This window comes from Humibacillus xanthopallidus, assembly GCF_006717145.1.
Lineage (GTDB): Bacteria > Actinomycetota > Actinomycetes > Actinomycetales > Dermatophilaceae > Humibacillus > Humibacillus xanthopallidus.
Genome location: NZ_VFQF01000001.1, coordinates 2,241,024 through 2,356,366 on the forward strand (window position 1 = coordinate 2,241,024; position 115,343 = coordinate 2,356,366).

A 115,343-nucleotide genomic window follows, 5' to 3' on the forward strand; every position below is an offset into this window, starting at 1 on the left:
AAACGAGCTGGGCCCGCAGGTCGGCCTCCTCGGCCTGCGCCTTGAGCAGGTCGGAGCGGAGCGACTCGTAGGTCTCGGCCGAGAGGGCGAGCTTGCCGTCGGACGCCGAGATGCCGTTCTCGGTCTGGTAGGTCGCGAGAGCCGTCGACGCGGCGCTGACGTCCTTGCCGGCGGCGGCGAGCTGGGCCTGGAGGGCCTTGAGCGAGCGCTGGGCGTCCTCGCTGTAGCGCGCCTGGCTCGTCGCGACGAGCTCGGCCGCCACGGCGTCGGTGACCTCCTTGGCCTCCTGCGGCGAGTGCCCGCTCGAGGTGATCTCGAGGACGTAGGAGCTGCCCTGCCCGGCCGTGGCCCCGGCATTGGTGGCGAGCGGCTGGACCGCCGTGCCCTCCTGCACCTCGGTGACGGCCTTCTCGTAGGGGTCGACGTCGGCGCAGTAGCCGGAGGTGACGAAGGCCCGGCCGCAGCGGTAGGCCCAGGCGAAGCCCTTGGCGAGCGTCGAGACGAGCCCGTCGGAGCGCGAGGGCGCGTCGAGGTGGAGCTCGTCGACGACGGCGGTGGCGACGCTGCGGCTCGTGGCGATGCCGGCATACGTGCCTGCGAGCGACTGCGAGAGCTGCGAGTCGACGACGCCGGGCTGGGTGGTGAGGTCCTGGCCGGTGCTCGACAGGAACGTCGCGTCACGCCCGTGGATGAGCAGGCGGGTCGAGGCCTCGAAGGTCGGCTCGACGAGGAAGGAGCCGACGAAGGCGAGCACAGCACCGAGGGCGGCAACCGTGACGATGCGCCAGTTGCGCTGCCACATCTGGGAGTTGCGGAGCATTGTCAACGACCTGTTCTCTCGAGCTGGCTGTGGAGGCTGGTGGAGACGGTGAGGGCTGCGGCCCGGGCCCCGAGGAGACCGGCCGCCCCGACGCGGAGGGGGTTCCACGGCTGGGGGGCGTGGTGCTTCGTCCAGTAGCGGTAGGCGCCCGTGTGGAAGTGGCGGATCGTGCGCGGCGTCCACCCGTGGTCGCGCGTGCCGCCTTCGTCGTGCACGACCACGGCGGTCGGCACGCACCACACCTCGTGGCCGGCGTCGGAGATGCGACGGCACCAGTCGGCGTCCTCCCAGAAGAGGAAGAAGCCCTCGTCGAAGGCGCCGACGCTCTCGACGACGGCGCGCGGCACGAGCATCGCCGCGCCCGAGACCCAGTCGACGGTGAAGGGCTCGGTGCCCGTGTGGTCGCGCTCGACGAGGAAGCGGCTCGACCACCGGTTGTGCGGGAACCACCGCGTCACCGGCGAGCGCCGGCCGAAGACGGCGGCGGCCGGTGTCGGGAAGGCTCGCGCGGTCAGCTGGGGCGAGCCGTCGGCGTTGAGCAGACGCGGTGCGACGACCCCGGCACCGGGGTGCGCGTCGGCGAAGGAGACGAGCGTCTCGAGCGCGCCGGCGGTGACGACGGTGTCGGGGTTGAGCACGAGGACGTGGCGGGCCTCGCCACCCGCGATGGCGCGGTTGTTGGCCGTGGAGAAGCCGGCGTTGCGTCCCATCTCGACGAGGTGCGTGCCGTCGCCGCGGGCGAGGACGAGCGCCGCGGTGCCGTCGGTGCTCGCGTTGTCGGCCACGGTCACCGTGAGGTCGAGGTCGCCCCGTGCCTGCTCGATGCTGTCGAGGCAGGCTCCGATGAGGTGGCTGCTCTCGTAGGTGACGATGACGATGTCGAGGTCGGCTGCCTTGCCGGGCGGCATCAGAAGGCTCCCTTGGAGCGGAGCACGGTGCCGACGGTCCGGCCGATGATGCGCAGGTCGAGGAGCAGGGTCTGCTGGGCGACGTAGCGCAGATCGAGGGTGATCCGCTCCTTGACCGTGAGCAGGCTGCGACCGGACACCTGGGCGAGCCCCGTGAGCCCGGCCTTGGTGAAGAAGAGCGCGAGGTCCTCGGCGCGGTACTGCGAGAGCAGCTCGGGCAGCTCGGGTCGCGGGCCGACGAGGCTCATCTCGCCCCGGACGACGTTGAAGAGGTTGGGCAGCTCGTCGAGGGTCGTGCGTCGCAACCAGCGGCCCACCCCCGTGTTGCGGGGGTCGTCCTCGAGCTTGTAGAACACGTCGCTGAACGGGCCGCTGCGCTGGTAGTCGTAGAGCTCGGGATAGCGCTCGCGGGCGTCGACCCACATCGTGCGGAACTTGTAGAACGTGAAGACGCGCCCGCCGCGGGTCACCCGCTGTTGGCGGAAGACCGCTGGGCCCGGCGAGTCGCGCCGGATGAGCAGCGCGATGGCGAGCATGACCGGCGCGGCGAGCAGGAGCAGCACGGTGGCGCCGACGAGGTCGAGCGAGCGTTTCGCGATGCGGTAGGCCCTCGACCGGTTGGGCAGGTAGAGGAAGCGAGCCGTCCCGAGGCGTCGCTCGAGGTAGTCGGGCAGCGGCTCCGCCGGGTCCCACGGTGCGGGGCGCGGCGGTAGGGCTGTCGGTCGGCGGGCGAGGTGCGGCTCGGCGGGCTGGAGGCCGGTGATGCGCTCGACCGCTTCTGCGGCATCGGCGATCTCCGCGTCGGTGAGCCCGGCGTCAGTGAGCGCGCGGTCGGTGAGCGCGGCGTCGGTGGGGCCTGTGGCCGGGACGGCGCCGAGGTGGCGCTGGCCGTTGGTCGAGCGTGGGTTGGCGCGCTCGGGCGTCGCACCCGGCAGGAAGGTCAGCTCGCGCATCCGCTGGATGCCGAGCGACCGGTTGCCGAGCGCCAGGTCGCACAGTGACGGCCGACCGTCAGCCTCGAGATCGTCGCCGTGCAGGATGCCGTGGAAGCCCACGACCCAGCTGCGCACAGCCATCGTCGGAGGGGGTGTCACCGCCCCCTGGTCGAAATCGAACGCACTTTCAGACATGCAAGTGTCCCCCCGCGAAGACCCCACATTTGCACTACCCCGAGACAGCACATGGCCGGACTGCCTGAATACAAACCTGATCATTGTCCCCACGGGTCCAGCCCGTGAGTGGAATGCAGAAACTTACGATTCCTTTACCTGCCAAGGGTGCGCAGGGCAGCATGAGATACATGGAGCTCATCGTCATTTCCGTGCTCGTGATCGCCGGCGTGACGTTCGCGCTGGTCAGGCGTCGATGAGCCCCAGCTCGCCGTCCACCATGTGGACCACGAGCTCCTCGAACGAGGTGGTGGCCCGCCAGCCGAGGTGATCCTCGGCGAAGGACGGGTCGCCGACGACGGCCGCTGCATCCGTGACCCGGACGAGCGCGTCGTCCACCCGCACGTGCGCCTGCCAGTCGTCGACCCCGACGTGGGCGAAGGCCGCCACGACGAGGTCACGCACCGAGTGGGCCACGCCCGTTGCCACGACGACGTCGGCCGCCGTGGGGGCCGAGGCCATGAGACGCAGGGCGCGCACGTGGTCGGGTGCCCAGCCCCAGTCGCGGCGGGCGTCGAGGTTGCCCAGCTCGAGGATCTCGGACGACCCGCGGGCGATGCGGGCCACCGCAGCGCAGATCTTGCGGCTGACGAAAGTCGTTGGCCGCCTTGGTGATTCGTGGTTGAAGAGGATGGCGCTCGAGCAGTGCAGCCCCTGGCTCCGCACCACCGCGGCAGACAGGTGGGCGAAGGCCTTCGCCGCGCCGTAGGGGTTCGTGGGCCGCACCGGGGTCCGCTCCGTCTGCGGGCTCTCCGCCGGCTCACCGAAGATCTCGGAGCTCGAGGCCTGGACGAACCGCACGTCGAGGCCACTGCTGTCGCGGAGGTCGCGGGCGGCATACATGAGCTCGACGGCGGCGACGCCGCTCGCCCGAGCGGTCTCGACCGGCTGCTCCCAGGATCGCGCGACGGAGCTGACCCCGGCGAGGTTGTAGATGTGCTCGGGGGCGAGCTCCATCACCAGCGCGCGGGTGGCCGCCCCGTCGGTGAGGTCGCCGGTGTGGACGACGACCTGGGGCGACACGTGGCTGAGGTCGTCCCCGGCGCGCACGAGGCCGTGCACCTCCCACCCGGAGGCGACGAGGTCGTCGGCGAGGTAGCTGCCGTCCTGACCCGCGACTCCGGTGATGAACGCTCGTGGCATGGGCTCAGTATGGCGAATCGGCCTTCTCCGCAACGAGATCCGCCTCGACCATCATGGCGACGAGCTCTCCGAAGGCGACCTTGGGCTTCCAGTCGAGCACGGCCCGGGCCTTCGAGGCATCGCCGGTGAGCACGTCGACCTCGGCGGGTCGCAAGAAGGCGGGGTCGAGCACGACGTGCGGCTGCCAGTCGGTGATGCCGACGTGGCCGAAGGCGGCGTCGAGCAGCTCACGCACCGAGTGCGTCTCGCCGGTCGCGACGACGTAGTCGTCCGGCTCGGGCTGCTGGAGCATGAGCCACATCGCCTCGACGTAGTCGCCGGCGAAGCCCCAGTCGCGCTGGGCGTCGAGGTTGCCCATGGCGATCGTCTGCTGCCGCCCCATGGAGATCCGCGCCACGGCACGCGACACCTTGCGCGTCACGAACTCGATTCCGCGACGGGGAGATTCGTGGTTGAAGAGCACGCCGGACGACGCGTGCATGCCGTAGGACTCGCGGTAGTTGATCGTCATGTGGTGCCCGTAGGCCTTGCTCACGGCGTACGGCGAGCGGGGTCGCAGGAGCGTCGTCTCGCGCTGCGGCACCTCGTAGACGTTGCCGAACATCTCCGAGCTCGACGCCTGGTAGAAGCGCACGCGCCGCGGGTCGTCGCCGCAGTGCAGCCGCACCGCCTCGAGCATGTTGAGCACGCCGAGCCCGGTGACGTCGCTCGTGACCCGCGCGTTCTCCCACGAAAACGCGACGAAGGAGACCGCGCCGAGGTTGTAGACCTCGTGCGGGTCGACGGCCGCCATGACGCGCATGAGGCTCGACTGGTCGGTGAGGTCGCCGGCGTGGAGGTGGACCTCCGGCACGAGCCGCTCGACGAGCGGGCGTTTCGGGTTGCTCTGGCCACGGATGAGACCGTGCACCTCGTAGCCCTTGGCGAGCAGGCTCTCTGCCAGGTAGAGACCGTCCTGGCCGGTGATGCCGGTGATGAGCGCGCGCTGCATGAAGGACCCCGTTCCCTCGAGAGAGTTCGAGTGTGGACGACGAGGACGGGTCGCCGTGGAGAATCGGCAGAAATCGGCCGCATCGGCACGGGTCCGCGTCGCCGATCGGCGCCCGGAGGTCCATTACGCTGCGAGCACCGGAGTGCCCGCGGTCCGACGCCGTCCGCGCACACCAGCCCGTCACCGTCTTGCTGGAGGACCCCCCGATGTACACCCCCAAGCTGCGCTCGCGCCTCGCCGTCGAGGCGCTCGGCACCTTCTGGCTCGTCTTCATCGGCTGCGGATCGGCCATCTTCAACGGCAAGTTCCTCGTCGCTGCCCTTTCGGACAGCAGCCCCGTCAACTACGGCATCGGCCACCTCGGGGTCGCCATCGCCTTCGGTCTCTCCGTGACGACGATGGCCTACGCGGTCGGCCACGTCTCCGGGGCGCACTTCAACCCCGCCGTGACGATCGGCATCGCCGTCGCGCGCCGCTTCGACTGGAAGGACGTGCCCGGCTACGTCGGTGCCCAGGTCGTCGGCGGCCTGCTCGCCGGTGGCGCCCTCGCCGGGCTCGTCAAGAGCCGTGGCCTGCCGGTCACCGGCAACCTCGCGGCCAACGGCTACGGCGAGCACTCCCCCGGCGGCTTCGGGCTCGGCGCCGTCCTCGTCGTCGAGGCCCTCGTGACAGCCTTCTTCGTCTACATCATCCTCGGCTCGACCAAGGACGACGCCCCCAAGGGCTTCGCCCCGCTCGCGATCGGCTTCGGCCTCATGCTCGCCCACCTCGTCGCCATCCCGGTGAGCAACGCGTCGATCAACCCGGCGCGCTCGACGGCCGTCGCCTTCTTCAACGGCAACGACGCCGGCCTGCAGCTGTGGGCCTTCTGGGTCGCGCCGATCGTCGGCGGACTCATCGCCGGCGTGACGTTCGCGTGGATCACGGGAGAGGACCGCAGCGACATGGACATCGAAGGCTCCACCGACGACGTCGACAACGCGGCTCGCGACGCCGCCGGCAACCCGGTGCTCGACAGCTGAGCCGTGCCTGACTCCGTCACGGGCCGCTGTGCCTGACTCCCCTTCGGCGCGCCCGCCCGCACCAGTGACACGGCGGGAGGGGTTCGGGTCGCTGGCCGTCTGCGCCGGTTGGGCGGCCGCTGTCGTCGCACTGGCCGCAGCGGCGGGTGCCCTCGGCATCTCCCGCAACGACGACTGGGTCTACTACCGTGTCGCCTTCGCGACCTGGCAGGACGGCGGCTTCGCGCCCGACCCGTACACGCGCGCCATGCTCGTCGGCCACATCGCGCTCGCGCGTCCCCTCATGGCGCTCTTCGGCCCGTCGATGCTCGCGCTCCAGCTGCTCGTCACCGTCCTCAGCGTCCTCGCGCTCTGGTGGACCTACCTGCTCGTCCGCGGCTTCCTGCGGCCGGGGCTCGCCCTGCTCGCCGTGGCCACCCTCGCGCTCGGACCGATCTATGCCGGGATCACCCCGACCTTCATGACCGACGTGCCGACCTTCGCCTTCCAGTCGCTCGCCCTGCTGCTCGCGGCGCGCGCGCTGCGTGAGCGACGGGTGAGCCGGCCGTGGCTGGCCACGGCCCTGGTCGCCGCCTTCGCAGGCTTCACCGTGCGCGAGTATGCCGCCGCTGCCGCAGCCGCCATCGTCGCCGCGGCGTGGTGGCGGGTCAGGCCGGGCACCTCCTCGCCCGCCGACCCCGAGACGGATGCCGTCACATCACGGTCGGACCGCTGGTTCGTCGTGGCGCTCGGCATCGGGTGGCTCGCCGTCGCGGCTGCGCTCTACCTCTGGCGAACGAGCTCCTTCCCGGGCCCGAACGTCGGGCTCCGCCTCCTGCCTGACCTCGCGGACGTGCACCTGGCCGGCCGGGCGGCATACACCCTCGCACTGCTCGTCTCGCCTGCGACGATCTACGTCCTCTTCCGCGGCCGGGGCCGCCTGCTCGCGCGGCACCGGCGGGTGACGGTCGTGAGCGCCGTCGTGTTCTTCGGTGGCACGCAGGTGATGAACGGTGTCTTCCTCGGCAACTACGTCGGGATGCGCGGGTCCTACACCGGCACCGTCGCGGGAGTGCGTCCCGTCGTCGTCACGCCGTGGGTCTGGTCGCTCGTCGTGGCGGTCGCCGTGCTCAGCGCCGTGATGGCGGTGGTGCTCGCCGCCAGCGCGATCGGCCGCGTGCGTGCGCGACACCGTGCCGGCGAGCGCGCGCCGCGGCACCCGGCTGCCGTCACCCTCACGCTGACGTATGCCGCCGCCTACGTCGCGCTCACCGTGACCCTCGCGATCTTCACCACGAGCCCGTTCTTCGACCGCTACTTCGTGCCGGTCGTCCCCGCGGTGGCGTCGGCCGTGCTCTGGGCCTGGCAGCGCGAGCCGAGCCTCGACGGGGAGCGCCGGCCGAGCCGTGCCGCCGCCTGGGCATCGGGTGTCGTGACGGGCTTCATCGCGCTGGTCGCCCTCTCGCTCGTCGTGACCTCGGTGCAGTTCGACGCAGCGAAGTGGCGGCTCGGCACGCAGTTGGAGGCCCGCGGGTGGAGCGCAGCGACGATCGACGCGGGCTTCGAGTGGTTCGGCTTCCACCAGGAGCAGCCGATCGACCCCCACCCGCGCGTACTGCCCGGGCACCCCTTCTGGGTGAGCCGGGTCTTCGCGCACCCCCGCGTCTGCGTCATGGTGTCGCACACCCGGGGCGTCCTGCCGATGAGCGTCGGCGACGTCGTCGCGCGAACCTCCGTGTGGGCGCCGCTCGGAGGCACCTTCGACCTCGTCGCCCGACCCGTCGACCTCGACTGCCCCACGTGAAGGTCACATATGCATCCTGACCAAATGAAGCTATGATCTGTAGATGGCCAAATTGAAGCACAATGCTTCACCTGTGGCGCTCATCGGAGACGTCGTGCGGTCGCGCACGCGAGCCGATCGTCAGGCCCTTCACGACGAGCTGTCCGATGCGCTCGCCGAGGCCAACAGAACGGTCGAGAGCGAAGACTCCCTCGTCATCACGGTAGGAGACGAGTTCCAGGGTGTCTATGCCACGCTCGGGCAGGCGCTGCACGCCAGCTTCGTCGTCCGGGCGGCGCTGCACCCCCGGACCGACGTCCGCTTCGGGCTCGGCCGCGGCGCGGTGACGACGCTCGACCCGGAGCGGGGCATCCACGACGGCCCCGCCTACTGGGCGGCCCGAGACGCGATCACGACGGCGGAGGAGCGCGCCCGCAAGGCGCAGACGCGCACGTCGCGGACGGCATACGTCGGGCTGGAGGACGAGCCCGCGACCGTAGCGGCGGTGCAGTCGGCCCTCGACTGTCTGGACTTCATGGTTGGGTCGATGTCGAGCACCTCACGCGAGATCTTCGGAGGACTGATGAGCGGGCACACCCAGCACGAGCTGGCCCAGCGGCTCGGCCTCAGCGCGTCCGCGGTATCGCAACGGGTGCGCCGCGACGGCATCGGGGTGGCGCTCGAGGCGACGCAGCGGCTGTGGGGGCTGCCGTGACCTGGCTGTCGATCGTGCTCATCGGTCTCGGGGTCGGCGACCTCGTGCGCTCCTCGTCGTGGTCGCGCGCGCGTCTCGTCGCACACATCACGACGCCCGTCGTCGTCGCCGTCGTGGCGGTGCTCGCCGACGTCGACGCGTGGGCCGACGTCGTCGCCCTCGTGCTGGCGCTCGGGGTCGCCGCCGCGTGGATGGAGCTCTCGAGGCGCACCCAGCGCACCGGCCACGGGGCGCTCGCGGCCCTCGGCACGTTCGCCGTGCTCGTCGCGGGGCTCATCGGCTTCTCGGGGGCGGCGAGCACGCCCGGCGGGCCGCTCGCCAGCTGGCTCGCGTGGGCCGACCTGCCCGGTCTCGCGACGCCCAGCGCTGCTCGGCTGCTCGTGCTCACTGGTCTCGTCGCCTTCAACATCGCCACGGCCAACGTCATCGTGCGCCTCGTCCTGCTCGCCATCGGTGCGCTGCGCCCCGACATGGTCGCTGCCGCGGCGCCGACCGTCCCGGCTGTCCCGCCCGGTCAGTCCAGTCAGCCCGGTCAGCCGGCGGACCGGCTCAAGGGGGGCCGGCTGCTCGGGCCCATGGAGCGACTGGTCATCCTCGGTCTCGGCCTCGTCGGCGAGTTCGGCGCGGCCGGCATCGTCATCGCCGCGAAGGGGCTGCTCCGCTTCCCCGAGATCCAAGCCGCCGCCCGCAACAACGCGGCGGGCGGCTACACCGGCGGAACGGCCGGCATCGACGACGTCACCGAGTACTTCCTCGTCGGCAGCTTCGTCAGCTGGCTCATCGCCCTGGCCTCCCTCGCCCTCGCCGCCTGACAATCGAAAGAGCACTTCGTCGGCCCCAATCGAAAGAGCACTCCGTCGGTCTCGACGCCGGACCGCCCCCAGTCGACGACGCACGGCCCAATCGAGAGAGCACTCCGTCGGCCCCAATCGAGAGAGCACTTCGTAGCCCTCGACGCCCGACCGCCCCCCAGTCGACGAGGCACGGCGGGCCCAATCGAAAGAGCACTCCGTCGGTCTCGACGCCGGACCGCCCCCAGTCGACGACGCACGGCCCAATCGAGAGAGCACTCCGTCGGCCCCAATCGAGAGAGCACTTCGTAGCCCTCGACGCCCGACCGCCCCCCAGTCGACGAGGCACGGCGGGCCCAATCGAAAGAGCACTTCGTCGGCCTCGGCGCCGGGCGGGGGCGTGACCAAAGCCGCACCCGCGTCCGCGCTCCCCCGGACGGTGTGCCCCGCACGCACTGGTAGCGTCGGAGCGTCCAGCGACACACCGACGTGAAGGGTCTTTCCCGTGAGCACAACCCCCGTCAAGGTCGCCGTCACCGGCGCCGCCGGCCAGATCGGCTACAGCCTCCTCTTCCGCATCGCGAGCGGTGCCCTGCTCGGGCCCGACACCCCGGTCGAGCTGCGGCTGCTCGAGATCACGCCCGCGCTCAAGGCCCTCGAGGGCGTCGTCATGGAGCTGGACGACTGCGCGTTCCCGACCCTCGCGAAGGTCGAGATCGGCGACGACGCGTCCACGGTCTTCGACGGCGTCAACCTCGCCCTGCTCGTCGGCGCGCGCCCGCGCGGTCCCGGCATGGAGCGCGGCGACCTGCTCGAGGCCAACGGCGGCATCTTCGCGCCGCAGGGCAAGGCCCTCAACGAGGTCGCGGCCGACGACATCCGCGTCACGGTGACCGGCAACCCGGCCAACACCAACGCCCTCATCGCGATGAGCAACGCCCCCGACATCCCGACCGAGCGCTTCTCTGCCCTGACCCGGCTCGACCACAACCGCGCGATCAGCCAGCTCGCGGCCAAGCTCGGAGTCCCGGTCAGCGAGATCAAGAAGATGACCATCTGGGGCAACCACTCGGCCACGCAGTACCCCGACCTCTTCCACGCCGAGGTCTCCGGCAAGAATGCCGCCGAGGCCGTGGGCGACCAGGACTGGCTGGCCGGCACCTTCATCCCGACCGTCGCCAAGCGTGGCGCAGCCATCATCGAGGCCCGCGGCGCGAGCTCGGCTGCCTCCGCGGCGTCGGCGACCATCGACCACGTGCGCACCTGGGTCCAGGGCACGCCCGACAACGACTGGGTGTCGATGGCGGTCCGCTCCGACGGTTCGTACGGCGTGCAGGAGGGCATCATCTCCTCCTTCCCCGTCACCGTGAGCAACGGCCAGTGGGACATCGTCCAGGGCCTCGAGATCGACGACTTCTCGCGCGGCAAGATCGACGCCTCGGTTGCCGAGCTCGTCGAGGAGCGCGACGCCGTCAAGGGGCTCGGCCTCATCTGAGCCTGACGCGACAGACCGAGAAGGGCGCCGACCACCAGGTCGGCGCCCTTCCCCTTCCCCACCGCCCAGGTATGCCGTCCGCCTCCTCCCGCCCCCACCCCCGGTTCGAGGTGATCCGGGACCCCACGTGGGTGCCGGCATCACCTCGAATCGGGGGTGCGTGACTGCCGGTTCGAGGTGATCTCGGACCCCACGTCGGTGGCGCCATCACCTCGAATCCAGGGTTGTGTGACTGCTGGTTCGAGGTGATCCTGGACCCCACATCGGTGCCGGCATCACCTCGAATCGGGGGTGTGCGACTGCTGGTTCGAGGTGATCCTGGACCCCGCATCGGTGCCGGCATCACCTCGAATCCCGGGTGAGGCGGGCCCTGTGACTGTTGGTTCGAGGTGATCCTGGACCCCACGTGGGTGCCGGTATCACCTCGAATCGGGGGTGTGTGACTGCTGGTGACTGCGGGGTGTCAGCGGGGGCGCCAGCCGCGGCGGGCCAGCTTCGCCTTGAGGGACTCGGTGAGGTTGAGTCCACTGCCCCGCGGGCGCACGTGCGTGCCGCGCAGGCGCCAGAACTTCGCCTCCGCCCACTTCGTCGCCTCGCCCGGGTGCCGCCACCACACGCCCATCAACCTCAGGCGATGAACCGCCTTCTGGCGCAACAGACTCGGCAGTGGCACGTCCCGGTCATAGACCAGAGCGAGCTCGAACCGTTCGTTGACGACTCGCGGCGAGACACGCGCCCCGACCGTCATGTTGAGCAGGTTGCTGCCGTGGATGACCTGGACCCACATCGGTGGCGCGCTGACCTCGCGCACCGGACCCCACGCGCTGGCGCGGGCGTGCCGGGCGGCATACACCGTCTGCGGCTGACGCCCCTCGTGACGTTGCTCGACGAGCGTGAGGAACGGGCTCGACAACTGGTCGTAGAGGTAGGTGTTGCCGCTGCGGTCGATCTGGATGCCGCGGGGGAAGTCGACGAACAGGCCGTCGGTCGGGGTGAACTCGCGCTGCACCGCGGCCATGAAGTCGCGGGCGATGCCGTCGTCGCTGTCGAGGCGGGTGGTCAGGAGCCACGGGGCAACGGCACCTCCGGTGCCCCCGGCACCCTCCGAGCCCTCCGCACCCACGCGCCGTGACTCGATCGCTCGAGCGAAGATCGACGGAGACCACGGCTCGTGGGACCAGATGGGCGTGAAGGCTCCAGCCGCGAGCGACTCGACGTCGGCTCGGAAGTCGTCGGGACACCGGTCGTCGAAGAGCACGAGCCAGGTGAAGTCCGAGGCGCCCTGCTGGCCGAGCACCGACGACCAGCAGGCGTCGACGAAGAAGCCCAGCCGGTAGCGCAGCCACTCCGCCTGCGCCGGCTCGCCGGGCGTGAAGGCGGCGCTGAAGCGCGTCAGCAGATAGTGGTCGAAGGGCGCGGAGCCCGATCGTGCCGGGTCTGCAGGGCTCGCCACGGTGTGCCGTCGCGCCGTCAGCGGGTGACCGTCGCCGACGACCGCGAGACCGGGTCGTTGAGGTTGACGGTCGCCGACGCGATGAGCAGACCGACACCGAAAGCCACGAGGATGATGACGTCGAGGGTGCGCGAGCGCACGTTGAGGCCACCCGCCTTGCGAGCGGGTCGGGCCACGAGACGAATGAGGGCGCCGAGCAGGAAGCCCGCGGCCATGATGCGGCCGCCCCAGCGCAGGTCGGCGAAGGCGATGACGAGGACGCCGGTCCCGACGATGGCGGCGATGAGCCACCACCACGAGAGGACGACGAAGCCGCTGCCGCGCCACTGCATCGGCGGCGCTCAGCCCTGCCCGGCGGGGTCGGCGTCGACGTGTGCCTCGGCGGCCTCGACGATGTTCGTCAGCAGCAGCGCCCGCGTCATCGGGCCGACGCCGCCGGGGTTGGGGCTGACCCATCCGGCGACCTCGGCGACATCCGGAGCGACGTCGCCGGCGATCTTGCCGTCGACCCGGCTCACCCCGACATCGAGCACGGCAGCACCGGGCTTGACCATCTCGCGAGTGACGATGCCCGGCACGCCGGCGGCTGCGATGACGATGTCGGCCTGGATCACCTCCGCCGCGAGGTCACGGGTGCCGGTGTGGCAGAGAGTGACCGTGGCGTTCTCGCTCTTGCGCGTGAGGATGAGGCCGAGGGGGCGACCGACGGTGAGGCCGCGGCCGATGACGACCACCTTGGCCCCCGCGATCGGCACGTCGAAGCGGCGCAGCAGCTCGACACAGCCCATCGGGGTGCAGGGCAGCGGCGCGTGCTTGCCGAGCGCCAGCCACCCGAGGTTCATCGGGTGGAGCCCGTCGACGTCCTTCTCGGGGTCGACCCGCGAGAGCAGCGCCATCTCGTCGAGGCCGGTGGGCTGCTGCACGAGGAAGCCCGTGCAGGCCGGGTCGGCGTTGAGCTCGTCGATGACGGCCTCCACCTCGGCCTGGGTGGCCGTCGCCGGCAGGTCACGGCGGATGCTCGTGATGCCGATCTCGGCGCAGTCCTTGTGCTTGGCGTTGACGTACCAGTGGCTGCCCGGGTCGTCGCCGACCAGGACGGTGCCGAGCCCCGGCACGACGCCGCGCTCGGCGAGGCGGGCGACCCGCTCGGCGAGCTCGTGCTTGATCGACTTGAGGGTGGCCGAGCCGTCGAGGATGCGTGCCGTCACGGGTGACATCCTGCCATCCCCTCCTCTTTGCTCGACGCCGACACCGCCCCGTGGCCTGCGGACGCTCAGCCGGCGACGAGACGCATCAGCTGCTGGACGTTGCGCTCCCACGTGAACGACTCGGCGCGGGCGCGCAGGACCTGTCCGCGACGCCGCCGTTCCGCGGGGTCCACCACGAGCGAGTGGAGCGCGTCAGCGAGCGCCGCGGTGTCGTGCGGGTCCACATAGACGCCCTCGGGGCCGAGGTACTCCGGTATGCCGCCGCTCCGGGCCGCGACCACGGGCAGTCCCGAGGCCATCGCCTCCGTGACGACCTGACCGGCCGGTTCCTGCCACTCGACCGGCATGCAGAAGAGGTCGGCTCCGGCATAGACAGCCGGAAGGGAGCGCCGCTCGACGAAGGGCGTGAAGCGCACGAGGTCTCCGAGCGGCGCCGCCGCCCTCCTCAGCTCGACCTCGTAGGCCGAGAGCCCGCACGAGGGTCTGAGCCCGGCCGATCCGACGATGTGCACGCGGAAGTCCTTGGTGCGCTTGGCGATCTCGTGAGCAGCCGCAACGAGGTGGTGAGCACCCTTGTGCGGCATGACATTGCCGACGAAGAGAATCGTGCAGGGCTCTCCCGCAGACCTGCTGGCGGGCCGGAAGCGCTCGGAGTCGACCCCGTTGCGGAGCACGTGCAGGTTGTCGGGGCGCGATCCGAGACGCTGCGCGACCGAGTCGGCGAGGTAGTCACTCACCGCGACCGTGACATGGGTGCGCTCGATGACCTGCCGGATCTCTCGCGGCCGCCAGGTGCGGAAGACCTCGTTGCCGAGGTGGAGCACGATCTTGCCGTCGAAGCTCCGGGTCAACCGTCGGGTGATGGCGCCGGCGTAGTTGTAGAGGACGAGCGCCTCTGTGTCGGGGGGGACGGCGGCCAGCGCCTCGCGGTGGAATCGCGCAATGCATGGCCGTCGCCCGACGGTTCTGCCGAGCACGACGTCCACAGCGCGCTCGGTATCGGTGAACCATTCCTTCTTCGTCGAGCGGGTCGAGCCGTAGGGGACGAGTGTTCCTTCCGGGTAGTCATGGGTGCGCCGATCGCTCACCACGACATAGGTGCGCCCGCCCATCGCCTCGTGCGCGCGCGCTTGCGCATTGATCTTGGTGGACATCGCATTACCGGTCTGGTGCGAGTACTCCGAGAAGACGTAGGCGATCTGCGCGATCGGACTCACCATGGGCACAACGGTGCTCGCAATTTCGGACACGTGCTCAGCAGCCTCCATGATCCTCTTTCAGACGACCTGGACCCGAGACTCCGCAGCCTTGTGGGCCACGTTGTCGAGACTAGGAGAAAGTGGCGATGCTGTCTCGTCGACGGCCCAGATTCCGGAAATGACGACGTGAGCGCCAACACAGGATCACGCGCGTCGACATGCAACTCGTGACGCGCCCGACGTATTTGTCGAGGGGCTGGCGCCTCATGCACCGTGTTCAATCCCGGCGCAATCCCTGCGTTCGGCTCGGGGTGCACCTTCGCACAGGAAGACGTGAGCATGGGAGCACTTCACACGATCCTTCGCCGCACCGGAACCGTGACCGCGGCGGCAGCAGCCATCACCCCTCGTCGGCTCGACGATGGCGTCGGCACACCACTGCTACCGGGACTACTGGCAGCCCGCCGCCTACGCGCAGCACGTCAAGGGCCACACGCCCTGGGTGCCGCTCAGCGACCTCGGCACGATGTACCTCATCGGGCCGGAGTACGCCGAGCAGTGCGGCTACGTCGCCGACGACGCCGTCACCGCCTTCATGGCCGAGCGGGGCCTCACGCAGGAGCCGCTCATCCAGAGCCGGGCAACCGTCGGCAGCGGCGCCGCCTACCAAGGCAAGGCACCGAAGCCGTTCAGCTACCTGTCCGACGGGGACTTCGCGATGCTGACGATGGCAGTCATCGACGGCATGGCGACGTGCGCGCCGGACTGGCAGCCGCCGGCGGAGGGCTGAGCAGTCCGGCCCGTCAGCGCGGCTCAGCAGTGCTGCCGAGCGCGATCACAGGGCAACACGACAGAGGGCGGGCGCGCGGCGGGGAGGCCGGGCGCCCGCACTCTCGGTGACGTCGTCGGCCGTCCCCTAGCCGGCGGACGACCCGGTCAGCTCGTCGAGCGGGACGCTGGCGTCCGCGAGTCGGTCGCGGTCGACGACCGTCGCGTCGCGCACGAGCTGCTGCACCGCGTCGATGGTGTCCCACACGTTGACGTGCATACCGGCCAGGACCCGCACGCCGTCGCCCTCGGGCACGACCCAGAAGGCCATGAACTCGTTGGCCGACGGCTCGCCGCGCAGCACGACCTCCGCGCCCGACCCGCGCGGGACGTGGCCGGCATACTCCAGCCCCACGTCGTACTGGTCGGAGAAGAAGAACGGGATGGGGTCGTAGGTCACGTCCGCCCCGGCCATCGAGCGGCCGGCGGCCAGCCCGCCGTCGTTCGCGTTGGCCCAGTGCTCGACGCGCACGTGGGTGCCGAGGGTCGTGCTCTCCCAGTTCGCCACGTCGCCGGCGGCCCAGACGCCGTCGGCCGAGGTGCGCAGTCGGGTGTCGGTCACGATGCCGTTGTCGACGTCGAGCCCCGCGCCCTCGGCGAGCCCGGTGTTGGGCGTGATGCCGACGCCCACGACGACCACGGCAGCGGGGAGCCGCTCGCCCGTCGTCGTCACGACGGCTTCGGCGCGCCCGGAGCCCTCGATGCGCGACACGCCCTCGCCGAAGCGGAACGTCACGCCGTGCGAGCGGTGGAGGTCGGCGAACCAGCCGCCCACCTGCTCCCCCATCACTCCGAGCAACGGCGCGGCCTGCGGCTCGACGACTGTGACGCTGCACCCTGCGTCGGCGGCGGCCGCGGCCACCTCGAGCCCGATCCAGCCGGCCCCGACGATCACCACCCGGGCGCCGTCGGCGAACGCCTCCTTGAGCGCCGTCGACTCCTGCAGCTCGCGGAGGTAGAGCACGCCGTCGAGGTCGGCGCCGGGGGCGTCGAGCGCCCGCGCCGACGAGCCGGTCGCGATGAGCAGCTTGTCGTACGAGAGGGATTCGCCGCTGCGCAGCGTGACGACGTGCTCGTGGGCGTCCAGCGAGGTCGCGGGGTCACCGAGCCGCAGCTCGACGTCGTGGTCGGCATACCACCCCTCGGGGTGGGTGAAGACACTGTCGATCGCGTCGTCGCCCTTGAGCACCCCCTTGGACAGCGGCGGCCGCTCGTAAGGAAGCCGCTCCTCCTCGGTGACGACGACGACCCTGCCCTTCTCGTCCTCCTCGCGGATGCCCTCGACCGCCCGCGCTGCCGCAAGGCCCCCGCCGATGATCACGTATGCCGTCCGGCCCGTTCCGCTGTTCGCCGCGCTGCTCATGGCCTCCACCTTCACACGCCCAGCGCGGTCCGTCGAGGCCCGGGGGTAGGTGGCCCGGGCAGGTGAGGAGGTGGGCGGGGGTAGATGGCGAGCTGGGACGGCGGGCTGCACGGTCCGCCCACCGCGCGTCACCAGGTGACGTCGCGGCCGAGCTCACGCATCGTGTCGACCATGACGTCGTACCGACGCGCCCCCACCTGCTGCCTCAGGCGTTGCTGAGCCGCGTCGATGAGGGCGAGGGTCTCCTCGACCACCCGGTCGCCCGCCTGGGTCCGGCGCACCCACCGCACCCGCCGGTCAGCCTGCGATGGTCCGCTCTCGACGAGGCTGAGCGCTTCGAGCGTGTCGACGAGCTGGCCGACGGCCTGCTTCGTCACTCCAGAGCGGTGCGCGAGGTCGGTGACGCGCATGCCGCCTGGCGGGATCATCTGCAGCAGCCTCGACCGCCGCCCTCCGATCGCGGCGAGGTGCGCCGGGGCGAGCTCGCGCATCTCGCGGTTGAGCCGACGGCCCACCGCGTCGGCCCACCGGAAGAGATGATCCGGGAGTTCGTCCGGGAGGTCGTCGGAGCGGTGCCCTTGGACCTCGTCCGGCGACGGCTGCACGTCCATCCCGTCACTCTTGCGCACCGCCATGCCCTCACCCTATCCTCGATTTGGTAAAGAGGCTTTACTACTTGAGGGGCGGGGACATGGCGGTCGACGAGGACGGCATCGCCGCTGTCACGGCGCGGCTGGCGGGTGCCACGGTGGAGGATGTGGCACTCGCCCACGTCGACTACGACTGGGGCTCCCCCGCGACGGCGGGCCTGTGGAGGGTCGAGGTCACGACCTCAGGCGGCCGGTCACGCTCCTTCGTCAAGCTGCTGCGCCACCCGCGCCTGTGGCCCCGGCTCGAGGTCGTGCCCGAGGGCCCCGCCCGCGACTTCTTCCTCACTGCCTTCCCGTGGCGCTTCGAGCTCGACATGGCGCTCTCGGGCATCGCCGACGTCCTGCCGACCGGCATGCGCGTTCCCGAGCTGCTGCACCACGAGCACTTCGACGACGACCACATCGGCGTCTGGTCCGAGCTCGTCGAGGAGCGCAGCGGACCGTGGTCGACCGACGAGCTCGCCCGTGCGGCATACCTGCTCGGGCGTCTGGCCGCGCGGCGACGCGAGGGCGCGGAGGTCAACGAACGCCTGCCCGAGATCTGTCGGCAGCTCCCGCGGGGTGCGGCACTGCGTTACCTCGTCGAGGGCCGGGTCCTCGTCGGGACGAGGGCCGAGCTGGCCGACGACTCGCTCTGGGCGCACCCCGCCATGATGGAGGCCGTCGCCACCACGGGCGACGTCGACCTGCGCGGCGACCTCGGTCGGCACCTCGACCTCGCCCTGCCGGTCCTCGCCGAGCTCGACGCCCTGCCCCAGACCTTCGCGCACGGCGACGCGAGCGTCCAGAACATCCTCGTCTGCCACGGCGAGGACGACCTCGTCGTCATCGACTGGGGCTTCGGCTCGCTGCTCGCCGTAGGCTTCGACCTCGGGCAGCTGCTCGTGGGGCCGATGCACGCGAGCCTCGCACCGGCGACCGAGATCGCGGCTATCGATTCGGCGATCTTCCCTGCCTACCTCGCGGGCCTGGCCGACGAGGGGTTCGCCGTGGATGCCGACGACGTGCGCTTCGGCTACCTCGGCTCGCTCTTCGCCCGGTCCGTCTTCAGCGCACTGCCCTCCGACGAGCTGCGCACCGCGCCGCCCGACGACCCGATGGTCGCCGCGCTGGCGCTCGAGCGCGTGACGCTGACCCGCGCCATGCTCGACCTCACCGCGCCCGTCGTCGCCGCGCGCCTGGGAGACGGCACCCCCTGCGGGCTGAGCCCCGCACGCTGAGGCCCTCGCCCTGGGACCCGCGCGTCAGGAGGTCCAGGCGCGCCAGAGCGCGGCGTACTCCCCGTCTCGGGCGACGAGCTCGTCGTGGCTGCCCAGCTCGGCGACACGCCCGTCGATGACGACGGCGATGCGGTCGGCGTCGTGCGCCGTGTGCAGGCGGTGGGCGATGGCCACGACGGTGCGACCGGTGAGCAGCGCGTTCATCGAGCCCTCGAGGTGCCGGGCGGTGCGCGGGTCGATGAGCGAGGTCGCCTCGTCGAGGACGATCGTGTGCGGGTCGGCGAGGATGAGCCGGGCGAGGGCGATCTGCTGAGCCCGACCGGGCGTCAGCACCTGCTGCCCCGAGCCGATGCGCGTGTCGATGCCCTCGGGCAGCCGGTCGACCCACTCGAGCGCGTCGACGGCGCCGAGGGCCGCGCGCACCTGCTCGTCGCTCGACCCCTCACGGGCGAGCACGACGTTGTCGCGCACCGACCCGATGAAGACGTGGTGCTCCTGCGTGACGAGCGCGACCTCGGTGCGCAGCACGTCGAGCGGCAGTGCGGTCAGCTCGACACCGCCGACGGCGACGGAACCCGTGCGCGGGCCGTGGATGCCCGAGAGCAGCCGGCCGAGGGTCGACTTGCCCGAGCCGCTCGGCCCGACGATGGCGAGCCGCTCTCCGGTGCGCAGGTCGAGGTCGATGCCGTGGAGCACGTCGTGCCCGGGCCGGTAGGCGTAACGAAGGTCGTGCCCGACGAGGTCACGGCCGAGCGGCCGATCCGAACCGGCCTCGCGGTCGGGCGGCACCGTCGCGATGCCGAGCAGTCGGGTCGTCGAGGCGATGCCGACCTGCACCCGGTCAACGGTGTGCACGAGCATGTCGAACGGCCCCCACAGCGCCTCGGCATAGAGGATCGCCGTCGTCAGCTGCCCGAGCGTCGCCCACCCCTGGGCGTAGCCGATCGCGCCGAAGAGGAGCACGAGCACGCGAGGCATGCTGAACGCGATGTCCATGACGACGAAGAGCAGGTTGCGCAGCGTCATCGTGTAGCGCTCGGCCTGACCGGACACCTCGATGTCGTCGTCACCGCGACGGAGCCGCTGCTCGCCGAGCCCGAGCGCCTCGACGGTGCGGGCCCCCTCAACGGTCTCGGTGAGCGTCGTGTTGATGCGCGAGTAGGTGCCGCCCTCGGTGAGGTAGCCCTTCGGTGCCCGCTTGAGGTAGCGCCTCACCTGGAAGAGCGCGAGCGTCATGAGCACGATCGACGGCAGCGACAGGACGAGCGAGTTGCTCACCATCGCGACGAGCGTGAGCACGACGGTGATGCTCGCGATGATCGACTCGGGCAGCGCCCACCGCACGCTCTCGCTCATCGTGCCGACGTCGCGGGTCACGCGGGTCACGAGGTCGCCCGAGCTCGCGCTCTCGACCCGTGACAGCGGCAGGCGCAGGATCGCCCGCACGATGAACTCGCGGGCGGCGGCGAGGACGTTCTGGCCGAGCACCGTCGAGCTGATCTTGGCGGCGAAGGTGAAGAGGCTCTGCACGACGACGAGACCGGCGACGACGAGCGCTGCCGTGTTGGCGCCCGCGAGCGCCGCGTCGACGCGCCCCGCCTCGACGTCGGCGACTGTCGAGTCGACGAGGTTGCCGAGCAGGCGCGGCACGAGGAGCCCGGCGGTTGCCGCGAGCGCGTTCGCGACCACGACCACGACGACGAGCAGGCGGTGGTCGCCGAGCAGCCGACCGATGAAGCGGACCACCTGGTGGTTGTCGGCGATGGGCAGCCCCTTCCGGGCGTTCATCGTGTCGGCGACGAACTCCTGGGCCCGTCGCTCACGCAGCAGGTGTCTCCGGTGCAGCGCTGCCACCCGCTCGCGCACGGGCGCGGCGGCGGGCGGGCGCAGCTCGTCGGGGACCGCGGGCACCTCCGGACCGGCGTCCCACGTCGCGGCGGACTCAGCCGCGACGACAGGCGAGAGGAGCGGGCTGAGGTCGCTCGCGGCATACCGCGACGGGTCGGCGGCGCTCTGGAGCGTGCTGTCGGGGCGGCTCATCGCGACCCCTCCCTGACCGGCTCGGCTGGCTCGACGGGCTCAACACGCTCGGCGAGCGTGGGCGTGCCCTCGGTGCCGCGCACGACGACCGAGCGGTATGCCGCCGAGCCCGCGAGCAGGTCGGCGTGCCGACCGCGCGTCGTGGCCACGCCGTCCTCGAGGAGGATGACCTCGTCGGCGTGGTGCAGGAGCAGGGGTGAGGCGGTCATGACGACGGTCGTGCGACCGCCGCGGTGGGCGCCGAGGCGCTCGGCGATGCGCGCCTCGGTGTGGGCGTCGACGGCCGACGTGGGCTCGACGAGCACGAGCACCTCGGGGTCGGCGGCGAGCGCGCGCATGAGGACGAGCCGCTGTCGCTGGCCACCGGAGAGGCCGCGCCCCCGCTCCTCGAGCTCGCCCTGCCAGCCTCCGGGGAGGGCGTCGAAGACGTCTTCGGCTGCGGCGGTGTGCAGGGCCTGCTCCGCCTGCTCGCGGCTCAGCCGGTGGAGCGGGTCGACGGCATCGCGCAGCGTGCCGGCGAAGATCTGGGGCGCGGTGTCGCTGACGAGGATGCCGGCGCGCACCTCGTCGAGCTCGACGCTCGCGAGGTCGACCCCGCCCACGGTGACGCCCCACGGCTGGCGCGCCCGCTCGTCGTCACGGCGGGCCTGCTCCTCGCGCGCACGGGCGCGGGCCGAGCGCTCGCGGAGGGCGGCCCGGCCCTTGAGCTCCTCGGGGATCTCGTCGCTGACGAGCGCGCCCTCCTCGCTGTGGAGGTAGCGGCCGAGGCGGTCGGCGAGCGCGGCGCAGTCGTCGGGCACGGCCGAGACGACCATCGTGAGCCGACCCGGCTCGATCGTCGCGCCCGAGGCGCCGTCGACGATCGGCGCGTGCGACGGCAGGCTCGCCGGCTCGGCCGGGTGGACCCACGGCGGACGCTGCGAGAGGACGGCCACGGCCTTGCGCGCCGAGACGACCGACCGGGTCCACTTCTGCGCGAACTCGACGAAGGTGCGCATCGGCTGGATGAGGAAGAGGCCGTAGCCGAGGAAGCTGACGAGCTCGCCGACGGTCAGCTCGCCCTGCGCCACCTCGCGGGTGCCGAGCCACATGAGCGCGACGACGAAGCTGCCCGAGAGGAGCACCCCCACGGACTCGACCGCGGCGAGCCAGCGCCCTGCGGCCACGCCGGACTCGCGCACGCGCTGTGACTGGGTGTCGTAGTTGCCGCCGAAGGTCTGCTCACCGCCGATGCCGCGCAGGATGCGCAGGCCGCCGACGATGTCGGTCGCCATCGAGGTCAGCTCGGAGTTGCGGGCGCGCTCGACGCCCTGCCAGCGCTGCATGGGTCGCAGCAGGGGCGCACCGAGCAGGACGAGCAGGGGCGCCGAGACGAGGACGAGCAGGCCCATCCGCACCGACGTCGTGAGCACGATGCCGGCGACGACGAGGTAGGCGGCGAGCTGCGAGAGCGCCCGCGTCGTCACCTCCATGAGGGCGCCGAACTGGTCGCCGTCGCTGCCCGACACGGAGAGCACCTCGCCCGTCGGGGTGCGGCGGGTGAGCACGTGGCCGAGCTGGAGGGCCTTGCGCGTGACGAGCTTCGTCGTGCCGTAGAGCGCGATGAGCCACTCGCGCACGATGACGGTGTGGAAGGCGATGCCGCTCGCCGCACCGAAGACGGTGACGACGGCGAGGAGCAGGATCCACTGCATCGTCTTCGCCGAGTCGCCGGCGACGATGCCGGTGTCGATCGCGCGACCGACGATCCACGGGCCGAGGGTCTGCGGCACCATCCAGATGAGCGCGACGAGCAGGCCGACCCAGAAGAGCACGCCGTTGGCCCGCACCATCCACCAGAGGAACCTCAGGGGGCTGCGGGTGTCGGGCTCGTCGGCGCCGCGTTCGGTGTAGGCCCGGGTGACGGGCGGGAAGTCTCGCATGGCCCGACCACCCTAGGCCGGGCCGCCGACAGCGCCCCAATCCTTTTTGCCCCGGGCAGATCGGACAGGCCGCCAGCCCGTATGCCGGGTGCCGGGGTCTGCGTGAAGGGTGTCGGCCGGTGGGGCTGGGGTGACGCCCGGCGACCCCCGGTGGGCGCTCGCGAGGGGCTCGGGGTGCCGCTCGTCAGGCTCGGGTCAGGGGCGGGTCAGGTGTGGGCCACGGGGCCGCCCGTGCCGGTGCTCGTGTGGGGCGAGGCGCCGAGCGCCGCGAGGTTGCCCTGCGCGGGATGCTGACGACCCATCGGGCCCTGGGCCATCGCCGTGAGGAGGTTGGTCGTCACGGTGCGGGCGAAATCGGCCGCGTGCGCGTCGATGCGCGGTCGGGTGCGCGCGCCGCGCAGAGCAGCCGCCCAGGCCATCGTGCCCACGGCGAAGACCCCGGCGCCGCTGGGCGCTGAGTAGTAGGTCATGTCGGAGTGGGTGGCGGGCCGCTGCTGGAGCGCGACCGGCGAGTGCGCGACGACCTGGAGGTTCGTCGGCGTGCCGGGCAGCGGGTAGGCGCGGTCGATCTCGACGGCGATGAGACCGGCATACGTCTCGCCGAGGGTGGCACCGGTGCCCTCGAGGAGGAAGAAGCTCGGGTCGTGGACGACGAGGTCGGCCTCGGCGGGGAAGGCCTCGTAGAGCATGCCGGTGAAGGAGTTCTCGGGGTCCGGGTGGGGTTTGCTGCGCCACATGGCCGTCGTGTCGACGGCGCCCCGCTGGGGGTCGGCAGCGGCGGACTTGTAGCAGGTCATGCTCCGCCCGTCGTCGGAGAGGCGCACCCGCCAATAGCACGCGTTGGCGCCGAGGAAGGCCACGTTGGCGCCCGCGTCCCGCGCCGCCTCGACGTGCCGACGCATCGGCACGGTCCAGTACTCGTCGTGACCCGGGGAGACGACGCCCCTCGCGCCGGCCAGCAGGTCGGGCTGGTCGTGCAGCTCCCACGACGTGACGTAGGCCAGGTCGAGGTCGAGGCGCTCGGCGACGAAGATCGGGCCCTGCTCGTAGGCGAGGACGAGTGGTGCGCCGTTGCGGTCGAAGGGCCGGTCGAAGCTGACCACCGAGGCCTTCGGCTCTGCGCCGTGGGCCGGACCCTTGTACAGGGAGAAGCTGCCCCACTGGTTGTAGGCCTGGTGGCAGGTGACGGCCGACACGAGCACGAGCCGGCCGGATGTCTCGCGCGAGCGCACGACCATCGGCACATAGCGGGCCTTGCCATGGGCCTCGAGCCGCAGCAGGTAGCTGCCCTCGGGCCACCCCTTCGTCGATACCGAGAGCGACTGCGGCCAGCGGCAGCGCACGGTTCCGGACCCGTCGGGGGTCGGCTGAACCTGCTTTGTGGTCGCGATGTTGGGCGAGGTCCACACCAGACGCGCGCCGGTGCCCTGGTAATAGCCCAACCGGAACGCCCGGACGGTGACCGGGCCCAGCGCCGAGCTGAGGTGCAGCCCGAACGACTCACCGGGCAGCACGCTCACCCGGTCGGTGTAGCCGGCAAGGTCGGTCTCACCCGCGAGGCGGGCCTTGTCGATCCGCCAGTCCCTCGTGCCGGCCTTCGCGTTCTCGGCGCGCACCCAGCCCGCCCCGCCGGACGTGGTCGCCGAGGTTGAGCCTCCAGGCGTGGTCGGCGCTGCGGAGGACGCGCTGGACGACGCCGACCCCGACCCCGGCCCGGCGGGTGAGGCGGGGCTGCCGCCGGTGCAGGCGCCGAGCAGCAGGGCCCCACCCGCCGCCAGGACGGCGCGCCGCGACGCCCCCGTGCCGTTCTCGCTCTCCGTCACGAGCCGACCCTAGAGCCAGCCCCTGAGCGCACTCGGGAGGAACGCTGGCGGCCGGCTGGGCCGATCGCCCCGATACCCCCCGCCCCGTCGAGTGGCCACTTCCCGACCCCCCGCCCCGTCGAGTGCCCACTTCCCCGACCCCCCGCCCCGTCGAGTGCCCACTTCCCCGACCCCCCGCCCCGTCGAGTGCCCACTTCCCGACCCCCCGCCCCGTCGAGTGCCCAATTCCCGATGGGTTATCCACACCCCGCCGAGGGCGGTCGTTGTGGTCCACAGCTCGATTCGCCCTCGTACCCCGCCTTTGGTCTGATCGAGCAACGTCGACGGATGACAACCGCCTTCCCTGCCACACCATTCACCATCGCCGACGGGAGGGCGCTCGGGTTTACGGAGCGCCAACTCGGCTCACCGACCTTGCATCGGCCGTTCAAAGGGGTCCGGTCCATCACTTCGCCCTCCAGCCTGATCGAACGGGCTGAAGCCTTGGCGTGCGCGCTGCCCGCGGGCGCAGCCTTCTCGCACATCACGTCAGCGCAGCTCCAGGGCCTTCCCTTGTCGTATGCCCTCGAAGCGGATGAGCGACTACACGTCATCCGCCCGATCAACCGACCCCACCTTCGCCGCGCACTCGTGGTCGGGCATCGCGCCGTTCACGCTCGGGCACTGACGACGGCGCACGGTCTGCCCGTCGTTGGACTCGCCGACACCTGGGTTGACCTTGGCGAGCTGGCCGGCCGAAGTAAGCCCCTGGGCCTCGATGACGCCATCGTCGTGGGTGATGCGTGCGCCACGGCTCTGCGCAGCACCGCGCCGCTCAAACAAGCGCTGAGCCGCCGGGTGCGCCCACGGGGCAAGATTCTGCTCACCGAGGCACTGGAGCTCATCAGAGTGGGGTCGTGGTCTCCACGTGAGACCCAGGCAAGGATCATGTTCGTACGGGCGGGTCTTCCTGAACCGAAACCCAATCAACCGATCTCTGCCTCATGGAACCGCGACGTCCTTCTGGGCTACGGCGACCTGGTCTGGCAGATCGAGCTTCCCGACGGCCGCCAGGTACGGCTGATCGGTGAGTACCAAGGTGCCGAATTCCATTCAGAGGATGAGCAGCGGGAGCACGACGACTTTCGACGCAGACGACTGGAGGACGACGGCTGGCTCGTGATCGAGATCTGGGCAGCGGACATGGCTACCACGGCAGCGCGCTGGGCCATCATTCGCCGCTTTGCAGAGGAGCTGCACGTGCCCGAGTCCACTCTTGCGCTCCATGACACGGACCCCCACTTCTTCTCGCGCCACGCCATCGATGTGGCTATCGCCCGAGACGACGTATGGCGCGGGCGTAGGTGTTGAGGATCCCGTCGGGAAGTGAGCACTCGACTGGGAGGCGTCGCGTCTGGAAGTGAGCACTCGACTGGGAGGCGTGCCGTCTGGAACTGAGCACTCGACTGGGAAGGACCGATCCTCAGCGGTGCGTGGCTCGGGCCAGAGCCGCGAGTGCCGCGGTGAAGCACTCGGCCGGCGGGGTGACGAGGCCGGCGCCGACCTGACCGGTCCCCGCGACCCGCCCTGCCATGCCGGTGTTGATCTGCGGCAGGATCCCGGTGCGCGCGACCGCCGTGACGTCGATGCCGGTCGGCGTGCCCCGGAACTCGAGGATCGGCACCTGGTAGGCGGTGTGCTCGCCGACCGTGATCGCATACATCGTCTGCGTCGCCCGTAGCGCGAAAGGCACGTCGCCGCCGACGAACTTCACGATCGCCGGCGCAGCAGCCATCGCGAAGCCGCCGATGCCGGCCGTCTCGGTGATCGCCGAGTCGCCGATGTCGGGGTTGGCGTCGTCGGGCCCGTAGGACCCGAGGAAGAGCCCCTCGGGGGTGTTGGCCGGACCCGTGAACCACGCGTCACCAGTGCCCGACACACGGATGCCGAAGTCGGTTCCGTTGCGCGCCATCGTCGTCACGACGCTCGAACCCGGAATGCCATGGGCCGCAAGGGTGCTCAGCTTGCAGGCCGGCATACCGAGGTTGAGGAAGAAGTGCTCGTTGGCACCCGAGAAGCGCACCGCCTCGGCGATGTCGGTCGAGGACGCGTCGGCGGTGATCATCGTCGGCAGCAGCTCGCGGAGCAGCATGAGCGAGCCGGCGCGGTTGCGGTTGTGGCCCTCGTCGCCCATCTGGAGCATCTGGGCGATGACCGCCTTGATGTCGACCGGACCCGACGCGTCGACCCGGGCTCGCACGGCCTGCTGGAGGATCGGTCCGAGCACCGCGTTCATCCAGCGCAGCCGTTCGATGACCTCGGGCCCGTAGGCGCCGTAGCGCAGCACCTTGCCGAGCCCCTCGTTGAGCGAGCACCACGACGTGTTGCCGTGCACCTCGTCGCGCAGCTCGTAGACCCACATCGACGGGCTGATGACGCCAGCCATCGGCCCGACGGCGTCGCGGTGGTGGCACGGCTCGAGGGTGATGCCGTCGCCCTTCTCGAGCTTCGCCTCCGCCTCCTCGGCCGTGTCGGCAAGCCCCTCGAGCAGCATGGCGCCGATGAGCGCACCCCTGAGCGGCCCTGAGGCGCGGGCGAACTCGATCGGTGGTCCGGCGTGGAGGAAGGTCCCGCGCTCGAGCCCGAGCGCGTCGCGAGCGGGTCGCACGTCGACGAGGTCGGCGCCAGCGGCCGTCATGCGGCGCAAGGCCTCCGCGTTGGCGGTGGCACGCCGCTCGTCGGCGAGGACGACGGCGAGGTCGCGCTCGGTGCCGGGCATCGGCGGCTGCCAGTCGACCTCGCTCACCGAGACCGCTTGCGCGCGAAGCGATTCCGCGAAGAGACCTGCACCCGCTGTCGCCACGACGAGCTCGCTCGACAGCAGCCCGTGCAGGCCGACGAAGTGCTCTTTCGATTGGGGGGCAGCGTCCCTACGGGACTCTGCGTCTGCCCTGCCGTATGCCGTCGCGGTCGTCGTCGGCTCCAGTGGCCACGTGCGCCTGCCGAGGAGGTGGATCGCGTGCCGCGTCGCGTTGGCGTTGGAGAGCAGCACGGTGGCGCCGGCGTCGGCGAGAGCCTCGGCGCTGCGCTCCAGCCCCTGGGGGTCCCCGGACGTGCCGGTCAGCGACACGACGACGGGCAGGTTGCGCCCTGCCGAGGCCGCGGTCTCGCGGGCCGCGGCGATGGCGGCGGCGAGCTCCGGCGCCGGGTCGGGGTGGGCGCCGTGACCCAGCACGAGGTCGAGCAGAAGCACCCCGCACGTCGGGTCGACGGCCTCGACGGCGATGCGTTCGAGCCGCAGCGAGGGGTCGATCATCGGATGCGCCCGCCCCTGCGTCATCGAGTCGTCGCCGAAGTCGATGACGACGTGCCCGCCGTCGCGCAGGCCCGGGCCCAGCGCGAGGTCGGGGCGAAGCGGGATGTTGGAGCGCACGTCACCGAGGTGCTCGACCGCGATGAGCATGGCCTCGTCGGCGAGGGTGCCGCCGCAGAAGAGACCCCGCAGCGAGCCCTCGCCGAGCTCGTCGCTCGAGGCACCGGCCCACTCCGGCCACACCCGCTCTGCCCCGGCACCGTCCCCGCGACTGGCCCCGGCTGGATCCGCTGCACCCGTCGGGCTCGCCTCCTCGTGCGCTGCGTCGGTCGCTGCGAGGACGGCCTCGACGGCGGCCGTGAGGTCGGGGCGGCCCGGCCCGAGCGTGGCCCAGTGGACCGGCTTGCCCAGCCCGGCGGCATACCCCTTGAGGTCGGCGAGCACCTCGGGGGCGGGCGGCTTGGAGACGACGACGATGCGCTCCGTGACCGGGTCGTCGGCGAGCGCGGCCAGGGCCTGCCGCGTCGAGCGGCCACCCACCGCGGCGGAGAGGTCGCGGCCGCCGACACCGAGGCAGTGGCTGACGCCGACCCCGGCGGCGTCGAGCAGCGCCATCACCTGCTGCGCCCCCGTGCCCGACGCGGCGACGATGCCGACGGAGCCGGGCCGCACGACGTTGGCGAAGCCGAGCGCGACGCCGCCGACGACTGCGGTGCCGCAGTCCGGGCCCATGACGAGCACGCCGGCGCGCGCGGCCGCCTCCTTGAGGGCCACCTCGTCCTCGACCGGGACGTTGTCGGAGAAGACCATGACACTGACCCCGGCCGCGATGGCGTCGAGCGCCTCGGCGACGGCATGCGCTCCGGGCACCGAGACGAGTGCGAGGTCGGCCCCGGCCGCCGTGATGGCCGCTGCCGTCGTGCGCGGGGCGGGCGCGGCCCCAAAGGCTGTCGACGTGGTGCCGCTGCGGCGGGTCAGCTCCTCGGCGACGACGGCGAGAGCCGCCGCGATGCCCTCGTCGGTGCCGCGGACGGCGACGAGCAGGTCGTTCGGCGACCCTTCCGGCACGTCGAAGCCCATGCCCCGGATGACGTCGAGGTTGAGCTCGGTCGCCATGGCCACCTGTGCCGCGTCGACTCCCGGCGCGCCAGCCGCGGCACGCGAGACCTGCATGAGGCTCACGGAGTCGACGTAGCTGCCGGTGCGGCGCTCGACGTGGTCAGGCACGGTGGGCTCCCTCGGGTGGCGGGGTGGTCGGATGGGGTTCGAGCAGCGCCAGGGCGCGCAGCGCGCCGGACACCCCCGAGAGCAGGTCGCGCCCGGAGGAGTGCCCGATGGCGAGCACCCGCTCCAGTGTCGGGGCGTATGCCGTCCGGTCGGCTCCCGGCCGGACGGTGAGGGTGATGAGGCGCACGACGTCGGGGACGGCATACCCCGACGAGGCGGCGACGACGAGAGCCGCCGACAGGCTCGTCGTGCGACTAAGTGCCGGCAGGACCCGGTCGCGCAACGCGGCGAGCGACCTTGCAGTAGTGGGGTGCTCGACTGACGCGAGCGCGAGGAGCACCCCGCAGAGCGCGTCGTCGCCGCTCGGTGTGAGGCCTCGCCCGGCGCCGACGAGACCGAGCACGCCGTCGTCGAGGGAGCGGCCGTCGAGCGCGGCGCTCGTGAGGTCGAGGGTGAGCTCGCCGAGCACTCCGGGGTCCGGGAGGAGCTCGACGTCGGCCACCGTGGGCACCCGCGGTGCGGCGTGCACTCGCGACGGTCGGGCGAGGCGCGAGGCGACGATCTCGTGGTGCGGCAGCACGACCCGGCCGGCTCCGACGAGGACCTCGTCGCCCGGCTCGACCCCCCAGTGCATGATCGACGACGGCCGCGCGAGCCGCAGGCCGATGGGCAGGTGCAGCGCGTCCGAGGCGAGGACGGCGAGCACGCGCTCGTGGGCGCCGAGCTCGACGTAGACGCACGTGTCGAAGACGCCGAGCACGCGGCGGCGCGTGGCGGCACCGGCTACGGCACCGGCGACGAGGGGCGACACCGCGGCGCCGACCAGGCCGGCCTCGTGCACCTCACCCATCGTGCGCCGCCCTCCTCCGCCCTCTGCCGACGTTCGGCCCTCGCCGACGCCGTGCCCGGGCAGGCGTTCGACGGCGTGCGACCAGCGTCCACCCGGTCGGGTGGCGTGTCGTGACGCTATCCACGATGGGTAGGGTGCGCTCATGGTGAAAGTTGCCAACGATGGGCGCCTCCGCGATGGTGACTTGCCAGCCGCGCCGCTGGCCAACCGCGACTCGCGGTCCGAGGCCGACGTCTCGGGGATCTCGCTGCGCCTCATCGCGGGCCTCGCCGCCACGGCACAGGGCTCGGTGCTCGCCCCTGCCCGCCGGCTCGACGCGACGGTCGACAGCACGCTGCCGCTCCGCGAGGCGCTGAAGCGGACCGAGGCCTCCGGGGCCGTCGGGGCCGTCGGGGCCGCCGGGGGAGGCCCGGACGCGGTTCGCACCCACGGCCCCGTCGGGGTGCTGGCGCACTGCCTCGTGCTGACCGACGCGGCCGAGCTCGCCTACATCTCCCCCGCCGAGGTCGTCGAGGCAGTCGAAGGGGCAGGAGCGGCGGGGCTCGTTGCGTCGGGACTCAGCCGGACGGCATACCGCGAGGTGTCGACAGCAGCCGAGCGGAACGGGCTGCCGGTCATCGAGGTGCCCGAGGGCCAGGTCGGCGCCTTCACGACCGAGGTGCTGAGCGCCATCCTCCAGCACCAGACCGCCATGCTGCGCCGCCTCGAGGACGCCGACCGGGCGCTCGTGCAGATCGTCCTCGCGGGAGGGTCGCTCGACGACCTGTGCGAGCAGGTCGTCGGCTTCCTCGACGGGGCGGCGATGGTCACGACGACCGACGGTCGGGTCATCGCGCGCGCCGGGTCGAGCCGCGAGCTCACCCACGCCGAGGGCCAGGGCTGCTTCGACCGCACCGGCCGCCTGCTCACCGAGAGCGAGCCGATGGGCCTCGCCCGCGACGACCGCACCGGTGCGACGCGAGGGTCGGGGCGTGCGGCCGTGCGGATCGTCGCGGGGCACCTCGACCACGGCGTGCTCATCGCCTTCTGCAGCCACCGCGACCTCACCGCCGACGACGTGCGCCTGCTCGAGCGAGCCGCCACGGTCGCTGCCCTCGCGATCACCAAGGACCAGGCGGTCGCAGCCGTCGAGAGCAAGTACCGGGCGGAGTTCCTCCGCGACGCCCTCGCCGGACGGGCGGGCTCCCGCGCCGAGGCGGTGGCGCACGCGGCCTCGCTCGGGTGGGACATCGACCGGCCGATGGTCGTCGTCGTCGCCGAGACCGACGAGGACGACGACCGCACGAGCCGTGACCCCGAGGAGGTGCGCTTCCTGCAGCAGCGGTTCGCCCGCGCGTGGACGCACGCGATGGCGGTGCGCGATCCCCGCGGGCCGGTCATGGGCTTCAGCCGGGAGGTCGTCGCGCTCGTCGGTGTGGCCGCGGACGCCGACACCGAACGGCTCATGCGCTCGGTGGCCGACCTCGTGCGCGTCGTGCGCGGCGACGGCGGGGGCGGGCGGCGGAGCTTCTCCGCCGGAGTGTCCCGACCGATCACGTCGGTCCAGGCCCTCCCCCAAGCCTACGACGAGGCGCTCTCGGCGGTCACGGTCGGGCGTCAGATGCACGGCGACGGAGCGCTGACCCACGTCGACGGCCTCGGGATCTACCGCCTCCTCGCGCTCATCCCGGAGGGCGCTGACCTGCGCCGCTTCGTCCACGACTCGCTGCGTGAGCTCGCCACCGACGACTCGCCCGAGTATGCCGGGCTGCGCGAGACCCTCACCATCCTGCTCGACACGAACATGAACGTCGCGGAGACGGCGCGCCGGCTCTTCTTCCACTACAACACGTTGCGCTACCGCATCGGCAAGCTCGAGAAGATGCTCGGCCCCTTCTCGACCGACCCCGAGCTGCGGCTGACCCTCGCGCTCGCCCTCAAGATCCACGCGATGCGCGGCCTCTGATCGAAAGACCACCGCCCCCAATCGAAAGAGCACCCCGTCGGGACGACCCCAATCGAAAGGGCACCCCGTCGGACCGCCCCAATCGAAAGAGCAGTTCGTCGCCGAGACGTGACTGGGTGTCGCGCACCTGACCCGACGAACTGCTCTCTCGATTGTGTGAGGTGCGCACCTGACCCGACGGACTGCTCTTTCGATTGTGTGGGGTGCTCTCAGGACCCGACGGAGTGCTCGTTCGATTCCCGGGGGGTGCTCACAGGACCCGACGGAGTGCTCTTTCGATTGGATGAGCGCTGCGCTTTCGATCACGGGCTTGTCGAGCGGCCGAGGAAGAGGGTGTCGCCGGCGGCGAGCAGCTCGGTGAAGCCGAGGTGGCGGTAGAAGCCCACCGCCCTGGGGTTGCCCGCCCCCACACCGAGGTGGACGCCCGGCGACCCGGCCGCCGAGAGCCGTTCGAGCAGCGCCGCGATGAGCTGCCGGCCCCAGCCGCCGCCCTGCCAGCGAGGCAGGAGGTCGATGTGCAGGTGTGACGGGTGCCTCTCGACGACGACGTCGGGGGCGCGCGGCGGCCGGTGGAGGAGCGCCACGACACCGGCGTCGGCCGAGCCCGGAGGGTGCTCGCCGAGCGGGTGGCGCTCACGCAACGGCGGCCACCACTCCCGCTCGCACCGCTCCTCGAACGCCCGGGTGTCGAGGGCGCCGAGCGTGTAGCCCCCTGCCCCGGTGCCGTCGTCGAGGACGAGCGCCAGCTCCGGCTCGAAGGCAAGGTAGGGGCCGACGTAGACCTCGCCGAGCAGATCGGGCACCGCGAAGCTCGCTGACGCGTCCGCTCCGGAGTCCCCGGTGCGCAGGCAGATGTCGTAGAGCGCCCCTCGGTCGCGAGGCTCGTAGGGCCGCAGGGGAGAAGACACGGATACATCATGACCTGCCAGCAGGTGCGCACCGGCGTGTATCAACGTTTGACGAACGCGATCCCCTGTCGCGGGAGTAGTTTTCGCCCATCCCGCAGTGGGAGCAGGGGGACCGGATCCGCGTGCGCGCGGCGACCATAGGAGTCGGAATGGCTTTGGGCTGGAAACTTCACGGCGACGGCAGGACCTTGGGGCCCGACGACGTCGTGGCCCCCGACGAGCGACTCTCGTGGGGCAGGACGGTCGGGCTCGGCGCACAGCACGTCGTGGCGATGTTCGGGGCGACCTTCGTATTCCCGCTCGTCATGGGGCTCAACCCGCAGCTCGCCATCATGATGAGCGGAATCGCGACGATCTGCTTCCTGCTCATCGTCAAGGGCAAGGTCCCGAGCTACCTCGGCACGTCCGCGAGCTTCGTCGGCGCCGTGGTCGCGATCCGTGCCCAGGGCGGCACCTCGCAGGACGTCACCGGCGCGATCCTCGTGGCGGGCATCGTGCTTGCCCTCGTCGGCGTCGCCATCCACTTCGCCGGATCGGCCGTGCTGCACAAGGTGCTGCCGCCGGTCGTCACGGGCGCCGTCGTCATGCTCATCGGCTTCAACCTCGCCCCGGTCGTCGCCAACATCTACTGGCCGCAGGACCAGTGGGTGGCGCTGCTCGTCATGCTCTTCACCATCGTCTGCGCGGTCGCCTTCAGGGGGTTCGTCTCGCGCATCGCGGTCTTCCTCGCGCTGATCTTCGGCTACGTCATCTCGTGGCTCTTCGACAAGATGTTCGGGCAGATCACCTCCTACGACGCGGGCGCCGGCAAGGTCACGACCCACTTCCGCACGAACTTCGACAATCTTGCCGCCCAGCCGTGGTTCGGCCTGCCGCCGTCGACGACGATGGGCGCCGACGGCAAGGAGATCGTCGGCATCCACGCCCCGTCGTTCTCGGTCGCCGCCATCCTCCTCGTCCTGCCCGCCGTGGTCGCGCTCATCGCCGAGAACACCGGCCACGTCAAGGCCGTCGCCGAGATGACGAAGACCGACCTCGACCCGTACATGGGTCGTGCCATCGCGGCTGACGGCCTCGGCACGGTGCTCGCGTCGTCCGTCGGTGGCTCGCCGACGACGACGTATGCCGAGAACATCGGCGTCATGGCCGCGACGCGCGTCTACTCCACCGCCGCCTACTACGTCGCGGCCGCGGTCGCCATCATCTTCGGCCTGTCGCCGAAGTTCGGCGCCCTCGTGGCCTCGGTGCCGGGCGGGGTGCTCGGCGGCATCACCGTCGTGCTCTACGGGATGATCGGCCTGCTCGGCGCGAAGATCTGGAAGGAGAACGGGGTCGACTTCGGCAACCCGATCAACCTCGTCCCGGTCGCCGCCGGCATCGTCATCGGCATCGGCAACGTCTCGCTCGTCTTCTCCGACAGCTTCTCGCTCGGCGGCATCGCCCTCGGCACCATCGTCGCCGTCGGTGCCTTCCACCTCGCCCGGGCCATCGCCCCGTCCGAGCTGCGTGAGCGTGCTGACGCGGCCGGAGGCACGATGATCTCGCTCGGACAGCGGGAGGGAGACTACGGCGATGCCGACGGCATCGACGACCTCTACCAGGACGCCCCCGGCGGACCGGATCGGCGGCGCTGACCCTGCCGGACGGCATACCGCACCCGTGGGCCCCCGATGCGTCGTCGGGGGCCTGCGGTGTTGACGGCACAACCTGACAAGAGCGCGGCGCCAGGGATGCGACCAGCCCCCTAGTGCCCGCGCCGATCGGAAGGCAGGATCGATTCGGTGAAGCCAGCCCCCTTCGTGCACCACGCGCCGCGCACCGTCGGCGAGGCTGCCGCCGTGCTCGCGCAGGTCGGCCACGACGGCAAGGTGCTCGCCGGCGGGCAGAGCCTCGTGCCGATCCTCAACATGCGCCTCGCCTCGCCGGCCCACCTCGTCGACATCAACGGGGTCGAGGGGCTCGACGGAATCGACGTGAGCGACGAGGCCGTCCGCGTCGGCGCCCTCGCACGGCACGCGGCGCTCGCGCGCTCCGAGGATGCGTATGCCGCCCTCCCACTCCTCCGCCAGGCGACCCTCAACGTCGCCCACCCCGCGATCCGCAACCGGGGCACGACGGTCGGCTCGATCGCGCACGCCGATCCTGCGGGTGAGATGCCGGCCGTGCTGGCACTCTGTGACGGTGTCGTCGAAGCGGTGAGCGCACGAGGGCGTCGGGAGATCGGCTGGCAGGACTTCTTCGCCGGGCCCCTCGAGACGACCCTGCAGGCCGACGAGCTCGCTGTGGCAGTGCGATTCGGCCGCTTCCCCACGGGCACGCGCACCGCCTTCAGGGAGTCGGCTCGCCGCCACGGTGACTACGCGCTCGCCGGCGTGGGGGTCATGGTGACGGTGGCCGACGGCGTCGTCACGGCTGCCCGCGCATCGTTCGTCTCGGTCACGGATGTGCCGTCGGTCCTCGACCTCGGCCCCGTGCTCGCAGGGACCGAGGCCAGCTCCGAGTCCTGGGGTGCAGCGGTCGACAGCGCGGCGGCGGCCGTTCGCGACCACGTGCAGCCCGAGAGCGACATCCACGCGACGAGCGACTACCGGCGGATGCTCGTCGGAGAGCTGACCAGGCGCGTGCTCGTCGAGAGTGTCACTGCGGCAGAAGGAGATCGGCGATGACAGACGTGGAGGCGCTCCATGACGTGACGGTGACCGTCAACGGGGTGCGACGCACGGCCGCCGTGCCCGCGCGGCGCCTGCTCTCCGATTTCCTGCGCCACGACCTGCGCCTCACGGGCACCCACGTCGGCTGCGAGCACGGCGTGTGCGGCGCGTGCACGGTGCTCGTCGACGGTGCGCCGATGCGCTCGTGCCTGATGTTCGCCGTGTCGGCGCAGCAGCACGAGATCACCACCGTCGAAGGGCTCGGATCTGCACCCGACGCGCGGGTGACGCCCACCGGTGAGTCGTTGAGCCCGGTGCAGCAGGCCTTCGCCGAGTGTCACGGGCTGCAGTGCGGCTTCTGCACGCCGGGCTTCCTCACGACGATCACGGCCTACCTCCAGGAGAACCCGACACCGACGAGCGAGCAGGCCCGAGAGGCGATCTCGGGCAACCTCTGCCGGTGCACCGGCTACCAGAACATCGTCAAGAGCGTCCTGCGTGCCGCCGAGATCACCGCCGAGCGTCGGGCCGAAGCCGAGGGTGACGGGGAGACCGCATGACGACGCAGATGTTCGGTGCGCCGATCCGGCGCAAGGAGGACCCCCGACTCGTCAGCGGCGGCGGCCGCTACCTCGACGACCTCGGTCACGACGCGCTCGCCGCGGCCTTCGTGCGCAGCCCCCACGCGCACGCCCGCATCGTCGAGGTCGACGCCGGCGACGCCGTCGATGTCGAGGGCGTCGTCGGGATCTACGTCCACGAGGACCTGCCGGGCCGCATCGGCGAGCCCCTGCCCCTGCTCATCCCCCACCCGACCCTCACGCACGGCCGCACGGGCTATGCCCTGGCCCGCGACGAGGTCAACCACGTCGGCGAGCCCGTCGTCATGGTCGTCGCCACCGACCGCTACGTCGCCGAGGACGCGTGCCAGCGCATCCGCGTCACCTACGAGCAGCTGCCGCCGGTCGTCGGTATCGACGCCGCCCGCGAGGGCGCGCTCCTCGTGCATGACGACGTGCCGGGCAACATCGCCGCCCACATGCTCCAGGAGGTCGGCGACGTCGAGTCTGCCCTCGCCGCCTCACCCCACACCCTCACCCTCGAGCTCGACATCGAGCGCAGCGCCTGCACCCCGATGGAAGGACGCGGGGTCTACGCCCGCTGGGACGACGAGCGCCGCGAGCTGCGCCTCTGGTCCTCGACCCAGACGTCGACGGGGGTGCGCGCCGCCGTCGCCGCCAAGCTCGACCTGCCGCTGGCCAAGGTCGAGTGCATCGCACCCGACGTCGGCGGCGGCTTCGGCGTCAAGATCGTGCACCCCTGGCCGGAGGAGGTGCTCGTGCCCTGGGCGGCCCGACTGCTCGGCCGGCCGGTCAAGTTCACCGAGGACCGGCGCGAGCACTTCATCTCAGCGGCTCACGAGCGGGGCCAGCTCCAGACCGTGACCGTCGGATTCGATGACGACGGAAGGCTACTCGCGCTCGACGTCAAGTTCTGGCACGACAACGGCGCCTACACCCCCTACGGCATCATCGTGCCGATCATCACCTCGACGCAGCTGCTCGGCCCCTACAAGCCGGGCGCCTACCGCTGTGAGTTCTGGTCGCTCTATACGAACACCGTTCTCGTCACGCCGTATCGGGGCGCCGGCCGCCCGCAGGGCTGCTTCGCCATGGAGCGGGCGATGGACGCCATCGCCGACGAGCTCGGCATCGACCGCACCGAGGTGCGCTCGCGCAACTTCATCCTCCCGAGCCAGATGCCCTACGACCACGGGCTGCTCTTCCAGGACGGCCGTCCGCTCAAGTACGACTCCGGCGACTTCCCCGCGAGCCTGGCCAAGATCAAGGCGCTCGTGGGCTGGGACGACTTCGCGGCATACCGCGTCGAGGCGGAGGCGGAAGGACGCCGCGTCGGGCTCGGGATCGGCTGCTACGTCGAGGGAACCGGCGTCGGCCCCTACGAGGGCGGCCACATCCAGATCGAGACGAGCGGCCGCGTCAACGTGTCGACAGGGCTGACCTCGCAGGGTCAGGGGCACGAGACCGTCTTCGCGCAGATCGTCGCCGAGGAGCTCGGCGTGCGCCTCGAGGACGTCCACGTGACGACCGGCGACACTCGCAAGATGGCGTATGCCGTGGGCACCTTCGCGTCGCGCGCCGCGGTCATGAGCGGTAGCGCCATCGCCCTCGCGGCACGGAACGTCCGCGCCAAGGCGCTGCGCATCGCCGCCGACGCGCTCGAGGTGTCACCGCAGGACCTCGAGATCGTCGAGGGCACTGTGCGCGTCAAGGGGGCGCCGGCGACCTCGATGTCGCTCGGCACGGTGTCCGTGCTGTCCAACCCCCTGCGGTATGCGTTCGACGAAGCCGCCCAGGCCGCAACGCAGTTCGCGGGCACCTTCGACCCCGACAAGCCTCCGGTGGCCGAGGACGACGAGCCCGGCCTCGAGGGTCGCGACTTCTACTCCCCCACCCAGGCGACCTTCGCCAACGGCATGCACGCGGCGATCGTCGAGACCGACCCCGTCACGGCCGAGATCCGCATCCTGCGCTACTGCGTCGTGCACGACTGCGGCACCATGATCAACCCGATGATCGTCGAGGGGCAGGTGCACGGCGGGGTCGCCCAGGGTGTCGGCGGCGCCCTCTACGAGCGGATGGCCTACGACGAGTCGGGGCAGCTGCTCAATGCCTCGTTCATGGACTTCCTCGTGCCCTACGCCTCCGAGGTGCCGACGATCGAGACCGACCACCTCGAGACGCCGTCTCCGCTGAATCCCCTGGGCATCAAGGGTGCCGGTGAGGCGGGGTGCATCCCCGTGTCGGCCGTCATCGCCTCCGCGATCGAGGACGCCGAGGGCTTCCCGATCTCGCGGATGCCGATCTCGCCCAACGACCTCTGGGAGCTGCGCCGCCAGCACGCCGCCGGCGAGATCCCCTCGCTGCACCGCGCAACTCGGAGCGCGGCACGTGATGCAGGCACGACCGAAGCCACCGAAGCCAAGGAGACGACGGCATGAAGATCACCGGCACCTCGACCCTCGCGGCGCCGCCCCACCAGGTGTGGGACGCCGTCCACGACCCCGCGGTCCTCGCCCGCTGCCTGCCCGGCTGCGAGCGCCTCACCGAGCTCGCCGACCACCACTACGCGATGACCGTGACCGCGGGTGTGGCGGCCATCAAGGGCACCTACGACGGCGAGGTGGCCCTGCTCGAGCCCCAGCCGCCGAGCTCCTTCGCCATGCGTGCCTCCGGGGTCGGTGCGCCCGGCACGGTCGACGCGCTCGTCGTCGTGCGTCTTGCGGAGACCCCCCTCGGAGGCACCGAGCTCACCTATGACGCCGACGCCTCCGTCGGGGGTGCCATCGGCGGGGTCGGGCAGCGGATGCTCTCGGGAGTGACGCGCAAGATGGCGGGTCAGTTCTTCGCGGCGCTCGACGCCGACATCGCCGGCCTCAACGGCCTCGAGGGGGTGACCGAGCTGACCGAGCTCGCGGGCGCCCCCGCGTTGACCGGCGCGGCCGCCCCCGCTGGTACGGCTGCCGCTGCCCCCGCACCGCGGTCCTACGCCGGGCGCGCCTCGCAGCCGGGCGAGTCCGCTCTCGAGGGCTCTCGCGGCTTCGCCCTCGGCGTCGTGGCGGGCGGCGTCATCGCCCTGCTCGGAGTGGCCCTCGGGGCGCGGCTCGGACGGAGGCGCTGACGTGCGCGCCTTCACTGCCGCAGCCGTCCAGATCGCTCCAGTGGCGGCACCGCTGACGGCCGACACCATCGCCGCCAACCTCGAGCACTGCGTGGAGATGACGCGGCGCTGTGTCGCCGCGACCGGCGCCGAGCTCGTCGTGCTGCCCGAGACGGCGACGACCGGCTTCACCCCGGGTTGCTCCAAGGAGGAGCTCTGGGACCTCGTCACCGAGCTGCCCGGGCCGATGACCCAGCCGCTGCAGGACACCGCCCGCGAGCTCGGCGTGCACCTGTGCGTCGGCACCTACGAGCGCGGCCCCGAGCGCGGCATCGTCTACAACTCCTCGGTGCTCGTCGCCCCGTCGGGCGAGGTGCTCGGCGTCTACCGCAAGACGCACCCCTTCTGCTCCGAGATCGTCACGGGCGGTGGGTGGGTTACGCCCGGCGACACCGTCACGGTGTGCGACACCGAGCTCGGCCGCATCGGCATGATCATCTGCTTCGACGGCGACTACCCGGAGCTCGCGCGCATCCAGGCCGTGCAGGGGGCCGAGGTCATCTGCCGCCCGTCGGCGCTGCTGCGCTCGGCCGACATCTGGGACCTCACCTCCCGTGCCCGCGCCTACGACAACCACGTCTACGTCATCGGCGCCAACGCCGTCGGGGCCGACCCCGCCGGGGTGCTCTACTTCGGCAACTCGCACATCGTCACGCCCATCGGCCACATCGTCGCCCGCGCCGCCACCCACGAGGGCTGGGTCACGGCGCGCCTCGACCCGGCCGACGCGCTGGCGTCGCTCACGCCCGGGTCCAACATCGGGCAGTCCTTCGACCACCTGCGCGACCGCAACCTCGACCTCATCCGCAACCACCGCGACGACCTCGAGCGCCCGGCCGAGACACCGTTCGCGCACGCCCCCATCCACCGGGGCGACGCGGGCTGACCCATCGAGAGAGCACGCCGTCGGCTCGGCAGCCACCCCGCCCGTATGCCGGGTGGCTCGCGCCGCGCCTGCGCACCCTGTCGTGGGGGGCGCCGGCCCGCTGCGGCTAGGACGACGCCCAGTCGTAGACGACGGAGGTGCGCAGGAACACGTCTGCAGCAGAACGGTTCTCGCGGCTGATGACGACCCAGAAGAGGACGGCCGGGATGAAGACGCAGAGCAGGGCGCGACCGAGGGCGATGAGGGGCCGCACTCGCCCGCCCCGGGCGTTGACGACCCTCAGCCCCAGCAGGCGCGCACCGTAGGTGCGACCGGTCGTCGCCCAGGCAAGGGTGAAGTAGCAGACGAGGAAGCCGAGGAAGCAGGCGAAGAGCACCCCGAAGCCGGGGTCGGGGAAGCTGAAGCCCCGGGGACTCAGCACGAAGTACGCGGCGACGGCACCGGCATACCCCAGCGCGACGGCGGCCACGCCGACGGCACCGTCGACGCACGCAGCCAGCGTCCTCGTCACGATGCCCGCACGGTGGCCCTGCACGGAGCGGACGGCGGTGGGGACCGTGACGCGCGCGGCGCCGTTCTGCGAGACGTCCTCTGGCTGTTTCACCCGTGCCTGCCTCAGTGATCGGAGCCGCTGGGAGCTGCCGGTGCGGCCGTGCCGTCACGGCCTCGGGGCGTCGGTTGGCCCGGTGCGCGCTCCTGCCGGCGGAGCAGCCGGTCGACGACGTGCGACACCCGCTCGTCGGCGCCGATGCCCTGGCGGCGCACCTCGCGCAGCCCTTCGGAGGCCATCGAGCCGGTCGAGCTGCGGATGATGCCGGGCAGGTCGATGCCCTCGACCACGAACTCCGCCAGCTCGATGAGGTCGAGCTTCGCGATGACCTTGTCGAAGTCGGCCCGGGCGACGACGGCGTCGACATCGACCCGGTCGATGATGCGCTCCAGGTCGACGCCCGCGACCACTTCGTCGATGTCGACCCGGTCGATCGCCTTCATCAGGTCGGCCTTGGCCACCACGGCGTCGACGTCCACCCGGTCGATGACGGCCTGGATGTTGGCGCGGGCGATGACCGCGTCGACGTCGATGCGGTCGATGATGCGCTGGAGGTCGACCCCGGCGACGATGCCGTCGATGTCGACCCGGTCGATCGCCCTCTGCAGGTCGGCCCGCGCCACGACGGCGTCGACGTCGAGCTCGGCCGCGAGCGCGTCGAGGTCGACGTGCTTGCGCACCAGCTCGTTGACGTCGACGAAGCCCATCACGGAGTCCACCAGCCCCGGAGCGACCCGTCGAGCGAGAGCGTCTGCACGGCTGAGGGCCTCACGACGCTCCCGGTCGCCGCGCCTCAGGAGCTCGTCGACCCACGGCTGGCGACGCGCAACCCGTGCTGCGGTGCCCGGCAGAGCCGCAACAGCCCTCAGAGGGGCGCCGACGAGGGGGAGGCTACCGGCGCGCCGGGCGGTGTCGATGGCCACCAGTGCGAGACCGAGCACCGCGTCGGCCGCGTCGACGCCCGTCCAGCCGGGGCCGCGCTCGGGGACACGCGGGGCCGAGGGAGACGCGGAGATCGGGGCATCCGGCGGTCCGAGGTGCACGGGAGCCTCCTGACGACGATGTGCTGGGCCAACACCACCATCATCCGCTCCCGGACGATCTCGCGCGTCATCTCGTCCGGGTGACCCGAGATGCGCACCGAAACCGGTTGCTCGACGACAAACCACCCTTTCCGCCCACCCACGATCCAAAGCGCACTCCGTCGGCATCCCACAACCCCGACGAAATGCTCTCTCGATCGAAAGGGGGCGGCCTTGTCACTCAGCAATCGAAAGAGCAGTCCGTCGGCATCCCGCAACCCGACGGAGTCCTCTTTCGATTGGCGCGGGTCAGCAAGCTCCCGTATGCCGGAGGCGGGCCACCTGGGCCAGCAGGTGTCGCTGCTCGGCGAGGTTCACCGCCAGGGCGGCCGCGCGCTCGAGGTGGTCCGCCGCCGCGTCGCAGTCACCCGCCATCTCGAGGAGGTGCCCACGAACGCTGAGCCACCGCTGCGTGCCGCCCAGTGCGTCAGCGACCTCGTCGACGACCCGCAGCCCCTCGTCCGGACCGTCCGCCGCCGCGACCGCCACCGCCCGGTTGAGCGTGACCACTGGGTTTCCCGTGACGCCTTCCAGAAGTTCGTAGAGCGCGCAGATCTCGCTCCAGTCCGTCTCACCGGCCGAGGGAGCCCTGTCGTGAACGGCCGCGATGGCGGCTTGGAGCTGGTACTCCCCCACGTCGTGGTGGGCCATCGCGCGTCCGAGCAGGTCGACGCCCTCTGCGACGAGCGCGGCGTCCCACCGGGACCGGTCCTGGTCGGGCAGCGGCACGAGGCGGCCCTGGTCGTCGGTGCGCGCGGCCCGACGGGCGTCGAGCAGCAGCAAGAGCGCGAGCAGGCCCATCGTCTCCGGCTCATCCGGTGCGCCCGCCACGAGGAGCCGGGTCAGGCGGATCGCCTCTGCGCAGAGGTCGACCCGTTGCAGCTCCTCCCCCCGCGTTCCCGTGTAACCCTCGTTGAAGACGAGGTAGAGGACGTGGAGCACCGTCCGCAGGCGTTGGTCGCGGTCTGTGCCGGACGGCATACGGAAGGGCTCGCCCGACTGGCGGATCTGCGTCTTGGCGCGGCTGATCCGCTGCGCCATCGTCGACTCCGGCACGAGGAACGCCCGCGCGATCTCAGCCGTGGTCAGGCCGCCCACCGCACGCAGGGTGAGCGCGATGGCCGAGGCCGGGGTCAAGGACGGGTGACAGCACAGGAAGAGAACCGTCAGGCTGTCGTCGCGGTCGGGGGCGTCGGCCGCCGGCACGTCCCAGGCGACGACTCTGGCCTCACGCTCACGGCGTGCGGTGTCGCTGCGCCAGGCGTCGACGAGGCGCCGGGAGGCCGCACGGATGAGCCAGGCGTGAGGCTCCTCCGGCACGCCGTCCTCCGGCCACCGACGCGCGGCGGCGATGAGGGCCTCCTGGGTCGCGTCCTCTGCCCCGTCGAAGTCGCCGAACCTCCGGCTGACCACGCCGACGACCTGCGGCGCCAAGGTGCGCAGCAGGTCGTCGACCGACGGGGAAGGGCTCAGCGGACGCCCTCGGCGGTGCGCAGGAAGTCATCCATCGAGTCGACGTCGGACGGCGCGTCGTCCATCACCTGCCGCACGTGGATCGGCTGGGCGAGCGGCACCCCACCGGGACCGGGCACCGCCGACACCCTCGCGGCGATCTCGATGGCTCGCTCCTCCGACTCGACCTCGACGACCTGGAAGCCGGCGAGCCACTCCTTGAACTCCTGGAAGGGACCGTCCGTCACGACGGGCGTGCCACCCTCGGAGCGCACGATCTTCGCCAGATCCGGACCCGTGAGGATGGTCGACCCCACAAGCTCGCCACTCGCGATGAGCTCCTCGTTGAGCGTGCCGTAGTAGTCGAGGTGCGCCTGCACCTCTTCGGGTGTCCACTCCGACATCGGGGTGTCGACGTTCCCGGGCTGGAAGTCGACGCCGATGAGGTACTTCGCCATGACTGCTCTCCTTCGTGTCGGCGCGCCCAGAGTGGCACGCTCACCCCTCAGACGGAGCCGAGGTGCGGTTCTCGACATTGGCAGGTTGTGCCAACGCCACCGCGATGGGTGCTCGGTTGGATTCTTCCCATGACGCGACGAATCCGCATCGGCATCGACACGGGAGGGACGTTCACCGACGTCGTCGCGCTCGACGAGGACTCGGGCGAGCTCGTCACGACGAAGACCCCGTCGACACCGACCAACCCGGCCGACGGCTTCCTCACGGGGGTGAGCAAGGTCCTCGACCTCATGGACGCGACCGGCGACGACATCACGTCGGTCTCGCACGGCACGACCGTCGCGACGAACAAGCTCCTCGAGGGCAAGGTCGAGGCCCTGGGCTTTATCACGACCGAGGGCTACGAGTTCATCCTCGAGATCGCCCGCCAGGCCGTACCCGACGGCTACGGCAACTCCTACTTCTGGGTCAAACCGCCGCGCATCGTGCCGGCCGACTACGTCAAGACTGTCGGTGGACGGATCGACTTCGAGGGCAAGCAGATCCGCCCCTTCGACGAGGAGCGCGCCGTGGCCGTCGCCCGCTGGTTCAAGGATCGCGGCATCACGACGATCGGCGTCTGCTTCCTGCACTCCTACGCCGACGACAGCCACGAGCTCGCCATGCGCGACGTGCTGCGGCGCGAGCACCCCGATGCGGTCGTCTCGATCAGCTCCGAGGTGCTGCGCGAGTACCGCGAGTACGAACGATCGATGACCACGCTCGTCGATGCCGCAGTCAAGCCGAACGTGTCGCGCTACGTCGCCAACATCCGCGCCCGGCTCGACGACTTCCTCGCCCCACCGGTCGATGTATCTCCGCGTGCCATGGCCCTCGCGGATACATCGACGCGGCTGCCGTTCTGGGTGATGAAGAGCAACGGCGGTGTGCTCTCGGCCGACGAGGTCGTCAACCAGCCGATCACGACCGTGCTGTCCGGGCCTGCGGCGGGCGCCCTCGGCGCCGGCCTCATCGCGAGCCGCGCCGGCTTCGACAAGGTGCTGACCTGCGACGGAGGCGGCACCTCGACCGACGTCTCGGTCGTGCTCTCCGGCGAGCCCACGCTGACGACAGAGGGATCGGTCGGCGCCTACCCGAGCAAGATCCCGATGATCGACGTCGTGACCGTCGGCGCCGGCGGAGGCTCGATCGCGTGGATCTCACCGGAGGGCTCGCTCAAGGTCGGCCCCCAGTCCGCGGGCGCCGACCCCGGCCCGCTCTGCTACGCCAAGGGCGGCACGTCGCCGACCATCACCGACGCACACGTCATGCTCGGACGCATCCCGCCGCACCTGCTCGGCGGCGAGATCCCCCTCGATGTCGAGGCCGCTCGTGCCGGCATCACCGGGCTCGCCGGACGCCTCGATCTCGACGTCGAGCACTGCGCCACAGGCATTCTCGAGATCTCCGCCTGGAACCAGGCCAACGCCCTGCGCCAGGTGAGCGTCAAGCGTGGCCTCGACGTGCGCGACTTCATGCTGACGACCTTCGGCGGGTCCGGCTCGCTGCTCGCCTGCCGCCTCGTCGACATCCTCGGATTGGCAGGCGTCGTCGTTCCGCAGAACCCCGGCAACGTCTCTGCCTTCGGACTGCTCACGGTCGACGTCAAGAACGACTACGTGCAGACCGCGGTGGCGCGCCACGAGTCGCTCGACCATGCGGCTGTGCAGTCGACCTTCGACGAGCTCACGACCAAGGCAGCCAATGCCCTTGATGCTCAAGGGTTCTCGCGAGGGGACCACCGCTACACACGCACCGTCGACCTGCGCTACTTCGGCCAGGCCTACGAGGTCCGCGTGCCCGCGCCCGACGGCGCGTTCGACGAGGCGTATGCCGCCGACCTCGCCTCGCGCTTCCACGACGAGCACCGCGCGCTCTACGGCTACGACTTCCGCGACGAGCCGCGCCAGCAGGTCGAGTGGGTCAACCTCCGGGTCACCGGCATCGGTCCGATCACGCGCCCGGTGCTGCGCGAGCTCGAGCCGGCGGCGGCGTCGCCGTCGACGATGGAGCAGCGCGCCCACCGCGGCACCCGCCCGGTGTGCTTCGACCCCGACGGCGGCCACGTCGACACCGACCTCTGGTGGCGGCCCGACCTGCTCGCCGGTGACGTGATCGAGGGGCCCGCCATCATCGAGGAGTTCGGTTCGACCGTGCCCCTCCACCCGGGTTTTGGGCTGCGCGTCGATGCGCTGGGCAACCTCGTCATCACCAAGACCGCCCACGCCACGGAGGCCTGACATGTGCTTCTCCTGCCAGACAGCCGCTGTGCGGCTCGCCCCTGCCGACCGAGCCGGGCACGGTGGGACCAACCCCCCGAGCCGGCCGGACGGCATACCGGCGGGGAGCGGTGACGCTCCCGTCAACCCGGCCGGGTTGCCGACCGCTTATGAGCACGGCAACCGCCTGACGCCCGAGGGCAGCACGGTCGACCCGATCCTCGTCGAGATCGTCGAGGGGACCCTCGCGAGCGTCGAGATGGAGGTCGAGACCGCGATTGCCCGCACGTCGCGCTCTCCCATGATCCGCGATGCGCACGACTTCCGAGCCGGCATCCACGACCGCCAGCTGCGCAAGCTCACCGGTCGCTCCTACAGCGCCCTCGTGCACCCCGTCGTGCGCGACTTCCCGCTGGCACAGATGGGCGAGGGCGACGTCTACTTCCACAACGACGTCTACGAGTCCGAGGGCGGCATCGGCCACCTGCCCGACCTCTGCGTCACCGTGCCGGTCTTCGCCGGCGGGGAGGTCGTTGCCTTCGTGCAGGCCTTCGGCCACCACGACGACATCGGCGGCGGCGTGCCCGGCTCGATGCCCAGCAACGCGCAGTCGGTGTTCGAGGAAGGTCTCTCCGTTCCACCGATCAAGCTGTGGGACAGGGGAATTCCCAACGAGGCCGCACTGCGCATTATGACGCGCAACAGCCGGATGCCCGACAGCCTCGCAGCAGACCTCGATGCGGAGTGCTCCGCCTGCCTCATGGGGGCGCGGCGACTCGCTGAGCTCTTCGAGCGCTACGGGCGCGACACGATCGAGGCCGCCTTCGACGCCATCCTCGACCGGACGACCGAGACCTACCGGCGCGAGATCCTCAGCAAGATCCCCGACGGCACCTACGTCTGGGAGGACTACGCCGAGCACGACGGCGTCGACGAGCCGAGGCTGCACACCCAGCGGATCACGCTGACGAAGCAGTCGACCGGTGGGCCCGGGCGCTCCGACCAGTACCCCGACGGGGGCCCCAAGCTCGTCATCGACTTCACCGGCACGGCGCCGCAGGCGAAGGGCCCGATCAACCACTGCGGCGACTACGTCGGCGGCAACTTCCTCAAGAAGTGGCTGGCGCCGATTCTGCGCAACCTCGCCGACACCCCCGAGCGGATGGCCGAGCTCGACGTCAACGAGGGCATCGTGCCGCTCATCGAGATGCGCTTCCCCGAGAAGGGCACGCTGCTCACACCGATCTATCCCGCCCCGACCAACGCCCGCACCTTCGTCATCCTGCGGCTGCTCGGCGTCCTCGCCGGCGTCGTCGCCAAGGCCGTCGACGGCCAGATGCCCGCCGACCAGGAGACGATCCGCTACACCGGCGTCTATGGCAAGGACCGCGACGGCAACGACTACCTCATGCGTGAGGTGCTCGGTGGCGGCTCGGGTGGGCGCTACTACGCCGACGGCGAGGACACCATCCACGTCGTCCCGGACAGCCGCAACCTGCCGACCGAGTTCACCGAGAGCCGCTTCCCCTTCATCGTCGAGCGGCTCGGGCTCGCCGTCGACTCCGGTGGCGCGGGGCTGCACCGCGGCGGTCTCGGCTACGAGAAGCACCTCCGGATGCTGCAGGACGCGCACTTCATGTCGATCGCCGACCGCTCGATCCTCGCCTGCTGGGGAGTCAAGGGCGGCAAGGCCGGTCGCTCCTTCGAAGTCACGATCGACCTCGGCGGACCCGACGAGCGGGTCGTCGACGCCCTCGCGGACGCCGAGCCGGTGCGCGCCGGTCAGGTCATCCGCATCCGCACCACCGGGGGCGGCGGCTGGGGCGACCCTCTCGACCGGCCGCTCGATGACGTCGAGCGCGACCTGCGCTGGGGCAAGGTGTCGTTCGAGGGCGCGCGCCGCGACTACGGTGTCGTCTCGACCGGCAGCATCGACGACCCGGTCGTCGACGCCGACGCGTCGGAGCGCCTGCGGGCGCAGCTGCGCTCCGAGCGGTCCGGTGACCAGCCGTTCTTCGACCGAGGACCGGGGTATGCCGCCCTGGCCGAGGGCCGCACGACCGCTGAGGTCGACTGGCTCTGACCTCTCAACCCCGTCGTGCGCCCCGACGACGGCCGTCAGTCGATGTCGCGTTCCTCGATGGTCTGGCGGACGGTGTGGGTCGGTGTAGCCGAGCCCGCCGGGCGCTCCTCGCGCGTGACGATGCGCTGGCGACGGCTGCCCTTGCGGGCGTGCCAGATCATGCCGCCCCCGGCGACCATGAGGATGATGCCGACGATGGTCAGGTTGATGACCGAGGTATTGGCCCGCACCGCGAAGGTGAGGATCGCCCCCAGCACCGCGAGCACGACTCCGGGTCCCACAGTCCACCTCCGTGACGACGGCAGCACATGCCGCCTGCTCTCTCTCCGAAGAGATTACATCCGCTTCCCTACCCAGCGGCGGCCCAGACGCCACCATCGTCACGGCCGGAGCTCGCCGCGCAGGTGCTCGTCGTGGCCACGCTGCGTACCAGGCCGCCCTGGCCTACAAATGTGCCAACGGCAGCGTCGGGGTTGGGCAGGACGTGACAACGCGACCCTGCCGCTCTGCTGCCTAGGCTCGCCGCATGACGAGCGTCCACACCCTGCGAGCCGCCCCGTGAGGGCCGTCGTGGCGCTGGGCGGCAACGCGATGATCGCCGCGGACGGCGGCGCCAGCCCGGAGGCCCAGCGCGCTGCCATCGCGGTTGCCATGGGCCCCGTCGCCGACCTCGTCGCAGCCGGGTTCGAGGTCGTCGTCACCCACGGCAACGGACCGCAGGTGGGCAACCTCCTCGTCAAGAACGCCCTGGCCGCGCAGGTCGTGCCGCCCGTGCCGCTGGACTGGTGCGGCGCCCAGACCCAGGGCACCATCGGCTTCACCATCCTCGACGAGCTCGAGGCCGCCCTCGCCGCGCGTGGCGCCACCGGTCCCGTCGCCGCGCTCGTGTCGCGCACTCGCGTCGACCCCGACGACCCGGGCTTCGAGCGGCCGACGAAGCCCGTCGGCCGCTACCTGCCCCGCGACCAGGCCCAGGTGCTCGTCGACCACGGTGAGCGGTGGGAGGACCGCGGGGCCAAGGGGTGGCGCCGCGTCGTCGCGTCTCCCGAGCCTCTCGAGGTGCTCGAGACGCCAACGGTGCTCACGCTGCTCGCGGCCGGCCACGTCGTCATCGCAGCCGGTGGGGGCGGCATCCCCGTGGTGCGGCTTGCCGACGGAACCCTCCGCGGGGTCGAGGCGGTCATCGACAAGGACCTCACAGCGGCACTGCTCGCCACGGCTGTCGGAGCCGACGTGCTCGTCATCGCCACGGACGTCGAGCACGTCGCCGTGGGCTGGGGCACCCCTCACGAGCGCGCCCTCGGCGCTGTCACTCCCGAGGAGCTCGAGCGGTATGCCGCCGAAGGCGAGTTCGCCTCTGGCTCAATGGGGCCCAAGGTCGAGGCGGCGCTCCGCTTCGTGCGCTCGGGCGGGGCTCGCTCTGTCATCACCGACCTGCGCCGCATCGCCGACGCGCTGGCCGGAGACTCCGGCGTGGCCGGTCGAGTCGGCACCATCATCGAAAACCCTGAAAGAGAAAGGTGATTCACGTGCCCGATGCCATCGAGGTCCGCAAGGTCCCCATCCACTCCGTCGCGGACGCCTCCGAGCTCGCCCGGCTGATCGACGACGGCATCATGGCGGCCGACCGAGTCATCGCCATCATCGGCAAGACCGAGGGCAACGGCGGCGTCAACGACTACACCCGCATCATCGCCGACAAGGCGTTCCGCGAGGTGCTCGTCGAGAAGGGCGCCCCGGCCGACCAGGTGCGCCAGGTGCCCATCGTCTGGTCCGGTGGGACGGACGGCGTCATCAGCCCCCACGCCACCATCTTCGCGACGGTGCCGCCCGAGCAGGTCGAGCCCTCCGACGATCCACGCCTCACCGTCGGTTTCGCGATGAGCGAGCCCCTCCTGCCCGAGGAGATCGGCTACGTCGCGATGGTCACCAAGGTGGCCGACGCCGTCAAGGTCGCGATGGAGCGGGCCGGCATCACCGACGCGGCCGACGTGCACTACGTGCAGACGAAGACACCGCTCCTCACCATCCACACGATCCGCGACGCCAAGTCGCGCGGTCACGAGGTCTGGACCGAGCACACCCACGAGTCGATGGACCTCTCCAACGGCACCACAGCGCTCGGCATCGCCGTGGCCCTCGGCGAGATCGAGATGCCGACGGACGCCGACATCATGCGCGACCGCTCGCTCTTCTCCTCCGTCGCCTCGTGCAGCTCTGGCGTCGAGCTCGACCAGGCGCAGGTGGTCGTCGTCGGCAACGCCCGCGGGATCGGCGGCCGCTACCGCATCGGGCACTCGGTGATGCGCGACGCCCTCGACGCCGACGGCATCTGGGAGGCCATCAAGGACGCCGGGCTCGACCTGCCGGACCGCCCACACTGGACCGACCTGCAGGGGCGCCTCGTCAACGTCTTCCTCAAGTGCGAGGTGAGCCAGGACGGCCAGGTGCACGGTCGGCGCAACGCGATGCTCGACGACTCCGACGTGCACTGGCACCGCCAGATCAAGTCGGCCGTCGGCGGCGTCACCGCGTCGGTCACGGGTGACCCCGCGGTGTTCGTCTCGGTGTCCGCGGCGCACCAGGGCCCCGACGGGGGCGGCCCGGTCGCGGCCATCATCGACGTCGGGCAGGGCGACCCCACCGGCTACACCTGGTCCCGCTGACCGCGAGGGCCGCGCGACGGCTCACGCGCCCCGACGAAAGAGCGGTCCATCCCTCGAGCGAGGGGTGGACCGCTCTTTCGATCGGCGGCGTGGTGCTCTGTCGCTCGGGGGGTCGCCCCCTCGATCAGCGGTCGGTGGCCACGAGGGCCTCCTCGGCGCGGTCGGGCACGGCGACCGACGGCTCCTGCGACCGGTGCTCGTGCACCGCGAGCCCGACGACCGATGCGAGCACCACCACGAAGCCGAGCCACTGCGTCCCCGTCAGGGTGGCGTCGAGGGCGACGACCCCCACGAGGGCCGCAGTCAGCGGGAAGGCCAGCTCGGCCAGTGTCGCTCGTGATGCCGGCGTGCGACCGAGGGCGCGGTAGTAGAGCAGGAGCGCCAGCAGGCCGGGGAAGATCGCGAGGAGGAGGATGTTGGGCGCGGCCTCCATCCCGATGGCGAGCGAGGTCGAGGTGACGCCGCTCAGCGCGAGCAGCGTCAGGAGGCCCACGCCGAAGCGCAGGGCGGTGAGGTGCGAGAAGCTCAGCTCGGCGCTGGCGGCACGACCGAGCACCGTGCCCGCCGCCCACAGCGTCGCGGCGCCCACGGCGAGAGCGGCCGCGGTCGCGCTCGACACGCTCACCCCCAGCGGGTCGGCGAAGGCGAGCAACCAGGCCCCCACGACCGCGGGGACTGCGAAGAAGGCGAAGCTGCGCTTCAGCCGCTCGCCGAGCAGTAGCGCTGCGAGGGCCAGGGCGATGAGGGGCTGCAGCTTCTGGAGCACCTGCGGCGTGATCGGGTCGCCCATGCGGAAGGCCGCCGTGAAGAGCGTCGTCGCCAGGGCCGAGGAACCGGCACCGATGACGAGCACGCTCACCTTGGTGCGCGTGCTCGCCGAGAGCAGCTGACGCACGGCCGGGACGAGCCACGGGCTGACGAGCACGACGAGGACGAGGTGCTCCCAGAAGACGACGGCGAGGGCGGGGTACTCCTTGGCCAGAGGTCCGCGCCACAGTGCGGACAGGCCCCAGAACGAAGCGGCGAGGGCGACGAGCCAGGTGAGGTCACTGCGACCGGCGCCGCGCCGGGTCAGGTCGGTGTCGGTCATGCGGGTCAGCCTGCCATCCACCCCGCAGGTCGCGCACCACCCCTCCCCATCGAGAGAACGACCCGCCTCAGCAGGGCTGCGGGTTGACCATGTCGCGACGGATCGCTCTTTCGATCGGCCGCGTGTGGGGGCTTGTCCACAGGCGGGTCTCGGTGCGAGTCCGCCTGGAAGGGCACTGTCGGTGGTGGCCTCTAGTGTCGTTTCATGGCAGAGAACGCAGACGTGCTCGAGCTCCTCAGGAGCCGGCTCGCCGACATGGAGACGCGGCAGCGCTCCAGCGGCGGCACGTCCGCGAGTGACTTCTGGCAGCGCATCGCCCGAGGTATGCCGTCCGGCCCGCCTGGCCGGTCCGGGCCCGACGCACCGTCCCCGACCGGCGGCGGCACCAGTGCTGGCGCCTCCACGCGACCGCGCGCCGAGGCTGCGGGAGCGTCCTCGGCAGACGCCTGCCCGGACGGGGCCTCCGGTCAGCAATCGCCCACTGGAGGGGCGTCCCGTGGGCAGTCCTCGAGCGCCGCGTCTGCCGGGAGGGGGCGCCGGGCCAGCCGCCGCGTGGCACCGGACTCGAGGCAGGTCACCACGGCGCACGGGCCCTGGTCCGGGGTCACGCATGAGGCCTTGGACGCGCTCGACCCGCTGCTGGTCGAGCCGCTGTCGGAGGCCGAGTGGCTCGCGATGGTCGATGACCCGGACTGGGTCGAGGCCACCGCAGCCCGCGGCGACGCGTCAGCCTCACGGGACGCGGACTGCAGCCGCGTCGACACCCAGCAGGCCATCGACATCGACGCCGTCCTGGGCCAACCCCTCACCGGTTACGCCGAGACCGCCCTGACCGCGGCCGCCGAACGCGCCGCCCAGCAGCGACGCACCCACGAGGTCACCCTCGTCACCATCGTCTCCGAGCTCACGGTCCGCGGTGTCGACACACCCGACGGGCTCTCGCGCACCGACTGGCTGCGCCACCACGACGCCTCGCTGACGGCCGGGCAGGCCAGGGCCCTCGTCACGGTCGGCGCAGCACTGGCCGACCCGAGGTGGGCCAGGCTTCGCGTGCACGTCACCACCCAACAGGTCACCGTCGGCAACGCCGCCCAGATCATCGACTTCCACGCACGCACCGCCCCCGTCGCCGACCCCGACGACCTCGCCACCGCCGTCGGCGACCTGCTCGACCAGGCCCGGCAGCTGCGGCCGGAAGAGCTCGCCCGGCTCGTGCGTCACCACACCGAGCAGATCAAGCCGCCTCGTGACGAGGACGCCCTGGACAACGGCCGCCGCAACGCGCGCGGGCTGTGGTTCACCCCACCCAACGCCACCGGCATGGTCGGCATGCGAGGAGTGCTCGACCCCGAGGGCGCGGCCATCATCAAGTCCGCGATCGACCCGCTCTGCCTCCCGCGGCCCGAGAAGGACAAGCACGGTCACACGACCGCACCGGACGACCGCACCCCGGCACACCGCCGGATGGACGCGCTGCTCGCCATGCTCCAGCGCGCAGTCGCATCAGGTGACGGCGTGCCGACCACGGACAAGGCCAAGGTCGTCGTCCTCATCGACCTCGACACCCTCCTCACCGACCTGGGCGACGACATCCCCGACGCGTTCCGCCGCAAGCACCCCACCAGCGACAGCCCCGACACCCGTTCCGGCTCCTGCCGCACCGCCACCTGGCCCGGGACCGGGACCGGGACCGGGATCACCCTCAGCGGCGACGTCCTGTCCCCCGGCGTCGTGCGCCGGATGGCCTGCGACGCCCAGATCATCCCCCTCGTCCTCGGCGGCGACAGCAAGCCGCTCGACGTGGCTCGGCGAAAGCGCCTCTTCACCCGATCCCAACGCTTGGCCCTCGCCGTCCGCGACAAAGGCTGCACCTGGCAGGGCTGCACCATGCCACCGAGCTGGTGCGACGCCCACCACGTGACCCACTGGGCCTCCGGCGGCCCGACCAACCTGCTCAACGCCGCCCTGCTCTGCCCCAGACACCACACCGCGGTCCACGACCGCATCCTCAACGCCACCGTCACCGACACCGGCGTCACCTGGCACACCTGACTCACCCGCCCCGAATCCCCGCCGGCACCGGCGGGGACATCGGCATGCCCGGCATGCCCGGCATGCCCCCACCGGGCCGCGCTTTCTCGATGGGGTGACTCGCTCTTTCGATCGAGCGTCGGGCTCTCGGTGGGGTGGCGTCAGTGGGCGAAGTGGCGGGTGCCGGTGAAGTACATCGTGACGCCGGCCGCCTGGGCCGCCGCGATGACCTCGTCGTCGCGGATCGAGCCACCAGGCGCGACGACAGCCCGTACCCCAGCGTCGAGCAGGATCTGCAGCCCGTCCGCAAAGGGGAAGAACGCGTCGGAGGCCGCCACCGAGCCACGCGCCCGCTCCTCCGCGCGGCGCACCGCGAGGTAGCAGGAGTCGACGCGGTTGACCTGGCCCATCCCGACACCGACCGCCGCGCCGTCCGTGGCGAGCAGGATCGCGTTGGACTTCACGGCTCGGATCGCACGCCAGGCGAACTGCAGGTCGGCCAGCGTCGCCTCGTCGGCGGTCTCACCGGCCACGAGGCGCCAGGCCGAGGCCTCGTCGCCACCGGTCACCGCGCCGTCCTCGCCGCGCACGACGGCGTCGACCTTGTCGACGGTCTGCACGAGCAGCCCCCCGCTGATCGGCCGCGTCTCGATGCGGTCGGCGTTCTCAGCAAGACCAGCAGGCAGCCGCAGGATGCGCAGGTTCTTCTTCGCCGTGAGGATCTCGAGCGCCTCGGGCTCGTAGTCGGGCGCGATGATGACCTCGGTGAAGACCGGCTTGGCGGCAGCCGCCATCGCCGCCGTCACAGTGCGGTTCGCCGCGATGATGCCGCCGTAGGCACTCACCGGGTCGGTCGCGTGGGCTCGCTCGTAGGCCTCCTCGATCGTGCTACCGACCGCGATGCCGCACGGGTTCGCGTGCTTGATGATCGCGACGGTCGGCTGGTCGCCGTGATCGTGGGCAGCCCGCACGGCTGCGTCGGTGTCGACGTAGTTGTTGTAGGACATCTCCTTGCCGTGCAGCTGCTCGGCCGAGGCCACGCCCGGACGCCAGTGACGGTAGAGCGCTGCCTGCTGGTGCGGGTTCTCGCCGTAGCGCAGAGCCGCCGCACGGTCGAAGGTCGCGCCGGTCCACGCCGGGAAGCCCGTGCCGTCAGTCGTGTCGGAGACGACGGTGCCCATCCAGTTCGCGACGGCATTGTCGTAGCTCGCCGTGTGCACGAACGCCTCAGCCGCGAGGCGACGACGCTCGGCCAGCGTGAAGCCACCCGCTCCGAGGGCCTGCGTCACGTGGGTGTACGCCGCCGGGCTCGTCACGATGGCGACGCTGGCGTGGTTCTTGGCGGAGGCGCGCACCATCGACGGGCCGCCGATGTCGATCTGCTCGACGCACTCGTCCTCGCTCGCACCCGAGGCGACGGTCTCGCGGAACGGGTAGAGGTTGACGACGACGAGGTCGAAGGCCTCGACGCCGAGGTCGACGAGCTGCTGCACGTGGTCCGGGTTGCGGGTGTCGGCGAGGATGCCGGCATGCACCTTGGGGTGCAGCGTCTTGACCCGTCCGTCGAGGCACTCGGGGAAGCCGGTCAGCTCCTCCACCTGCGTGACGGGCACGCCGGCTGCGGCGATCGTCTTGGCCGTCGAGCCGGTCGACACGATCGCAACCCCGGCCGCGTCGAGTGCCGTGGCCAGCTCGGCCAGACCCGTCTTGTCGTAGACGGAGACGAGCGCGCGCTTGATCGGGCGGCGGCCGTCGCCCTCGGTGGACGTTGCAGTGGACGACGCGACAGACGACTCGGTGTACGACGCAGCGGACGGGGCGACGGTCATGGGTGCACTCCTGGTTCGGTGACATCGGGCGCGGCTGCCGGGGTCGGTGGACCCGACGGCATCCGTTCTCGCGAGGCACCCAGGCGGTCGATGCTCCCGACGTCACTCCCCGGTGGTCACCCACCTGCGCCAGTCGTGTGCGACCAGACTACCGGTCAGGCGGCGCCGATCCGAACTCGTCGACCCTCGACGGAGAAGCCCTCCCGGGCGAGCCGGGCCACCATCTCGACGAGCAGGTCGCGCTCCTGCACCTTGATGCGCTCGTGCAGGCTCTCCTCGGTGTCGTCGTCGTCGACGGTGACGACGCGCTGCTCGATGATCGGCCCGGTGTCGACGCCGGCATCGACGACGTGGCACGTCGTGCCGGTCACCTTGACCCCGTAGGCGAGCGCGTCACGCACGCCGTGCGCCCCGGGGAAGCTCGGCAGCAGGGCCGGATGAGTGTTGATGACCGGCTGCGCTCCCAACGTGGCCGGCCCGAGGATCCGCATGAAGCCCGCCGTCACGACGAAGCGAGGGCCCGCTGCCGAGACGTGCTCGGCGAGCGCGACGTCCCACGCACCGCGGTCGGAGAAGTCGCCCGGGCGACACACGAACGTCGGTATGCCGGCCCGCTCGGCCCGCACGATGCCCTCGCACGGGCGGTCGGCCCCCACCGCGGCGATGCGCACGGGGTAGTCGGGGGCCGCAGCGGCGTCGATGAGCGCCTGGAGCAGGGTGCCCGAGCCCGAGACGAGCACGACGACCGGCACGTCGCCGTCGCGGCCCTGATCGTCGACGACGGTCGGATCGCTGGCGGCGGCGTTTGTCACGGCGACGAGTCTAGCTACGCAGCCCCGTGCCGCCGCCCCGCGGACCGAGGCCCCATCCACCGACAGGCAGCGGCCCGGTCGAGGTCCCGCCCGTCGACAGGCAGCGGTCCTAACCCTGACCCGCCAACCGCAGGGCTGCCGTCCCGACGCTGCCCCGCCAACCGCAGGGCTGCCGTCCCGACGCGGCCCCGCGAACCGCCCAGCCGCCGTCCCGACGAGGCCCTGCCGACCGCGTGGTCGGCGGCGTGGGCGAGGATGGTGTCATGACCGAGCCGAGCCGCGAGCAGGAGATCGCCCTCGCCCGCGAGCGCGCCAAGAGGTCCCTGCCGCTCATCGCGTTCGTCCTTCTCGGACTGCTCGCCATCTCGCTGCCGCTGCCGAAGCGCTTCGTCGCCGCCCTGCCGCTCCTCGTCGCCGCCTACCTCAGCGTCCGGCTGCTCCGCTTCATCAAGGACCGGCCGACGAGCGAGAAGCTCTGGACGGCGCTCAGCCTCGGCATCATCGTCGCGATGCTGCTGACACTCGTGGTGCAGGTCTTCTTCTATGGACCGGTGAGCGCCTACGAGCAGTGCTACGACCAGGCTCAGACCGCCACGGCGCGAGCCTCGTGCGAGCAGCTCCAACGCTCAGGACTGCTCGGCACGCTGCTCAGCTGACAGCCGACGCGTTGCTCTCCGGCGAGGTCTTCGCGCTCTCCGAGGCCGGCTCGTCCGAGCCGGCGGGCTCGGAGGAGCCTGAGTCGACTGCTTCGAGCGTGCCCACAGCGGCGTCGGTCTTCCGCGACTGCGCCACATCACCGGCGGCGTCGTCACTCCCCAGGCCTCCGCTGCGTCCGCCCACCTCGAGGCCGGCGGCGTTCCGGGCGCTGACCGTCGTGACCGCGCCCTGAGCAGGGTCGTCGGTGTCATCGGTGGCGCCCGTGCCGCCCGTGTGATCGGTGTCGTCCGCGCCGTCGGTGGAGTCCGCGGTCGCGGAGCCGCCCCGCTTCTCCTTGTGCCGTTCGCGCAGGACGGCGATGCCCAACCAGGCCAGGGCGCCGAGCAGCACCTCGGCCGCGAGGGCGAGGAACAGCGCCAGCAGCGGAACGCCGACGCCACGTAGCCGGTCGACGCCGACTGCGCCGTTGCCGAGCGCCGTCACGGCAACGACAACCACGACGGCGATGAGCCCGGCCACCACGGTGGCGCTGAGGCGCGCGCGGAGGTTGCCGAAGAACTCGAGCTCGCGGTCGACGCGCCACCCGATGAGGACTCCGGCGGCGACGGGAAGGACGAGGACGGCATACAGGATCGAGGGGTAGTCGGCCGCCTCGGGCACGGCGCCGAGCACGGGGACGAGGGGCAGCAGGCCCGGCGCCGCCGCGGCGGGCGAGACCGTCGAGCCGAGGGCGAGCGAGAAGCCCGGGCCAGCGACGAAGCCGAGGGCCCACGTCACGGCGTTGCCGAGGAGGGCGAGCTGGGCGATGCCGACGATGACGGCGCCGCCGAGGTTCACGCCGTAGTCGGACTGGATCGAGGCGACCGCCGAGAAGGTCATGACGAGGCGCAGCACGACGACGCCGGCTCCGATCGCGATCAGCAGGCCGGCGCCGAGCCAGCCCACCCGCCAGACGGTCGGCAGCCACGTCGGGCCACGGCGGAAGAGGGTGCGCACGAAGGCGGGCGACTCCTCGTCGTCGGGTCGCAGCAGGACGAAGCCCAGGGCGACCACGGGCACGAGCAGAGCCCCCGGCACGGCGGCGAAGCCCGGGGCGGCCACCCCACCCAGGGTGAGGAGGGCGAAGACCCCGGCCATGATCAGGTAGCCGCCGAGGAAGCCGGGCACGACCCCCCGCAGAGCCGTGTCGCTCCAGTCCCCGGCGCCGACCGCGGCGCGCTGGGTCGCGGCGAGCCGACGTGCCCAGCGATAGGCGATGTAGACGTTGACGGCAAAGAGCAGCAGGGGTGTGAGCGAGACGGCGACGCCGCCGGCACCGATCGACTGGCCGTGACCGAGGAACCAGATGCCGCTGCCGACGGAGACGGCCGAGAACCAGCCCACCGAGCTCTCGGGAGCAGCCACCCAGCCGACGAGCGCCGGTAGGACGACGACCACCCAGGTGCCGATCGCCGCCAGAGCCCCGGCGCGCAGGGAGGCCGGGATCGCGGACGGCGGGCGGGCAGGCGTGGTCAGTGGTCTCACTCCTCGAGGTGGTGCGGTCGGGCTTCGGCCCATGGTCACAAGGGACGGGCGCCGGGGCGAGCACCCACGCCGTGCGGGACCGCTTCGAACTGTGAGGCACGGAACCCGTCCGTTTCGGCATCCCGTGTCAGTGGTCAGGCAGACACTGGGGGTGAAGGGGGATGAACACCATGCACATCAAGTACCTCGGACGGTTCGCCGCGCTCGTCACGGCGCTCGCACTCACCAGCACTCTCACCTCACCGGCGCCGCCGCCCACGGCTGCCGCAGCACCCACGGCCGTCACGACCGTGGCCACCGCACCCGTGGCCTACGCCGGCACGGTCTACTTCACCTTCGACGACGGCCCGCACGCGACCTGGACGCCGAAGATGCTCGCCGTCCTCAAGAAGTACGGCGCCAAGGCCGTCTTCTTCGAGGTCGGCCAGAACGTCTCGTGGTACCCGTCGATCACCCGCTCGCTGCGCGCGAACGGCATGCTCATCGGCAACCACACGTGGAGCCACCCCAACCTCACCACCCTGTCGACGGCCTCGGTGACGTGGCAGCTGAACAAGATGGAGTCGGCTCTCGGCTACCGGCCCCGCTGTGTGCGCCCGCCGTACGGCGCGACGAACAGCCGCATCGCGACGATCATCGCCAACCGGGGTCAGCGTCAGATCCTCTGGACCGTCGACCCTCGCGACTGGTCGCGCCCCGGCACGTGGACCATCGTCAACCGGGTCCTCGCCAACGTGCGCCCCGGCTCGCGGATCCTCATGCACGACGGCGGCGGTGACCGCTCGCAGAGCGTCGCCGCGCTCGACATCCTCATCCCGAAGCTGCGCGCCCGAGGCTACGTCATCGGCCTGATGGCCTGCTGACCACCACACGCCAAGCCACAGCCCGGTATGCCGTCCGGTGGCGGGCGGCATACCGGCGCGGGACGGCGACGGCGACGGCAACATAGACCGCAACGGCAACGGCGACCGCAACGGCGACGGGCGGCCACCCGTGAGGGAGGCCGCCCGTCGACAGGCGTTCGAGCAGCGTGCTCAGCCGGCGAGGCCCTGCATGATCTCGCGCATCAGCTGAGCCGTCTCGGACGGCGTCTTGCCGACCTTGACGCCGGCGGCCTCGAGGGCCTCCTTCTTGGCCTGGGCGGTGCCCGAGGAGCCCGAGACGATGGCGCCGGCGTGGCCCATGGTCTTGCCCTCGGGGGCGGTGAAGCCGGCGACGTAACCGACGACCGGCTTCGTCACGTGCTCCTTGATGTAGGCGGCAGCGCGCTCCTCGGCGTCGCCGCCGATCTCGCCGATCATGACGATCGCGTCCGTGTCAGGGTCGTTCTGGAACGCCTCGAGGCAGTCGATGTGCGTCGTGCCGATGATCGGGTCGCCGCCGATGCCGACGGCCGAGCTGAAGCCGAAGTCACGCAGCTCGTACATCATCTGGTAGGTCAGCGTGCCCGACTTCGACACGAGGCCGATGCGGCCCGTGCCCGAGATGTCGGCCGGGATGATGCCGGCGTTGGAGACACCCGGGGTGATGAGGCCGGGGCAGTTGGGGCCGACGATGCGCGTCGTACCCTTGCCCTTGGCGTAGTTGTAGAACTCGGCGGTGTCCTTGACGGCGACACCCTCGGTGATGACGACGGCGAGCGGGATGCCCGCGTCGATCGCCTCGAGGGCGGCGGCCTTGGTGAAGGCGGCCGGCACGAAGATGACGGTGACGTTGGCGCCGGTCGCGTCGATGGCGTCCTGGACCGTGCCGTAGACGGGGACGGTGACGCCACCCTCGAAGTCGACGGTGGTGCCCGCCTTCCGCGGGTTGACGCCGCCGACGATGGTCGTGCCCGACTTGAGCATGCGCTGCGTGTGCTTCATGCCCTCGGAGCCGGTCATGCCCTGGACGATGACCTTCGAGTCAGCATTCAAAAAGATCGACATGGCAGATGTGCCTCAGTTCCTTCTCTAACGACTCGGGGTCAGTTCGCGGCCAGCTCGGCGGCCCTGCGGGCCGCGCCGTCCATGGTCTCTTCGATGATGACGCGGGGGTGGGCCCGCTCCGCGAGGATGCGGCGGCCCTCCTCGACGTTGTTGCCGTCGAGGCGCACGACGAGCGGGCGGTCCTCCTCGTCACCGAGCGCGTCGAGCGCGCCGACGATGCCGTTGGCGACGGCGTCGCAGGAGGTGATGCCACCGAAGACGTTGACGAAGACGCTCTTGACCTGCGGGTCCGAGAGGATGATGTGCAGCCCGTTGGCCATCACCTCGGCGCTCGCGCCGCCACCGATGTCGAGGAAGTTGGCGGGCTTCTGGCCGCCGAACTCCTCACCGGCGTAGGCGACGACGTCGAGGGTGCTCATGACGAGCCCGGCCCCGTTGCCGATGATGCCGACCGAGCCGTCGAGCTTGACGTAGTTGAGGTCCTTCTCCTTGGCCGCGGCCTCGAGCGGGTCCGCGTGGGCCGAGTCCTCGAGGGCCTCGTGGTCGGCGTGGCGGAAGCCGGCGTTCTCGTCGAGCGTCACCTTGCCGTCGAGCGCGACGATCTCGCCGTCCTCGGTCTTGACGAGCGGGTTGACCTCGACGAGCGTCGCGTCCTCCTCGCGGTAGACGGTCCACAGCTTCTGGATGACGCTCGCGATCGCGGCCTTGTCGGCCTCGTCGAAGCCGGCCGCGTCGACGATCTCCTGCGCCTTGGCGGCGTCGATGCCGGTGTTGGGGTCGACGGCGACGCGGGCGAGCGCCTCGGGCCGCTCTACGGCGAGCTGCTCGATCTCCATGCCGCCCTCCTTGGAGCACATGGCGAGGTAGGTGCGGTTGGCCCGGTCGAGCAGGACGGAGAAGTAGTACTCCTCGGCGATGCGAGCGCCCTGGGCGATCATCACGGTGCCGACGGTGTGGCCCTTGATGTCCATGCCGAGGATCGCCTCGGCCGCAGCCTGCGCCTCGTCGGGGCTCTTCGTCACCTTGACGCCGCCGGCCTTGCCGCGTCCGCCGGTCTTCACCTGTGCCTTGACGACGGTGACGCCGCCGGACTTCGGCCCGATGCGCTCCGCCGCTGCTCGCGCTTCCTCGGGGGTGGTGGCGATGGCGCCGGCAAGCACGGGCACCCCGTGCTTCTCGAACATGTCTCGGGCTTGGTACTCGAAGAGATCCACGGGTGGGGTCCGTCCTCGTCGTCGATTCGTATCGTCGTCGACTGAACCGCTCTGGCGTCCCGGGGCCCCCGCGCTGGTGCTCGGTCGGTCCCTGCGCGCGCGGCGCAACCGAATCAGGCTGTCTCGTGGACTCTAGTGCCCGCGCACAGGGCCGATCGAACCGGGCCGCTCAGGATCGGACGAAGATCACACCCGCGTCTCAGATCGGGCACCCGCGGGCGTATGCCGTGTGGGCGGCGCCCAGCGACGCCACCACTCGTGGAACCCCACCCCGAGGAGGCCGACCGCGACGATCACGAGTGCGAGACCCAGCGAGCCCGTCGGGGACGCCTCGCCGCCTTCTCCGTCGAGGCCCACCGCAGGGACGACCACCGCGATGAGGGCAGCGAGGAGAAGGAGCACCGTCGCGGCCCTCGACCGGACCGCCAGCGCCAGGGCGACGAGGACCGCACCCGGCACCAGGGTCATGCCGGGGCTCATGAAGAGGACGAGGCCGGGAACCGGTGCGAGGCGCCACCACCGAGAGCGGCCGCCCCGGCGAGCGCCGACGACGAGACCCAGCCCGGTGCCGAGCAGCGTGCTGAAGCCGAGGATCGCCAAGGTGCCTCCCCAGGTGAACTCGGGCGTCGTCGCGATGAGGCGCATGAAGAGTCGGGCCAGCAGCCCCCACGCGAGGCCGGCGAGGGCGCCGCGGCCCGCCGCCCCCAGCATCATCACCACTCCACCGGGAGGCAGGCGAGGCGAGCGCCGGCGAGGCCCGTGGCGGGGTCGGTGGGGGCGGCGTGCACGACGACGGACCTCGTGCCAGGCAGCACGGGGAAGTGGACGGCGGCGCTCGAGTCGCCCGCACCGCTCGCGTCGACCGTGAAGTCGAGCCAGACCTCCGTCGCGCCCGACACGACGACGGGCGTGTGACCTGCGTGCGCGTCGGCGTTGTAGTGCCCACCCGCAGCAGCGGGGGCGTCCGTGCCGCAGGGGCCGTTGTGCAGGTGGGCGCCGAAGGTGCGACCGGCGACGGACGGGTCGACCCCGCGGACGTGCAGGACGGCGGTCGTCCCGGACGGCCGGTCCACCAGCTGCAGCCGGGCCGTGGCGTCGTCGAACGGTCCCGCGGTGACCGTGTTGAAGTCCCTCAGCTCGTCAGCGAAGCGCCAGACGGCTGCCCCCGCAACCGCGGTGGCCGCGACGGCGACCGATGCCGACACCCCGACCAGCACTGCTGCTCCCCCACGAAATCCCTTGCGTTCCATGGCTTTCGCCCCCTCCAGAATCGAATGAACTTACAATTGGGAGACGCTCGCGACGGGGGCTCGGGCGACACGTCCGGCAAGAAAAGATTCGTTGAATCCTTCTGTCACCCAAACGCATTCATCGCTCGTCTGTCGAAGTGATGGACGGGCTGACGGTAGGGGTCGCGACGACGCGCGAGCAGATTCCCGACGACTTCGAGAGACAGGCCGCCGCACTCTTCAATGCGGAGGCTCCCTCGCTGCTGCACCTCGCCCGGTTCTACGTGGACGACAAGACGGCGGCCGAGGACCTCGTGCAGGAGGCGTTCATCCGACTGAGCCGCACCATGTCCCGGGTGCGCGACCCGGGCCGGGGAGCTGCCTACCTGCGGTCGATCGTCATCAACCTCGCGCGCGACCACAACCGCCGGGGCCTCGTCTCGCTGCACCACCGCCCACCCCCAGCCGACGACGAACCCTCGGCCGAGGAGGCCGCCCTGGGCCGCAGTGCCCGCCAGGAGGTCATCGAGGCATTGCGGGCCCTCCCAGGGCGGCAGCGGGACTGCCTCACCTTGCGCTACTACTACGACATGTCGCCGGCGGACATCGCTGACGGACTGGGGATGTCGGTCAACTCCGTCAAGACTCACCTGCAGCGCGGACTGCGCGCCCTGTCCGTGGCCCTCCGGGAGGAACCATGAGCGACCTCGAGCACCTCATCGAGGAGGCCCTGCGACCCACGGGGCCGGCACCACCGCCCCCGACGCCCGACCTCTTTGCGCGCGTCATGGACTCGGTCGCCGACGACCGCGCCCGACGTCGTCACCGCCGTCGCGTCGCGGCCCTCTGGGTTGCCGGAATGGCCGCCGCCACCATCCTCGTGCTCACCCTGACGCCCCAGTCGAACGGAGACCTGCTCATGCCCTGGTGGATCCTCGAGCTCGCGACGACCCTCGCCCTCGTCGCCATCGCCGTCTGGCTCGGCCCCTTCATCAAGAGGTTCGGCCGTGCCTACGCGGCCGACGTCTTCCACGACAACCCGTCGACCGGCAAGAGCTACATGGTGCTGACCGACATCGTCTACTACCTCATCTTCACGGCCTACATCTGCTTCACGGTGAGCTTCGCCCCCGAGGAGGGCTGGGAGAACCTCTTCACCGGCCTCGTGACGCCGCAGCAGCTGGAGGCCGAGGTCGTCCGGCTCGGCGGCATCCTGCTCATCATCGGTGTGCTGCACGGCCTCAACATCGTCCTGATGCCCGTCCTCGGTCGCCTCTTCTCCCTCAACCGTCGGGTCGACCGCCACTGAGGGCCGCCCTCCCGGCCTCCCGCCCTCCCGCCCATTCGAGGTGATCGCGCCACCCACGTGAGGCCCAGGATCACCTCCACCCAGCCGGACGGCATACGGAATCAAGGTGATCGCGCCACCCACGTGAGGCCCGGGATCACCTGGACTCACGGGACGGGCAGTCACGACGAGCAGGTATGCCGCCCTCCCGCCCATTCGAGGTGATCGCGCCACCCACGTGGGGCCCGGCATCACCTCCACCCAACCGGACGGCATACGGAATCGAGGTGATCGCGCCACCCACGTGGGGCTCGGGATCACCTCGAACCAGGGAGGCCGCGGGTCAGTCGGTGGGGACGTTGGCGCGCACCCAGTCGACGATCTCGTTCGTCGTCGCGCCGGGCGTGAAGATCTTGGCCACGCCGAGCGCCTCGAGCTCGGGGATGTCGTCGGCGGGGATGATGCCGCCACCGAAGACGATGATGTCGGCGGCGTCGCGCTCCCGCAGCAGCTCGACGACCCGGGCGAAGAGGGTCAGGTGGGCGCCGGAGAGCACGGAGAGCCCGACGACGTCGGCGTCCTCCTGGATGGCGGCCTCGACGATCTGCTCCGGCGTCTGGTGCAGGCCGGTGTAGACGACCTCCATGCCGGCGTCGCGCAGCGCCCGCGCGACGACCTTCGCGCCGCGGTCGTGGCCGTCGAGACCGGGCTTGGCGACGACGACTCGGATCACGCTCGCGGTGGTCTCACTCATGCGGCGCACTCTAGCCAGCCTCATGAGACGCGTCGCGCAATAGTGACGCATCCGGCACCGACGGGGGTACGGTCGGCTCGTGGGAGTGGCAGCACGAGCGGCAGAGACGCCGCGCGCGGTCGGTGCCGCGGGCGAGGAGTCCCGCGGCCACCGCGGGGTGCTCGACGCCGCCCGTGACGTCGTCGGAGCGCTGTTCACGCCCACGGGCCTCGCGGGGGCGGCCCTCGAGGCCACCTGGATGGGGCTGCACCTCGGCCTCTACCCCCTCGGTCTGCTCGGCTCACGCGCGAGCGACCGCCGGCAGGGCTACCGCCTCGAGCACCTGCCTCCCAGCCAGCGCGGTCTCGCGATACACAACGTGGAGGCCGCCGAGACGCCGATCCTGCTCGTGCACGGAATGGTCGACAACCGCTCGATCTTCACCGTGCTGCGCCGCGGCCTCGTGCGCCGCGGCTTCGGACAGATCGAGACGATGAACTACTCCATCCTCACCGGCGACATCCGGGCCGCGGCTGCGCGCCTCGGCGCCGAGGTCGAGCGGATCGTCGAGGAGACCGGCTACGAGCGCATCCACGTCATCGGTCACTCGATGGGCGGCCTCATCGCGCGCTACTACGTGACCCGCCTCGGCGGCGACGCCCACGTGCACACCCTCGTCACCCTCGGCACGCCCCACGCCGGCAGCATCTGGGCGTACGGCTGGAACAACGGGCTCACCCGCCAGCTGCGTCCCGGCAGCGCCCTCATGGAGGAGCTCGCCGGCCCCGTCACCGACTGCCAGACCCGCTTCATCGTCTACTGGTCCGACCTCGACCAGGTCGTCGTGCCACAGCGCAACGCCGCCCTGCACCACGAGGACCTCAACGTGCACAACATCGCCCTGCACGGGGTGGGGCACATGAGCCTGCCGATCACCGCCACGGTCGTCCACGGCATCTCGGCAGCCCTGGCCCACCTCGACTCCTCGGGAGCCACCGTCACCCCCGGGGTCAGCGCCCTGCGCACCCGGCGCCACTGAGCCACTGAGGCAGCGAGGCACTGAGCCCCTGAGCGACCCCTCGTTCGGGGGTCTGCGACCCGGCCCCGCCGACCCCGCACTCTACGCTGGGAGGGCCGTGAGAATTCGGTTGAAACTTCGTGTGGGCAAAGGGTGTCGGGGCCGCCGTGGATGGCCTAGTGTCATGCCCAGTCGCGGTACCCCTCCAGCGCGACGGCAGCCTCCCTGCGTTTCTACCCGATTTTGCGTAACGAATCGGTCACGTTACCGTTGAGGCTCGCAGTCGGTAACGTTAGGTAATTTCTTGGTGTCCTCAAGCTATGTCGGCCGTCATCGGCCAGCTCTGAAGCCTTCGCGGGGTCGACAGTTCGTCGTCCCCGTTGCGCTGCTCGGAACGACCGTGACCGGTGGGCTCGTCATCCGTGACGCAGGCGCCAGCGAGCTGAGCCCCGAAGCTGCCGCGATGAAGAACGTCTCAAACACGGTCGCCGGTCTCGGTCTCGCGGCGGACCCGTCCGCCGTCGCCGCCGCTGCCGCCAACCGGTCGGGAGCCCGCTCCTCGCGTGACCTGGCCCGCGACGCCAAGACCCTCATCGTCAGCGCCTCCATCGCCGGCAACGAGACGGCTGCCCAGGCAAAGGCCAAGGCCGACCAGGCCGCCGCCGAGAAGGCCGCGCAGGCCAAGGCGAAGGCTCAGGCCGACGCCAAGGCAAAGGCCGACGCCAAGAAGCGCGCCCTCGCCGTCGCCCACCGCTGGGTGATGCCGGTATCGGGCTACACGCTCACGTCCGGCTTCGGCTTCCGCTGGGGAAAGATGCACCCGGCCCAGGACCTCGCGTGCCCGGTCGGCACCCCGGTGCACGCCCTGTCGTCCGGAACGGTGATCTTCGCCGGCTGGTCCAACGAGGGCTACGGCTACATGGTAAAGATCCAGTACTGGGACGGCACCGTCTCGTGGATGGCCCACAACAGCCGCCTGCTCGTCTCGCTGGGCGACAAGGTCGTTCCCGGCCAGACCGTCTCCTACAGCGGCAGCACCGGCAACTCGACCGGCCCGCACGTGCACCTCGAGATCCACCCCGGCGACGGGAGCGCGGTCGCCCCCCGCACCTGGCTCGCCAAGCGCGGCGTGCAGCTCTGAGCTGAGCCGAGCCACACGGCATACCGACGCACAGGCCCGCACCCCCACCGGGGGGCGGGCCTGTTCGCATCCCAGCCCGCGGCGGTATGCCGTCCGGTGGCCTTCGTGCCGCACGCAACCGTCGTGCTGCTCGTGGCCTTCGTGACGTCCGTGGCCGCCGCGCCACACGCGGCCGTCGTGACGCGCGTCAGAGCTTGACGAGGGGGGCGTAGCGCAGGAGGAGGCGCTTGACGCCGGTCTCCTCGCCGAAGTCGACGTGGGCCATCGACTTGTCGCCCTCGCCCTCGACGCGCACGACGGTGCCGAGGCCGAACGAGTCGTGGCTGACCCGGTCGCCGGAGTGCAGGGAGATCACCGGCCGCTTGCCGGCGCTGCGCACCCCGGGCCGGGCTGCGAGCGTCGCGACGGCCGGACGGTCGGACCCGCGAGCGCCGCTGAACGACGGGCCGAGCCGCTGCCAGTCGAGCAGGTCGCCCGGGATCTCGTCGAGGAAGCGCGACGGGGGGTTGTACTGCGGGGCGCCCCACGCGGACCGCACGGCGGCCCGGCTGAGGTAGAGGCGCTCGCGGGCCCGAGTGATGCCGACGTAGGCGAGGCGGCGCTCCTCCTCGAGCTCCTTGGGGTCGGCGAGCGCCCGCATGTGCGGGAAGGTGCCGTCCTCCATGCCCGTGAGGAAGACGACCGGGAACTCGAGGCCCTTGGCCGTGTGCAGCGTCATCAGGGTGACCACCCCGAGGTCCGCCGCAGCCGATCCAACGGGCGAGTCCGGGATCTCGTCGGCGTCTGCCACGAGCGAGACCTGCTCGAGGAACTCCTCGAGCGCGCCTGCGGGCCCGACGTCCTCGGGCTCGACGCCGGGCGGCAGCTCGCCACCGGACTCCTGCAGCTCGGTGGCCCGGCGCTCGTCGTACTCCTGCGCGACCGCGACCAGCTCGGCGAGGTTCTCGATGCGCGTCTCGTCCTGCGGGTCGTGGCTCGCGCGCAGCTCGGCGAGGTAGCCGCTCTCCTCGAGCACCATCTCGAGCAGGGCGGCCACGCTGTCGTCGGCCTCGTAGGCGGTGCGCAGCCGCTCGAGCAACGCGGTGAAGCCCTTGATGGCAGCGACGGAGCGGGTGGCGATGCCGGGGGCGTCCTCGGCGCGCCCGAGGGCGGCGACGAAGGGGATGCGCTCGCGCTCCGCGAGCGCGGCGACGCAGGCCTCCGCGCGGTCGCCGATGCCGCGCTTGGGGGTGTTGAGGATGCGGCGGAGGTTGACGGTGTCGGTGGGGTTGGAGACGACGCGGAGGTAGGCGAGCGCGTCCTTGACCTCGCGCCGCTCGTAGAAGCGCGTGCCGCCGACCACCTTGTAGGGCAGGCCGACTCGCACGAGGACCTCCTCGACGGCGCGGCTCTGCGCGTTGGTGCGGTAGAAGACGGCGACGTCACCCGGCTTGACGCCGTGCGATGCGAGGTCGTCGATCTCCTTGGCGACGAAGGCCGCCTCGTCGTGCTCGTTGTCGCCGACGTAGCCGGTGATCATCGCGCCGTCGCCGGAGTCGGTCCAGAGGTTCTTCGCGCGGCGGCCCTCGTTGCGGGCGATGACCGAGTTGGCTGCCCGCAGGATTCGCTGGCTCGAGCGGTAGTTCTGCTCGAGCAGGATCGTGCGGGCCTCGGGGTAGTCCTGCTCGAACTCGAGGATGTTGCGGATGCTCGCGCCGCGGAACGCATAGATCGACTGGTCGGAGTCGCCGACGACGCACAGCTCGGCCGGCGGCACGGCATACGCGCCGGCGGGACCCTTGACCTCCCCGACGAGCTCCTTGATGAGCTGGTACTGCGCCTGGTTGGTGTCCTGGTACTCGTCGACGAGCACGTGCCGGAAGCGGCGCCGGTAGTACTCGGCGACGTCGGGGAAGGCCTGCAGGATGTTGACGGTCATCATGATGATGTCGTCGAAGTCGAGCGCGTTGGCCTGGCGCAGGCGGCGTTGGTACTGCGTGTAGGCCGACGCGACCGTGCGGTCGTAGTGGTTGCCCTCGGCGACCTGAGCGGCGTACGTCTCCTCGTCGATGAGCTCGTTCTTGAGGTTGCTCACCTGGTGCGAGAAGCCGCGCGCCGGGTAGCGCTTGGGGTCGAGGTCGAGGTCGCGCAGCACGAGGCTCATGAGGCGCTGGCTGTCGGCGGCGTCGTAGATCGAGAAGGTCGACTTCATGCCGACCTTCGCCGCCTCGCGCCGCAGGATACGCACGCAGGCCGAGTGGAAGGTCATCACCCACATCGCCCGGGCGCGGGGCCCGACGAGCGACTCGACCCGCTCGCGCATCTCGGCGGCGGCCTTGTTGGTGAAGGTGATCGCGAGGATCTGCCCCGGCTGGGCTCCTCGCTCGCCGAGCAGCCACGCGATGCGGTGGGTCAGCACCCGCGTCTTGCCCGAGCCCGCACCGGCCACGATGAGCAGCGGGGTGCCCTCGTGCACGACGGCATCGCGCTGGTGCGGGTTGAGGCCCTCGAGCAGCGCCTCCGGGTCGAGGTCGGTATGCCGTCCGGCCGAGCCCCCGGCGCCCGCGACGCCGCCGCGGGCTGCAGCCTCCGCCCACGTGGGCACACCCTGCTCGGTCACACCCGTGACAGGGGCCCCTCCGGGACTCGTCGACCCACCGGTGGCGGCTGCCCCCTGCTCTCGGTCGAAGCCGGGGAAGGAGAGGTCGTCGAAGAGCGTGCTCATGATGGGCACCAGCCTACGTCGCGGCGCCCACAGCGACGGCCCGCCACCCACACCGGCGACAATGGGGCGGTGACCGACTTCGAGATCCGCGAGGCCACGCCCGCCGACGTGCCCGACCTCATCCGCCTCGTCCGCGAGCTAGCCGCCTACGAGCGCGAGCCCGAGGCGGCCACGGCGACCCCCGCCCAGTTCGCGACGGCACTCTTCCCCGACGACGGCGACCCCACGGCATACGCCCTCGTGGCGGTGCGGCAGGGCTCCGTCGTCGGCATGGCGCTGTGGTTCCGCAGCTTCTCGACGTGGACGGGGCAGGCGGGCATCTGGCTCGAGGACCTCTTCGTCGAGCCCGAGCAGCGAGGGAGCGGCATGGGCGCGGCCCTGCTCTCGCGCCTCGCCGCGATCTGCGTGGAGCGCGGCTGGACCCGGCTCGAGTGGACCGTGCTCGACTGGAACACCCCGTCGATCGAGTTCTACCGCTCCCGGGGCGCCACGGCCCTCGAGGAGTGGACGACCCACCGGGTCGACGGCGACGCCCTGCGGCGGCTCGCTGACGCGTGAGCCGCCGGGACCATCGTCCCTAGCGGAGCGGCCCACCCACCGGTGATGCTGTGCCTAGCCCCTGAGACCGGAGTCACCATGCCCCTACCCGTCCGACGACGCATCGGCCCCGTCGACACCATCTGGCTCAACATGGACCGGCCCAACAACCTCATGGTCATCGTGTCGCTGATGTTCCTCGACGGGGTGCCCGACTGGGACGAGGTCACCGAGCTGATCCGGCACAAGGTCGTCGAGCCCTTCCCGGTCTTCCACCAGCGACCCGAGTCCGCCGGCGTCTCCGGGGCCCTCGGGCAGCCCTACTGGGTGGACGACGAGGACTTCCGGCTCGACCGGCACCTCCGGCGGGTCACGCTCCCCTCGCCGGGAGACGACCGGACGCTCCAGCACCACATCGAGGGCTACCTCGACCGGCCGCTCGACCACGCCCACCCGCTCTGGGAGCTCCACCTCATCGACGGCCACGGGCAGGGCGCCGCGATGTTCCTGCGCATCCACCACTCGCTCGCCGACGGCATCGCCCTGACGAGGGTGCTGCTCTCGCTGACCGAGGGCGATCCGGCCGACGCGGCGGGGATGGCCGTGTCGACCGTGGTGCCACCCGACACCACGCTCTCCGGAGCGATGGACAGCCCGGAGGTCGTCGCGGCTGTGGAGGCGGCCGTCGAGACGCTCGAGCACCTGGACGAGCACCTGGGCCAGCACGCTGACGACCACCTGAACGAGCACCTGAACGAGCACCTGGACGAGCGCGGGAGCGGCCTGCGGCTGCCCCTTCTCTCCCTCGTGGGTGACGGCCTGCGGCTCGCTCGCGACGGCGTCGGCCAGCTGCTGCGGCTGAGCACGCCGGGCGGCATACGCGACACCGCCGACCTCGCCGTGCGCACGACGCGCGTCGTCGCGGAGCTGCTCCTCACCCACAACCCGCCGAACCCGCTCGACGGCGCCCCGGGCGGCACGAAGCGCGTCGTGTGGAGCGAGCCGCTCCCGCTCGTCGGGCCAAAGCAGCTCGGCCGCCTCGCCGGAGCAACGCTCAACGACGTGCTGATGAGTGCCGTCGCCGCCGCCCTCCACCGCTACCAGCTCGACAAGGGCGCCGACCCCGTCGACCTCGTGACGATGGTGCCGGTCAACGTGCGCCCGCTCGACGAGCCGCTGCCGCCGGAGCTCGGCAACCGCTTCGCCCTCGTCTTCTTCCGCTACCCCAGTGCCCTCTCCGCTCCACTCGCGCGGCTGGCGGAGACCAAGCGCCGGATGGACTGGCTCAAGCACTCCCCCGAGGCCGTGCTCACCTTCGCGCTCATCAACGCGATCGGACGGACCACCGCGGGCATCGAGCGCTACATCGTCGACTTCTTCGCCAACAAGGCGATCGGCGTGACGACCAACGTCGCCGGGCCCCGGTCGACCCGCACGCTCGCCGGGGTGCCTATCGCCGGCGTCATGGGCTGGGTGCCCGGCTCGGGCACGCACGTCGTCGGCGTCTGCATCTTCACGTATGCCGGCACGGTGCGGGTCGGGTTCATGACCGACGTCGCCGTCGTGCCCGACCCGGAGCTCCTCCTCGCAGCCTTCGAGGACGAGCTCGACCACCTCGTCCACATCGGGCGACCGCGCCCGGGCAGCGGCAAGGGTCCGGCCAAGGCGGCGGCGAAGAAACGGCGGAAAGGCCCGAAGGCGGGCCGGGGAAAGGGGCATGATGCCGACCGACCACGCACGGCGTGACGTCGAGGTCCACGCCGGGCTCGACGTGGCGCTCGCCGCGATCCGCGACGTCGCGAGCCAGCCGGAGTGGATCCCGACGATCAAGGAGGCCGAGGTCCTCGAGGCCGACGACGCGGGCCTGCCGCTGACGGCGCGCTTCGCCGCGTCGACCGCCGTCGGCACCGACCGCTACACCCTCGCCTACGAGCACGCCCCCGACGGCATGAGCTGGTCCATGGTCGAGGGACGCCTCCAGACCGGCCAGGAGGGCGTCTACACCGTTGAGCCCCTCGGGGTGGATCGCGCGCGTGTCACGTACGACCTCACGATCCACCACAACCTGCCGCTGCCCGGCTTCATCCGCTCGCGGATCATCAAGGGCCTCGTCGACGAGACGCTCACCGGTCTGAAGACCCGGCTCGAGCCGGTGTCGTGAGCAGGGTGCGGGAGGCGGTCGTAGGGTGGCTGGCATGACCACTGCGACAAGCGTCTTCGTGTCAGAGCCCGGCGAGCGCGACGTCCTCCAGGTGCGAGAGCACGACGTGCCGGCGCCCGGCGCGGGCGAGGTGCAGGTCGAGCTCGCGGCCGCCGGCGTCAACTTCATCGACGTCTACAAGCGCCAGGGCATCTATCCCGTGCCCACGCCCTTCGTCCTCGGCGAGGAAGGTGCCGGCACCGTCGTCGCGGTGGGTTCCGAGGTCTCCGGCATCGCCGTCGGCGACCGGGTGGCCTGGTGCCAGTCGCCGAACAGCATGTCGACGCTCACCAACAAGCCGGCCGACAAGGTCGTGCCGGTGCCCGACGGCGTCGACCTCGAGGTCGCTGCCGCCGCGATGCTCCAGGGCCTCACCGCCCACTACCTCGTCACGAGCACGTATGCCGTCCGCGAGGGTGAGGTGGCCCTCGTGCACGCCGCGGCCGGCGGGGTCGGGCAGCTCCTCGTGCAGCTCATCACGCACCGCGGAGCGACGGTGGTCGCGACCGCAGGAACCGACGAGAAGCTCGACATCGCAAGGGCGCTCGGCGCCCAGCACCTCATCAACTACTCGACGTTCTCGTCGTCCGACGACTTGGCCGCAGCCGTGCGCTCGGCAGCGGGTCGGGGCGTCGACGTGGCCTATGACGGTGTCGGCAAGGCGACGTTCGACGCGTCGCTCGCCTCCCTGCGACCCAGGGGCATGATGGTCCTCTTCGGTGGTGCCAGCGGCCAGGTGCCGCCCTTCGAGATCCAGCGCCTCAACGCCGGAGGGTCGCTCTTCCTGACGCGACCGTCCCTGGGCCACTACGTCGCCGACCGTGCCGAGCTCGAGTGGCGCGCGGGCGAGGTGCTCGGCGCGATCGCGGACGGGTCGCTCGCCATCGACATCGGCGGCCGCTACCCCCTCACCGAGGCGGCGTCGGCCTATGCCGCCCTCGAGGGCAGGCAGACGACCGGCAAGCTCATCCTGGTGCCCGGCGTATGAGCCGCACGCTGCTGCGGCACGACCGCATCTGGACCGGAGACATCGGGCAGCCTTGGACGACAGCGCTGCTCGTCGAGGACGGTCGCATCATCGAGGTCGGCTCGGCTGCGCTCGATGCAGGGGCGGACGCCGTCGTCGACCTCCCCGGCGCCCTCGTGATGCCAGGTCTGCACGACGCCCACATCCACACCGAGTGGGTGGCGCGGAGCCTCTCCTCCGTCGACCTGCACGAGGCACGCTCGCTCGACGAGACGCTCGGGCTGGTCCGGGCCCACGAGGCAGGCCTCGCACCCGGGGAGTGGCTGCACAGCGGCCGGTGGAACCACAACATCTGGGCGGTGCCGGTCCAGCCCGACCGGCACTCGCTCGACACCGTCTCGGGCGACCGGGTCGCTGCGCTCTCGAGCGTCGACGGCCACACGATCTGGGCGAACTCCCTTGCGCTGCAACGCGCCGGCATCACGCGCGACACCCCCGACCCTGTCGGTGGCGAGATCGTCCGCGACGCCGACGGTGAGCCGACGGGCATCCTGCGCGAGTCGGCCCAGGAGCTGCTCGACGTCATCGAGCAGGACCAGGCGCCGTTGCGGCCGTGGCTCGAGCGGGCGCAGGACCTGCTGCTCTCGGTCGGCCTCACGAGCATCACCGACATCGACGGCGAGGAGACCCGGGCGGCATACGCCGAGATGCACGCGGAGGGAGCTCTCCGTCTCCGGGTCACCAAGTGCACCCGCGACCCCGACCTCGAGCTCGCGATCGAGCAGGGCCGCCGGTCGGGTCAGGGCGACGACCGCTTCCGGGTCGGGCCGGTCAAGTTCTTCAGTGACGGCGCCCTCGGGTCACACACTGCCCACATGACGGAGCCCTTCATCGGCCACGAGGGCTGCGGCATCGCGGCGATGCCCTACGAGGTGCTGCTCGGGCGCACCCTGCTCGCCGTGCAGTCGGGGCTCGACGTCTGCACGCACGCCATCGGCGACGAGGCCAACCGGCTCGTGCTCGACTCGTTCGAGGCGGTGCGGGCCGCAGGGCACGATGCAGTGCTGCGCGTCGAGCACGCCCAGCACGTGCGACCGGTCGACCTCCCCCGCTTCCGCACGCTCGACGTCATCGCCTCGATGCAGCCGAGCCACTGCACGGCCGACCTCGAGCTGGCCGACCAGATCATCGGCCACCGACGCCTGGCGTCCTACGCGTGGCGCAGCTTCCTCGATGCCGGCGTGCGCCTCGCCTTCGGGTCGGATGCGCCGGTCGAGGACCCGAACCCCTTCTACGGCCTGCACGCCGCCGTGACCCGGCGGCGCGCCGACGGCTCACCGCTGGGCGGCTGGCGACCCGAGGAGCGGATCACGCTCGACGAGGCCGTGCACGCCCACACCGTGGGGGCGCACGAGGCGGTCGGGCGCACGGACGTCGGGCGTCTCGCGCCGGGCCAGCTCGCCGACCTCATCGCCGTCGACCGCGACCTGTGGACGCTCGAGCAGTCGGCCCCCGCCGACATCCGCGACACCGTGGTGCTGCAGACCTGGGTCGACGGCGAGCTCGCCCACGAGCGCACCTGACCCACCCGGCATACCTCTGCGGTTGCCCGACCGCCGACCGACGACCGTGTCTCCACACTGCGCGTGTGCTCTGCGGGTACCAAGCGTCACGGGCGGGCCCGGGTGTGAGCAATGGTCGTCGGTCGGCGGCCGCAGCCGCGAAGCCTGACGTAGTCGGTGCCGAGCAGCGCATCCTGCCTGACAGCAGCCCGAGCCAGCACGGACTGCACCCAAGCAGCCTTGAACATGGCCTGAGGCCAGGACACCCGGATGACCAGCCAGTTATCGAGCACCAGCTCGTCGTAGCGCCAGCAGTCCGCGTCGATCACCCGGGACGACGTGTGGAACTCGTGACTGTCGCCCTCCACGACGATCCGCAGCGCGGGGTCGACGAGGTCAGGACGAATGCGTCGACCCGCGACCCGGATGCGCCGCTGCGGTTCCAGACGGAGTCCGGGCACCTCGGTGGAGATCGCCCGGATGACGGACTCGAAGGCGTTGGCCGGCCGCTCACTCGCAAACCACGCAACGTCGAAGGCGGCATCCCGTCCGCGGCCAGGCATGGCCTGCGCCGCACGCATCAGCTCGACAGACGTCACCGACCCCGACCTCAAGGCTGAGTCGGCGACTGCGAGTGCCTCGTCGAAGGGCAACGTCGTGGCGCAGTCCAGCACCGTGCGAAGGGGGGTGGTGCGCCAGCCGACGACATCGCTCGCAGGAAGGCGTTGCCACCGGATGCGCGCTGACGCCTGAGCCTCGACGGACACCTTGCGTCCACGCGGCACGATCAGTTCTGGCTGCCGCGGCTGCCACTTGAGCGACCACTCATAGGACGCCGCTGCGCTGGTCAGCCCGGCGACGGCGGTGAGCCGGTGGGCGGCCACTCGGGCGGCGTGGGCGCTCGGAAGCACGTACCTGCCACGAGCGACCCGGTGGATGCGACCCGCCCGGTGCGCGTCATCGAGAGCCTGCCGACCCACGGCCGCCTTGAGCTGACCGTGAGTTGCGACCCCGCCCATCCGTTGCATGACGTCGGTGATGTCCATATGGCCAGCCTCGCGGAGACGGTCGCGCGGCTCCGCCGGTCATCCACAGCCGACGAACGACCATAGGTTCACCCAGGGCCTCGACACGCCGCTGGATGCACCGCGTGGGCGTGCTTCGCGGAGCAATGGTCGTTGGTCGGACTCGCACGGTCCGTGGCGAAGGCGGCGCGGGTGAAAGGCGCCGCAGGGGTCAGGACTCGCCGGGGACGACGGCGAGCAGGAGGGTCGCGAACCACGTCAGCAGACCGACGACGGTGAGGAAGACGCCGATGATGCCGACCCCACCGGCACCGGCAGCCGTCGACGAGCGCCGACGCCGCCGCCCGACGAGGACGAGCACGATGCCGGCGACGAGCCACACGAGCCCGACGAGCAGACCGGCGAGCACCCCGGCGTTCCACCGCATCTCAGCCACCCATCTCAGGCGGGCAGCTCAGGCAGGCGCCTCAGGAGCGAGGACCAGCGCGACGTCACCAGAGGGCGGCGACGAGGACGTTCACCACGGCGCCGCCGCCGGCGACGTCGAGCAGGGTGCCGGCGTCCTGGCCGCGCTTGGTGCGGGCCCGGCCGATCTCCGCGGCCGCGACGACGACGAGGGCGATGACGAGCTTGACCGCGATCTTCGTGTTGTTCACCTCGTGGGAGTCGTCCTTGATCGCCGACGCGATGCCGACGAGGGCAAGGCCCGTCACGAGCTGGGCACGTGCCCCCCAGACGATGGGCGCGATGAGCGTGCGCCCGCTCCGGACGGCGATCCACCCGCCGACGACAGCAGCCATGCCGAGCAGGTGGAGGGCGACGAGCACGTTGTAGACGAAGTCCATGGCGGTCATCCTACGGAGCGTCGTATTCCGAGCGCCGCCGCCCCTCCCCCGTCAGGAGCCGGGCCGCTCCCCGAGGTCGTGCAGCGCCGCGAGCCGCCGCCACGACGACGTCAGCGGGTAGTCGTCGATCCGGTCGACGGGCACCCAGCGCGCATCGGAGGTCGTGCCGCCGACGTCGTGGATGACGATCTCGGTCGGCTCGGGACACGTTGCGGCATAGACGATCCGCACAGCGTGGAAGTCCTCGAGCGCCCCCGACGGAGCCCGCCCCACCCAGTGCTGCGACTGGACGGTGATGAGGTCGCCGAGGTCGATGCGCTGGCCCGTCTCCTCCCACACCTCGCGGTGGACCCCGGCGACGGGCGACTCGCCGTCGTCGAGCCCGCCCCTGGGCAGGCCCCAGTCGCCGGCGACGTGGGTCTGCGAGTTGAACTGCGTCAGCAGCACGCCGCGCTCGCTCGTCACGACGGCGTATGCCGCGACGCGCTGGTAGGGCTCCCCCACCTCGTCGGGCGCCACGCCGAGGTCGCGCGGCACCTCCGGCACCCGAGGCGGTATGCCGTCCAGAGCGCTCACGAGATAGGTGAGCTCGAGCGCCCCGTCCTCACGCACGGTGGCGGAGTGGGCGGAGTCGGCGGCCCACCCCGACTGGGCGAGCACGTGCACCGGGTCGGCCCCGTGGGCGAGACGGGCGCGAGCAACGGCGCCACCGGCGCCACCGGTGCCGACCACCCCGACGACGTGCACGCCGCCAGGGACATTGGTGCGCACCGGCCGGGTCATGCCGATGGAGTCCGCACGAGCGAGATCGCACGCTCGTACTCGCTCACGGCCAGGCGAGCGACCTGCGACCACTCCTGCTCCGGGGGGTGGGCGACGTTCCACGCACGCATCTCTGCGACTCGTGCGGGATCGGTTGCGAGAGAGGCGATTGCGGAAGCCATCTCCGAGTCGCTCGAGACGACAAGGCCGTTCACCCCGTCACTCACGAACTCCCCTACCCCAGAGCCGGATCGGCCGATCACCGGCAGGCCGACAGTGCGCGCCTCGAGGGCTGCGATGCCGAACGACTCGAGTCGTGCAGGTGACAGGTAGACGTCGGAGGCGGCATACCTCTCTCTCAGCTCCTCGCGCGAGACGCGGCCGGGCAGGCGCACCCAGCCGAGGTCGTGCTCGCGCACGTGCCGCTCGACCCGCGACCGCTCTGGCCCCTCGCCGAGGATGGTCAGCGTGATGGCGCCCTCGCCGGCCATGGCCTCCGCCTGCGCGACGACGCCGACGAGCGCCGCAGGCCGCTTGCGCTTCGCGAGGCGCATCGCCGTGACGAGGCGCAGCGGGCCCGGCGCCCGGTCGACGCGCCCGGCGGCCCACCGGCTGACATCGATGCCGTTGGGCAGCACCGACACGGCGCTCCCCGGCTCGACGAGCCCCCGCAGGGGGCGGGCCGCCACGTCGGACACGGCAGACATCGCGACACCCCGAGCGGCCCAGCGGCGCACGAAGCGGCCGGCGTCGAAGACGGGGGCGAGGTCGGCGAGCATGCAGTGCCACGTCATGGCCGTCGGCAGTCCCATCCGCAGCGTCACCCGGGTCGCGTCCCAGGCGAAGGGCGACACGACGCCGGTCTGCACGTGCGCGACGTCGAAGTGACCACCCTCGAGGCGGCGGCGCAGCTCCGGCGGCGCCCACGGGTTGATCGGCAGCTGCCACGGGAGGCGCGCGGCCAGCCGGTGGACGGGGATGCCGTCGACGACGGTGATCTCACCGTTCCGCTCACCGGCGCCGCCCTGGGTCGCGGTGAAGACCTCGACCTCGTGGCCGAGCCCGACGAGAGCACGCGCGAGGTCGTGCGTCTGCACCTCGATGCCGCCGAGCCGCGGCAGATAGCAGTCGGACAGGAGGGCCACCTTCACAGGCTTCACTCTGTCATGCGAAAAGATGGGGCGATGCCACGCACCCTGCTCGCCTTCCACGCCCACCCCGACGACGAGGCCCTCCTCACGTCGGGCACGATGGCGCGCGCGGCGGCCGAGGGCCACCGGGTCGTGCTCGTGGTCGCGACCGACGGGGAGCTGGGGCTCGCGTCGCAGGAGTTCGCCGCCGACGGCGCGCTCGCCGGCCGGCGGATGGCCGAGCTGAGGCGCAGCGCCGCCGCGCTGGGCGTCGCCCGCGTCGAGCACCTCGGCTATGCCGACAGCGGCCTCGGGCCAGAGGTCGCGCCCGACCCGCCGGGCGCGACCCGCTTCGTCCGCGCCGACGTGGAGGAGGCTGCCGCCCGGCTCGCGGCGATCCTCACGGAGGAGGAGGCCGACGTGCTGCTCTCCTACGAGCCCAACGGCGGCTACGGCCACCCCGACCACAAGCAGGTCCACGTCGTGGGCCGCCGTGCCGCCGAGCTCGCCGGCACGCCGCGGGTCCTCGAGGCGACGGTGCCGCGCGACACCATCTGCCGTGCCATCGACCTCGCGGCCAGGGTCTACCGCTTCCCGCCGGAGTTCGACCGCTCGAGCTTCGACCGCGCCTTCTCGGCTCGCAGCGAGATCACGCACCGGATCAACGTCCGACGCCACATCGCGGCCAAGCGCGCCTCGATGCGCGCGCACGCGTCGCAGGCGAGCGCCGACGGCGGCGTCGACCGCACCCTCGCCGCCTTCCTGCGCATCCCCCGGCCGCTCTACGACCTCGTCTTCGGGCGCGAGTGGTTCGTCGACCCCGCCGCCCACCCGGGCGACCCGGTGCGCCGCGACGTCTTCGACGGGCTCCCCTGACCCGAGGCGGTATGCCGTCCGCCCGGTCCTGTGACTCCGCTCCCCATCGTCGTCCACCGAGTCGCAGGAGGCGGATGATCGAAGGGTGAGCTGGTGGCGGGACCGTTGGCCGACGGTCTTCTTCGTCGGCTCCGCCGGTCTGCTCGGCGGCGGGGCCGTCGCCGCGCTACTCGGAGCCGACGAGACCGCCCGGTGGCTCTGGATGGCGGCAACGGCGTTCGGCCTCGTGGTCTCTCTCGTCTCGACGACCCGGGCCCTGCAGAGGCGGTCGCCGACGGTCGACGTCATCGCCGTGCTCGCGCTCGCGGGAGCGCTGTGGGTCGACGAGCCCTTCGCCGGAGCGATGATCGCGGTCATGCTCGCGACCGGTCAGCTGCTCGAGGCCCGGGCCGCGGCGCGGGCCAGCCGCGAGCTGCGCCTCCTCGTCGAGCGCACGCCGCGGACCGCCCGGAGGGCGACGCCCGACGGGGTCACCGAGGTGCCGGTCGAGCAGGTCGTGCCGGGCGACCACCTCGTCGTCGGCACCGGTGAGGTCGTGCCGGTCGACGGACGGCTCGAGGCCGCCGCCACCCTCGACGAGTCGGCCCTCACCGGCGAGGCCCGGCCGGTGGAGCGACCTGCGGGCGACGACGTGCGCAGCGGTGTCGTCAACGCCGGACCACCGCTCGACCTGCTCGCGACCGCGCCCGCCGCCGAGTCGACGTATGCCGGCGTCGTCCGTCTCGTCGAGCAGGCACAGGCCTCGTCGGCCCCCTTCGTGCGCACGGCCGACCGCTTCGCCATGCTCTTCGTGCCGCTGACCCTCGTGCTGGCGGGCGCCGCCTGGGCGATTGCCGGCTCGCCGCTGCGCGCGGTGGCGGTGCTCGTCGTCGCGACCCCGTGCCCGCTCCTGCTGGCCGCTCCGGTGGCGATCATGTCGGGACTGTCCCGCGCTGCGCGGATCGGTGTCGTCGTCAAGGGCGGCGGGGCGCTCGAGAGCCTCGCGGCGGGTCAGGTCATGCTCTTCGACAAGACGGGGACGCTGACGCGAGGACGCCCCGAGCTCGCCTCGGTCGTGACGGCGGGAGGCGAGGGAGACGGCAACGACGCGTTGCGCCTCGCCGCCTCGCTCGACCAGGTCTCGCCGCACCCGCTCGCGAGCGCGCTCGTCAGCGCCGCACTCGCGAGGGGCCTCGACCTGTCGATGCCGACCGAGGTCCACGAGGTGCACGGCTACGGCCTCGAGGGTGTCGTCGACGGGCGCGTCGTCCGGCTCGGCAAGGCGTCGTGGATCGTAGGCAACGAGCGGCCGCCCTGGCTCCAGCGCGTGCGACGGCGGGCCGCGCTCGACGGCTCGCTCACGGTCTTCGTCGCCGTCGACGGGGTTGCCGCCGGGGCCTTCCTGCTCGAGGACCCGATCCGCTCCGACGCGCCCCGCATGCTCGCGATGCTGCGCTCCACCGGCATCACCCGCACCGTCCTCGTCACGGGTGACCGGGCCGACGTCGCCGAAGCGGTGGGCCGGATCGTCGGGGTCGACGCCGTGCTCGCCGACTGCGACCCCGCCGACAAGCTGGCCGTCATCCGGGCCGAGTCGGGCACGGCCCGCACCATCATGGTCGGCGACGGGGTCAACGACGCCCCCGCGCTGGCCGCGGCCGGGGTGGGCGTCGCGCTCGCTGCGCGGGGGGCGACGGCGTCGTCGGAGGCTGCAGACGTCGTGCTCACCGTCGACCGGGTCGATGCCCTCGCCGACGCCATCCTCATCGCCCGCAGGTCGAGGCGCATCGCGCTCCAGGCGGTCGTCACCGGCATGGGTCTCTCGCTCGTGGCGATGGTCGCCGCCGCGGCCGGGTTCCTGCCCCCGGCCGCCGGTGCCGTGCTGCAGGAGGGCATCGACGTGCTCGCCATCGCGATCGCGCTGCGGGCCCTGCTGCCCGGGCGCCTGCACACGATCGCGATGTCGGAGGCCGACGTGGCGACCGCGCACCGGCTTCGCGCCGAGCACGACCTCACGCTCGGCACGGTCGAGCAGATCCGCGGCGTGGCCGACGACCTGACGGGCGAGGAGCTCGACCTGGCCCCGGTCGAGGCGCTGCTCGAACGCCTCGAAGGCCAGCTCATCCCGCACGAGCGAGCCGACGAGGACCTGCTCATGCCGCTCGTCGACCGGGCACTCGGGACCGACGCGACGGCAACGATGCGGCGCACCCACGCCGAGATCGAGCACCAGGTCGGCCGGCTGAGGCGACTCGTCGCCGAGCTCGACGGCACGGCGGCCGGGGCCGGGGCCGGGGCCAGCCCCCCGCCGATCTCGCCGGAGGACGTCGTGGAGCTGAGACGCATCCTCTACGGCCTCTACGCCGTGTGTCGCCTGCACAACAGCCAGGAGGAGGAGGGCGCCTTCGCCCTCGTCCCCGCCAGCGCGACTCCGCGGCACTCGGCACACCTGCCGGCCGGCCTGCCGGCGATCCGACGCCGCACCCGCTCGTGAGGGGCGATCACCCGGTCCGCCCGCGCGCGGACCCAGCCGGACGGCATACTGGCGCGTGCTGCTCCCCAGCAGGAACCTCGACGACGATGAAGGCGGCGCCCTCGTGACCGACGGCATGGAACGCACCTGGCTCGCCCACTACGCAGAGGGCGTGCCGGCTGATGTGGAGGTGGGCGACGCGTCCCTCGTTGACCTGCTCGACACGTCGGTGAAGCGCTTCGGCCCGCTGGTTGCCCTCGAGTTCTTCGGGGCGGAGACGACCTTCGCGGAGCTCGGCCGTCAGGTGCGCGCTGCCGCCGAGGGGCTGCGCCAGCTCGGTGTCGGCCCGGGTGACCGGGTCGCGATCGTCCTGCCCAACTGTCCCCAGCACATCGTCGTCTTCCACGCTGTCCTGCGGCTGGGCGCTGTTGTCGTGGAACACAATCCGCTCTATACAGCGAGCGAGATGGAGCACCAGCTGAGTGACCACGGAGCCACCGTGGCCATCGTGTGGGACAAGGCGGCCGGGCTGGTGATCGGTGCCGGAAGCGTCACGAAGGTCGTTGCCGTCGACCTCACGGCAGCGATGCCGCTGCGGACGCGTCTGGCCCTGCGACTCCCGGTCGCGAAGGCGCGTGCATCGCGGGCCGCCCTGACGGCGCCTGCAGGAGGCACGATCCCCTGGCGGCTCCTGCTGTCGCACGGCGATCTCGCGGCCGACTACCCGCGCCCGCGCGCCACCGACCTCGCGGCGATCCAGTACACCAGCGGCACGACCGGGGTGCCCAAGGGCGCCATGCTGACCCACCGCAACCTGCGCACCAACGCCGCGCAGGGGAGGGCCTGGGTGCCCGGGCTCGTCGACGGCAAGGAGGTCATCTATGCCGTCCTGCCGATGTTCCACGCCTACGGCCTCACCCTCTGTCTCACCTTCGCGCTGAGCATCGGCGCGCGCCTCGTGCTCTTCCCGAAGTTCGACGTCGACCTCGTGCTCGCCGCCGCGGCCAAGCACCCGCCGACCTTCCTCCCCGCCGTGCCCCCGATCTACGAGCGTCTCGCCAAGGCCGCCGAGGAGCGTGGCGTCGACCTCACGTCGGTGCGCTTCGCGATCTCCGGAGCCATGTCGCTGCCGGCATCGACGCTCGAGCTGTGGGAGCGCGTGACCGGGGGTCTGCTCATCGAGGGCTACGGCCTGACCGAGACCTCACCCGTGGCGGTGGGCAACCCTCTCGGCCGAGAGCGCCGGCCCGGTGCCATCGGAGTTCCCTTCCCCAACACCGAGATCCGTGTCGTCGACCCCGAGAACCCCTCCACCGACAAGGCTCCCGGCGAACGCGGAGAGCTGCTCATCCGGGGGCCCCAGGTCTTCAGTGGCTACTGGCAGAAGCCCGACGAGACGCGCGAGGCCCTCATCGACGACGGCTGGTTCCGCACGGGCGACATCGTCGAGGTCGACCCCGACGGCTTCGTCTCGATCGTCGACCGCATCAAGGAGATCATCATCACCGGCGGCTTCAACGTCATGCCCTCGGAGGTCGAGGCGGCGCTCCGAGAGCACCCGGACGTCGCCGACGCAGCCGTCGTCGGCATCCCCCGGCCCGACGGGAGTGAGGACGTCGTCGCCGCCGTGCAGCTCGCGCCCGGAGCCACCCTCGACGAGGCGGCCCTGCGCCAGCACTGCCGCTCGTGCCTCGCCGCCTACAAGGTGCCGCGTCGCGTCGTCGCCGTGGACGACCTGCCGCGGTCACAGATCGGCAAGGTGCTCCGCAAGCAGGTGCGCGCCTCCCTCATCGCCCCCTGACCATCGAGAGGGCAGCTCGTCGGGCCACTCACAATCGAGAGAGCACTTCGTCGTCCCCGACGGAGTGCTCTCTCGATTGGTGGGGGGGTGCTCTGTCGATGTGTGGTGTCGCCCGTATGCCGTGTGCAGCGTCACGAGCGGCGTGCACTCTCGATTGGGGCCTGGCGGAACTCCCTCAGGCAGAGGGCTTTTCGAAGACGATGGCCATAGGAGTCTGCTCGGAGCCCTGGCCGAGAGGGTTGTCGGCGAACATCGCCTCGTAGCGCTCCTTCGGCCCCGGCGCGTCCTTGCCGAGCACGTTTCGGCCGATGTCGTTGGCATCCATGACGACGGTGCCACCGAAGGTCTCGCGGTAGGCCTCGGGCACGCGCTCACGGATCGCCGCACTCAACCGGGCCGCCACGTCGTCGGGATCCTTCGGACCGAGCTTGGCCGAGACGTTGGCGGGGTAGACGGAGTACTCGGTCGGGCCGTCGATGGCCCGGATGTCACCACCGACGAGGTCGTAGAAGAGCCCCCGCTTGCCGACGAGCTTGCCGACGAAGCCGCCTGCAGAGGCATAGAGCACGCGGGGCAGCCCCGCCTCCTCGATCGCCAGCTGCATCGTGAACGGTGACCCGAGGCCGATGCCCGCCGGGGTGCGCGTGACGTAGCGGCTCAGCACCCGCGCCGGCCGGCCGACCTTGATGTCCCAGATGAAGAAGGACCGACCCTGGGTGATCGCGACGATCTTCTCGGAGATGAAGAAGAACCACTGCCCGCCCGTCGCGGCTGCGTGATCCGCACCGGCCGCGGGCAGCCCCGCGAAGAAGCGGTCGATGTAGCCGAGCGTCTTGGCCTCGAGGTCGTCCTCGCGGGCGTAGAGGTCGGTGCGCAGGGGGTAGCGCCGCACGACCGCACCACCGTCGAGGGTGAGGTCGAGCTGCTTGCGGGCGTTCGGCTCGTAGTCGGTCTTGACCCGGACGGGAGCATCCTCCGCGGGGTCGTGCTCGTCGAAGAACTCCTGCAGCCACAGCTCGAGGTTGAGCATGCGCCAGACCGTCATCGAGTCGATCGAGTTGGTGCCCTTGATCCACCCCTCGAAGGCGTGCAGCACCGCGCTCTGGTCGACGTAGGGCCGGTCGGCGAAGGACTCGGAGAGGAACACTCCGTAGATGTGGTTCTTGAGCCGCATGAACCACTCGCCCTGCGGCGTCGTCGCACCGACCTTGTCGCGGCGCCGGCGCACCGACTCGGGCACCCGGCCCTGCATCGCGTCGCGCAGCACCCGCTTGCTCCACCCCTCGTGGATGAGCGCCTCGTCGGGCAGCGCGAAGACGAACCGCACGAGGTCGCGGTCGAGGAAGGGCAGTCGCACGCGCAGCCCGAAGTGGCGGGCGTTCTTGTCGGCGTAGCGCAGTCGCGCCGGCAGCGACCCGGCGACGACGTCGTCGAGAAGGCGCCGGTGCAGCGAGCCCCGCTCCACGGCATACGACTCCTCGGCGAACCGGGCAGCGAACTCCGCCCCGAGCAAGCTGCGCACCGGCACGTCACGGCGGCCGCGCACGCGGTCGGCCACGACCGGCACACCCCGCCGTGCGAGCACGTCGATGGAGCGGCCCAGCTCGGCAGCGGCCTTCGCGGCCCCGGCCGCGCCGCCCGAGCGGCTGAGGGCGCGCAGGTGCACGAGGTGGTGCGGTCCGAAGCCGCCGAGGGTCTCGTCGCCCCCGTGGCCGTCGAGCAGGGCCGTCGGCGCCACTTCGCTCGCGGCTGCCTCCCGCATGACGCGGAACTGCGTGTAGGCCCCGGTCGAGACGAGCGGCTCCTCCTGGAGGCGCACGAAGTCACGAAGGTCGAGCTTGAAGTCGGTCGGCGTCGGCTCGACGCGATGGGCCTCGACACGGTCACCGAGCCCCGCGACGACGTCGTCGACATAGCGCACCTCGTCGGCGCGGGTGTCGGGGAAGAGCACCGACCACGTCTGCTGCACGTGGTGCGCACCGGGGGGGTCGGTGCGCACGAGGCTGTCGACGACCGACGCGATGGCGGCCGCGTCGATGCCGCCCGAGAGCGAGGTGGCGACGCGGCCCGACGTGCGCCGCCGCACGGCCGCGGTGAGCAGGTGCCGGAAGTCCTCGATGACCCGCGCGCCGTAGGGGTGCGGCTCGGGCGTCGCCTCGAGCTCGTCGCGCAGGCTGCTCCAGACGTGCCGCTCAGCACCCGCGGACGTCGGCCCCAGCGTCAGCGTCTCGCCGGCCCCCACCCGCTCGATGCCGTCGAAGAACGTCTCAGGGCCGTCGTCGTGCACGCGGAAGCAGAGGTAGCGGTAGATCGTGCGGTCGTTCGGCCGGCGCTCGTGGTGACCGCTCTCGAGGATCGGGCGGATCGTGCTCGCGAAGAGCCACCCGCCGGCGCCGGGAACCTGCGCGACGTAGAGCTGCCGCGTGCCGAAGGGGTCGCGCGCGAGCGCCACGGTGTCGGTCTCGCGGTCATGGACGGCGAGCGCGAAGGAGCCCTCGAGCCGGTCCAGCCCCTCCGGGCCCCACTCGCCGTAGGCGGCCAGCGCGACGGCAGCGTCACCGCCCGTGAGGTCGTGGCCGAGCGTCCTCAGCTCCTCGCGGAGCACCTCAGCCTCGAAGAGCTCGCCGTCGAGCACGAGGGTATGCCGTCCGGAGACGCTCGTGACGAGCGCACGGCCCGCCGCCTCCCCCTTCGCGGTCGCCGCGAGCACGGCCGAACCGACGCGTGCGACAGCCGGTGCGGATGCGTCGTCGTGGTCGCACCGCGAGAGCCGTTCGATCAGCTCCGGGTCGGTCGTGACGCCCAGGTGGCCGCTGATTCCGCACATGACCTCAACCCTAGTGACGTGGGCTGGGTGGTTCGGCCCAGGGCGGCGAGACCGGGGTGGCCCGACCGAGAACTCCACCGGGACCCGACCGAGGACTCGACCGAGGACCCGACTGAGGACTCGACTCTGAACCCTCCGGCCCGGCAGGTCGTCCTTGGGCAGTGGGAGATTCCCGCATCCACGAGAAAGAAGAAGACATGCCCGTCATCTCCAGGCCCGCCGCGTTCGCCGCGGGCGCGCTCCTCGCGGCCAGCGCCCTCGTCGCCACCTCGGCCTCGGCCTCCGACACCCCGCAGGGCTCGGGCAACGGACCGCGCAGCGACCTCCTCCGCGCGCCCCTGCAGGGCAGCATCCTCTCCGACCCGCCCCTCTTCGGCCTGACGCGCGGTGGACTGCCGTGGGTCATCTCCGAAGGCACCGCCCGACTGCGCGCCAACGGCGACCTCAGCGTGGACGTCCAGGGGCTCATCGTCCCGAGCCGGGGCAACAACCCCCTCGGCACGCTGTCAGCCACCGTCGTCTGCAACGGCAAGGACCTGCTCATGACGGGCCCGGTGCCCTTCAGCTCCGCCGGCGACGCCACCATCGAGACGCGGCTCAGCCTGCCGGACCGGTGCCTGGCCCCGGTGGTCCTGCTCAACCCCCTGAGCAACGCCGGCGCCTACATCGCCGCCACCGGTCGCTGAGCGCTCCCTCGCGTATGCCGCCGGGCCGGCCGCACGGCATACGCCCCTCGGCTGCTGCCAGTCGAAAGGCCACCTGTGGTCGCCTCCACCACGTCGAAAGGCCACCTGTGGTCGCCTCCACCACGTCGAAAGGCCACCTGTGGTCGCCTCCACCACGTCGAAAGGCCACCTGTGGTCGCCTGCACCACGTCGAGAGGCCACTTTTCGCCCGGCAAGGAGTGGCCTCTCGACTCCAGGGAGGCGACCTGGAGTGGCCTCTCGACTCCAGGGAGGCGACCAGGAGTGGCCTCTCGACTCCAGGGGGCGACGAAGTGTGGCCTCTCGACTGCGTCAGGTCACTCCCACTCGATGGTGCCCGGCGGCTTGCTCGTGACGTCGAGCACGACGCGGTTGACCTCTTCGACCTCGTTCGTGATGCGCGTCGAGATCGTCGCGAGCACGTCGTAGGGCACCCGCGCCCAGTCGGCGGTCATGGCGTCCTCGGACGCGACGGGTCGCAGCACGACGGGGTGGCCGTAGGTGCGTCCGTCACCCTGCACACCGACCGAGCGCACGTCGGCGAGGAGCACGACGGGGCACTGCCAGATGTCGCGGTCGAGGCCGGCCTTCGTCAGCTCCTCGCGGGCGATCGCGTCGGCGCGGCGCAGGATCGCGAGGCGCTCCGCGTCGACGGCTCCGATGATGCGGATGCCGAGCCCGGGGCCCGGGAAGGGCTGGCGCCACACGATGACCTCGGGCACCCCGAGCTCGAGGCCGACCTGGCGCACCTCGTCCTTGAAGAGGGTGCGCAGCGGCTCGACGAGCTGGAACTGCAGGTCGTCCGGCAGCCCGCCCACGTTGTGGTGGCTCTTGATGTTGGCCGCGCCCTCGCCGCCCCCCGACTCGACGACGTCGGGGTAGAGGGTGCCCTGCACGAGCCACTTGACGGGGTGGTGCTCGTCGCCGCGGTCGTGGACGATGTCGCGGGCCGCCTGCTCGAAGACCCGGATGAACTGCTCGCCGATGATCTTGCGCTTGGTCTCCGGGTCGGTGACGCCGGCGAGCGCGTCGAGGAAGCGCTCGCGCGCGTCGATGACGACGAGGTCGACGCCCGTCGCCTCGACGAAGTCCTGCTCGACCTGCTCCGCCTCGCCCTCGCGGAGCAGCCCGTGGTCGACGAAGACGCAGGTCAGCTGGTCACCGACGGCCTTCTGCACGAGCGCCGCGGCGACCGAGGAGTCGACGCCGCCCGAGAGCGCGCAGAGCACGCGGTCCTCACCGACCTGCTCGCGGATCGAGGTGACGAGGTCGTCGACGACGTTCGAGGCGGTCCAGTCGGGGGCGATGCCGGCGCCCTTCCAGAGGAAGTTCTCGAGGACGCGCTGGCCCTGCTCGCTGTGCAGCACCTCGGGGTGCCACTGCACGCCGTAGAGCCGCCGCTCGTCGTCCTCGATCGCCGCGACGGGCGTGCCCGCGGTCGTCGCCGTGACCTTCGCGCCCGCCGGCGCCTCGGTGACCGAGTCGCCGTGCGACATCCAGACCACCTGGCTCGTCGGCTGCCCGGCGAAGAGCGTGGACTCGGCGGTGGTGACCGACGCCGTCGTCTTGCCGTACTCGCGAGCGCCGGTGCGCGCGACGGTGCCGCCGAGCGCCCGCGACATCGCCTGGAAGCCGTAGCACATGCCGAAGACCGGCACCCCCGCCTCGAGCAGGGCCGGGTCGAGCGAGGGGGCGCCGTCGGCGTAGACCGAGCTGGGTCCACCGGAGAGGATGATCGCCGCCGGCCGCTTGGCGAGCAGGTCGGCGAGCGGCATCGAGTGCGGCACGACCTCGCTGTAGACCTGCGCCTCGCGCACCCGGCGGGCGATGAGCTGGGCGTACTGCGCGCCGTAGTCGACGACGAGCACCGGGTGGCTCTGAAGGTCGGGGCCGTGGTCGGGCGTCGCCGCTGCAGTGGGCTCGTCGGTGGGCTCGGACGTGGGCTCGGACGTGGGCTCTAACGTGGGTTCGGACGTGGGCTCGTCGGTCACCGGCCCAGCCTATCGGGGGCGCCGGACCCCTCCACGCCGCCTGATGCCGTCTGCCGTATGCCGTATGCCGGGTGGCGCCGTCAGCGCGGGCCGTTGCCTCCGCGCTCGGTGGCCACGCTGCTCGCGCCGCCGGCGACGTAGGCGCGCTGGAGCATCGCCTCGACCTCGGCGTGGTTGCGGCGCTCGGCGATCCAGGGGACGACCGGCACGAAACCGGCGAGGAGGTTGAGCACGATCCGCTTGGCGCCCCAGGCGCACTTGATGCCGAGGTTGGCGACGGACGCGGCATACCCCATGTAGATGAGCCCGTGGATCGGGCTCCAGTACTCCGTCAGCACGTTTGTCTGCTTGAGGAGGTACTTCATGATCATCTCGACGATGAGGATGACGAGCGCGATGCCGGCCGTGATCGCCATGACCCGGTAGAACGACAGGGCGCTGCGGATCTGCTTCGGCTTGGCGAGGGACTGGGGGTAGGTCGTCACGCGGTGATCTCTTCTCTCTGTGCGGCCGGCACGGCATCCGCCTGCTGCTCGGCTCGGAACATCTTCCACCACATCCAGATCGCGAAGAGCCCGAAGACCCACCACTGCACCGCGTAGGCGGCGTTCCTCAAGTTGAGCGGGGTGTCGATGTCGGGCGGGGGCACGCGGGTGAGGCCGGTGGCCGTGGAGGCAGCGGTGGACGTGGACGGGGTGGCACCGTCGCCGGAGGATGCCTCCGCCGACGGGGTCTCGCTCGATGCGAGGACGAGGACGTTGTAGAGGTCGCCGGGCCACTCGTTGACGAGGGCGGCGAGGTCGACGGAGCGGCGCTGCGGCGCCGGCAGCGGCGCACCCGGCCGCGGCGACTCGGTCGGGCCGAGTGTGCCCTCGACGGTGACGACCCCTGCGGGCGCCGCGGGCGCTGTGGCCGGCACGCCGTCGACGAAGCCTCGCAGGACGGCGACCGTGCCACCCTCGGTGACGAGGGGGGTGACGACCCACGATCCGGCGCGGTCACCGAGCCGCCGGTCGACGACGAGGATCGTGCGCGCGTCGTCGTACGTGCCGGTGACACTCACGGGGCGGTTGGAGAACTCGGCCTCGAAGGCGGAGTGCGCGCGCGTCACCTGCTGCAGCGGCGCCCGCTGGAGCTGCGAGGCCGCGGCCACCGCCTGCTTGTGGCCCTCGTCGCGCGCGACGCCGAGCTGCCAGAGGCCGAGGAGCGTGCACGCGGCCACGATGACCAGGACGAGGGCGAACAGCCCCACCCACTTGGGGCTGAGCAGTCCACGGAGCACCCGTCCAGAGTAGGTCACGCCTGCGACAGCATCCCGGCCCGGTCGCACGCAGGCGCGATCCGAAGCAGGCGCGATCGGACGCAGGCCGCGATCCGCCGTTCGATCCGTGCCAGACTTCAGCGCCATGCTGGACCTCACCCCGACGAGCCCCGCCGCTGCACGCTCGTCACGCCGTCCGGGGCTGCGTTCCCGGGGCAGCCGGACCGCGCGTCGCGCTCTCGCGGCGGTATGCGTTGGGTCGGCTGCCGTGCTCGTCCTGACGGCCTGCGGCATGACCGACATGCCGACGCCTCGTCGCACCGTGACGGTGCTGGTCGACGCGCCGGGCGCGTCGACGGGGACCTCGACCTCGTCCGTGCCGACGGTGTCGGCGACGCCCACGACGCCCGCCACGACCACTGCCCTGCCCACGTCACTTGCCGTGGGCAAGCAGCGAGGCGCGCCGCACTCCTACGACGAGGCGAAGCAGCGCATCGACCGCGCCACGTCGGCCGAGGTCGGGTCGGTCTTCCAGAGCCCGACGGGCAACATCACGTGCAGCACCGCCGGCGGCGAGGGCGTGCTCGTGACCTGCGACGTCGCGAAGGGCCGGAGCGACGCTCCGGCGTCGGCCCCCTGCCCGGCGGGTGGCCCACGTGACATCGGTCGGATCGAGCTGACGCCCGCCGGCGCACGCCCGGTGTGCAACTCCGACACCATCCGCCAGGGCGCCGCAGCCACCCTCGCCTACGGCGTGCGGACCGGACCCTCGCTCGGGTCGGTCGCGTGCCTCAGCGAAGAGTTCGGAATGACGTGCGTCGACAGCACGAGCAAGCACGGCTTCTTCCTCGCACGCGACACCTTCGTCACCTTCTGACGGCCCGGGACGACGCACCACGCTTGCCTGATGTCTCGCTGGAGCCGAGGTCTCGATTACATAACAAATGCATGACAGTTCGCGCCCTGTCACCGGCATGCCCTTGAGTGGCCGAGTCGCCTCGACAGAGAACGGGCAACCGCTCCGTCTGGCGATCCCATCACAACTCACACATCAGGGATGGAACTCGTGAGGCAATCACTGCACTCCCGGCGACGTGGGCTCATCGGCCTGCTCGCCTCGGGGGCTCTGCTGGCCGGCGCCGTCGCGGCGTCGCCCGCCCAGGCCGCCCCAGCCGCCCCCGCCGCTCCCGTCGTCAAGAACGACACGGGCCAGGCCGGTGGCCGCACCCACAACGACAACCTTCGATCGCCGCTGGCGGTCAAGCAGGACGCCAAGCGAGCGAAGGCGCTCGAGAAGCGGGTCAAGGGCGACAAGAGCGCCCAGGGCAAAGTCGCCAAGCTCGGCAAGGGACAGTACGTCGAGCTCGAGCGCGAAGGCACTGACCGGATCTTCGCCGTCATCGTCGAGTTCGGCGACAAGCAGTACACCGGCGGCGCGGGCGCGGGCGCGCCGGCGGGCACCTTCACGGGTCCACCCAAGGACGGCAGCACGACCGACGTCACCGGTCCGCTCCACAACCAGATCCCGGCCCCCGACCGCACGGTCGACAACTCGACCCTGTGGCAGGCGGACTACAGCCGCGCGCACTACCAGGACATGTACTTCAACCGCATGGCGAAGTACTACGAGACCCAGTCCTCAGGTCGCTACTCCGTCGACGGCGACGTGACCGAGTGGGTCAAGGTCCCCTTCAACGAGGCGCTCTACGGTCGCAACTACTGCGGCGGCATCGTGTGCGCCACGAGCAAGGCTCTCGTGCGCGACGCGCTGGCCGTCTGGGTGGACGCCCAGCTCAAGTCGGGCAAGACGATGGCCGAGGTGACGGCATACCTCAAGACGTTCGACATCCAGGACCGCTACGACATCGACGGCGACGGCAACTTCAACGAGCCCGACGGCGTCATCGACCACTTCCAGATCGTGCACGCCGGCGGTGACGAGGCCGCGGGCGACCCGAACCAGGGCACGGATGCCATCTGGAGCCACCGCTGGTCGGCCAACCTCCAGTCCGGCGGTCCCTACGGTGTCGGCGTCGACATCGGCAGCAACGGCGGGCTCGTCTCGAGCTCCGACGTGCCGAACAACCCGACGGGCGTCTGGGTCTACGACTACACGGTCCAGCCGGAGAACGGCGGCCTCGGCGTCTTCGCCCACGAGTTCGGCCACGACCTCGGCCTGCCCGATCTCTATGACACCTCTGGCAACACCGGTGGCGCAGAGAACAACACGGCGTTCTGGACGCTCATGTCCTCCGGCGCCAACATCGGCGACGGCGGCCCGGACGGCATCGGCGACGCCCCCACCGACCTCGGCGCCTACGAGCTCTTCCAGCTCGGCTGGCTGCAGCCGCAGGGCAAGCAGGGCCCGTTCTACGACGTCGCGTATGCCGGCAAGCGCTCGTCCCACACGATCGGCTCCAACGTGCCGGCGACGAAGAAGGCCCAGGCCCTCTTCACCGTCCTGCCGGACAAGCAGGTGCCGCTCGAGCTCGGGGCGCCGTTCGCCGGCTCCAAGATGTACTGGAGCACCCAGGGCGACGAGCTCAACACGACGATGACCCACGCGGCGACGCCCGGAGCGCTGAGCGCCAAGGTCAACTACCAGATCGAGACCGGCTGGGACTACGCCTACCTCGAGGCCAACGTCGGGGGCACGTGGACGCCCGTCGCGACGAACCGGTCGACGACGAGCAACCCCAACAGCCAGAACCAGGGCCAGGGCATCACCGGCTCGACGGCCGGCCAGTGGGTCGACCTCACCGGCACGCTGCCCGCGGGCACGACGCAGGTCCGCTTCCGCTACTGGACCGACGTCGCCGAGACGCAGCCCGGCCTCCGCATCGACAACGTCACCCTGAACGGCACGCTCATCGGCACGGCCGAGTCCGACGAGGGCTGGACCTTCAACGGCTTCGTCACGACCACGGGCACCGAGGTGCAGGAGTTCTTCAACGCCTACATCGCCGAGAACCGCCAGTACGACGGCTACGACGCCTCACTGAAGACCGCCTACAACTTCGGCTTCCCGACGAAGCAGGACTGGGTCGAGACCTACCCGTACCAGAACGGCCTGCTCATCAGCTACTGGGACGGCTCGCAGACCGACAACAACGTGGGCGACCACCCGGGCAAGGGCCTCGTCCTGCCCGTCGACGCGCACCCGGAGTTCACGCACTGGTCCAATGGCACGCTGATGCGCAACCGGATCCTGTCCTACGACTCGACCTTCGGGCTCGAGCGCACCGACGCGATCACGCTGCACAACCCGGCCGACGGCACCACGGGCACCGTCGCCTCGAAGCCGGCGCAGCCGGTCTTCGACGACACGAAGACGTGGTGGTTCGGCTCTGACCAGCACGGCGCGACCGGCTCGCACCCCGGCCGCTACCAGCCGGGCTGGTACAGCGTCGACGTGCCCAAGACGGGCACGACGATCCGCGTCGTCAGCAGCTCGATGCAGGGCAACTCCCTGAACGTCCTCGTCGCTCCGAAGTGACCCCAGGTGACCCCAGGTGACCCCAGGTGACCCCTCCGGGTGACCCGAGGGTGACGCAGGACCGCACACCGCAGGGCACGGCCGGCTGACCCCGACCGCCTCGCTGACAGAAGGGCCCCGTCGACCAGTGGTCGGCGGGGCCCTTCGCACCACATAGGATCAGGTGGACGACCTGACGGGTCCCGCGACGGTGGGGCCAGACCATCACCCGACGACCGAGGGGCCGCCGTGGCGCAACTGTTGCTTCTGCACCTGATTGCCGCCGCCCTCGCGCCCTGGTTGGCAAAAACGTTGCGCACCAAGGCATTTCCGCTGCTTGCGCTCGTACCCGCCACCGCCTTCGCGTGGCTGCTCGTCGTCGCGACGGACGTGCGCGACGGCAACCTCCCGACCCAGCGCATCCCCTGGGTGCCCGGCCTCGGGCTCGACCTCGACTTCCGCCTCACGACCCTCTCGTGGGTCGTCGCGCTGCTCGTCACGGGTGTCGGCGCGCTTGTCCTGCTCTACTGCACGTGGTACTTCCGCGACGACGACCCGACGCTGTGGCGCTTCACGAGCGTCTTCACGGCCTTCGCCGGCGCGATGCTCGGCCTCGTCCTCACCGACAACTTCCTCATGCTCTACGTCTTCTGGGAGCTGACGACGGTCCTGTCCTACCTGCTCATCGGGCACAACCCGGGCAGCTCGACGAACCGGCGTGCCGCGATGCAGGCGCTGCTCGTGACGACCTTCGGCGGCCTCGCGATGCTCGTCGGCATCATCGCGATCGGCGTGCACCACACCTACTCCATCAGCGCCCTGCTCGCCGACCCCCCGCCGCTCGACGCCGTCACGGTCGCGGCCGTCGTGCTGCTGCTCGTCGGTGCGCTGTCGAAGTCGGCGCTCGTGCCCTTCCACTTCTGGCTGCCGGGTGCGATGGCCGCGCCGACCCCGGTCAGCGCCTACCTGCACGCCGCGGCGATGGTCAAGGCGGGCATCTACCTCGTCGCCCTCCTCGCGCCGGTCTTCGCCGGCGCCCCGGCCTGGCATGCGCTCACCCTCGGCCTCGGTCTGCTGACGATGATCGTCGGCGGCTGGCGCGCGCTGCGACAGCACGACATCAAGCTCCTCCTCGCCTACGGCACCGTCAGCCAGCTCGGCTTCATCGTCGCCATCGCCGGTCTCGGCACGAAGACCGCCGCCCTCGCCGCGCTCGCCCTCGTGCTCGCCCACGGCCTCTTCAAGTCGACCCTCTTCCTCGTCGTCGGGGTCGTCGACCACGCGGCGGGCACGCGCGACCTGCGACGCCTCTCCGGCCTCGGTCGCCGGATGCTCCCTGTCAGCGTGCCGGCCGCCTTCGCCGGCCTCTCGATGGCCGGCGTCATCCCGATGGCGGGCTTCGTCTCCAAGGAGAGCGCCCTCGAGTCGCTCTGGGAGGAGGCGCAGGAGGCGGCCCCGTTCCCCTCGATCTACGGCTACCTCGCCCTCGCCGCCGTCGTCGTCGGGTCGGCCCTGACGGTCGCCTACACGTGCCGCTTCCTCTGGGGCGCCTTCGCGACGAAGCCGGGCGTGCCGCCGACCCCGATCACCGTGCCGCACCCGGGCTTCGTGCTCTCGCCCCTGCTCCTCGGCGTCGGCTGCCTCGCGCTCGGACTGCTCGCGCCGTTCGAGTCCCCGTGGCTCATGCCGTATGCCGTCACCCTCCCCACCGGGGCCTCCCCCGAGCCGCTGGCGCTGTGGCACGGCGTCACCGTCCCGCTGCTGCTCTCCCTCGTCTCCCTCGGCGTCGGGGTCGCTCTCTTCGCGCAGCGCGAGGCCTTCGCGCGGGCCCAGGCCCGGGTGCCTGCCCTCGTGGACGGCGAGCGCGGCTTCGCCCGCACGCTGCGGGCGGTCGACCGCGGCGCGGTCGAGACGACGGCCGTCACGCAGCGGGGATCGCTGCCCATCTACCTCGCGAGCATCCTGCTCGTCTTCGTCGCGCTGCCGGGCATGGCCGCGGTGACCCAGGGCCGTCTGCCCGAGGTTCGGCTCTGGGACAACCCCGCGCAGGCCGTCGTCGGCGCCCTGATGATCGCGGCCGCCGTCCTCGTCCTCGTCACCCGCCGGCGGCTCACCGCCGTCATGCTCGTCGGGGCCACGGGCTACGGCGTGGCGATGCTCTTCGTCCTGCACGGGGCGCCCGACCTCGCCATCACCCAGATGCTCGTCGAGACGGTCTCGCTCGTCGTCTTCGTCCTTGCGCTGCGCCGCATGCCGACGAAGTTCACCCGGCACCCCGACTCGCCGTCCCGCACGTGGCGCCTCGGGCTCGGGGCAGCGGTCGGGGCCGCCGTCGGCGTCATCGCCCTCGTGGCCTCCGGTGGCCGCACGACGACGCCGGTCTCGGTCGACTTCCCGACCGAGGCCTACACCTTCGGGCACGGCAAGAACATCGTCAACGTCACCCTCGTCGACATCCGCGCCTGGGACACCCTCGGCGAGGTGTCAGTCCTCGTCGCAGCCGCGACCGGCATCGCGAGCCTCATCTTCGTGCGCACCCGCAACACGCGCCTCTCGCGCGCGACGGCCAAGGCGCTCCCCTCGAGCAACGCAGCCCGGGGAACGTGGCTCCTCGGCGGCCGCACGATGCGCAAGGAGAAGCGCTCGGTCATCTTCGAGGTGGTCACCCGGCTCGTCTTCCACATCATGCTCGCGGCCTCGCTCTACCTGCTCTTCGCCGGGCACAACCAGCCGGGCGGCGGCTTCGCGGGCGGGCTCGTCGCGGGCCTGGCCCTCGTCGTGCGCTATCTCGCGGGCGGTCGCTACGAGCTCGACGAGGCGGCGCCCTTCGACGCCGGGCTGCTCGTCGGGCTCGGCCTGCTCGTCGCCGTCGGCTCCGCCCTCGCCCCGCTCGCCTTCGGCGGCACGATCCTCGAGACGACCGCCGTCGACTTCACCCTGTGGCCGTGGGGCGAGGTGCACCTCGTGACGTCGCTCGTCTTCGACATCGGGGTCTACCTCATCGTCGTCGGCATGATGCTCGACATCGTGCGCAGCCTCGGCACCGGCATCGACCGCCAGATCGCGGAGGAGCAGGAGCAGGACGAGCAGCAGCAGGAGACCGAGGACGAGCCCGAGGAGCTGCAGACAGAGGGAGCCCGCCCATGACGACCCTCGCCCCCACCGGCTTCGAGTCGACCCTGACCCCGAACATCACGCTGGTGCTCGTCGTCGTCGGCCTCGTCGCCGTCGGCACCGCCCTGGCCCTCGACCGCAGCCTCGTGCGGGTCCTGCTCGGCATGGTGCTCATCGGAAACGGCGTCGCCGTGCTCTACCTCGTGGTGTCGGGACGCGCAGGCCGCGCCCCCTTCGTCGGCGAGGACCCCGCAGCGATGAGCGACCCGCTGCCGCAGGCCATGGTGCTCACGGCCATCGTCATCTCCCTCGCGACGATCGGCTTCCTGCTCGCGCTGTCCTACCGGCTGTGGCAGATCTCGGGCACCGACGACGTGCCCGACGACGCCGAGGACGCCCGCATCCAGCGCCTCGCCCGCGACGACGAGACGTCCGAGACCTACGACCGCTCCGAGGAGTCGACGACGACCTCCGACGAGCGTGCCGAGGCAGGTGAGAGCCGTGGGTGACTTCGCCGTTCCCAACCTGCTGCCGCTGCCCGTGCTGCTCCCCCTCCTCGGAGCTGCGCTCGCCCTCGCCTTCCGCCGCTCCGACCGCCTCCAGCGCATCGTGAGCATCGCGGCTCTCGCCGGGGTGGTCGTCGTGGCTGCGGTGCTCGTGTGGCAGACCGACGCCAGCGGACCCCAGGTGCTGTGGCTCGGAGCATGGCAGGAGCCCCTCGGCATCTCGCTCGTCGCCGACCGGCTGAGCGCGCTCATGCTCCTCGTCTCCAGCGTCGTCACGCTGCTCGTGCTCCTCTTCGCCATCGGGCAGGGGCACGCCGACAGCGACGACGAGGTGGCCCGCGAGACGCCGCTGTCGATCTTCCACCCGACCTATCTCGTCCTCACGGCCGGCGTGGCCAACGCCTTCCTCGCGGGCGACCTCTTCAACCTCTTCGTCGGCTTCGAGATCCTCCTCTTCAGCTCCTACGTGCTCATCACCCTCGGCGGCTCGGCCTCGCGCATCCACGCAGGCACCACCTACGTCGTCGTCAGCCTCCTGAGCTCCGCGCTCTTCCTCATCGGCATCGCCGCGACGTATGCCGCCACGGGCACCGTCAACCTCGCCCAGCTCGCCATCCGCATCGGCGGGCTCGATTCGGGTGTCGCGCTCGTGCTCCAGCTCTGCCTGCTCACCGCGTTCGCCATCAAGGCGGCGGTCTTCCCGATGTCGGCCTGGCTGCCCGACAGCTACCCGACGGCCCCGGCGCCCGTCACCGCGGTCTTCGCCGGACTGCTCACCAAGGTCGGCGTCTACGCGATCATCCGCACCCAGACGCTGCTCTTCCCCGAGTCGCCGCTGACCGACCTGCTGCTCTGGGCCGCCCTGCTGACGATGGTCATCGGCATCCTCGGCGCCGTCTCGCAGTCGGGGCTGAAGAGGATCCTCTCCTTCACCCTCGTCAGCCACATCGGGTACATGATCTTCGGTATCGCCCTGTCGACCCAGGCCGGCACGGCCGGCGCGATCTTCTACGTCGTGCACCACATCATCATCCAGACCTCGCTCTTCCTCATCACGGGGCTCGTCGAGCGCATCGGGGGCTCGACGTCGCTGCACCGTCTCGGGGGGCTCGCGATGGCCTCTCCCCTGCTCGCGACCCTCTTCTTCGTCTCGGCGATGAACCTCTCCGGCGTGCCCCCGTTCTCCGGCTTCCTCGCCAAGATCGGGCTGGTCGACGCCGGCATCGCCGTGGGCACCCCGCTGGCGTGGGTCGTCGTCGCCGGCGGCATCGTCACGAGCCTGCTCACGCTCTATGCGCTCTCCAAGGTCTGGAGCCAGGCGTTCTGGCGCCCGCTCGCGGAGGCACGTCAGGTCGCCGAGCTCGCCGCCGAGGAGGCGGCCGACGAGGCCGAGCAGTTCGAGCAGGCCGAGCTCGACGCCGGGCGCCGTCCTCGCGGCACCACGACGATCACGGCCGCCCCGACCGGCGTCGCCCTGGCGGTCGACACCTCGCCGCGAGCGCTGCCCCGCATGATGCTCGGTGCCACGGCGGCGATGACCGCCGTGGGCCTGTCAATCACCCTGGTGGCCGGCCCGCTGCACGCCTTCACCGAGCGTGCCGCGGCTGACCTGCGCCAACGCGACCCCTACGTCACCTCGGTGCTCCCCGAGCAGGTGCGGCGATGAGCGCGGCATCGCGCCGGAGCCGGGCCCGGCTCACCGCCACGGCAGAGGAGACCACCGCGACGGACGAGTCCCGGGCCCACGGGGCCCCCAGCGCTCCGAGGCGCCGCCGCCGCACGCTGCAGCCGCGTGCCATCGCGACGATCGCCCTCGCCTGGATGCTCCTCTGGGACCGGCTCAGCTGGGGCAACCTCATCAACGGGGTGCTCATCGGGCTCTTCGTGACCCTCGCCTTCCCGCTGCCCTCGATCGAGTTCCAGGGCCGGTTGCGACCCCACCGCGTCGCCTGGCTCATCGTCCTCTTCCTCGCCGACCTCGTCGCCGCGTCCTGGCAGGTGCTGCGCCTCGCGCTCGGCCGTCGTCGCCCCCGCAACGCCGTCATCGGAGTGCAGCTGCGCTCGAGGTCCGACTTCTACCTCACCCTGACGGCCGAGCTCGTCGCCCTCGTGCCCGGCTCGGTGGTCGTCGACGCCCGGCGGTCTACGTCGGTGCTCTACCTCCACCTGCTCGACATCGAGCGCGAGGGAGCGATCGAGCACCAGCGCCGGCACGTCCTCGCCGTGGAGGAGCGGGTCGTGCGCGCCTTCGGGTCGCGCGAGGAGATCGCCCACCTGGAGCAGGCCAAGGGGGCCGCGTCATGACCGTCGTCGCCCTGCTCGCATTGGCCCTGCTCGGGTCGGCCGCCGCCATCGTGCTCGTGCGGCTCTTCCGCGGGCCGACCAACCTCGACCGGATCGTCGCCGCCGAGATCCTCATGGTCATCGTCATCGCCGGCGTCGCCACGGAGTCGGCCTGGCAGCGCACCGCGACGAACCTGCCGCTGCTGCTCATCCTCGGGCTGGTCGGCTTCGTCGGCGGGGTGGCCGTCACCCGCTTCATGTCCCGCGACGCCGATGACCTCGACGTCGAGCAGGCCCCGGCCCGACCGGTCCACCCCACCGCGCCGGTCGAGGACGCCGCGGACCCGACCCACCCGTCCGACGACCAGACCGACCAGACGGACCAGACCGACGACCCCACCGACGACCAGACCGAGAGGGAGTCCCACCGATGAGCTGGACGACCGTGCTCGACGTCATCGGCGGCATCTGCCTGCTCCTCGGCGCCTTCCTCTGCCTCGCCGGCGCCATCGGCCTCGTGCGCTTCCCCGACACCCTCTCGCGCCTGCACGCCGCGACGAAGCCGCAGACCCTCGGCCTCATCCTCATCCTCTCCGGCCTCGCCGCGACCCTGCGCACGTGGTCGGCGGTCACGACGCTCGTCCTGCTGGCCGCGACGCAGTTCTTCACCTCGCCGGTCACCGCCCACCTCGTCGGCCGCGCGGCCTACCGCAACGGCAACGTCGACGAGAGCACCCTCGAGGTCGACGAGCTCTCCGACGCACTCGAGCGCTCCGGGTGGGACCCGACGAAATGAGCTGGGCCGCATACCTGCTCGTGAGTTGACCTCAAGCCCGCTTGAATTCTTACGGTCTGGGCATGACCCCAGCGGAAAATGGCGTGAGGCACGCCGCGCTGCGACGTAAAATGAGGCAAGTGATCTCACTGCCCCACGCCGACCCCGGCACTCCCGACCTCGCCGGCCCCACGGCATACCTGCGGTGGGTGGGCAAGGGGCAGTGGCGCACCCTCGTCGTCGCGATCACGTTCGGCATCGTGTGGCTCGTCAGCCAGGCGCTCTTCCCTGCCGCGATGGGCAAGGCGATCGACGACGGCATCATCGGCGCCGACCCCGGCTCGCTGCTCCTGTGGTGCGGCGTCCTCGTCGGTCTCGTCGTCATCAGCGCGCTCTCGGGGGCCTTCCGCCACAAGTACGCCGTCGCCAACTGGCTCCAGGGCGCCTTCCGCTCCGCGCAGCTCATCGGCCACCACGCCGCCGACACGGGCGAGGCGCTGACGCGCACGGTGCCGACCGGTGACGTCGTCGCGACCGTCAGCTCCGACGCGATGCGCATCGGCGGCCTCTACGACGTCACGGCCCGCTTCGTCGGCTCGGTCGTCTCCTACGTCGTCGTCGCCCTCATCCTCCTGCGCGCGTCGACCACTCTCGGGCTCGTTGTGCTCATCGGCGTGCCGGTGCTCGTCGCCTGCCTCAGCCTCATCGTGCGCCCGCTCCAGCGGCGCCAGCTCGCGCAGCGCGAGGAGGCCGGACGCCTCATCGGGCTGGGTGCCGACACGGTCGCCGGGCTGCGCGTGCTGCGCGGCATCGGCGGCGAGCACACCTTCCTGCAGCGGTATGCCGTCCAGTCCCAGTCCGTGCGCACCGTCGGCAACCGGGTCGCCGGCTACCAGGCGGCGCTCGACGCGGCGCAGGTGCTGCTGCCCGGCATCTTCGTGCTCATCGTCGTCTGGCTCGGGGCCCGCTTCGCGATCGAGGGTGAGATCACGGCCGGCCAGCTCGTCGCGTTCTACGGCTACACGGCCTTCCTCGTCATCCCGCTGCGCACGGCGACCGAGATGGTCGACCGGGCGACGCGGGCGCACATCGGGGCGGGCAAGCTCCTGCGCATCCTGCGGGTGCGGCCCGACCAGGTCGAGTCGGCCCAGACGCGTCCCCTGCCGACGGCGCCGTCGCGCCTCGTCGAGCCGCGCAGCGGTGTGAGCATCGAGCCGGGCCGCTTCACCGTCGTCGTGTCGGCGCGCCCCGAGGACTCGGCGGCGCTCGCGGACCGGCTGGGGCGATTCGGCTCGGAGGAGGGCGGGGCCACCGAGGCTCGCCTGGGCGGCACCCGCCTCGCCGACGCGCCCCTTGCGGAGCTGCGCCGCCGGGTCGTCATCTCGGAGACCGACCCCCGCCTGTTCACCGGAAGCCTGCGCGACGAGCTCGACCCGTGGGGCGTGCACGACGACGCGACGATCCTCGCCGCGCTGTCGGTCGCGAGCGGCGACGACGTCCTCGAAGCCCTCCCCGGCGGGCTCGACAACGAGGTCGAGGAGCGCGGCCGTGCCTTCTCCGGAGGCCAGCGCCAGCGCCTCGCCCTGACCCGCGCGCTTCTCACCGACGCCGAGACGCTCGTGCTCGTCGAGCCGACGAGCGCCGTCGACGCCCACACCGAGGCCCGCATCGCCGCCCGCCTCACCGAGGCCCGAGCGGGGCGCACGACCGTCGTCATGTCGGCGAGCCCGCTCATCCTCGACCGCGCCGACGACGTCGTCTTCCTCCGCGACGGCCGGGCCGTCGCCACGGGCACCCACCAGCAGCTGATGACCGAGCATCCCGACTACCGGCGCACTGTCGTCCGAGGGGAGGAGGACTGATGACGACCACGGCGACACCAGCCACCCGCACCCTGCCCGTCGCCGACACCGCGTCGGTCCGGGCCCACACCCGCGGCCTGCTCCGCCGGCACCGGAGCAGCCTCCTGCGGGTCATCGGCCTGCACTCCGTCGCGGCCGTCGCGGCCCTCGTCGCGCCACGGGTGATCGGCCTGCTCGTCGACGAGATCAGCAACGGGCGCTCGCTCGAGGTCGTCAACACGCTCGCCCTCTGGATCGCGGGGGCGGTGGTCGTGCAGACCGTCACCACGTGGTTCGCCCGGCGGGCCTCCTTCGTCATGGGCGAGACCGTCTTCGCCGAGCTGCGCGAGGAGTTCATGGGCCGCGTCGTCGAGCTGCCGCTGTCGACGGTCGAGCGCGCCGGCACGGGTGACCTCGTCTCGCGCACGACGAACGACGTCGAGGCTCTCTCCCACGTCATCCGCTTCGGGGTGCCCTCGATCTTCGTCGGCGCCGTGACGACGGCGATCACGGTCATCGCAGCCTTCCTCACCGGCTGGCAGGTGGCACTGGCGATCGTCGTGGGCGTGCCGATCCTCGTGCTCTCGACCCGTCGTTACCTGCGCCACGCCCCCGAGGGATACCTGCGCGAGCGGGCCACGTATGCCGTTCTCAACGGCGTCGTCACCGAGTCGGCCGAGGGGGCACGCACGGTCGATGCCCTACGCCTGTCATCCCGTCGTCGACGGCGCATGGATGAGGCCCTCGGCGACTGCTACGACGCCGAGATCTACACCCTCGGCCTGCGCATGCGGTGGTTCCCGTCGGTGGAGTTCGCCTTCTTCATGCCGGTCGCCGTGACCCTGCTCTGGGGTGGCTGGCTCATCTCGCGCGACATCGCGACGATCGGCACCGTGACTGCGGTCGCGCTCTACGTGCAGCAGATGGCCGGCCCGCTCGACGAGCTCATCTCGTGGCTCGACGAGATCCAGGTCGGTGCGACCTCGCTGGCGCGCGTCATCGGCATCGCCGACGTGCCGCCGGACCGCGCCGCCACCGGGGAGGAGCCGGCCGACGACCACCTCGACGTCGACGACGTGCACTACTCCTACCGTGCGGGTCGCGACGTCCTGCGCGGCGTCTCGCTCGACCTGCGTCCGGGCGAGCGGCTCGCGATCGTCGGACCGTCCGGAGCGGGCAAGTCGACCCTCGGCCGTCTCATGGCCGGCATCGACGGCCCGCGGACGGGCCGGGTCGACGTCGGCGGGGTGCGTCTCGTCGACCTCGAGCTCACACAGCTGCGCGGCCAGGTCGCGCTCGTCACACAAGAGCACCACGTCTTCGTCGGCACCCTCGAGGACAACCTGCGCCTGGCCCGCCCGGAGGCGAGCCGCGAGCAGCTGCTCGATGCGCTCAGCGCGGTCGACGCACGCGAGTGGGCGCAGGAGCTGCCGCAAGGACTCGACACCCTCGTCGGGTCAGGTGGCGTGCGGCTGACCGAGCCGCAGGCCCAGCAGCTGGCCCTGGCCCGGCTCGTGCTCGCCGACCCGCACACCCTCGTGCTCGACGAGGCGACGTCGCTGCTCGACCCCCGGGCGGCGCGGCACCTCGAGCGGTCGCTGGCGGCCGTCGTCGAGGGCCGCACCGTCGTCGCGATCGCGCACCGGCTGATGACGGCGCACGACGCCGACCGGGTCTGCGTCGTCGAGGACGGGCTCATCAGCGAGATCGGTTCGCACGAGGAGCTGCTCGCAGCCGACGGCCCGTATGCCGCCCTCTGGCGCTCCTGGCGAGACGAGCCCCAACCCGTCCGCTGACACCCCGCCCGTCCCCTCCCCGCCGCCTCCCCCACCCCGATTCGAGGTGATCCTGTACCCCACGTGGGTGCCGGCATCACCTCGAATCGGGGGATGGTCGGAAGAGACCCCGGAGCCCGCTCGCCCTCCGGGTCGAGGTGATGCTGGGCCCCACGTGGGTGCCGGCATCACCTCGAATCGGGGGATGGTCGGAAGAGACCCGGCGCGCCCCACCCTCCCCGGGGTCGAGGTGATCCTGAACCCCATGTGGCTGACGGCATCACCTCGAATCGGGGGTTGAGTGGGAGGGGATTCGAGAGGTGGGGTCGGCTCGAACCGGGCGTGACCTCAGGGGTGGTGGCTCGTTGTCAGGGTGGCGCGGTCGTCCCAGACCCCTTGTGTTCGACCTGCGCTCGGGCGGGGCCGTCTCTGAGGGGTGACGGCCCCGCCCCCTGCAAGGTCCCGGCCTCGCCCCTGCCAGGTCTCGAGCGAGCCCCCTGACGGTCCACCGCCTGCTCGGAGGGTGCCCGCAGCATCCGCACACGTCGGAGCCAGCCGCACCTCGTATGCCGTGTGTGCCTGACCCCGAGATGTGCGGGTGGCGCTCACGACACGTTCTGGAACCCCCTCAGCCGACGGGGCGCGCTGCCTCGACCCGGACGTAGGCCTCGCCCTGCACCGGACGCCGGTCCTGCTCGCCGCGCGCCGGCCACAGCGACATCGCCCGCTCGGCCTGGGCCGTGATCGTGAGGCTCGGGTTGACCCCGAGGTTGGCCGACACCGCAGCGCCGTCGACGACGTGCAGGCCCGGGTAGCCCCAGACCCGGTGGTACGGGTCGATGACGCCCCGCTCGGGCGAGTCCGAGATGACCGCCCCGCCGAGGAAGTGGGCCGTCATCGGGATGTCGAGCACCTCACCGACCGACGACCCCGGAAAGGCCCGCTCACCCGTCGTCCGCTCGAGCCCCGCAGCGAGCTCGCGCACCGCCGCGTTGCCCTGGGGGATGTAGGTCGGGTTCGGGGCGCCGTGCCCCTGCTTCGAGGTGAGGTGCCAGCCGAGCAGGCCGCGCCGCCGCGAGACCGTGATCGAGTTGTCCGACGTCTGCATGACGAGCGCGATGACCGAGCGCTCGCTCCACCGCCGGTTCGACAGCGACCGCGCGAGCGCGACCGGGTGCCGCGCCGCCTTGCCGACGAAGCGCGCCCATCGGGGTATGCCGCCCCCACCGTCGACCTGCATCACCGCGAGGGCGCCCATGAGGTTGGACCCCTTGCCGTAGCGGACGTTCTCGACGTGCGTGGTGCCGTCGACGTGGAAGCTCGAGGTGATCGCCACGCCACGCGTGAGATCGACCTCCCGGGGCACCCGGGCGGTCATGGCCCCACCCAGTGCCTCCGAGTTCGTGCGGGTCAGCTCGCCGAGACGGTCCGAGACGCGCGGGAGCCCCTGCCCCTCGGGCTCGGCCCGCATCGCCTGGAGCAGCTGCGCCGTGCCCCACGCACCCGCCGCGACGACGACCTGGCCCGCGGTCACGGTGCGCTCGTCAGCCCGACGGCGACCCCACGCTCCGCTGCGGACGGTCGTCACGGCATACCCCTGCTCGGGCGACACCGGGTCGAGCGGACGCACGCGCGTCACGGTGCGCAACGGCTCGACGGTCACGCCGCGACGCTCGGCGAGGGCGAGGTAGTTCTTGACGAGGGTGTTCTTCGCCCCGACCCGGCAGCCGACCATGCAGTTGCCGCACTCGGTGCAGCCGGTGCGCGCGGGGCCCTCGCCGCCGAAGTAGGGGTCGGGCACGCGTCGCCCGGGCTCACCGAAGAACACCCCGACGGGCGTCTTGCGGAACGAGTCGCCGACGCCGAGCGCGGTCGCCGTGTCGCGCATCAGCTGCTCGACCGGTCCGTCGCAGGGGTTCTGCACGACCCCGAGCATCCGCTGCGCCGTCGCGTAGTGCGGCGCGAGCTCGGCCTCCCAGTCGGTGATGTGCCCCCACTGCTGGTCGCGGAAGAACGGCGCGGGTGGCACGTAGAGCGTGTTGGCGTAGTTGAGCGAGCCGCCGCCGACGCCGGCTCCCGCCAGGATGACGACGTCGGGCAGCCGGTGGATGCGCTGGACACCGAAGAGCCCGAGGCGCGGCGCCCAGAGGTAGCGGCGGATGTCCCAGCTCGTGCGGGCGAAGTCCTCGTCCTCGAAGCGGCGACCCGCCTCGAAGACGTGGACGCCGTAGCCCTTCTCGGCGAGACGGAGCGCCGCGACCGAGCCGCCGAAGCCCGAGCCGATGACGACGACGTCGTGGTCAAAGCTCATGGTCGAAGCCTACGGACGACGGACCACCTGTGGCTACCGATCGGTAATAACGGTTGGGTCAGGCCCCGAGATAGGGCGAGACCACGACCTCGACGCGCTGGAACTCCTTGACGTCGGAGTAGCCCGTCGTCGCCATCGCACGGCGCAGGGCCCCGATGATGTTCGTCGTGCCGTCGGCCTGGCGGCCCGGCCCGAAGAGGATCTCCTCGAGCGAGGCGTGCGCGCCCAGCTCGATGCGCTCGCCGCGGGGCAGCTCGGGGTGGTGGGCCTCCGGGCCCCAGTGGTAGCCGGCTCCGGGGGCGTCGCTCGCCCGGGCGAGGGCGGCCCCGAGCATCACCGCGTCAGCGCCGCACGCGACTGCCTTGACGATGTCGCCCGATGTGCCGACGCCGCCGTCGGCGATGACGTGGACGTATCGGCCGCCCGACTCGTCGAGGTAGTCGCGACGGGCCGCAGCGACATCGGCGACCGCGGAGGCCATCGGCGCGTGGATGCCGAGGGTGGTGCGCGTCGTGTGCGCCGCACCGCCGCCGAAGCCGACGAGGACACCGGCCGCGCCGGTGCGCATGAGGTGCAGGGCCGCCGTGTAGGAGGCTGCGCCGCCGACGATGACCGGCACGTCGAGTTCGTAGATGAAGCGCTTGAGGTTGAGCGGCTCGGCGCGGCCCGACACGTGCTCGGCCGAGACGGTCGTGCCCCGGATGACGAAGAGGTCGACCCCGGCGTCGACGACGGTCTTCCAGTGCTGCTGGGTGCGCTGCGGCGACAGGGCCCCGGCGACGGTGACGCCCGCCTCGCGCAGCTGGCGCAGCCGCTCGGTGATGAGCTCGGGCTTGATCGGCTCGGCGTAGATCTGCTGCATGCGCGACGTCGCGGCGCCCGGCTCGAGCGCGGCGATCTCGGCGAGCTGCGTCGCGGGGTCCTCGTAGCGAGTCCACAGGCCCTCGAGGTCGAGCACGGGCAGGACGCCGAGCTTGCCGAGCGCGATCGCGGTCTCGGGCGAGACGACCGAGTCCATCGGGGCCGCCATGACCGGGATGTCGAAGTGGTAGGCGTCGATCTGCCACGCCACCGAGACCTCCTCGGGGTCGCGGGTGCGCCGGGAGGGCACGACAGCGATGTCGTCGAAGGAGTAGGCGCGCCGTCCGCGCTTGCCTCGGCCAATCTCGATCTCGGTCACCGGGCCAGCCTATCGACCCGCCCCGACGACGACGTATGCCGTCCCGCGGGCCCAGCGGGACGGCATACGTGCTCGGGTGACTGAGGCGGCTGGCGCCGAGAGGTCAGCCGATCGAGTAGTTGGGGGCCGGGGCGATGCCCTGGATGTCGTGCGGGTGGCTCTCCTTGAGCGAGGCCGACGTGATGCGCACGAACTGGCCCTTCTCCTGGAGCTCGCCGACGGTGCGGGCGCCGACGTAGAACATCGACTGGCGCAGACCGCCGAGCATCTGGTGGGCGACCTGCGAGAGGGGGCCGCGGTAGGCGACGCGGCCCTCGATGCCCTCGGGCACGATCTTGTCGTCGGAGTCGACCTCGGCCTGGAAGTAGCGGTCCTTGGAGTAGGACTTCTTGCCCCGGGAGCTCATCGCGCCGAGCGATCCCATGCCGCGGTAGGCCTTGAACTGCTTGCCGTTGACGAAGATGAGCTCGCCCGGGCTCTCCTCGCAGCCGGCGAGCAGCGAGCCGATCATGACCGAGTCGGCGCCTGCGACGATCGCCTTGGCGATGTCGCCGGAGTACTGCAGGCCGCCGTCGGCGATGACGGGCACACCGGCCGGCTTGCAGGCCTGGGCGGCGGCGTGGACCGCGGTGATCTGCGGCGCGCCCACGCCCGTGACGATGCGCGTCGTGCAGATCGAGCCGGGGCCGACCCCGACCTTGACCGCGTCGGCGCCGGCGTCGACGAACGCCTGGGCGCCCTCGCGGGTCGCGACGTTGCCTCCGATGACCTGCACGTGCCGCGTGGCCGGGTCGCTCTTCAACCGGGCGACCATGTCGATGAGCAGTCGGACGTGGCCGTGGGCCGTGTCGGCGACGAGCACGTCGACGCCGGCTTCGATGAGGGTCGTCGCCCGTTCCCAGGCGTCGCCGAAGTAGCCGATGGCCGCACCGACCATGAGGCGGCCGTCGGCATCGTTGCTCGCGTCGGGGAACTGCTCGCCCTTGACGAAGTCCTTGACGGTGATGAGCCCGGCGAGATGGCCCTCGGAGTCGACGATGGGGAGGCGCTCGCGCTTGTGCTGGCGCAGCAGCGTGGTGGCCTCGTCACGGCTGATGCCGACCGGGCCGGTGATGAGCGGCATCGGGGTCATGACGTCGCGCACGAGGGTCGTGGCCCACTCGGCGACCGGCGTGAAGCGCAGGTCGCGGTTGGTCACCATGCCGATGAGCTTCTTGTCCTCGCCGACGACCGGCAGGCCCGAGACGCGGTACTCGCCGCAGATGGCGTCGAGCTCCTCGAGCGTGCGGTCGGGACCGATCGTGATCGGGTTGGAGATCATGCCCGTCTGGGTCCGCTTGACGAGGTCGACCTGGTAGGCCTGGTCCTGGATCGAGAGGTTGCGGTGCAGCACGCCGAGGCCACCCTGGCGGGCCATGGCGATCGCCATGCGGGCCTCGGTGACGGTGTCCATCGCGGCGGAGATGAGCGGCGCCCGCAGCGTCAGCTCACGGGTGAGGCGCGTCGAGGTGTCGATGTCGGTGGGGGCGAGGTCGCTGTAGCCCGGCAGGAGGAGCACGTCGTCGTACGTCAGCCCCATCGAGGCGAAAGCAGCGGGGACGTCAGACGATCCGAGGCTCATTGCTCGATTCTACGTGCCGGGAGCGGGGGCCCCGACCACGGTCGGCGGGCGTGGATCAGGGCTGCGAAGCGGCCGCAGTGGCCTTCGTGGCCTTCGAGTCCTTCGAGGCGGCCGGGGTTGCTGCCCGGGCAGCCGCGCCCGGAGCCGCCGGGGTGGCGGGAGCGGCAGGGGTCGACGCGGGCGTGACAGGCGCCGGGGCCTTGGGTGAGGCAGCCTCCGGTGCCGCAGCCTTCGGTGCCGCAGCCGGCCCGGATGACGCCGGCGTCTGAGGCGACGCGGCCCCCGTGGACGATGACGCCGACGATCCCGCTCCCCCGACCTTGCCGGAGGAAGCACCCTCTGCCGACTGTGCCGGCTGCCCCGCCTGAGACGCCTGAGCCGCCTGAGCCGACTGCCCTGACGTGCTCGACCGTCCCGACTGGCCCGACTGGCCCGACTGGGCGTTCGAGGCCGACGTCCCGGTGCCCGAGCTTGACCCGGACTCAGGGGCCGCGGTGCTCGTCGCCGATCGGGACGCCCTCCTGCTCGACGATCCGCCGGTGCCCGAGCCGCTGCTGCTCGAGTCGGACGTCGAGAGCGCCTGGGACGTGGGGATGTCGGACGGAGTGGCCGCGGGGGTCGGCGCGAGCGCCAGGCTCTCGGTCGGCGTGGGCGTGGGGGCCACCGGCGTCGGCTTGGGCTTGGTCTGGCCCTTGCCGACCTTGCCGTTGTTGCCCGAGACCGGCTTCTTGCCGCTGTTGGCCGTGCCGCCCCCGGAGCTGTCACCCGAGCCGTCACCAGTGCTGCCGGCCGTGGGGAGCTGCGTCGAGTCCACGTTGTTGCCGGCGCCCTGACCGTTGCCGCTGCCGTTGCCGCCGTTCGCCCCGCCGCCGCTGCCCGGCACCTGGGGGGTGCCCGTCAGCCCGTCGGCTCCCTGGCCGGAGGCCGCGCCCGCGAGCGCGCCTTCACCGGCACGGGCGACGGCCGCAGCGGGCACGAGCACGATCTGCCCGTCGGTGCGGCGCACGAGCACGAGCCCGCGGTCGGCGCCGAGCTCGGCGTTCGCGGGGATGCCGAGTCGCGAGAGCAGGGCGCTCGGTCGGTTGCTCGCGGCGTTGGCGTCCATGACCTGCTCGAGGCGGGCGCGATCGGCCGCACCGGGGACGTACTGCGGCAGGGTGACCGCTGCGGCGACCCCGGCTCCTGACGCACCGACGGCGAGGATGGCGAAGGCCGCGAAGAGGCGGCGGCTGTGGGGCCGGCGCCGGCGCACCCGTCCGCTCAGCGGCCGGTCGGCGTGCGCCGCGACAGCGCAGAGCACCGCCGCAAGCGGGTCGTCGCCGGCGGGCAGTCGGGCGGCCAGGCGGTCGAGGAAGAGGTCGTCGGCGATGAGGTCGTCGAGGGGAGTCGGGTCGCTCATGCCACACCTCCCCGGCTCGACTCGGCCATGAGGGCGCGCAGCTTGCCGAGCGCCCGGTGCTGGGCCACGCGGATCGCACCCGGCGACATACCGAGGGCTGCGGCGGTCTCGTCGGTCGAGAGACCGACGGCGACGCGGAGCGTGAGGATCTCGCGCTGCTGGGCCGGCAGCTGCTGCATGAGCGCGAGCGCGGTGGCAGCCTCGTCGCGCATCACGGCGGTCGACTCGGGGCCGGGCGACTCGTCGACCTCGTCGGGGATGTCGCAGACGGGGGCAGGGCCGCGCATCGCGGCGCGCTGCGCGTCGGCGAGCTTGCGGGCGGTGATCGTGTAGACGAAGGCCTCGAAGGGCAGGCCGCGCTCCTCGTAGGTCGGCAGGGCCGTCATCACAGCCATGCACACCTCCTGCGCGACGTCTTGGGCCGTGTCCTCGGCTCCGAAACGGCCGAGGCGGACACGCGCGTACTTCAGGGCCATGTCCCTGACGCGGGCCAGCAGCACGTCGCGCGCCTGGGTGTCGCGCGCGGCGGCAGCCGCCAGCTCACGAAGCGATGCGGGTGCGTCCACCCGTTCCATCGCCCCGAGGGCACCGGGCGTTACGCCGGCACGCGAGGTCCAAGCCAGACCCATCTGAGTTCTTCCCCCGAACTCCTCGAGCCACCGCCGATGCTCCGCATCATCGATGACGCCTGTCAAAGCGAGCCCATCGTAGAGCCTCGCCGGCACCGCACGGGGGTTTCGCTCTGCGAGACGCCCCAGTCCGAGCATGCCATCCGCATGACGAATCTTGAACAAGTCTTGAAGATTCCGGCCTTTAACCGTGATCCGGTGCCCGGTTAGCGTCGATTCGCGGCCTCACCCCAGACACGCGGTGGGCCAATGGACGACAGGCGGCACCCACACCGCCCGAAGCGAAAGTCGAGTTTGATGGCTGAGATCACCCGCCTCCCCGGACCCGTTGCCGACCTGTGGGACTGGCAGCTCGAAGGCGCCTGTCGCGGCGTCAGCCCCGAGGTCTTCTTCCACCCCGAGGGCGAGCGCGGCCCGCGCCGGCGCAACCGCGACGCGCAGGCCAAGGCGGTCTGCTCGGCCTGCCCCGTCATGGTCGAGTGCCGCTCGCACGCCCTCGAGGTGCGCGAGCCCTACGGCGTCTGGGGCGGCCTGACCGAGGCCGAGCGCGAGACGCTCTACGACGGGCCCATCCAGGCTGCCTCCTGACGCTCCTGAGGGGCGCCCAGGCGCCCTGACTCCCCCAGCTCTCGGCAGCACGGACGACGGGGTCCGCGCCGGTCGAGATGCAGCGAGGGCCGCTCCCATCGGGAGCGGCCCTCGCCGTGCTTCTCGCGGCAAGCCCTCAGTCGCTGCTCACGCAGCCGGTTGCCGTATGCCGGGTGGCCGGGTCTCAGTGACCGTGGCCGTGCCCGTGGCCACCGGCCGCGGGCTCCTCGTCCTCGGGCTTGTCGACGACGAGGGTGTCGGTCGTCAGGATCATCGAGGCGATCGACTCCGCGTTGCGCAGGGCCGAACGGGTCACCTTGACCGGGTCGATGACGCCGGCGGCCATGAGGTCGCCGTACTCGCCCGTGGCGGCGTTGAGGCCCTGGCCGAGGGGCAGCTCGGCCACCTTGGAGGTGACGACGTAGCCCTGGAGGCCGGCGTTCTCGGCGATCCAGCGCAGCGGCTCGGCAACGGCCTTGCGGACGATCGCCGCACCCGTCGCCTCGTCGCCCTCGAGGCCGAGACCGTCGATGACGACCGCGGCGTGGATGAGGGCGGTGCCGCCACCGGCGACGATGCCCTCCTCGATCGCGGCGCGGGTCGCCGAGATGGCGTCCTCGATGCGGTGCTTCTTCTCCTTGAGCTCCACCTCGGTGTGCGCGCCGACCTTGATGACGCAGACGCCGCCGGCGAGCTTGGCGAGGCGCTCCTGGAGCTTCTCGCGGTCCCAGTCGGAGTCGGTGCGCTCGATCTCGGCCTTGATCTGGTGGACGCGGCCGGAGACCTCGCCCTCCTCGCCGTTGCCGTCGATGATCGTCGTGTCGTCCTTGGTGAGCACGACGCGGCGGGCCTGGCCGAGGACGGTCAGGTCGGCCTGGTCGAGGCTGAGACCGACCTCGGGCGCGATGACCTGGCCACCGGTGAGGATGGCGATGTCCTGGAGCATGGCCTTGCGGCGGTCGCCGAAGCCGGGCGCCTTGACGGCGGCGACGTTGAACGTGCCGCGGATCTTGTTCACGACGAGCGTCGAGAGGGCCTCACCGTCGACGTCCTCGGCGATGATGAGCAGCGGCTTGCCCGACTGCACGACCTTCTCGAGGACCGGGAGCACCTCGGCGACCGAGGAGATCTTGCCCTGGTTGATGAGGATGTAGGCGTCCTCGAGGACGGTCTCCATGCGCTCGGTGTCGGTGACGAAGTAGGCCGAGAGGTAGCCCTTGTCGAACTGCATGCCCTCGGTGAACTCGAGCTCGGTGGCGGTCGTCGAGGACTCCTCGACGGTGATGACGCCGTCCTTGCCGACCTTGTCGAAGGCCTCGCCGATGAGCGTGCCGAGCGTCGGGTCCTGCGCCGAGAGGGTCGCGACGGAGGCGATCTCGTCCTTGCCCTCGAGCTCACGGGCGTTGCGCAGCAGCTCGTCGTTGACGGCCGTCACGGCCTTGTCCATGCCACGCTTGAGCGCGGCGGGAGCGGCGCCGGCGGCGACGTTGCGCAGGCCCTCCTTGACCATGGCCTGGGCGAGCACGGTCGCGGTCGTCGTACCGTCACCGGCGACGTCGTTCGTCTTGGTCGCGACCTCCTTGGCGAGCTGGGCGCCGAGGTTCTCGTAGGCGTCCTCGAGCTCGATCTCGCGGGCGATGGTCACGCCGTCGTTCGTGATCGTGGGGGCACCCCACTTCTTGTCGATGACGACGTTGCGACCCTTCGGGCCGAGCGTCACCTTGACGGCGTTGGCGAGCGCGTCGACACCGCGCTCGAGGGACTTGCGGGCGGAGTCGTCGAACTCCAGCATTTTGGCCATGGTGTTCCTTCAGGCTCGGATTGCGTTGCGGCTGAGTAGATCTGGGTGAAACGAAACGCACCCCGGGGAGACCCCGACGGGGCTCACCGGGGTGCGTTCACGGCATACAGCGGATGAGTGGTGCTCAGCCGACGATGGCGAGCACGTCACGAGCGGAGAGGATCAGGAACTCCTCGCCGCCGTACTTGACCTCGGTGCCGCCGTACTTGCTGTAGATGACCTTGTCGCCGACCTGGATGTCGAGCGGGACGCGCTCGTCGCCGTCCTCGTTCCAGCGGCCGGGACCGACGGCCAGGACCTCGCCCTCCTGGGGCTTCTCCTTGGCGGTGTCCGGGATGACGAGGCCGGACGCGGTGGTCTGCTCGGCCTCGAGGGACTTGACGACGATGCGGTCTTCGAGCGGCTTGATGGAAACCGACACGGTGGTGACCTACCCTTCGGGACTTCTCGATAAAGGACTACGAACTGTGGCTCTTCAAGGCTGGCCGCCGTCGCGGGGGTCGACCGCCCTCGGAGAGGGAGCTGGCACTTTCGGGGTGAGAGTGCCAACAGGACAGAATCTAGGCAGGCGTTAGCACTCGGTCAAGTCGAGTGCCAAAATTGGCGGGTCGCGAGCGCTCCCGAAGCACCTCCGGGGGCTGGTCGGTGCCCACCTGCGAGGATGGCGGTCATGGACGCCGCCCTCGTCGATCGCCTCTCGCGCGGTGAGGGCTGGGCGCTGCTGTCGGCGCTGCCGCCCTACGACGAGGCCACCTCGCTCTCGCTCCAGGAGAGCCTGCGCGGCGCCGGCTTCGACGCCGAGCTCGTCGCCGCGGCCCTGACCCAGTCGCGCCTGCGCGCGAGGGCCGTCGAGAAGTTCGGCGACTTCGCCGCCGGCATGCTCTTCACCCCCGACGGGCTCGAGCAGGCCACCCGGCTGCCGATCGCCGCCCGCCACGCGCAGCGGTATGCCGCCGCCGGGATCTCGCTCGTCCACGACCTCGGGTGCGGGCTGGGCTCCGACGCCATGGCGCTCAGCTCCCTCGAGATGGCGGTGCAGGCCGTCGACGCGGACCAGGCGACGGCGAAGGTCGCGGCGGTCAACCTCCGGCACTGGCCGACGGCGACCGTGACGTGCGAGCGCGCCGAGGACGTCGACCTCTCCGGCACCGGGTCTGCGCCCGTCGGTGCGTGGCTCGACCCGGCCCGGCGGGTCAGCGGCGTCGCCGACGCCCGCGGCCGCACGAAGCGGGTCTTCTCGCTCGATGCCATCTCGCCGTCGTGGGACCACGTGCAGCACGTCGCCCGCCAGGTGCCGGCCACGGGGGCCAAGCTCTCGCCCTCGATGCCCCACGG

95 protein-coding genes and 1 riboswitch (2 of these 96 cut by a window edge) are annotated in these 115,343 nt (G+C 71.5%); of the genes, 47 read left to right on the plus strand and 48 right to left on the minus strand.

The window, feature by feature from the left end; genetic code table 11:
• The 5 genes from FHX52_RS09835 to gmd form a co-directional block, all read right to left on the minus strand.
• A protein-coding gene (locus FHX52_RS09835; protein ID WP_141821720.1) for a GumC family protein crosses the window boundary here: on the minus strand, positions 1-820 show its 5' portion. 707 nt of this gene lie to the left of the window's left edge; only the first 820 of its 1,527 coding nucleotides appear in the window; its start codon is at positions 818-820; its stop codon lies beyond the left edge, outside the window.
• A gap of 2 nt (positions 821-822) precedes the next feature.
• Positions 823-1,728, minus strand: a complete 906-nt coding sequence (locus FHX52_RS09840; RefSeq protein ID WP_141821721.1) for a glycosyltransferase family 2 protein — start codon at positions 1,726-1,728, stop codon at positions 823-825.
• A complete protein-coding gene (locus FHX52_RS09845; RefSeq protein ID WP_221630531.1) occupies positions 1,728-2,804 on the minus strand; it encodes a sugar transferase in 1,077 nt (358 codons plus the stop codon). Before FHX52_RS09845 ends, FHX52_RS09840 begins: the two co-directional genes overlap by 1 nt.
• A gap of 279 nt (positions 2,805-3,083) precedes the next feature.
• Positions 3,084-4,040: a GDP-mannose 4,6-dehydratase gene (locus FHX52_RS09850; protein WP_141821722.1), complete on the minus strand. Its 957-nt coding sequence runs from the start codon at positions 4,038-4,040 to the stop codon at positions 3,084-3,086.
• Positions 4,041-4,044: 4 nt separating this feature from the next.
• Positions 4,045-5,031 (minus strand): GDP-mannose 4,6-dehydratase, encoded by a 987-nt coding sequence (gene gmd / locus FHX52_RS09855; protein ID WP_141821723.1) that lies wholly within the window; start codon positions 5,029-5,031, stop codon positions 4,045-4,047.
• A 206-nt stretch (positions 5,032-5,237) separates the two neighbouring features.
• Between gmd and aqpZ the strand changes: the two genes are divergently transcribed.
• The 5 genes from aqpZ (at position 5,238) to FHX52_RS09880 (ending at position 10,816) form a co-directional block, all read left to right on the plus strand.
• Positions 5,238-6,053, plus strand: coding sequence for an aquaporin Z (gene aqpZ / locus FHX52_RS09860; RefSeq protein WP_141821724.1), 816 nt, complete (start codon positions 5,238-5,240; stop codon positions 6,051-6,053).
• A 64-nt stretch (positions 6,054-6,117) separates the two neighbouring features.
• On the plus strand, positions 6,118-7,836 hold the full coding sequence (locus FHX52_RS09865) for a glycosyltransferase family 39 protein (protein WP_141821725.1): 1,719 nt from the start codon (positions 6,118-6,120) through the stop codon (positions 7,834-7,836).
• 43 nt (positions 7,837-7,879) lie between these two features.
• A complete protein-coding gene (locus FHX52_RS09870; protein WP_246069775.1) occupies positions 7,880-8,530 on the plus strand; it encodes a SatD family protein in 651 nt (216 codons plus the stop codon).
• Positions 8,527-9,342: a hypothetical protein gene (locus FHX52_RS09875; RefSeq protein WP_141821726.1), complete on the plus strand. Its 816-nt coding sequence runs from the start codon at positions 8,527-8,529 to the stop codon at positions 9,340-9,342. Before FHX52_RS09870 ends, FHX52_RS09875 begins: the two co-directional genes overlap by 4 nt.
• A gap of 484 nt (positions 9,343-9,826) precedes the next feature.
• Entirely contained in the window at positions 9,827-10,816 is a 990-nt protein-coding gene (locus FHX52_RS09880) for a malate dehydrogenase (protein WP_141821727.1), read from the plus strand.
• A gap of 463 nt (positions 10,817-11,279) precedes the next feature.
• Here FHX52_RS09880 and FHX52_RS09885 read toward each other — a convergent pair whose 3' ends face one another.
• The 4 genes from FHX52_RS09885 to FHX52_RS09895 form a co-directional block, all read right to left on the minus strand.
• Positions 11,280-12,269, minus strand: a complete 990-nt coding sequence (locus tag FHX52_RS09885) for a glycosyltransferase (RefSeq protein WP_185747172.1) — start codon at positions 12,267-12,269, stop codon at positions 11,280-11,282.
• 17 nt (positions 12,270-12,286) lie between these two features.
• A complete protein-coding gene (locus FHX52_RS23830) occupies positions 12,287-12,601 on the minus strand; it encodes a DUF3017 domain-containing protein (protein WP_185747173.1) in 315 nt (104 codons plus the stop codon).
• A gap of 9 nt (positions 12,602-12,610) precedes the next feature.
• Positions 12,611-13,477 carry a bifunctional methylenetetrahydrofolate dehydrogenase/methenyltetrahydrofolate cyclohydrolase gene (locus tag FHX52_RS09890; protein WP_141821729.1) on the minus strand — a complete coding sequence of 289 codons (867 nt, stop codon included), beginning with the start codon at positions 13,475-13,477 and terminating at the stop codon, positions 12,611-12,613.
• 65 nt (positions 13,478-13,542) lie between these two features.
• Positions 13,543-14,697, minus strand: a complete 1,155-nt coding sequence (locus FHX52_RS09895; protein ID WP_185747174.1) for a glycosyltransferase family 4 protein — start codon at positions 14,695-14,697, stop codon at positions 13,543-13,545.
• 400 nt (positions 14,698-15,097) lie between these two features.
• Here FHX52_RS09895 and FHX52_RS09900 point away from each other — a divergent pair, with 400 nt between their 5' ends.
• Complete coding sequence (locus FHX52_RS09900; protein WP_141821731.1) at positions 15,098-15,466, plus strand: hypothetical protein; 369 nt, start codon at positions 15,098-15,100, stop codon at positions 15,464-15,466.
• A 126-nt stretch (positions 15,467-15,592) separates the two neighbouring features.
• On the opposite strand, the gene FHX52_RS09905 is transcribed toward FHX52_RS09900, so the two are convergent.
• Together FHX52_RS09905 and FHX52_RS09910 are read right to left on the minus strand one after the other, a co-directional pair.
• Positions 15,593-16,867: an NAD(P)/FAD-dependent oxidoreductase gene (locus FHX52_RS09905; RefSeq protein WP_141821732.1), complete on the minus strand. Its 1,275-nt coding sequence runs from the start codon at positions 16,865-16,867 to the stop codon at positions 15,593-15,595.
• Positions 16,868-16,995: 128 nt separating this feature from the next.
• Positions 16,996-17,502 (minus strand): MarR family winged helix-turn-helix transcriptional regulator, encoded by a 507-nt coding sequence (locus FHX52_RS09910; protein WP_141821733.1) that lies wholly within the window; start codon positions 17,500-17,502, stop codon positions 16,996-16,998.
• Positions 17,503-17,558: 56 nt separating this feature from the next.
• Between FHX52_RS09910 and FHX52_RS09915 the strand changes: the two genes are divergently transcribed.
• Positions 17,559-18,737, plus strand: coding sequence for a phosphotransferase (locus tag FHX52_RS09915; protein ID WP_141821734.1), 1,179 nt, complete (start codon positions 17,559-17,561; stop codon positions 18,735-18,737).
• Between the two features lie 24 nt (positions 18,738-18,761).
• On the opposite strand, the gene FHX52_RS09920 is transcribed toward FHX52_RS09915, so the two are convergent.
• The 3 genes from FHX52_RS09920 to FHX52_RS09930 form a co-directional block, all read right to left on the minus strand.
• Positions 18,762-20,777, minus strand: a complete 2,016-nt coding sequence (locus FHX52_RS09920; protein ID WP_141821735.1) for an ABC transporter ATP-binding protein — start codon at positions 20,775-20,777, stop codon at positions 18,762-18,764.
• A complete protein-coding gene (locus FHX52_RS09925; RefSeq protein ID WP_141821736.1) occupies positions 20,774-22,699 on the minus strand; it encodes an ABC transporter ATP-binding protein in 1,926 nt (641 codons plus the stop codon). Before FHX52_RS09925 ends, FHX52_RS09920 begins: the two co-directional genes overlap by 4 nt.
• Positions 22,700-22,905: 206 nt before the next feature.
• Positions 22,906-24,522 (minus strand): N,N-dimethylformamidase beta subunit family domain-containing protein, encoded by a 1,617-nt coding sequence (locus tag FHX52_RS09930; RefSeq protein WP_221630532.1) that lies wholly within the window; start codon positions 24,520-24,522, stop codon positions 22,906-22,908.
• A 327-nt stretch (positions 24,523-24,849) separates the two neighbouring features.
• Here FHX52_RS09930 and FHX52_RS09940 point away from each other — a divergent pair, with 327 nt between their 5' ends.
• Entirely contained in the window at positions 24,850-25,872 is a 1,023-nt protein-coding gene (locus FHX52_RS09940; protein WP_141821737.1) for a hypothetical protein, read from the plus strand.
• A 112-nt stretch (positions 25,873-25,984) separates the two neighbouring features.
• Here FHX52_RS09940 and FHX52_RS09945 read toward each other — a convergent pair whose 3' ends face one another.
• Positions 25,985-29,041, minus strand: a complete 3,057-nt coding sequence (locus FHX52_RS09945; RefSeq protein ID WP_141821738.1) for a bifunctional FdrA/YlbE family protein — start codon at positions 29,039-29,041, stop codon at positions 25,985-25,987.
• On the minus strand, positions 29,034-29,891 hold the full coding sequence (locus FHX52_RS09950) for an oxamate carbamoyltransferase subunit AllH family protein (RefSeq protein ID WP_185747175.1): 858 nt from the start codon (positions 29,889-29,891) through the stop codon (positions 29,034-29,036). Before FHX52_RS09950 ends, FHX52_RS09945 begins: the two co-directional genes overlap by 8 nt.
• A gap of 184 nt (positions 29,892-30,075) precedes the next feature.
• Between FHX52_RS09950 and FHX52_RS09955 the strand changes: the two genes are divergently transcribed.
• Entirely contained in the window at positions 30,076-31,836 is a 1,761-nt protein-coding gene (locus FHX52_RS09955; RefSeq protein WP_246069777.1) for a helix-turn-helix domain-containing protein, read from the plus strand.
• A gap of 302 nt (positions 31,837-32,138) precedes the next feature.
• Here FHX52_RS09955 and FHX52_RS09960 read toward each other — a convergent pair whose 3' ends face one another.
• Positions 32,139-32,744: a GNAT family N-acetyltransferase gene (locus tag FHX52_RS09960; RefSeq protein WP_221630533.1), complete on the minus strand. Its 606-nt coding sequence runs from the start codon at positions 32,742-32,744 to the stop codon at positions 32,139-32,141.
• 149 nt (positions 32,745-32,893) lie between these two features.
• Here FHX52_RS09960 and FHX52_RS09965 point away from each other — a divergent pair, with 149 nt between their 5' ends.
• From FHX52_RS09965 to FHX52_RS09990, 6 genes are all read left to right on the plus strand, one after another.
• Positions 32,894-34,378, plus strand: coding sequence for a uracil-xanthine permease family protein (locus tag FHX52_RS09965; protein ID WP_141821741.1), 1,485 nt, complete (start codon positions 32,894-32,896; stop codon positions 34,376-34,378).
• A 147-nt stretch (positions 34,379-34,525) separates the two neighbouring features.
• Positions 34,526-35,410, plus strand: a complete 885-nt coding sequence (locus FHX52_RS09970) for an FAD binding domain-containing protein (protein ID WP_141821742.1) — start codon at positions 34,526-34,528, stop codon at positions 35,408-35,410.
• Entirely contained in the window at positions 35,407-35,955 is a 549-nt protein-coding gene (locus FHX52_RS09975) for a (2Fe-2S)-binding protein (RefSeq protein WP_141821743.1), read from the plus strand. Before FHX52_RS09970 ends, FHX52_RS09975 begins: the two co-directional genes overlap by 4 nt.
• A complete protein-coding gene (gene cutA / locus FHX52_RS09980) occupies positions 35,952-38,417 on the plus strand; it encodes an aerobic carbon-monoxide dehydrogenase large subunit (protein WP_141821744.1) in 2,466 nt (821 codons plus the stop codon). Before FHX52_RS09975 ends, cutA begins: the two co-directional genes overlap by 4 nt.
• Positions 38,414-39,097: an SRPBCC family protein gene (locus FHX52_RS09985; protein ID WP_141821745.1), complete on the plus strand. Its 684-nt coding sequence runs from the start codon at positions 38,414-38,416 to the stop codon at positions 39,095-39,097. Before cutA ends, FHX52_RS09985 begins: the two co-directional genes overlap by 4 nt.
• Position 39,098: 1 nt before the next feature.
• Positions 39,099-40,022 (plus strand): carbon-nitrogen hydrolase family protein, encoded by a 924-nt coding sequence (locus FHX52_RS09990; protein WP_141821746.1) that lies wholly within the window; start codon positions 39,099-39,101, stop codon positions 40,020-40,022.
• Between the two features lie 106 nt (positions 40,023-40,128).
• Here the strand turns inward: FHX52_RS09990 and FHX52_RS09995 are convergent, their stop codons facing one another.
• From FHX52_RS09995 to FHX52_RS10010, 4 genes are all read right to left on the minus strand, one after another.
• Entirely contained in the window at positions 40,129-40,626 is a 498-nt protein-coding gene (locus FHX52_RS09995) for an RDD family protein (RefSeq protein WP_185747176.1), read from the minus strand.
• 11 nt (positions 40,627-40,637) lie between these two features.
• Positions 40,638-41,615 (minus strand): hypothetical protein, encoded by a 978-nt coding sequence (locus FHX52_RS10000; RefSeq protein ID WP_141821748.1) that lies wholly within the window; start codon positions 41,613-41,615, stop codon positions 40,638-40,640.
• Between the two features lie 288 nt (positions 41,616-41,903).
• Positions 41,904-43,067, minus strand: a complete 1,164-nt coding sequence (locus tag FHX52_RS10005) for an RNA polymerase sigma factor (RefSeq protein WP_246069778.1) — start codon at positions 43,065-43,067, stop codon at positions 41,904-41,906.
• 56 nt (positions 43,068-43,123) lie between these two features.
• A complete protein-coding gene (locus tag FHX52_RS10010) occupies positions 43,124-43,564 on the minus strand; it encodes a YciI family protein (protein ID WP_141821750.1) in 441 nt (146 codons plus the stop codon).
• 129 nt (positions 43,565-43,693) lie between these two features.
• Between FHX52_RS10010 and FHX52_RS10015 the strand changes: the two genes are divergently transcribed.
• Positions 43,694-45,844 carry a hydantoinase/oxoprolinase family protein gene (locus FHX52_RS10015; protein ID WP_141821751.1) on the plus strand — a complete coding sequence of 717 codons (2,151 nt, stop codon included), beginning with the start codon at positions 43,694-43,696 and terminating at the stop codon, positions 45,842-45,844.
• 1 nt (position 45,845) lies between these two features.
• Positions 45,846-47,906, plus strand: coding sequence for a hydantoinase B/oxoprolinase family protein (locus FHX52_RS10020; RefSeq protein ID WP_141821752.1), 2,061 nt, complete (start codon positions 45,846-45,848; stop codon positions 47,904-47,906).
• A 35-nt stretch (positions 47,907-47,941) separates the two neighbouring features.
• On the opposite strand, the gene FHX52_RS10025 is transcribed toward FHX52_RS10020, so the two are convergent.
• A complete protein-coding gene (locus FHX52_RS10025; protein ID WP_141821753.1) occupies positions 47,942-48,187 on the minus strand; it encodes a hypothetical protein in 246 nt (81 codons plus the stop codon).
• A 277-nt stretch (positions 48,188-48,464) separates the two neighbouring features.
• Between FHX52_RS10025 and FHX52_RS10030 the strand changes: the two genes are divergently transcribed.
• Both FHX52_RS10030 and bar read left to right on the plus strand, forming a co-directional pair.
• Positions 48,465-49,430 (plus strand): carbamate kinase, encoded by a 966-nt coding sequence (locus tag FHX52_RS10030; RefSeq protein ID WP_141821754.1) that lies wholly within the window; start codon positions 48,465-48,467, stop codon positions 49,428-49,430.
• Positions 49,431-49,435: 5 nt separating this feature from the next.
• Positions 49,436-50,572, plus strand: coding sequence for a barbiturase (gene bar, locus FHX52_RS10035; protein ID WP_141821755.1), 1,137 nt, complete (start codon positions 49,436-49,438; stop codon positions 50,570-50,572).
• A gap of 124 nt (positions 50,573-50,696) precedes the next feature.
• Here the strand turns inward: bar and FHX52_RS10040 are convergent, their stop codons facing one another.
• Positions 50,697-51,662: a DMT family transporter gene (locus tag FHX52_RS10040; RefSeq protein ID WP_141821756.1), complete on the minus strand. Its 966-nt coding sequence runs from the start codon at positions 51,660-51,662 to the stop codon at positions 50,697-50,699.
• A gap of 204 nt (positions 51,663-51,866) precedes the next feature.
• Between FHX52_RS10040 and FHX52_RS10045 the strand changes: the two genes are divergently transcribed.
• A complete protein-coding gene (locus FHX52_RS10045; protein ID WP_246069780.1) occupies positions 51,867-53,714 on the plus strand; it encodes an HNH endonuclease signature motif containing protein in 1,848 nt (615 codons plus the stop codon).
• 140 nt (positions 53,715-53,854) lie between these two features.
• Here the strand turns inward: FHX52_RS10045 and purH are convergent, their stop codons facing one another.
• A complete protein-coding gene (purH, locus tag FHX52_RS10050; RefSeq protein WP_246069782.1) occupies positions 53,855-55,522 on the minus strand; it encodes a bifunctional phosphoribosylaminoimidazolecarboxamide formyltransferase/IMP cyclohydrolase in 1,668 nt (555 codons plus the stop codon).
• A 70-nt stretch (positions 55,523-55,592) separates the two neighbouring features.
• A riboswitch (ZMP/ZTP riboswitch) is annotated at positions 55,593-55,669 on the minus strand.
• 8 nt (positions 55,670-55,677) lie between these two features.
• A complete protein-coding gene (gene purN, locus FHX52_RS10055; RefSeq protein ID WP_141822153.1) occupies positions 55,678-56,274 on the minus strand; it encodes a phosphoribosylglycinamide formyltransferase in 597 nt (198 codons plus the stop codon).
• Between the two features lie 323 nt (positions 56,275-56,597).
• Here purN and FHX52_RS23835 point away from each other — a divergent pair, with 323 nt between their 5' ends.
• Complete coding sequence (locus tag FHX52_RS23835; RefSeq protein WP_185747178.1) at positions 56,598-56,990, plus strand: hypothetical protein; 393 nt, start codon at positions 56,598-56,600, stop codon at positions 56,988-56,990.
• Here FHX52_RS23835 and FHX52_RS10065 read toward each other — a convergent pair.
• Positions 56,983-58,515, minus strand: coding sequence for a cell division protein PerM (locus tag FHX52_RS10065; RefSeq protein WP_141821757.1), 1,533 nt, complete (start codon positions 58,513-58,515; stop codon positions 56,983-56,985). The two genes, FHX52_RS23835 and FHX52_RS10065, sit on opposite strands and share 8 nt — an antisense overlap.
• A 161-nt stretch (positions 58,516-58,676) precedes the next feature.
• Between FHX52_RS10065 and FHX52_RS10070 the strand changes: the two genes are divergently transcribed.
• Complete coding sequence (locus FHX52_RS10070) at positions 58,677-59,378, plus strand: polysaccharide deacetylase family protein (RefSeq protein ID WP_141821758.1); 702 nt, start codon at positions 58,677-58,679, stop codon at positions 59,376-59,378.
• Between the two features lie 171 nt (positions 59,379-59,549).
• Here the strand turns inward: FHX52_RS10070 and sucD are convergent, their stop codons facing one another.
• From sucD to FHX52_RS10090, 4 genes are all read right to left on the minus strand, one after another.
• Entirely contained in the window at positions 59,550-60,443 is an 894-nt protein-coding gene (sucD, locus tag FHX52_RS10075; protein WP_141821759.1) for a succinate--CoA ligase subunit alpha, read from the minus strand.
• Positions 60,444-60,481: 38 nt separating this feature from the next.
• On the minus strand, positions 60,482-61,657 hold the full coding sequence (sucC, locus tag FHX52_RS10080) for an ADP-forming succinate--CoA ligase subunit beta (RefSeq protein ID WP_141821760.1): 1,176 nt from the start codon (positions 61,655-61,657) through the stop codon (positions 60,482-60,484).
• A 186-nt stretch (positions 61,658-61,843) separates the two neighbouring features.
• Positions 61,844-62,371 carry a hypothetical protein gene (locus tag FHX52_RS10085; RefSeq protein WP_141821761.1) on the minus strand — a complete coding sequence of 176 codons (528 nt, stop codon included), beginning with the start codon at positions 62,369-62,371 and terminating at the stop codon, positions 61,844-61,846.
• Positions 62,371-62,907: a superoxide dismutase family protein gene (locus tag FHX52_RS10090; protein WP_141821762.1), complete on the minus strand. Its 537-nt coding sequence runs from the start codon at positions 62,905-62,907 to the stop codon at positions 62,371-62,373. Before FHX52_RS10090 ends, FHX52_RS10085 begins: the two co-directional genes overlap by 1 nt.
• A gap of 140 nt (positions 62,908-63,047) precedes the next feature.
• On the opposite strand from FHX52_RS10090, the gene FHX52_RS10095 reads away from it, so the two are divergent.
• Positions 63,048-63,587 (plus strand): RNA polymerase sigma factor, encoded by a 540-nt coding sequence (locus FHX52_RS10095; RefSeq protein WP_141822154.1) that lies wholly within the window; start codon positions 63,048-63,050, stop codon positions 63,585-63,587.
• Positions 63,584-64,195, plus strand: a complete 612-nt coding sequence (locus FHX52_RS10100) for a hypothetical protein (protein WP_141821763.1) — start codon at positions 63,584-63,586, stop codon at positions 64,193-64,195. Before FHX52_RS10095 ends, FHX52_RS10100 begins: the two co-directional genes overlap by 4 nt.
• A gap of 322 nt (positions 64,196-64,517) precedes the next feature.
• Here the strand turns inward: FHX52_RS10100 and icmB are convergent, their stop codons facing one another.
• A complete protein-coding gene (gene icmB / locus FHX52_RS10105) occupies positions 64,518-64,928 on the minus strand; it encodes a coenzyme B12-dependent isobutyryl CoA mutase small subunit (protein WP_141821764.1) in 411 nt (136 codons plus the stop codon).
• 79 nt (positions 64,929-65,007) lie between these two features.
• On the opposite strand from icmB, the gene FHX52_RS10110 reads away from it, so the two are divergent.
• Entirely contained in the window at positions 65,008-65,946 is a 939-nt protein-coding gene (locus FHX52_RS10110) for an esterase/lipase family protein (RefSeq protein ID WP_246069784.1), read from the plus strand.
• A gap of 442 nt (positions 65,947-66,388) precedes the next feature.
• A complete protein-coding gene (locus tag FHX52_RS10115; protein WP_246069786.1) occupies positions 66,389-67,066 on the plus strand; it encodes a M23 family metallopeptidase in 678 nt (225 codons plus the stop codon).
• Between the two features lie 187 nt (positions 67,067-67,253).
• On the opposite strand, the gene pcrA is transcribed toward FHX52_RS10115, so the two are convergent.
• Entirely contained in the window at positions 67,254-69,770 is a 2,517-nt protein-coding gene (pcrA, locus tag FHX52_RS10120) for a DNA helicase PcrA (RefSeq protein WP_141821766.1), read from the minus strand.
• Between the two features lie 69 nt (positions 69,771-69,839).
• On the opposite strand from pcrA, the gene FHX52_RS10125 reads away from it, so the two are divergent.
• The 5 genes from FHX52_RS10125 (at position 69,840) to FHX52_RS10145 (ending at position 75,057) form a co-directional block, all read left to right on the plus strand.
• Entirely contained in the window at positions 69,840-70,328 is a 489-nt protein-coding gene (locus FHX52_RS10125) for a GNAT family N-acetyltransferase (protein WP_141821767.1), read from the plus strand.
• A gap of 78 nt (positions 70,329-70,406) precedes the next feature.
• Complete coding sequence (locus FHX52_RS10130) at positions 70,407-72,053, plus strand: wax ester/triacylglycerol synthase domain-containing protein (RefSeq protein WP_185747179.1); 1,647 nt, start codon at positions 70,407-70,409, stop codon at positions 72,051-72,053.
• Complete coding sequence (locus FHX52_RS10135; protein ID WP_221630535.1) at positions 72,025-72,468, plus strand: SRPBCC family protein; 444 nt, start codon at positions 72,025-72,027, stop codon at positions 72,466-72,468. The genes FHX52_RS10130 and FHX52_RS10135 overlap by 29 nt, the downstream gene beginning before the upstream one ends.
• A 34-nt stretch (positions 72,469-72,502) precedes the next feature.
• Positions 72,503-73,495, plus strand: a complete 993-nt coding sequence (locus tag FHX52_RS10140) for a quinone oxidoreductase family protein (RefSeq protein WP_141821769.1) — start codon at positions 72,503-72,505, stop codon at positions 73,493-73,495.
• Positions 73,492-75,057: an amidohydrolase gene (locus tag FHX52_RS10145; protein ID WP_141821770.1), complete on the plus strand. Its 1,566-nt coding sequence runs from the start codon at positions 73,492-73,494 to the stop codon at positions 75,055-75,057. The genes FHX52_RS10140 and FHX52_RS10145 overlap by 4 nt, the downstream gene beginning before the upstream one ends.
• A gap of 86 nt (positions 75,058-75,143) precedes the next feature.
• Here the strand turns inward: FHX52_RS10145 and FHX52_RS10150 are convergent, their stop codons facing one another.
• The 5 genes from FHX52_RS10150 to FHX52_RS10170 form a co-directional block, all read right to left on the minus strand.
• Entirely contained in the window at positions 75,144-76,082 is a 939-nt protein-coding gene (locus tag FHX52_RS10150; protein ID WP_185747180.1) for a type IV toxin-antitoxin system AbiEi family antitoxin domain-containing protein, read from the minus strand.
• A 190-nt stretch (positions 76,083-76,272) separates the two neighbouring features.
• Complete coding sequence (locus tag FHX52_RS10155) at positions 76,273-76,488, minus strand: hypothetical protein (RefSeq protein WP_141822157.1); 216 nt, start codon at positions 76,486-76,488, stop codon at positions 76,273-76,275.
• 64 nt (positions 76,489-76,552) lie between these two features.
• Positions 76,553-76,915 (minus strand): hypothetical protein, encoded by a 363-nt coding sequence (locus FHX52_RS10160; protein WP_221630536.1) that lies wholly within the window; start codon positions 76,913-76,915, stop codon positions 76,553-76,555.
• A gap of 42 nt (positions 76,916-76,957) precedes the next feature.
• Complete coding sequence (locus FHX52_RS10165; RefSeq protein ID WP_141821771.1) at positions 76,958-77,677, minus strand: NUDIX hydrolase; 720 nt, start codon at positions 77,675-77,677, stop codon at positions 76,958-76,960.
• 8 nt (positions 77,678-77,685) lie between these two features.
• Positions 77,686-78,819 carry a glycosyltransferase gene (locus FHX52_RS10170; RefSeq protein ID WP_141821772.1) on the minus strand — a complete coding sequence of 378 codons (1,134 nt, stop codon included), beginning with the start codon at positions 78,817-78,819 and terminating at the stop codon, positions 77,686-77,688.
• Positions 78,820-78,852: 33 nt separating this feature from the next.
• Here FHX52_RS10170 and FHX52_RS10175 point away from each other — a divergent pair, with 33 nt between their 5' ends.
• The 3 genes from FHX52_RS10175 (at position 78,853) to FHX52_RS10185 (ending at position 83,927) form a co-directional block, all read left to right on the plus strand.
• Positions 78,853-79,674, plus strand: a complete 822-nt coding sequence (locus FHX52_RS10175; RefSeq protein ID WP_141821773.1) for a PIG-L deacetylase family protein — start codon at positions 78,853-78,855, stop codon at positions 79,672-79,674.
• 85 nt (positions 79,675-79,759) lie between these two features.
• The gene (locus FHX52_RS10180) at positions 79,760-82,147 is read left to right on the plus strand and encodes a heavy metal translocating P-type ATPase (RefSeq protein ID WP_141821774.1); all 2,388 of its coding nucleotides are present in this window, start codon (positions 79,760-79,762) and stop codon (positions 82,145-82,147) included.
• Between the two features lie 115 nt (positions 82,148-82,262).
• Positions 82,263-83,927 (plus strand): long-chain-fatty-acid--CoA ligase, encoded by a 1,665-nt coding sequence (locus FHX52_RS10185; protein WP_221630572.1) that lies wholly within the window; start codon positions 82,263-82,265, stop codon positions 83,925-83,927.
• A 175-nt stretch (positions 83,928-84,102) separates the two neighbouring features.
• On the opposite strand, the gene FHX52_RS10190 is transcribed toward FHX52_RS10185, so the two are convergent.
• Positions 84,103-86,754: an asparagine synthase-related protein gene (locus tag FHX52_RS10190; protein ID WP_141821775.1), complete on the minus strand. Its 2,652-nt coding sequence runs from the start codon at positions 86,752-86,754 to the stop codon at positions 84,103-84,105.
• 197 nt (positions 86,755-86,951) lie between these two features.
• Between FHX52_RS10190 and FHX52_RS10195 the strand changes: the two genes are divergently transcribed.
• Positions 86,952-87,440 carry a hypothetical protein gene (locus FHX52_RS10195; RefSeq protein ID WP_141821776.1) on the plus strand — a complete coding sequence of 163 codons (489 nt, stop codon included), beginning with the start codon at positions 86,952-86,954 and terminating at the stop codon, positions 87,438-87,440.
• 335 nt (positions 87,441-87,775) lie between these two features.
• On the opposite strand, the gene guaA is transcribed toward FHX52_RS10195, so the two are convergent.
• The 3 genes from guaA to FHX52_RS10210 all read right to left on the minus strand — a co-directional run bounded on the left by guaA (position 87,776) and on the right by FHX52_RS10210 (position 90,731).
• Positions 87,776-89,326 (minus strand): glutamine-hydrolyzing GMP synthase, encoded by a 1,551-nt coding sequence (guaA, locus tag FHX52_RS10200; RefSeq protein ID WP_141822160.1) that lies wholly within the window; start codon positions 89,324-89,326, stop codon positions 87,776-87,778.
• Positions 89,327-89,529: 203 nt separating this feature from the next.
• Positions 89,530-89,934, minus strand: coding sequence for a DUF3817 domain-containing protein (locus FHX52_RS10205; RefSeq protein WP_141821777.1), 405 nt, complete (start codon positions 89,932-89,934; stop codon positions 89,530-89,532).
• Positions 89,931-90,731 (minus strand): SURF1 family protein, encoded by an 801-nt coding sequence (locus tag FHX52_RS10210; protein ID WP_246069788.1) that lies wholly within the window; start codon positions 90,729-90,731, stop codon positions 89,931-89,933. Before FHX52_RS10210 ends, FHX52_RS10205 begins: the two co-directional genes overlap by 4 nt.
• 124 nt (positions 90,732-90,855) lie before the next feature.
• On the opposite strand from FHX52_RS10210, the gene FHX52_RS10215 reads away from it, so the two are divergent.
• From FHX52_RS10215 to FHX52_RS10260, 10 genes are all read left to right on the plus strand, one after another.
• Complete coding sequence (locus tag FHX52_RS10215; protein ID WP_141821779.1) at positions 90,856-91,587, plus strand: hypothetical protein; 732 nt, start codon at positions 90,856-90,858, stop codon at positions 91,585-91,587.
• Positions 91,588-91,767: 180 nt separating this feature from the next.
• Entirely contained in the window at positions 91,768-94,206 is a 2,439-nt protein-coding gene (locus FHX52_RS10220; RefSeq protein WP_246069790.1) for an immune inhibitor A domain-containing protein, read from the plus strand.
• Positions 94,207-94,434: 228 nt separating this feature from the next.
• Complete coding sequence (locus FHX52_RS10225; protein WP_141821781.1) at positions 94,435-97,332, plus strand: Na+/H+ antiporter subunit A; 2,898 nt, start codon at positions 94,435-94,437, stop codon at positions 97,330-97,332.
• A complete protein-coding gene (locus FHX52_RS10230; RefSeq protein ID WP_141821782.1) occupies positions 97,329-97,808 on the plus strand; it encodes a Na(+)/H(+) antiporter subunit C in 480 nt (159 codons plus the stop codon). The genes FHX52_RS10225 and FHX52_RS10230 overlap by 4 nt, the downstream gene beginning before the upstream one ends.
• Entirely contained in the window at positions 97,801-99,471 is a 1,671-nt protein-coding gene (locus tag FHX52_RS10235) for a Na+/H+ antiporter subunit D (protein WP_141821783.1), read from the plus strand. The genes FHX52_RS10230 and FHX52_RS10235 overlap by 8 nt, the downstream gene beginning before the upstream one ends.
• Positions 99,468-100,109 (plus strand): Na+/H+ antiporter subunit E, encoded by a 642-nt coding sequence (locus FHX52_RS10240; RefSeq protein WP_141821784.1) that lies wholly within the window; start codon positions 99,468-99,470, stop codon positions 100,107-100,109. The genes FHX52_RS10235 and FHX52_RS10240 overlap by 4 nt, the downstream gene beginning before the upstream one ends.
• On the plus strand, positions 100,106-100,522 hold the full coding sequence (locus FHX52_RS10245; RefSeq protein ID WP_141821785.1) for an MrpF/PhaF family protein: 417 nt from the start codon (positions 100,106-100,108) through the stop codon (positions 100,520-100,522). The genes FHX52_RS10240 and FHX52_RS10245 overlap by 4 nt, the downstream gene beginning before the upstream one ends.
• Positions 100,519-100,884, plus strand: a complete 366-nt coding sequence (gene mnhG / locus FHX52_RS10250) for a monovalent cation/H(+) antiporter subunit G (RefSeq protein ID WP_141821786.1) — start codon at positions 100,519-100,521, stop codon at positions 100,882-100,884. Before FHX52_RS10245 ends, mnhG begins: the two co-directional genes overlap by 4 nt.
• A 110-nt stretch (positions 100,885-100,994) precedes the next feature.
• Complete coding sequence (locus FHX52_RS10255) at positions 100,995-102,725, plus strand: ABC transporter ATP-binding protein (protein ID WP_246069793.1); 1,731 nt, start codon at positions 100,995-100,997, stop codon at positions 102,723-102,725.
• Positions 102,725-104,500, plus strand: a complete 1,776-nt coding sequence (locus FHX52_RS10260) for an ABC transporter ATP-binding protein (RefSeq protein WP_141821788.1) — start codon at positions 102,725-102,727, stop codon at positions 104,498-104,500. Before FHX52_RS10255 ends, FHX52_RS10260 begins: the two co-directional genes overlap by 1 nt.
• Before the next feature lie 607 nt (positions 104,501-105,107).
• Here the strand turns inward: FHX52_RS10260 and FHX52_RS10265 are convergent.
• The 5 genes from FHX52_RS10265 to FHX52_RS10290 form a co-directional block, all read right to left on the minus strand.
• Positions 105,108-106,790, minus strand: coding sequence for a GMC oxidoreductase (locus FHX52_RS10265; protein WP_141821789.1), 1,683 nt, complete (start codon positions 106,788-106,790; stop codon positions 105,108-105,110).
• Between the two features lie 58 nt (positions 106,791-106,848).
• On the minus strand, positions 106,849-107,970 hold the full coding sequence (locus FHX52_RS10270) for a GuaB3 family IMP dehydrogenase-related protein (protein ID WP_141821790.1): 1,122 nt from the start codon (positions 107,968-107,970) through the stop codon (positions 106,849-106,851).
• Between the two features lie 103 nt (positions 107,971-108,073).
• Positions 108,074-109,591: an IMP dehydrogenase gene (gene guaB, locus FHX52_RS10275; RefSeq protein ID WP_141821791.1), complete on the minus strand. Its 1,518-nt coding sequence runs from the start codon at positions 109,589-109,591 to the stop codon at positions 108,074-108,076.
• 55 nt (positions 109,592-109,646) lie between these two features.
• Positions 109,647-110,990 (minus strand): hypothetical protein, encoded by a 1,344-nt coding sequence (locus FHX52_RS23840; RefSeq protein ID WP_185747181.1) that lies wholly within the window; start codon positions 110,988-110,990, stop codon positions 109,647-109,649.
• A complete protein-coding gene (locus FHX52_RS10290) occupies positions 110,987-111,565 on the minus strand; it encodes a sigma-70 family RNA polymerase sigma factor (RefSeq protein ID WP_141821794.1) in 579 nt (192 codons plus the stop codon). Before FHX52_RS10290 ends, FHX52_RS23840 begins: the two co-directional genes overlap by 4 nt.
• A 351-nt stretch (positions 111,566-111,916) precedes the next feature.
• Here FHX52_RS10290 and FHX52_RS10295 point away from each other — a divergent pair, with 351 nt between their 5' ends.
• Positions 111,917-112,207 carry a WhiB family transcriptional regulator gene (locus FHX52_RS10295; protein WP_141821795.1) on the plus strand — a complete coding sequence of 97 codons (291 nt, stop codon included), beginning with the start codon at positions 111,917-111,919 and terminating at the stop codon, positions 112,205-112,207.
• 184 nt (positions 112,208-112,391) lie between these two features.
• On the opposite strand, the gene groL is transcribed toward FHX52_RS10295, so the two are convergent.
• Together groL and groES are read right to left on the minus strand one after the other, a co-directional pair.
• Complete coding sequence (gene groL, locus FHX52_RS10300) at positions 112,392-114,008, minus strand: chaperonin GroEL (protein WP_141821796.1); 1,617 nt, start codon at positions 114,006-114,008, stop codon at positions 112,392-112,394.
• Between the two features lie 124 nt (positions 114,009-114,132).
• On the minus strand, positions 114,133-114,429 hold the full coding sequence (gene groES, locus FHX52_RS10305) for a co-chaperone GroES (protein WP_141821797.1): 297 nt from the start codon (positions 114,427-114,429) through the stop codon (positions 114,133-114,135).
• A gap of 249 nt (positions 114,430-114,678) precedes the next feature.
• Between groES and FHX52_RS10310 the strand changes: the two genes are divergently transcribed.
• A protein-coding gene (locus FHX52_RS10310; protein ID WP_141821798.1) for a THUMP-like domain-containing protein crosses the window boundary here: on the plus strand, positions 114,679-115,343 show its 5' portion. The gene runs 574 nt beyond the window's last position; only the first 665 of its 1,239 coding nucleotides appear in the window; it begins with the start codon at positions 114,679-114,681; its stop codon lies off the right edge, out of view.

What these genes read in the sequence shown, in the direction of transcription:
- FHX52_RS10040 (WP_141821756.1), bottom strand. Translation starts at nt 51,662, where the DNA reads ATGACCGACACCGACCTGACCCGGCGCGGCGCCGGTCGCAGTGACCTC.
- FHX52_RS10265 (WP_141821789.1), bottom strand. Translation starts at nt 106,790, where the DNA reads ATGAGCTTTGACCACGACGTCGTCGTCATCGGCTCGGGCTTCGGCGGC.
- cutA (WP_141821744.1), top strand. Translation starts at nt 35,952, where the DNA reads ATGACGACGCAGATGTTCGGTGCGCCGATCCGGCGCAAGGAGGACCCC.
- FHX52_RS10215 (WP_141821779.1), top strand. Translation starts at nt 90,856, where the DNA reads ATGCTGGACCTCACCCCGACGAGCCCCGCCGCTGCACGCTCGTCACGC.
- purH (WP_246069782.1), bottom strand. Translation starts at nt 55,522, where the DNA reads ATGACCGTCGCCCCGTCCGCTGCGTCGTACACCGAGTCGTCTGTCGCG.
- FHX52_RS10100 (WP_141821763.1), top strand. Translation starts at nt 63,584, where the DNA reads ATGAGCGACCTCGAGCACCTCATCGAGGAGGCCCTGCGACCCACGGGG.
- FHX52_RS10220 (WP_246069790.1), top strand. Translation starts at nt 91,768, where the DNA reads ATGGAACTCGTGAGGCAATCACTGCACTCCCGGCGACGTGGGCTCATC.
- FHX52_RS10115 (WP_246069786.1), top strand. Translation starts at nt 66,389, where the DNA reads ATGAAGAACGTCTCAAACACGGTCGCCGGTCTCGGTCTCGCGGCGGAC.
- FHX52_RS10140 (WP_141821769.1), top strand. Translation starts at nt 72,503, where the DNA reads ATGACCACTGCGACAAGCGTCTTCGTGTCAGAGCCCGGCGAGCGCGAC.
- FHX52_RS10245 (WP_141821785.1), top strand. Translation starts at nt 100,106, where the DNA reads ATGACCGTCGTCGCCCTGCTCGCATTGGCCCTGCTCGGGTCGGCCGCC.
- FHX52_RS10290 (WP_141821794.1), bottom strand. Translation starts at nt 111,565, where the DNA reads ATGGAACGGGTGGACGCACCCGCATCGCTTCGTGAGCTGGCGGCTGCC.
- FHX52_RS10295 (WP_141821795.1), top strand. Translation starts at nt 111,917, where the DNA reads ATGGCTGAGATCACCCGCCTCCCCGGACCCGTTGCCGACCTGTGGGAC.
- FHX52_RS10070 (WP_141821758.1), top strand. Translation starts at nt 58,677, where the DNA reads ATGAACACCATGCACATCAAGTACCTCGGACGGTTCGCCGCGCTCGTC.
- FHX52_RS10150 (WP_185747180.1), bottom strand. Translation starts at nt 76,082, where the DNA reads ATGGACATCACCGACGTCATGCAACGGATGGGCGGGGTCGCAACTCAC.
- FHX52_RS10155 (WP_141822157.1), bottom strand. Translation starts at nt 76,488, where the DNA reads ATGCGGTGGAACGCCGGGGTGCTCGCCGGTCTGCTCGTCGGGCTCGTG.
- FHX52_RS09965 (WP_141821741.1), top strand. Translation starts at nt 32,894, where the DNA reads ATGGCTTTGGGCTGGAAACTTCACGGCGACGGCAGGACCTTGGGGCCC.
- FHX52_RS09940 (WP_141821737.1), top strand. Translation starts at nt 24,850, where the DNA reads ATGACAACCGCCTTCCCTGCCACACCATTCACCATCGCCGACGGGAGG.
- aqpZ (WP_141821724.1), top strand. Translation starts at nt 5,238, where the DNA reads ATGTACACCCCCAAGCTGCGCTCGCGCCTCGCCGTCGAGGCGCTCGGC.
- FHX52_RS10135 (WP_221630535.1), top strand. Translation starts at nt 72,025, where the DNA reads ATGATGCCGACCGACCACGCACGGCGTGACGTCGAGGTCCACGCCGGG.
- FHX52_RS10260 (WP_141821788.1), top strand. Translation starts at nt 102,725, where the DNA reads ATGACGACCACGGCGACACCAGCCACCCGCACCCTGCCCGTCGCCGAC.
- pcrA (WP_141821766.1), bottom strand. Translation starts at nt 69,770, where the DNA reads ATGAGCACGCTCTTCGACGACCTCTCCTTCCCCGGCTTCGACCGAGAG.
- FHX52_RS09850 (WP_141821722.1), bottom strand. Translation starts at nt 4,040, where the DNA reads ATGCCACGAGCGTTCATCACCGGAGTCGCGGGTCAGGACGGCAGCTAC.
- guaB (WP_141821791.1), bottom strand. Translation starts at nt 109,591, where the DNA reads ATGAGCCTCGGATCGTCTGACGTCCCCGCTGCTTTCGCCTCGATGGGG.
- FHX52_RS09910 (WP_141821733.1), bottom strand. Translation starts at nt 17,502, where the DNA reads ATGGCGGTGCGCAAGAGTGACGGGATGGACGTGCAGCCGTCGCCGGAC.
- FHX52_RS09895 (WP_185747174.1), bottom strand. Translation starts at nt 14,697, where the DNA reads ATGGTGAGTCCGATCGCGCAGATCGCCTACGTCTTCTCGGAGTACTCG.
- FHX52_RS09920 (WP_141821735.1), bottom strand. Translation starts at nt 20,777, where the DNA reads ATGAGCCGCCCCGACAGCACGCTCCAGAGCGCCGCCGACCCGTCGCGG.
- gmd (WP_141821723.1), bottom strand. Translation starts at nt 5,031, where the DNA reads ATGCAGCGCGCGCTCATCACCGGCATCACCGGCCAGGACGGTCTCTAC.
- sucD (WP_141821759.1), bottom strand. Translation starts at nt 60,443, where the DNA reads ATGTCGATCTTTTTGAATGCTGACTCGAAGGTCATCGTCCAGGGCATG.
- FHX52_RS10190 (WP_141821775.1), bottom strand. Translation starts at nt 86,754, where the DNA reads ATGTGCGGAATCAGCGGCCACCTGGGCGTCACGACCGACCCGGAGCTG.
- FHX52_RS10015 (WP_141821751.1), top strand. Translation starts at nt 43,694, where the DNA reads ATGACGCGACGAATCCGCATCGGCATCGACACGGGAGGGACGTTCACC.
- FHX52_RS09845 (WP_221630531.1), bottom strand. Translation starts at nt 2,804, where the DNA reads ATGGCTGTGCGCAGCTGGGTCGTGGGCTTCCACGGCATCCTGCACGGC.
- FHX52_RS09900 (WP_141821731.1), top strand. Translation starts at nt 15,098, where the DNA reads ATGGCGTCGGCACACCACTGCTACCGGGACTACTGGCAGCCCGCCGCC.
- FHX52_RS10010 (WP_141821750.1), bottom strand. Translation starts at nt 43,564, where the DNA reads ATGGCGAAGTACCTCATCGGCGTCGACTTCCAGCCCGGGAACGTCGAC.
- FHX52_RS09925 (WP_141821736.1), bottom strand. Translation starts at nt 22,699, where the DNA reads ATGCGAGACTTCCCGCCCGTCACCCGGGCCTACACCGAACGCGGCGCC.
- FHX52_RS09870 (WP_246069775.1), top strand. Translation starts at nt 7,880, where the DNA reads ATGGCCAAATTGAAGCACAATGCTTCACCTGTGGCGCTCATCGGAGAC.
- FHX52_RS10240 (WP_141821784.1), top strand. Translation starts at nt 99,468, where the DNA reads ATGAGCGCGGCATCGCGCCGGAGCCGGGCCCGGCTCACCGCCACGGCA.
- FHX52_RS10145 (WP_141821770.1), top strand. Translation starts at nt 73,492, where the DNA reads ATGAGCCGCACGCTGCTGCGGCACGACCGCATCTGGACCGGAGACATC.
- mnhG (WP_141821786.1), top strand. Translation starts at nt 100,519, where the DNA reads ATGAGCTGGACGACCGTGCTCGACGTCATCGGCGGCATCTGCCTGCTC.
- FHX52_RS10095 (WP_141822154.1), top strand. Translation starts at nt 63,048, where the DNA reads ATGGACGGGCTGACGGTAGGGGTCGCGACGACGCGCGAGCAGATTCCC.
- FHX52_RS23835 (WP_185747178.1), top strand. Translation starts at nt 56,598, where the DNA reads ATGACCGAGCCGAGCCGCGAGCAGGAGATCGCCCTCGCCCGCGAGCGC.
- FHX52_RS10230 (WP_141821782.1), top strand. Translation starts at nt 97,329, where the DNA reads ATGACGACCCTCGCCCCCACCGGCTTCGAGTCGACCCTGACCCCGAAC.
- FHX52_RS10255 (WP_246069793.1), top strand. Translation starts at nt 100,995, where the DNA reads ATGAGGCAAGTGATCTCACTGCCCCACGCCGACCCCGGCACTCCCGAC.
- FHX52_RS09950 (WP_185747175.1), bottom strand. Translation starts at nt 29,891, where the DNA reads ATGGGTGAGGTGCACGAGGCCGGCCTGGTCGGCGCCGCGGTGTCGCCC.
- FHX52_RS10160 (WP_221630536.1), bottom strand. Translation starts at nt 76,915, where the DNA reads ATGACCGCCATGGACTTCGTCTACAACGTGCTCGTCGCCCTCCACCTG.
- FHX52_RS10045 (WP_246069780.1), top strand. Translation starts at nt 51,867, where the DNA reads ATGGCAGAGAACGCAGACGTGCTCGAGCTCCTCAGGAGCCGGCTCGCC.
- FHX52_RS10130 (WP_185747179.1), top strand. Translation starts at nt 70,407, where the DNA reads ATGCCCCTACCCGTCCGACGACGCATCGGCCCCGTCGACACCATCTGG.
- FHX52_RS10020 (WP_141821752.1), top strand. Translation starts at nt 45,846, where the DNA reads ATGTGCTTCTCCTGCCAGACAGCCGCTGTGCGGCTCGCCCCTGCCGAC.
- FHX52_RS09915 (WP_141821734.1), top strand. Translation starts at nt 17,559, where the DNA reads ATGGCGGTCGACGAGGACGGCATCGCCGCTGTCACGGCGCGGCTGGCG.
- FHX52_RS10090 (WP_141821762.1), bottom strand. Translation starts at nt 62,907, where the DNA reads ATGGAACGCAAGGGATTTCGTGGGGGAGCAGCAGTGCTGGTCGGGGTG.
- FHX52_RS10085 (WP_141821761.1), bottom strand. Translation starts at nt 62,371, where the DNA reads ATGATGCTGGGGGCGGCGGGCCGCGGCGCCCTCGCCGGCCTCGCGTGG.
- groL (WP_141821796.1), bottom strand. Translation starts at nt 114,008, where the DNA reads ATGGCCAAAATGCTGGAGTTCGACGACTCCGCCCGCAAGTCCCTCGAG.
- icmB (WP_141821764.1), bottom strand. Translation starts at nt 64,928, where the DNA reads ATGAGTGAGACCACCGCGAGCGTGATCCGAGTCGTCGTCGCCAAGCCC.
- FHX52_RS23830 (WP_185747173.1), bottom strand. Translation starts at nt 12,601, where the DNA reads ATGCAGTGGCGCGGCAGCGGCTTCGTCGTCCTCTCGTGGTGGTGGCTC.
- FHX52_RS09975 (WP_141821743.1), top strand. Translation starts at nt 35,407, where the DNA reads ATGACAGACGTGGAGGCGCTCCATGACGTGACGGTGACCGTCAACGGG.
- FHX52_RS10175 (WP_141821773.1), top strand. Translation starts at nt 78,853, where the DNA reads ATGCCACGCACCCTGCTCGCCTTCCACGCCCACCCCGACGACGAGGCC.
- FHX52_RS09905 (WP_141821732.1), bottom strand. Translation starts at nt 16,867, where the DNA reads ATGAGCAGCGCGGCGAACAGCGGAACGGGCCGGACGGCATACGTGATC.
- FHX52_RS10195 (WP_141821776.1), top strand. Translation starts at nt 86,952, where the DNA reads ATGCCCGTCATCTCCAGGCCCGCCGCGTTCGCCGCGGGCGCGCTCCTC.
- FHX52_RS09985 (WP_141821745.1), top strand. Translation starts at nt 38,414, where the DNA reads ATGAAGATCACCGGCACCTCGACCCTCGCGGCGCCGCCCCACCAGGTG.
- FHX52_RS10185 (WP_221630572.1), top strand. Translation starts at nt 82,263, where the DNA reads ATGGAACGCACCTGGCTCGCCCACTACGCAGAGGGCGTGCCGGCTGAT.
- FHX52_RS23840 (WP_185747181.1), bottom strand. Translation starts at nt 110,990, where the DNA reads ATGAGCGACCCGACTCCCCTCGACGACCTCATCGCCGACGACCTCTTC.
- FHX52_RS09840 (WP_141821721.1), bottom strand. Translation starts at nt 1,728, where the DNA reads ATGCCGCCCGGCAAGGCAGCCGACCTCGACATCGTCATCGTCACCTAC.